Here is a 115,343-nt window from a genome sequence, read left to right on the forward strand (position 1 = left end):
GCGTCCCGGTGGCGGTCACCGCCGTGACGTCCGCCGCCCGGGCGATTCCGAAGTCGATGACCTTGGGTCCCTCGGCGGTGAGGATGATGTTGGAGGGCTTCAGGTCACGGTGGATCACATCGGCGGCGTGGATGGACTGCAGGGCCTCGGCCACCCTGGCGACCAGCCCCAGCGCCGCGTCGGCCGACAGCGGCCCGCTCTCGGCGACCGCGTGCTGGAGGGACGGCCCGGGGACGTAGGCCGTGGCCAGCCAGGGCTCCTCGGCCCGCAGATCCGCGTCCACGACCGGCACGGTGTAGAGACCCTGGACCCGCCGGGCCGCGGCCACTTCCTGCTCGAAGCGCTTGCGGAACGACGCGTCACCCGCGTATTCGCGGTGGACGACCTTGACCGCCACCGCACTGCCGGCCGGCGTACGCGCCAGGTAGACGCGGCCCATCCCCCCGGCCCCCAGCACCGCCTCCAGCCGGTACGGACCGGCCGTGGCGGGATCGGCGGCCCCCAGGGGGCGGTGTGGGGGCGGAGTCGTCGGCCACCCAGGTTGCTGTCCCGCCCCAACGGGTGGAACCGCCAATCGGCCATGGTCATGGTCCGGTCGGGACATGCTCCCCGTCACCCCGTCTCTCGCCGTTCGAGCGAGCGACAGCGTAAACGAACCCACCACCCCGTAACAGCTCTCCCCTCACAGGAAGACGCGACACGAGGACGGTGGGCCATGCCATACGAAGACCGGTGGGCCGTTCGCCGTGGCGTCGGGCCCACCGGTCTCGCAGGGCGGACAGGGTGGTGGCTCCTGCCCGCTTCACTTCACCGGCGGCTCAGCTACCGGACTGGCCGCCACCGCTGTGGTGGCCGCCCTTCTGACCGGCTTCCGCGGCACGCTGCGGGTCGTTCGCGAAGTTGCCACCGCTCTCGTGGCCACCCCGCTGACCGGCCTCGGAGGCGCGCTCCCGGTCGTTCGCGAAGTTGCCACCGCTGTGGTGGCCGCCCTTCTGACCGGCTTCCGCAGCACGCTGCGGGTCGTTCGCGAAGTTGCCACCGCTCTCGTGACCGCCCCGCTGACCGGCCTCCGAAGCCCGCTGCGGGTCGTTGGCGAAGTTACCGGGGTTGTCAGCCATGACTGGTTCCTCCTTATTCGCGGAGTTTCCATCTTTCTGGGGCGGCGGGTACCCGAGACGCGGACGCTAAACAGGGTGCTTTCGCAGCGGTCGCATCGGACGCCCCATCAGGATTGGCGGCCCGCGAGCGGGTACTCAGGACGCCGGAAAACGTCGGCACAGGGAGGGACCACGCCCGTGTACGAGAAGAACGTCTTCGTGATCGGCCTGGACGAGGCCAATGTGCCCATCCTGGAAAGCGGGCCCCGTGCCGGCCGGATCCGGTTCCACCAGCTGCTCGCGGTCGAGGATCTGCAGAGCGGCGAGGTGTCCGTGGCGGACCTGATCGCGAAGGCGGAAGGTGTTCTGGATGCCTTTGAGGGCAGCATCGACGCGATCGTCGGCTACTGGGACTTCCCGGTGAGCACACTCGTGCCGATTCTCAGCGAGCGCTACGGCACGCGCAGCACCAGCCTGGAGTCGGTGGTCAAGTGCGAGCACAAGTACTGGAGCCGACTGGAGCAGCGGAAGGTGATCGAGGAGCATCCGCGGTTCGGCCGGGTGGATCTGGAGGCGCGGGACCCGCGGCCGCCGGAGGGCGTCCGCTTCCCGATGTGGCTCAAGCCGGCCCTCGCGTACTCCTCGGAACTGGCCTTCTCGGTCAAGGACGAGGAGGAGTTCCGTACCGCGGTGAGCCGGATCCGTGCGGGCATCGGCCGCGTCGGCAAGCCCTTCGACGCCATCCTCGAACGGCTTGAGCTCCCGCCGGAGATGGAGGGTGTCGGCGGTCAGGTGTGCCTCGCGGAGGAGGCACTGAGCGGGGTGCAGGTCGCCGTGGAAGGGTATGTCCACCAGGGCGAGGTCACCGTCTACGGGGTGCTGGACTCCATCGACTACCCCGACAGCTCGTCCTTTCTGCGCCACCAGTACCCCTCCGCGCTGCCCGAGCCCGTGATCCGGCGGCTGCATGACGTCTCGCGGCGGGTGATGCGGCAGATCGGCACGGACGGGGCGACGTTCAGCATCGAGTACTTCTACGACGCCGCCACGGACGAGATCAACCTCCTGGAGATCAACCCCCGGCACTCCCAGTCGCACGCCGAACTCTTCGCCTATGTCGACGGGGTGCCCAACCACCACTGCATGCTCAGCCTCGCCCTCGGCGAGGATCCCGCCCTGCCGTACCGCGAGGGCCCCTACGCGATGGCCGCCAAGTGGTACTACCGGTGGTTCGCCGACGGTGTGGTCCATGACGCCCCCGTCGACGAGGAGATCGAGCGCATCGAGCGCGAGATCCCGGGCGTACGGATCGATGTGGTGCCCGAGGAGGGACAGCGGCTGTCCCAGATGGAGCAGCAGGACAGCTACAGCTTCGAACTCGCGCACATCTTCACCGGCGGGGACAGCGAGGAGGATCTGCGCGAGAAGTACGACCGCTGTGTCGCCGCCCTGAACCTCCTCTTCGACGCCGGCGCCCCGGGCGCCCGGCGGGAGCGGCGGGAGCGGCAGCCGGAGCCGGAGCCGGAGCAGGAGATACAGGGGCAGCACCGCTGAGCCCGACACCGCCACCAGGGAAGGAGCAAGTCGGCCTATGCGCCTCGTGAGCAATCTGCCGTGCGCCACTAAGGAAGAGGAACACATCACCATCCCCATGTCCGACGGCGTTCGCCTGTCGGCGCGCGTCTGGCGTCCCACCTCCTCGGACGAGGAGCCGGTGCCCGCGGTGCTGGAGTACATCCCCTACCGCAAACGGGATCTGACCTCCGTGCGCGACTCCGTCCACCACCCCTACATCGCCGGTCACGGCTACGCCTGTGTCCGCGTCGACCTGCGGGGCACCGGGGAGTCGGAGGGGGTGCTGACGGACGAATACCTGGGGCAGGAGCAGACGGACGCCGAGGAGATCCTGGCGTGGCTGGCCGAGCAGCCCTGGTGCGACGGCGCCACCGGCATGATGGGCATCTCCTGGGGCGCCTTCGCCGCCCTTCAGGTGGCCGCCCGGCGGCCACCGAGCCTGCGTGCCATCGTCATCTCCTCCTTCACCGACGACCGGTACGCCGATGACATGCACTACATGGGCGGTGCGCTGCTGTCCGACAACCTCGCCGAGGCGGGCACCATGTTCGCCTACGCCACCTGCCCGCCGGACCCGGCGGTGGTCGGCGAGCGCTGGCGCGGGATGTGGCACGAGCGGCTGGAGAACGCCCGCCCCTGGGTGGTGGAGTGGCTGCGCCACCAGCGCCGCGACGACTACTGGCGGCATGCCTCGGTGTGCGAGGACTACCAGGCCGTGCGGTGCCCCGTGCTGGCCTCCAGCGGCTGGGCGGACGGCTACTCCAACGCCGTGACCCGGCTGCTCGGCAATCTGGACGTACCGCGCAAGGGCCTGATCGGGCCGTGGTCACACAAGTACCCGCACCTGGGCGAGCCGGGCCCGGCCATCGGCTACCTCCAGGAGGTGGTGCGGTGGTGGGACCACTGGCTGAAGGGCGTGGACAACGGCGTCATGGACGGGCCCAGGCTGTGGACGTGGATGCAGGACAGCGTGCCACCGTCCACCGCCTACGAGGAGCGCCCCGGCCGCTGGATCGCCGAGCCCCGGTGGCCCTCCCCCAACGTCGAGCCGGTGGTGCACCCGCTCGCCGGATATCGCATCGCCGACCCCGGTGACACACTTCCCGGCCAGGAGGCGCGGGGCGAGCCGCTGACCGTCCAATCGCCCCTGTCCGTGGGCCAGTTCGCGGGCAAGTGGGCCTCGTACAACGCGCCTCCGGACCTGCCGTACGACCAGCGGGAGGAGGACGGCGGTTCGCTGGTGTTCCAGACCGATCCGCTCACCGAGCGGGTGGAGATCCTCGGCTCACCCTCCGTCGAGCTGGAGCTGTCGGCCAGTGAACCGGTCGCCATGGTCGCCGCCCGGCTCTCCGATGTGGCTCCGGACGGCCGCGCCACCCGGATCACCTACGGTCTGCTCAACATCGCCCACCGCGAGACCATCGGCGACCCCGAGCCCCTGGAACCCGGCCGGCGCTACCGCGCCCGGGTGCGGCTCAACGGAGTGGCCCAGGCGTTCCCGCCCGGTCACCGCATCCGGTTGTCGCTGTCCACGTCGTACTGGCCACTCGCCTGGCCCCCGCCCCGGCCGGCGCTGCTGACCGTGTACGAGGCCGACAGCGCCCTCACGCTGCCACTGCGCCGGGCCTCCGCGGGCGAGGACCGGCCCCAGCGCCCGTTCGGGGAGCCCGAGGGCACGCCACCCGCCGCCACCACCCGGATCACACCCCACGAGGAGCGCTGGGACGTCAAACGCGATCTGGTCGGCTACCGGTCCGAGCTGGAGATCGTCAAGGACGCGGGCACCCTGCGCTTCGACGACATCGGGCTGGACGTCGGCCGCCGGGCGTACGAGCGCTATACGGCGGTCGCGGACGACTTCAGCTCGGTCGGTGGCGAGTCGACCTGGACCATGCGCTTCCACCGCGACGACTGGGACGTGCGGGTGGTGACGAGCACGGTGCTGCGCTCCAGTGAAACGGAGTTCTTCGTGGACGCCACGCTGGACGGCTACGAGGGCGACCGGCGGGTCTTCTCACGCACCTGGAACGAGACGCTGCCCCGGGACGGCCTGTGACTCTTCCCGGACATCGCACGCGCACGTCACGCTCTGCCGGGGGTACTCGCCGCTGATGGTGTTCAAGACGCCTCCAGGTGTGTACGCCCCGCAGGACGACACATGGCTGTTGTCCGAGGCCCTGCTCCGGGAGGCCATCACGGCGGAGACGGCGGTGCTGGACGTGGGGACCGGCAGCGGGGCCCTGGCCCTCGCCGCGGCCGGACGCGGCGCGGCCCAGGTGACCGCGGTCGATGTCTCACCGCTCGCCGTGGGCGCCACATGGCTGCGCGCCCGCCTCAAAGGGCTGCCGGTGCGTGTCCTCCAGGGCGATCTGCTGACACCGGTCGCCGACCGCGGATTCGATCTCATCGTGGCCAATCCGCCGTATGTGCCGGTGGCGGGGCGGCGGATCCGCCGGGGCCGTGGCGTGGCCTGGCGGGCCGGTGCCGACGGGCGGGCGGTGGTCGACCGGATCTGCCGCGACGCGCCGCCCCTGCTGCGCCCCGGTGGTGTGCTGCTCCTGGTGCACTCGGGGCTGTGCGGCCCGGATCGTACGGTGGAGTGGCTGGCGGGGGCGGGGCTGCGGGCGGCCGTGACCGACCGCCGCACGATCCCCTTCGGGCCGGTGCTGCGCGAGCAGGCCCCCTGGCTGGAGGCCCATGGGCTGATCGCCCCGGGCGAGACGAAGGAAGAGCTGGTGGTGATCCGTGCCGAACGACAATTGTGATCACGCGGTGAGCGTGCGGATGGGCACCGATGGCCCGATGCTGATCGAGGGACCGGTCGAGGTCACCCTGCCCGATGGCGGCGTGGCGCGCTCCGACCGCTTCACGGCGGCCGTGTGCCTGTGCGGCCGCAGCGCGCGCTACCCGTGGTGCGACACCAGCCACCGCCGCAGACCGCCGAGGTCACGGCGCGGAGCGGGCTCGGAGCGGTAGCGCCGGAGCCAGTGGCCCCGGAGCGGACCCGGAGCGGGCTCGGAGCGGACCCGGAGCGGGCTCAGAGCGCGTTCGGAAGTGCGCAACGCGGCCGGATCCCCGGACAGCGCGCGATCATCCGACGTCTGGAATATGTCAGGGTGGGGCACTCATCACGGATGCGCTGTGGAGTGCTCGACATCGGATCCCGTACCGCCCATCTCAAGATCGCCGACCTTTTCCCGGGTCGACCCCCGGAGCCGGTGGTCTCGTGGAAGCAGCCGGTCCGCCTGGCCGACGCGACCGATCGCCAGGGGGTGATCCCCCGCGAGGCGATCCGGTCCCTGGTCGGCGCCGTCACCGCGAGTGCCGCGGCCGCGTCCGCCCACCACGTCGACCGCCTGATCCCCTTCGCCACCTCGGCGGTTCGGGACGCGACCAACCGGGACGCGGTACTCGACGAGATCGAGGCCGCCACCGGCATCCGCGTGGGCTTCATGAGCGGCGTGGAGGAGGCACGGCTGACGTTCAGGGCGGCGCGCGGCTGGCTCGGCTGGTCGGCGGGGCGGATACTGCTCCTCGACATCGGCGGCGGCTCCTTGGAGATCGCCAGCGGAAGCGGCACGGACCCCGCTCTCGCCATCTCCCTGCCGCTGGGAGCCGACCGGCTCACCCGCCACCATCTGCCCGATGCCACGCCGGTGAAGAAGCGGGACGTCAAGGCGTTGCGCCGGCACGTACGCGCCACCCTCGACCAGGGCACAGCCGAACTGCGCGCACAGCCCGCGCCCCTCTCCTGCGTCGCCACGTCCAGGACATTCGCCCAGCTGGCCCGCCTCGCCGGAACCCGGCAGCCCGGCAACGGTCTGCCCGCGGTCCACAGTCTCAGCCGTAAGGAGCTGGCGCCCTGGGTGTCACGGCTCGCGGTCAGAACGGACCGGCAGCGAGCGAAGCTGCGCGGAATATCCGCCTCCAGGGCGCATCAATGCCTGGCCGGTGCCATCGTCGCGGAGGCCGCCATGGAAGTCATGGCGGTGAAACGACTCACCATCTGCCCATGGGCCTTGCGCGAGGGCGTTCTGCTCGACCATCTCTCCCGCCTCGAGGGCGAACATTCGGAGTTCATGACCGCGCCTTTCATGACCGCCCCGCGCGCGATCCGCGCGCTCCCCCAGGAGGCGCAACCCGGCCGAAGGTGACGATTCTGCTGTCGATGAGCCCGATGCCATGGGGCAGCCCGCCACGGCGCGCGGCTGATATCGCCGGTAGACTCGTCAATACGGCGAAGTTGGGCATCCCGGACACAGCGCGCAATGTGGCGTCGGACCTCTACGAGCTGCTGGAGGGTGACAAGTGATCAGCCACCATGCCTATGCCGTCGAGCCGTGGTGTCTCCGCGAGACCGAGCTCAACCTGGACGTACTCGCCCAGAGCGAATCCGTCTTCTCAGTGTCCAACGGGCATGTCGGCTGGCGCGGCAACCTCGACGAGGGCGAGCCGCACGCCCTGCCCGGCAGCTATCTCAACGGTGTGCACGAGCAGCATCCGCTGCCGTACGCGGAGGGCGGCTACGGATTTCCCGAGTCCGGCCAGACGGTCATCAACGTGACCAACGGCAAGCTCATCCGGCTGCTGGTCGACGACGAACCGTTCGACCTGCGCTACGGGCGGTTGCGCTCCCATGAGCGGGTGCTCGATCTGCGTACCGGACTGCTCCACCGCGTCTGCGAGTGGACCTCGCCGGTCGGCAAGACGGTGCGGGTGCGCTCCACCAGGATGGTCTCCTTCAGCCAGCGCGCCATCGCCGCGGTCGCCTACGAAGTGGAGCCGCTGGACGACCGGACGAACGTGGTCGTGCAGTCGGAACTCGTCGCCAATGAGCAACTGCCCACGCTCAGCGGCGATCCCCGGGTCGGCGCCGCCCTGGAGTCATGCCTGCTGCCCGAGGAGAACTTCGCGCTCGACCTGCGGCTGCGCCTGGTGCACCGTACGGCGGCGAGCGGGCAGCGGGTCGCGGCCGCCGCCGACCATGTGGTGCGGGGCCCCGGATCCACCCGTACCTCCGGCGAGAGCACGGATGACGTGGGCCGCGTGACCGTCACCGCCGTGCTCGACCCCGGTGAGCGGCTGTGCGTCGAGAAGTTCGTGGCGTACGGCTGGTCCGGATTCCGCTCGCTGCCGGCCGTCCGGGACCAGGTCGAGGCCGCGCTCAGCGGTGCGCGCAACACCGGCTGGCAGGGCCTGGTCGATCAGCAGCGCGAGTTCCTCGACGGCTTCTGGCACCACTCCGACATCGAGGTGGACGGTGACGCGGAGATCCAGCAGGCCGTGCGCTTCGCCCTCTTCCACGTCATGCAAGCGGGCACCCGGGCCGAACAGCGGGCGATCCCGGCCAAGGGCCTGACCGGCTCCGGGTACGACGGACACGCCTTCTGGGACACCGAGGCGTTCGTGCTGCCACTGCTCACCTACGCCTCGCCGAACTGCGTCGCCGAGGCCCTGCACTGGCGGCAGAACACCCTGCCCGCGGCGCGGGAGCGCGCCCGGCAGCTCGGACTGCGGGGTGCGGCCTTCCCATGGCGCACGATCGACGGCGCGGAGTGCTCCGGGTACTGGCCGGCCGGAACCGCGGCCTTCCACATCAACGCGGATATCGCGGCGGCCGTCGTGCGCTACGTCCGGGCCTCCGGCGACACGGACTTCGAGCGCCGGACCGGGGTGGAACTGCTGGTGGAGACGGCCCGGCTGTGGCGCTCCCTCGGTCATCACGACTCCGGGGGCCGCTTCCACATCGACGGCGTCACCGGCCCCGACGAGTACAGCGCGCTCGCGAACGACAACGCGTACACCAACCTCATGGCCCGGGCGAACCTGCGGGCCGCGGCGGATGTGGCCGAGCGCCACGCGGCGGAGGCCGCGGCGCTCGGTGTCGACGAGGCGGAGACCGCCGCATGGCGCGATGCCGCCAGGGCGATGTCCGTGCCGTACGTCGCCGCGCTGGGCCTCCATGAGCAGTCGGCGGGCTACACCGGGCTCGACGTATGGGACTTCAAGGACACACCACGCGAGCGCTATCCGCTGATGCTGCACTTCCCGTATTTCGATCTGTACCGGAAGCAGGTGGTCAAACAGGCGGACCTGGTGCTGGCGATGTTCCTGTGCGGCGATGCCTTCGAACCCGACCAGAAAGCGCGGAACTTCGCCTACTACGAGCCGCTGACCGTCCGGGACTCCTCGCTGTCGGCCTGTGTGCAGTGTGTGATGGCCGCCGAAGTGGGCCATCTGCGCCTGGCCTACGACTACTTGGGCGAGGCCGCGCTGATGGACCTGGCGGACCTGGAGAAGAACACCCGCGACGGCCTGCACATCGCCTCCCTGGCGGGCACCTGGATCGGACTGGTCGCCGGTTTCGGCGGCCTGCGCGACTACGGGGACGTCCTGTACTTCGCGCCCCGGCTCCCCGAGAGCCTCCACCGGCTGGCCTTCTCACTGCGGGTCCGGCAGAGCTGTCTGCGGGTCGACATCACGGGCTCGCGGGTCACCTACGCGCTGCGGCATGGCGACCCCGTCCGGATCAGCCACGGCGGCGAGGTCATCACCCTCTCCGAGGACGCCCCGCAGACCCGCCCCCTCGGCCCGCCCACCGCCCTTCCCGAGCCCGCCCAGCCACCGGGCCGACGGCCCGAACCACGCCACTGACGCCCGCCGGTCTCACCCCGCGACGGGATGGCCGGCCCCTGGCCGTGGTCAGCTCCGGCACCGCGGCACCGGAGCTGGACGAGAAGCAGTACGGCGCCCTGGGCCATCGGGAGCGGCAGCCGCGTCCGTGCGGCTATCCGTGGTCCAGTGACGCCCAGAAGCGGGTGAGAACCTCGGCGCCACGGCGCGGGTCATGCGTCATCCACCAGTGGCCCAGCCCGTCGAGGACCTCCACCCGGGCACCGGCCCGGCGCGCGCCGCGGCGTCGCTGCTCGGCGGTCCCGACCACGTGGTCCTCGGTGGCGAGCAACACGAGCCCCGGCCGCCGGGCCGCGTTCTCCAGGTCCCGGCCGAGTTCGGTCATCACCGGTCGCGTGGCGGAGGTGTAGAGCGCGATCACGGCCCGGCCCATCGCCTCGTTCTGGCCCTCGGCGACCCGCTCGGCCACCGCCTCGCCCATCCCCCGCTCGACGAGCGTCGCGATCCGCCGCTCGAGGGGCGCGCCGAAGCGTTCGGCCACATCGGCCTCTCCGACGCCCGGTGTCTGCCATCGCTGGGCGAGCTCATGCCAGACGTAGTCGGGATCGTAGACCCCGATCGTGTCGCTGACCCAGCTGCGTACGAGGTCCGGGCGGCTCATGACCGCGTTGAGGACGTGTCCGCCGCCCCAGTCGTGGCCCACCAGGTCGACGGGCTCGGCGAAGCGTGTCAGCTCGCCGATCAGCCAGTCGCGATACTCCTGGACGGTCGCCCCGAACCCGGGCGGCAGCGGCGCGCCGAACCCGGGCGGGGACAGCCGGATCAGACCGGCCGGAGCCGCACCGGCGGCCTCCAGCTCGGCGATCAGGAGATCCCAGACGGCCGCCGTCTCGGGATTTCCGTGCACGAAGACCGCGGGCATCAGGCCACTCCCCCCTGGATCGGAACGGTGGGTTGCAGGACCGATTCCACCAGCGCCTCCGCGCGGAGATGGGCCACCGCCCGATAGTCGGGGTCGCGGGCCATGTCGGCGAACGCCTGGCGGCTGGGGTAGCGCACCAGGAGCACCGCGTCCCATGCCTGCCCGTCTTCGGCGACCAGGGCACGACCGCCGTTTCCCAGGTACTCCACGTGCAGTCCGTACCGCCCGTGGATCTCCGGGCCCAGCGCCTCCATATAGCGCTGGTAACTCTCGCGGCCACCGTCCGGACGGAACCGCAGCAGATTCAGCATCACCACGGGGCCGCCGGGGTCCTCGGCCAGCAGCGTGTCGAGGGCCCGCTCATCCATGTCGATCATCAAAGCCTCCTTCGGATGAAGAGGAGCGTATAAACTTGTTGGTCGACACGCAAGTTAGTTACGAACCACAAGGGGAACGGCCCTGCCCAGGGCAGCGACCCGAAGACGCAGCAGTCACAGGATCACTCGGGCAAGTGCTAAACGGCCGCCACGTCGGACCGCAGGAACTGCGTGTGCACGTCCCCTACGGTGGGGTTCATGACGCCTCTTCACATTCGTGACCATGGAGGCAGTGGCCCGCCGCTGGTGTTGCTGCACGGAGCGGGGAGGTCGCTCGCCGACTGGGACGCCTCGGCTTCCGCGCTCACCGTCGGGCATCGCGTCCTCGCTCTCGACCTCCCCGGGCACGGCCGTTCTCCCGATATCTCCCCCTGGACCTTCCCGGCGGTGGTGCGGCACCTCGCGGACACGCTGGACGCGTATGGGATGCCGGAGGCCGTAGTGGTGGGCCATTCCCTCGGCGGGCTGGTCGCGGTCGAGTACACGCGGGCGCACGCGGGCCGTGTCCGCGGAGCCGTGAACCTGGACGGCTTCTGGTGGGGGCGGCCGGGTCAATTCGCCGGTGCGGAGCGGGTCGGAGAGGTGCTGCGGTCGTCGGCCGGTGCCATCGCGCCACCGGAGTACATCGAGGAGCAGGTCGCCCACGCCGCGCGGTACGGGATCCCCTCCGAGCGCGCGGAGGCGGCCGCCCGCGCTGCCGTACGCCCGTTGCCCGACGGCAGGTGGCAGACACTGCCGAGGCGCAAGGCAGCTCTGGAGATATACGGCGAACTCGACAGGCTGGGTGCGCTCGGTGTCACCGCCTGGCTGGACGGGGTGGACTGTCCGCTGCTGCTGGTACAGGCCGGCCGGCCACAGCCGCCGACGCCCGCGATGGAGTGGTTCGACGACTTCCTCGCCCGGTTCGCCCGAGGGCTCTCCGCGGAGCTGGACGGGCTCTCCCGCATCCGGCCGTCGATCACGGTCACCGGGATCGACGCCACCCACGCGATGGTCCTGGAAGCTCCGGAAGCGGTGGCAACACTCATCGCCGGATTCGTCCGAGAACTGCCCGGCTGACGAAGACGCCGGCGGTCCGCACCGGCCGGCCGCTGGACCGAGCGCTGACCGCATCGGGGTCGGCCACCGGATCCCGATGGCCGACCCCGATGCGGCGGGCGCCGCGACGGTGGGGCTGCTGGGTTACACCAACCCGCTCCCGACGCGGCTGGACCGTGTGCCGACCACGATGGCTTCGACGATCAGCTGGAGCTCCCTCGGAAACCGGACGGCAGTGAGGCGGCCGGAGAGGTCGTACTCCTGGCGGCCGGTGTGCCGCCGAGGGCGGTCAGGGTGGCGTTGTACGCGGCCTTCTTGTTGCCGCTGCCGTCGAAGAGCAGTGGCTTGTCCCCGGCGCGCCAGGAGTCGGTGTCGCGGATGCCCCATACGGTGATGCCGGTGCAGCGCGGGACGTTCATGCAGGCCTTGACCGTGTTGGCGTACGCGGTGGTGGGCGCCTGGGCGATGTCGAGCTCGGTGATCTGCACGTCCACGCCGAGTGCGGCGAAGCTGGACAGGGTGGTCTGGAAGGAGGCCGGCGGGCCGCCGGTGCCGAAGTGGGCCTGGAAACCGACGCAGTCGATGGGGACACCGCGCGACTTGAAGTCACGGACCATGCGGTAGACGCCCTGGGTCTTGGCGTCGGTCCAGTTCTCGATGTTGTAGTCGTTGTAGCAGAGCTTGGCCGCGGGGTCGGCCGAGCGTGCGGTGCGGAAGGCCTGCTCGATGAAGCCGTCGCCCAGCAGGTTCTGGAAGACCGAGGGGCGGTGCTGGCCGCTGCCGCCGTCGGCGAACGCCTCGTTGACCACGTCCCAGGCGTAGACCTTGCCCTTGTAGTGGGCCATCTGTGTGGTGATGTGATTGGCCATCACACTGCGCAGAGTGTTCGCGTCGCCGATGGAGCTGACCCAGCCGGGCAGCTGGGAGTGCCAGACGAGGGTGTGGCCCCGTAAGCGCTGCCCGCGCGAGAGGGCACGGTTGGCGATCTGGTCGGCGGGGCCGAAGTTGAACGAGCCGCGGGACCGCTCGGTGGTGTCCCACTTCATCTCGTTCTCGGGTGTGACCATGTTGAACTCGCGGTCCAGGATGGTCGAGTACGTCGAGTCGCCGAGCCTGCCCCCGGCCACGGCGGTCCCGAAGTACCGCCCGGACTGGGCCGCCTGTGCGCCCAGGGTGGAAGCCTGGGCGGATGCGGATGCGGACGCGGACGCGGCGGTGGGTGCGGCGGTGGCGGTCCCGGCCACCGCCATGACGCCCGCAGCGGCGATGAACCCTAACGCCGAGGCGCGGCGCCGGCCGCGTCGGTCGTGTCGGTCGTGTCGGTCGCGATCGTTCATCTCTCTCCTCACATGGGTGGGGGCACCTTGGGAGCGCTCCCAGAATCGGGCGTACGAGTGCGTTCGCGTCCGGGTACGGACAGTGGCCCGGAGAGAACCGGTCAGGGGGTGGTGAGTTCGAAGCGGGTGACGTTGACCGAGCCTCCGAGTGCTTGGGTGGCGTGGTTGAAGATGGCATACCGGTAGCCCATGAAGAACCGCCAGTCGTTGCCCATGGTGAACGGGGGCCCGAGGCGGGTGAAGTTGGTGCCGTCGGTGCTGTAGGAGAAGGTGCCCGGCCGTCCCGCGCCGGGACGGATGTCGGCGGTGGCGCGCAGCCAGATGCGGCCGCCCTGGACAGCGGCGCTCGCGAGCTCCGTTCCGGTTCCGGTGGTGTTCCAGTTGCCGTCCATGGTCAGCCCGCTCACCATCGTCACCCGGGTCGCACCGCCGTCCCGTTTCACACCGATCCACGCGGACGAGTCGCGCAACAGCGCCAGTCCGGCCCGGTCGCCGTCCCGCATCGCGGAGTGGTCGAGCTGGATGGTGGCGGTGGAGGTGGGCCCCTGGATCCGGTGGGTGAGGGTGTTGCGGGCCCAGTACAGGTCGTTCGTGACCGTCGCGGTTCGCAAGGTCAGGCCGTTGTTCACCGACCACTTGGTGTTGTCCGGGTTGTGGTTCCACTCCCACGTCGGCTTCAGGGACGTACCGTCGAAGGTGTCGACACCGGTCAGCGGGGCGGCCTGGCGGGGCGGGGCCCCGACGGCGGCCGGACTGGGATACGAGGCACCCCAGGCACCGTTGACCAGCTGCACCACGGGCCAGCCGTCGGAGGTCCAGGTGACCGGGGCCAGTACGGGGATCCGGCCGCCGGGGTAGGCGTCCACGAAGGCCATGTAGTACCAGGCGCCGTTCTGGGTCTGCACGAGCCCGCCCTGGTGTGGCACCCCGCCGCCGGAGACCGGCCCGCCCAGGTTGAGCAGAACCTGCCGCATGGTGTACGGGCCGAAGGGGCCGCTGGTGGACTTCAGGATGTACTGGCCGTTGGCGGGGCGGGTGAGGAAGATGTAGTAGTTGCCGTTGATCTTGTAGAAACGGGAGCCCTCCAGGGTCCCGACGCTCGACGGCGTGGTGAACACCTGCTGTGCACGGACCTGGGTACGGCCGTCGGCGGAGAGCTGGGCCACGCTGATGGTGGTGTTCCCGTACGACACGTACATGGTGTCATCGCTGTCGATGAGCAAACCCGCGTCGTAATAAGCGTTGTTGATCGTGGTGAGCCTGGTCCAGGGCCCTTCGACGGACGGGGCGGTGTAGATGTACGACCGGGAGAATTCGATGCAGCCGAGCCAGTAGAACGTCCGGTTGCTCGGGCGGTAGGCCAGCGACGACGCCCAGACGCCCTTGACGTAGGCGCGGGAACCGCTCAGGTCGTACTTGGAGCCGAAGTCCAGCACCGGCACCGAGTGGCCGGCGAACTCCCAGTTCACCAGGTCATACGAACGGAGGATGGGCGCCCCCGGCGAGTAGTGCATCGTGGAGGCCGAGTAGTAGTAGGCGTCACCGACGCGGATGATGTCGATGTCCGCGAAATCCTGCCAGATCACCGGATTCGTGAACTGGGCGGCAGCGGCCGTGGGCGTGACCGCGGCGGAGTCGCGCGGCAAGGCTGCGGCGCGGGCCGCGGCGGAGATGGGCAGGGCTCCTGCCGCCAGCCCCGTGGCCGTTGCCAGTGCCTTGCGGCGACTGTGCTCATGATGGAGCCAGGACATGGAGGGTCGCTCTCTCTCGTGGTGGTCGGGGCGGCGGACCGCACATCGGGCGCGGGCAGCCCTTCGGCGAGAAACAGAACACCTGGGGAGCGGTGGCCCACCGGGTGCGGATGCATGAGGAAACTCCCTGAGTCGGCTGGGGCACAGTTACCGCGACGCCACCGGTGTCCTTGGACCGCGGCACGATGACGCATAAACACATCGCCGGGTACGGCTTTCAGCGGTGGTCTGTGGGGCCGACACAAACCTGTCCGTCCGACGACTATTCGATATACCGAACGCCAATCGGAGGCTCGGACAAGCATGGATGATAGACGGGCGACGAGAGACGTCAACACCTCCGGCGCCAACGAGCCCCACGAATACCGGCGAAGACCGTACGAGGACCGGGGGAAGCCGGAGCGGCGCCTGCTCTCGGCACGTGTGGACGGCGGCTGGTTCCTCGCCTGTCGTTCAGCCGCTGGTGCCGCGGTGCGGGCCGGTGCTTTCGCGGACGATGAGAGTGGGCTCGTCGCAGGGGTCGGGAGCGGGCGCCGCGGGATCGAGCAACCGGTGCAACAGCCCGAAGCAGGTGCGGCCGAGCCCCTCGAAGTCGAGGCGGACCGTGGTCAGCGCGGGGGCGAGGAAGGCCGCGACGGGTACGTCGTCGAAACCGGCCACGCTCAGGTCGCCGGGGATGCGCCGTCCGGCTTCGCGGGCTGCTCGCATCACCCCTGCGGCCACGTCGTCGTTGCCGCACAGCACGGCGGTCACCGACGGAGTCGCGACCAGCTCCCGCGCGGCGAGGTAGCCGGAGCGCGGCGTCCAGCCTCCCTCCACCACGGGTGGCTCCGGGGCGCCGGCCGCACGCAGCGCGTCCAGCCAGCCCAGGGTGCGCTGGGCCACCTGAGCGGTGGAGGACGGCAGCGACAGGTAGTGCACGGTGCGGTGACCCAGGCCCAGCAGATGGCGGGTGGCGCGGTTGGCGGCGATCCGGTCGTCCAGCCATGCCTGTGACCGGGTGGAGACCGGCTCGCTGCCGGAGGGGCACTCGATGGCGGCCACCACCGGTGTGTCCGCGGGCAGCAGCCGCAGGGCGCGCACTCCGGGTGCGTCGAAAGCGATGACCACGACGGGTTCGCCCGGCCGTGCCAGGCGGGTGCGCAACTCGTTCCCGTCCGGAACGGCGTGGCGGTCCAGCACGCTCACGGCGACGGTGAAGGAGGCGGTTCGAGCGGCTTCTTCGATGCCGCGCAGTGTCGAGGCGGCCCCGTACAGGCTGGTGTCGCCGGTGAGGATGGTCAGCGAACGGGCGGCCTTGCCCGCGAGTTCGCGGGCCGCGCGGTTGGGCCGGAAGCCGAGCGAGCCGATGGCGTCCTCGACTCGGTGACGGGTGGCATCGGCCACGGAGGCACGCCCATTGATCACACGGGAGACCGTCTGGTACGAGACACCCGCTACCCGTGCGACGTCGCGGATGGTCACGGTGGGGGCGCCCGCGCTGTCAGGAGTGGTGTGCGTCAGCCCGTGTGTGGACCCCGCGGAGCGCATGTGACCGGTCACTCACCTGTTCCTGGAAGCATGGACGGCGATCACCTCGCGTGGGCGCAGGGCCTCTGACCGGGCACAACCGGCCCGGAGAAATCGGCGCTGCGATGGCTCTTGACACTTCGGATTCCGTCACCACAATCATGCGGTGGTGTGACCGTTCACACAAGGGCCAGGCGGCGCAGAACACGAAGTCCTGAGGCGCCTGGGGTCGCCGCACCCCGACGCCCGCTGTTGGACGGTTCCACGGTCGCCAGGGCCAGCGCCGTGAACACCATCGTGATCAGCGGGTTCCGGGGCAGCGGCTGCTCAGCCCCGGAGCCGAGTGCCAGACCGCGTCGGAACGCGCCGCCCTCCGGCGTCCTTGCGCAACGTCCGCCTGACAGACGCGTGTTCTTCCTGGAGCAGGAGGCTCCATGCCCACCACGCCTGCCACCGCGCGCTCGCGAACTCTCGTGTGGCTCGCGGTCGCTGTCGTGGCCTCTCTCACCGCGGCGACCGGTCCGGCGGCGACGCCGGCTTCGGCCGCCACGAGCGGCAGCACCCTTGTCGTCGACACCGCCGCGTCTCAACCAGCTCCGGCAACCCCCGCCCGGAACCGAGCACCGCCCGAACGGCTCACCCGTCCCGGTTGGCGACGCGCTGATCGTCACCCAGCTCCGCCGGAATCCTCAACGACGGCCGGGTCCGCACCTACCGGCGGATCCGCGGGGGCGCCCCACGCCGCTCCTCGGTGCCGGCATCTCCTCGTGGAACGCCGGCTGGACGCGGTCGTTCCGCACCGCGGCGAAGGCGTCGGGGCCGGCCGGGGCGGGAAGCAAGCCGTACCGGTCAGCCGGCGGTGCCGGGTGTGGGCGGGGGGAACGGGTCCGGGCCCGTCGCGTCGTCCGGCGGTGGAATGTGATGAACGTTCAGGGTCAGGGCCACCATGGAGTAGTAGCCGATGAGGGCGGTCAGTTCGACGACCCCCGTCACCCCCAAGGCGCCGAGCGCGTCCTGGTAGACGGTCTCGGGGACGTCGTGGTCGCGTAGCAGCGCCCGGGTGTAGGCATACACCGCGCGGTCGGTGGGGTCGTCGCACTTCGGGGTCCCGCCGAGGCGGATCGCCTCAGCGGCCTCCGGCGGCACGCCGGCCTCGGCGGCGTGGGTTTCGTGCAGCATCCACTCCAGGCGGCTTTCCCAGTGGCGTGCGGTGACGAGGATCGCCAGTTCGCTGGCTCGTGGTGTGAGCGAGGTGCCGTAGCGGAGCAGTGCGCCCAGGTGCTGCCAGCGCTGTGCCAGCTCCGGGTTGTGGATCGCCGCGCGGATGGGCCCCTGCACCTTGCCGCGGGGGCCTCGGGTCATCTCCTCGAAGACCGCACGCTGGTCGGCGTCGAGGTCCTTCCCCGAGGGCAGCGGGATGCGTGGCGGCGGCCAGTCGTCCCCGCTCATACGACTCCCTCCGAGCGGAGTCCCTCGACGGTCTCCTCGTCCATGCCCAGGCCGCGCAGGATCTCGTCGGTGTGCTGTCCCAGCAGCGGTGGCGCCTGGTCGAAGTCGAGCGGGGCGTTGGTGAAACGCATGGGGCTGGCCACCAGCTTGACGCTACCCGACAGGGGGTGCGGAACCTCGACAACCATGCGGCGGTGGCGGACCTGTTCGTCCTCCAGGACCTCTTCGACCGTGTTGACCGTCCCGCAGGGGACCCCGGCCTCGTCCAGGCGGTCCATCCAGTGGCGACGGGTGTGACCGGACAGCGCCTCGGTGATGAGCGGGCGCAGTTGTGCGAGGTTGCGGACCCGGGCGCGGTTGGTGGCGAAGCGCTCGTCGGCGGCAGTGCCGTCCAGGCCGAGTGCTTCGCAGAACCGCACGAACTGGCTGTCGTTGCCGACCGCGACGGCCAGTTGGCCGTCCTTGCAGGCGTACACGTCCTGCGGCTGGATGTTGGGGTGCGAGTTGCCCGTCCGGGACGGAACCCGGCCCGTCGTCAGGTGGTTCATGGCCTGGTTGGCCAGCGTCGCCACCTGGACGTCCAGCATGGCGATGTCGATGTGCTCCCCGGTGCCGGTGACCGCGCGGTGGGCGAGTGCCGCGAGGACGGCGACGGTGGCGTAGGCGCCGGTGGTCAGGTCGACGATCGGCACGCCAACCTTCTGAGGTCCGCCTCCGGGCCGGTCGTCCCGTTCACCGGTGACACTCATCAGCCCGCCCATGGCCTGGATGGCGAAGTCGTAGGCCGGCTGGGCCCGGCGCGGTCCGGTCTGGCCGAAGCCGGTGATGGAGCAGTAAATGAGCCCCGGGTTGACCTGGGACAGATCCTCGTAGCCCAGTCCGTAACGGCGCAGGGCGCCGTACTTGAAGTTCTCCAGGAGGATGTCGGCCTCGGCCGCCAGGGCGCGAATGATCTCCTGGCCCCGCGGGCTGGAGATGTCGACGGTCAGGGACCGCTTGGCCCGGTTGGCGCCGAGGTAGTACGCCGACTCCTCGGTGGGATCGCCCTCGGTGTCACTCAGGAAGGGCGGGCCCCAGGAACGGGTGTCGTCGCCGGTGCCGGGGCGTTCGATCTTGATGACGTCGGCACCCATGTCGGCGAGGAGCTGGCCCGCCCACGGACCGGCCAGTACCCGGCTCAGATCCAGGACGCGTACATGCGACAGCGGTCCGGAGCGGCGGTGAGTGGGTTTTGCTGGTGATGACATATGACCTCGGCTGACGACAGTCGACATGCAAAGCAACGCTGCCTTGCATCCAGAAACTGTATCCAGTTAACTACATCAAATCCGCACAGCCAATGCCTCACGGAGGTCGGCATGAAGCTCTACTGGTCCCCGCGGTCGCCGTTCGTCCGCAAGGTCATGGTGTTCGCGCACGAGGTGGACGTGGTCGACCGGCTGGAGCTGGTGCGTACTCCGGTCGCGCTGACCAGCCCCAATCTGGAGCACATCAGGGCGCGCAATCCCCTCGGCCGTATCCCGACCCTGGAGACCGACGAAGGCTTGCTGCTTCCCGAGTCGGTGCTGATCTGCGAGTACCTCGACTCGCTGCACGACGGGGAGCCCCTGTTCCCCCGGACCGCCGAACGCCGCTGGCCCGCTCTGCGCCGGCACGCCCTGGGCAGCGGACTGACCGAAGTGCTCATCCTCTGGCGCAACGAACGCGCGCGGGAGGAACAGCGGCGCCTGGCCGCGATGCTCGACGCGTGCCGGACGAAGACCCTCGCGACGCTCGACGTCCTGGACCGGGAGGCGCGCGAGCTGGAGCGCACGCCCTTCGACATCGGCCATGTCGCGGTGGGCTGCGCCCTGGGATACCTGGACTACCGCTTCACCGACCTGGACTGGCGCGAAGGACGCCCGGAGCTGATGCGCTGGTTCGAAACCTTCCGCGCCCGGCCGTCGGCCCGGGCCACCGAACCTTACGACGACTGAGAGAGGCCCGAGGTCAGCCGGCGGATTCCAGGACGAACCGCAGGGACTCGCGGATCATCTTCGGGTCGTGCGCGCCGGCGACCGAGGCGATCACGGTCAGCGCGGTACGTGCCAGGTGCTCGGCGACCAGACGCGAGGTGCGCCGCCCGTCGCCCGACTGCGCCGCCTCGAAGATCTCGTCGTGACCGGTGCGGCCCATGGTGATCAGCGCCAGCCGGTAGCTGGGGGCGTTGTGGTAGAGCCGCAGGTAGCGCACCGAGTGGTCCCACATGGACTCCACGTGGGAGCGCAGCCGGTCCTCGGTGTGGGAGAACAGCAGGAAGTGGAACGTGCGGTGGGCCGCGATCGCCTGCTCCTCGTCGCCGCGCTCCGCCGCCTCGTTCATGGTCGTCATCGCCTCACCCAGCTCGGCCAGTTCCTCCTTGCCCAGCTGGGGCACCGACAGCAGGACGGCGAGGGGTTCGCTGGCCAGCCGCATGGCGTAGAGAGTCTCCAGGTCCGGGATGGACAGCGGGGAGACCTGGATCCGGCGGTTGAAGTCGAGCTGGACCAGCCCCTCGGTCTGCAGACGCCGCAGCGCCTCGCGAAGGGGGGTGCGGCTGACCTTGAGATCCGCGGCGAGCTGTACCTGGGAGACCCAGGTACCGGGCTTCAGCCTGCCCTGGAGGATCGCGTCACGGACGTGCTCGTAGGCGAGAGCCATGACGTCGCCGGCCGGGTCGCGTGGCGTGTCGTCGGGGGTGGACGCTGCGATGTTGGACACAACGGAAAGTCTATCGACTTGGCCACTGCGTGTCACCAAACCATTCTGTGAGGCATCCTGGATACAGTTTGCTTGGTTTGAGGCGTCCCTCTGTGTAAGGTCAGGCGCCATGACTTCCTCTTCCACCGAACACGGTGTCCGATTGGAGACGCACGGACCGATCGCCGAGGTGGTGCTCGACCGTCCCCCGGTCAACGCGGTCACCGTGGAGATGTACGAGCGCCTCGTCACCGTCTTCCGGGAACTGTCGTCCCGCACCGACGTACACGCCGTCCTGCTCCGGTCCGACGTCCGGATGTTCAGTGCGGGAGCCGACATCAAGCAGCCCGTGGAGGCGGTGAGCCCGTCCGAGGGCGCGGCCGAGCGACGCCAGCGCATGGCACGGACCGCCTACGAGGCCATCCTCGACTGCTCCCTGCCGACCATCGCGGTGGTCAACGGCGCCGCCCTTGGCGCCGGCGCGGTCCTCGCCGCGTGTTGCGACATCCGCTACGCCGCACAGGATGCCCGGATCGGCCTCCCGGAGATCACCGCGGGCCGCTGCGGCGGCGGCAGCCACCTGATGCGGCTGCTGCCCCAGGGCCAGGTGCGGCTGATGTACTTCACCGGCGAGCCCATCGACGCCGTGGAGGCCCACCGGACCGGTCTCGTCCAGCGCGTGGCCGGCACCGAGGAAATCCTCGCCGAGGCCAGGGAACTGGCCGGCCGCATCGCCGCGAAGAGCCCGCTGGGTCTGCGTCTGGCGAAGCGGGCCCTGGACGAGGCCGAAGTACTGCCCGTCAAGCCGGGTTACGCGGCGGAGCAGGTCTACACCCTGCGCCTGGGCGCCCACCCGGACGCCGCCGAGGCGGCCCGGGCCGTCCTGGAGAAGCGCGCACCGGTCTGGTCCTGGCCCGAGGTGGCCGAGAGCTGAGCCGCACCACCGAACGAGAGAGCCGCGGTTTTTCATGACTGACTTCCTCATCCGAGACCTGGACGTCGGGACCCCCGGCGGTCCGATGCCGACCCTCATCACCGCCCCGGCCACCGGGGGCCCGCACCCGGCCGTCGTCGTCTACATGGACGCGCTCGGCGTGCGGGACGCGCTGCGCGACATCTGCCGCGACATCGCCGCGCACGGTTACACCGCCGTCCTGCCCGACACCTACCACCGCATGGGCACCGGCCTGAACTGGACCACCGAGCAGTTGCTCCACGACCCCGAGGCCAAGGCGCTCATCCAGCGGACCACCCGGTCCCTGCCGGACGCCGACGTCGTCGAGGACACCGCCGCCCTCGTGCGTGCCCTGGCGGACGAACCGCTGGTCGCCGGGGGCGCCATGGCCTGCGTCGGCTTCTGCATGGGAGGGCGGCATGTGCTGCGGCTCATGGCCGCGCAGCCGGAGACCTTCGCCGCGGGCGCTGCGTTCCACCCCTCCGGGCTGCGCACGGACGACACCGACGACCCCGACGCGCCCTATCGGGACGCCGGCCGCATCACCGGCGCGGTCTACGTGGGTCTCGGAGACGCCGACCACCTCTCACCGCTGCCCGCGATGCGGCCCCTGCGCGAGGCTCTTCGTGCGGGTGAGGCGCGGGCCGTCGTCGACGTCCACGCCGACGCCGAGCACGGATACATGTTCCCGGGTCCGCGCTACAGCGAGCGTGGCGCGCGCCGCTCCTGGGACGAGACGTACACGCTGTTCGACGAGGTCTTCGGCCCCCGCGCGGGGACGGCGCGGTGAACACCCTGACGGTCGAGGAACACCCCGACCGGACGGTGGTGACGCTGAACCGGCCGGACGCCCGCAACGCGGTGAACGCGGCGATGATCTCCGAACTGCACGCTGTCTGCGAGGAGTTGGAGCGCACGCCGAAGCTTCTGCTGCTGACCGGCGCGGGCGGTGTCTTCGCCGCCGGCGCGGACATCGGCGAGCTGGCGGCTCGGGGCCGTGACGAAGCCCTCCACGGCATCAACAGCCGCCTCTTCGACAGGATCGCCCGTCTCCCGCTGCCCACCGTCGCGGCCGTGGACGGGTACGCCCTGGGCGGTGGCGCCGAGCTGGCCTTCGCCTGCGACCTCCGGCTGGCCTCGGACACCGCCGTCTTCGGCAACCCGGAACCGGGGCTGGGCATCATCGCCGCCGCCGGGGCGTGCTGGCGCCTGGCCGACCTCGTCGGCACCTCGGTCGCGAAGCAAGTCCTTCTCGGCGGGCTCACGTTGGACGCCGTACGGGCCCATGGCCTGGGGCTGGTCGCGGACGTGGTACCACCGGCCGAACTGCTGGACCGCGCGCACACCCTGCTGGACCGGATGGCCCGGTCCGCCCCCACGGCACTGCGACTGACCAAGATCGTCGTCGACTCCCCGGGCGGCCACCCGCACATCGACGACCTGGCCCAGGCCGTGCTGTTCGAGACACCCGAGAAACGGACACGGATGGACCGTTTCCTGACCGGAGGGAGAAACCCGTGACCCCGGCGATCGCACACGTCGGCGTGGTGGGCGGCGGGCGCATGGGCGGCGGAATCGCGCAGGTCTTCGCCACGCTGGGGGCCCGGGTGGTCGTCGTCGAGGGCTCGGCGTCCTCCGCCGACGCCGCCCGTACCCGTATCGGCGACAGCCTGCGCCGGGCCGCCGACCGGGGCAGACTGTCCGCCGATCCGGCCCACGTGCTGGACCGCGTCGAATTCGTCAGTGAGATCGGCGCCCTGCCCTCCGCGGCGGAACTGGTAGTCGAGGCCGTGCCGGAGGTGCCCGCTCTCAAGGCCGATGTGCTCGCCGCCGTGGAGGCCCGGGTCTCCCCCGGGACCGTCCTGGCCACCAACACCAGTTCCCTGCCGGTCGGTGAACTGTCGGCCGCGCTCCGGCGCCCCGAGCGGTTTCTGGGCATGCACTTCTTCAACCCCGTGCCCGGCTCGAAACTGGTCGAGGTCGTCACCACACCCGCCACAGCGGAGCCGGTGGTCGGCCAGGTGCTCGCCTGGGTGCGCGCCTTGGGCAAGACGGACGTCGTCGTACGGGACTCTCCCGGATTCGCGACCAGCAGGCTGGGCGTCCTGCTCGGGCTGGAGGCGATCAGGATGCTCCAGGAGGGGGTCTCCGACGCCGCCGCGATCGACACGGCCATGGAACTGGGCTATGGCCACCCGATGGGCCCGCTGCGCTCCACGGACCTCGTCGGCCTCGACGTCCGGCTGGCGATCGCCGAGCATCTCCACCGGACACTGGGCGAACGTTTCGAACCGCCGCGCCTGCTGCGCGAGAAGGTCGCCGCCGGCGAGCTGGGCCGCAAGAGCGGTCGGGGCTTCCACACCTGGACCTGACCCTCGGCCGGCCCGGCCCGCACCGCACACCCCAGTGACGACCGCGCCCCGAAGGGCGCGGGAAGGAGTCCTGTCCATGTCCGACGTCTATCTCGTGGACGCCGTCCGCACGCCCTTCGCCAAGTTCGGGGGTGCCCTCAGCGGTGTCCGCCCCGACGACCTCGCCGCCCACGTCCTGCGGTCCCTGATCGACCGCAGCCCGGATCTTGATCCGGCCCGGGTGGACGACGTGTTCTTCGGCAATGCCAACGGCGCCGGAGAGGAGAACCGGGACGTGGCCAGGATGGCCGTTCTGCTGGCCGGACTTCCGGTCACGGTGCCCGGTGTCACCGTTAACCGGTTGTGTGCCTCGGGGCTGGAGGCGGTCGTCCAGGCCGCGCGTGCCATCCGCTGCGGCGAGGCTTCCATCGCCGTGGCCGGCGGGGTGGAGTCCATGAGCCGCGCCCCCTGGGTGATGCCCAAGCCCGAGCGGGCCTTCCCCGCGGGCCACACGGAGCTGTACTCGACCACTCTGGGCTGGCGCATGGTCAATCCGCGCATGCCCGCACAGTGGAGCGTCCCCCTCGGCGAGGGCGCCGAACTGATCGCCGACCGGTACGGCATATCCCGCGAACAGCAGGACCTCTTCGCGCTGGCCAGCCACGACAAGGCCGCCCGTGCTTGGCGGGAGGGGCACTACGAGCGCGAAGTCGTGCCCATTCCCGGAGTGGCCCTGCCCCGCGACGAGAGCATCCGCGACGGCGGAACCCCGGAGTCGCTGGGGCGGCTGAAGCCCTCGTTCCGCCCGGTCGGCACCGGCACGGTCACCGCCGCCAACGCCTCACCGCTGAGCGACGGCGCCGCGGCTCTGCTGCTGTGTGACGAAGAGGGGCTGAAGGCGGTTGGCCGGGAGCCGCTGGCCCGTATCGGCGCGAGCGCGGTCACCGGGATCGAACCGCAGTACTTCGGTCTCGGCCCGGTCGAGGCGGCCCGCACCGCACTCGGACGGGCCGGGCGTGGCTTCGCCGACCTGACCGCCCTCGAACTCAACGAGGCGTTCGCGGCCCAGGCCCTCGGCTGCCTCGACGAATGGCCCGACCTGGACCCCGCGGTGCTCAACCCCCGCGGCGGCGCCATCGCGCTGGGCCATCCTCTCGGCGCCTCCGGAGCGCGTCTGGCGGGAGCCGTCGCCCACCAACTCGCGGCAGCGGGCTCGGGCACCGGACTGGCCGCCCTGTGCATCGGGGTCGGCCAAGGGCTCGCGCTGGTTCTCGAGCGCTGAGCAGCCGCGAGGCACGACCGCGCGACGCGTCCGCGGGGGTCACGCGGACACGGGCGGCGTGTCCCGGCCCGCGGTGTCGAGCAGCCGGCGCCCGGCCGTCGCGCCGCCCCGCCGGTGCGGATGGTGAAGTCCACGGCCCCGGCCGCCCGGGAGGACCGATCCAGGTCCTGCGGGAACGGGCGGGACCGGCAGCTGACCGTGGAGGCGGTGCAGGCGGCGGTCGTCAGGCAGCGACGGCAGGCCGCTCGCCGCCCGGTGGCTGTTGAGCGCCTCGCCGCACGACGCGCCCACCGTGCCGGTCGTCCCGCTCTCACAGCACCGTGCGGCCGGTCTCCTTCCGCAGGGACGGCCGCCGCGGCGGCGGAGGCAGGTGCGGCCGGGGCGGCCGCCGGGACGGAACGCGTCCGGCGCCGACGGCGGCTTCCCCCGAACATCCCTGCGCGCGCTGTCGGGGCGTGCGGCGCCAGGGGCACGCCGACGCCCTCCACCAGCGCCGCGAACTCCTCATCCGGCGGAGCGCACACCCGCACCGCGCACCGAGTTCCCGCAGTCGCGCTGCGAGCGCGGCCACCGGTTCGTCGTTCCCGCGGCCCGGCGCGACGCGGGTCCGCCGCGTACGACATGTCACGCGGTGCGGCCTCCGGTCGCCCGGGACGCTGCCGTGTCCCGCACCCTGGCCTCCAGTGCGCGGACGACGTGGAGGTCGTGGCGTACCCCGCTGAAATCCGAGAGCTGGACCAGTCCGGTCGGGCTGGTGACGTTGACCTCGGTCAGCCGACCGCCGATCACGTCGATCCCCACCAGCCACAGACCGTCCGCGCGCAGCCGCGGCCCGATCCGCTCGATGACGCGCAGGTCGGCCGGGTCCAGCGCACAGGCCAGGACGTCTGCGCCGACTCCGATGTTGGCCCGGAAGTCGCCGGGCGCGGGACGTCGCAGGATCGCGCCCAGCGGTTCGCCGTCCAGGAGCAGGATACGTTTGTCCCCCTGCGACACCTCGGGCAGGAACGCCTGCGCCATCACCTGCCGTTCTCCGCGATGGGTCGCCTGCTCGACGAGAGCGGGGGCGTTGCGGTCGCCGGGCATCAGGGCCACCACGCCGCGTCCTCCGTGCCCGAAGAGCGGTTTGAGGACCGCTCCGCGCTGCGCCACGGCGAAGTCCAGCAGTTGCTCCCGATCGGCGGTGACGAGCGTGGGCGGCATGCAGGCGGGGAAGTGGCAGGCGTAGAGCTTCTCGTTGGCCTCGCGCAGGCCACGCGGGTCGTTGAGCACGAGCGTGTCGCCGCGCAGCCGCTCCAGCAGAAGCGTGGCGGCGAGGTAGGCGGAGTCGAAGGGCGGATCGGACCGTACAAGGACCGCGTCGACGGTGTGCAGGTCGAGGACGGCGACGGGACCGGGCTCCGGCGCCGGGGTGAACCGCACCGGCCGTCCCGTGGCACGCAGCCGGCCGTCGACCAGGGAGAGGGCACCGGGCCGACAGTGCCACACCTCGTGCCCGCGGGAAGCGGCGGCGCGCATCAGGGCGAGCGAGGTGTCCCGGTCCTCCCGCAGGCCGGTGACCCGGCCCATGACGACGACGATGACCATCGCGCCCTCCTCCTGTCCTCGTCCGGTCCTGGCCCGCATTCGTGCGTCGGCGTGGTCAGCAGCGGGAGTCCGCGGGGAACCGCGCGCCGGAAAGGAATCTCAGCAACTGCCGGTTGAAGTCCGACGGGCGCTCCCACTGCGGGGCGTGCCCAGCCTCGGAAAACGTCAGCAGGGAAACATTCGGCAGGTGCGCGGCCACCGTCCTGCCCAGCGGCGGCGGCATGTACAGGTCCGCGTCGCCCACCGTCATCAAGGTACGCGTGCTGATGGTCGCCAGCAGCTTCCAGGTCATGGTGTGGATCAGCCGCGGCCTCGGGTTGGCGGGGCCGGGCCGGGAGAGTTCGGTTGTCCTCTCCCAGGCGTGGACGCCCTCCGGGGCGACGGCACGGTAAGGGGCGCCGAGTTCCCGGAACGAGTGGGGAAGATCCTCGAACTCCGGCGGGCGGATACGTGCCAGAGCCTCCTCGTAATCGGCTTCTTGGATGCCCAGCTGGCTGTTGACCAGGACGAGGGAGCGCAGCTTCGAGGGGTGGCTGACGGCGAAGTCGACAGCCAGGAAGCCGCCGAGGGCCGCACCGACAAGATGGAAGGCGGGCACGTTCAGGTGCTCGGTCAGGGCGAGCAGGTCGTGGACGGCCGGAGGATCGTCCGCGGTCGCCGCCGATGACCGGTAGTGGCCGCGCCGCGAGTAGGAGATCACCCGGTACCCGGCCCGGGCCAGGACGGGCTGCTGGTAAGGCCAGGCCAGCGCACTTCCGGTGCCGGCGTGGGCGAGGACAACGGCAGGCTCTTCGCCTCCGGTGTCCCAGTAGTAGAGCTGTCCGCCGACCACGTCGACGTGTCCCTCGGTGACCGGGAGCTGCTCGGGAACGGGCCGGTGGACCAGCGGGTCGTGTCGCCCGGGGTGTTCGGCGGCGGACGCCGGGACGGGGATCATGGCGGATGCCGCGACGGCGGTCGCCAGGATCCCGCCCTTGAGGGCGGTCCGCCTGTGAGGGTGGGGCCCGGTCTGCTGTGCGCTCATGGTGTCGTCTCCACGCCGTCGGGGATCGAGGTGTTCATCTGCGGCTCCGCAGGACTTCGCGGGTCATGGGGGCGCGGCGGCCGGGGAAGCGTTTCAGGCGGTGTGGAGGCCGTCGACGTCGCTCTTGTAGGTTTCGCGGACGGTCAGGGTGACCAGCACCGAGGTCAGACAGGCGCCGGCGGTCGCGACGGCGACCCAGATCCACCCGCCGTCGGCCGCCACGACCAGGGCCGAGGCGATGGTCGGCGCGAAGCCGGTGAGTACCTGGCCGAGCTGGGAGGAGAGTGCGACTCCGGTGTAGCGCACGGAGGCGTCGAACATTTCCGAGTACAAGGCCGGCGCGACACCGTTGGCCAGCGAGTATCCGACGGCGACCAGCAGGAAGTGGCCGACGAAGATCAGGGGCAGGTTCTCCATGCCGATGGCCCAGAAGAGCAGGAAGGCCGAGGCGGCGCAGATGAGGCCGCCGGCCATGAAGATGGGCTTGCGCCCCACTCGGTCGGCGGCCAGGGCGGCGAGCGGCTGGACGGCGACCGCCGCGCCGGTGGACACGAGCTTCACCGTGAGCATGGTGGTGGCGGAGATGTCCGTCGTGGAGGTGGCGTAGGCCAGCGCGTACACCCCGCCGATGGTGGCGATGACGCTGTAGAGCGAGCAGCCGACGACCCGCGCCACGCTCAGCCCGTGCTTGGTCATCAAGGTGACCACCGGCGGTTTCTCATGGGCCTTGGCGTCCTTGAGCCTCTCAAAACCGGGAGGCTCGGGCAGCTTGGCCCGGACCACGAGGCCGATGCCGACGAGCACCACGCTCAACAGGAAGGGAACACGCCAGCCCCAGGCCATGAACTGGTCCTCCGGCAGTGACGAGAACCCGATGAAGACCACGGAGGCGATGGTCGATCCGGCCAGTGCTCCGCTCGGTGTCCAGCTGGCCACCAGCGCGCGTCGATGCTGGGGAGCGTGTTCCACGCTGAGCGCGATGGCACCGCCCCATTCGCCCGCGGCGGAGGCGCCCTGGATCAGGCGCAGCACCACCAGCAGGATCGGGGCGGCGATGCCGACCGCCCCGTACGTCGGCAGACAGCCGATCAGAAAGGTGGAGATGCCCATGAGCAGAAGGGTCAACACCAGCATCTTCTTGCGGCTGAGGCGGTCCCCGAAGTGGCCGAAGACCACCGCGCCCAATGGACGGACCACGTACCCGGCACCGAAGGTGGCCATCGCGGCCAGGGTGCCGACGGCGGGATCGACGTTCGGGAAGAACAGCTTGTCCAGCACGAGCGCGGAAGCGGCGCCGTAGATGAAGAAGTCGTAGTACTCGACGGCGCTCCCGAGAAAACCGGCCAGCGCGGCCCGCTTCGGTGTCTTCCCGGTAACAGCCTCGGAGTCGGGTTTGACGGTCACTGGCATGGCCGGGCTCCTTCAAGACAATGCTGCCGCGTCCCGGTGCCGGTGTTCGTCGGGCGAGGGGAGGGCGCGCTGGGATGTACGGGGCCGGGCATGGTGGCGGCTCCCGCCCGGCAGGTGTGGACACTACATACAGGGATCGAGCTTCATCAATAGTTCTGTCCACAGAAATTCCCCATGCCATAACGCTGACGGCACCCCCCGTGCGACGCGGCAGACCCACGGAGGGATATTTGCGGCTACCCAATGCCCGAATTACTATTAATAGTCCGACTTTTCTGCCCCGATGGGAGGGACCTCGTTGAGCAATCACCCTCCCCAGGTGAGCCAGCAGCTCCCTATTGTGTATCCAGTAATGCCACTACCGGAGGGTGTCGCCGACCCCGCGGCACGAGCGAGTCTCCCTACGAACTCGCCCGCAAGCACGTGAGGGAAGACCCGACACCCATCGCCGTGATCCGCACCGGGGCCCCCGCCGAACTCACCCATCTCGTCGACCGGCTTGGGCGACGGCCGGGTGGCCCGGACCTTCGGTCACCCGCCCGCAGACCCGCTCGCGGCTGCAGACCTGATGGCCATCACCGTGGCCATCCTCGACGACCCGTCCGGACACCACACCCTCGCGCGCCTCCTGTCCGCCCTGCCCTCGACCAGCACCGCCCACATCCGCCTGCGTCATCACGCCCAGCACTGCTCACCCGCCATGACCGCGGTGATCCGCAGCAGTGTCCGCTTCCCCCGCAAGGCCGCCGGCCGGCCCGCCCGCTTCCCACAGCCGCCACCCACCGCGGCCGACTCGACCCTGGCACCATCTCCACGCCCCTGCCCGAACACTGGGCCGTTCCACTCGACGAACTCGACGCCCCGCAGCGGCAACTGCGCAGGGACGTGGCCATCACCCTCGTCCAGATGGCCACCGGCCGCTCCCGCCGCTCTGCGGCCCTCTACCTCGGGATCCCTCTCGGCTCGCTGCACTCCGCCACCATCAGCATCCGCACCTGGCGGAAAGAACCGGGCAACGATACGGCGTACCGGAGAGCTCTCCACCGCGTCGCCGAGATCGCCATCGCACAAGGCCAGGCCGAGAGGGGCGGTGCCGGAGGCGAGTGACAGCACCGTTTGACGTTGGTCCCGCGGAGAGCCTTGGTCTTGAGCTGTGTCTCGGGGGTGAGGCCGATTTTCCGGCACGCTCGGCGCCTCAGACCCGTCCAATGACACTCGCGCAGCGATGTCTCAGTGGAAGGCGGGAAGGAGTGCCTGCCCGATATTGCCCGCGAGTCGTACGACAGCGTCGAGATCCGGTTCGGCGTCGTTGTCCACGACGATGTGCCGGGCCCCGGACCAGGCGCAGTCCTGGGTCCCGAGCCGTTGCCAGAATGCGGGCCAGTCGGCCAGCTTGGCCCGGTCTCGTGGCAGACCTCGTTGCGTCAGTCGCGTACGAACGGTCTCCGCGGAGGCCCGCACCTCGACCACGACGACAGGTGTTCCCGCGGGCCAGGAGGCCCGGTCGGCGGAGACAGCCAAGAAGTCGGGGTTGCCGAGGTACGCCGCGAAAGGCGCGTCCAGGACGATGGGCAGGCCCAGCCGCAGGTTGTCGGCCGCTGTGGCGAACAGCGCCTTGTACTCGGCCGGCATCAGGCGTTCGGTGTAGGTCGGGTCGTCTTCGCGGCCTCCGGCCCGCCGGCCGACCAGTTCGAGTGCGGCGTCCACGAGGTCGCCGGCCAGGGAGTCCTTGTCGAGGTAGACGGCGCGGAGCCGGCGTGCGAGCTCGCGGGCGACATGAGACTTTCCCGAGCCCGCGGGACCGATCGCGACGAATACCGGTGGTGTCCCGGACGTGGGGGCCAGCGGGTCAGGCGCGGGCATCGGCCACCGCCTCGAGGAATGTCCGGGCCGCCGCACGGACCGGGTGCTGCTCTGTGCTTTCTCGCTGCGCCGCCTTGGTGATGAAGCTTCCGACGCCGACCGCCGCGACTCCGGCATCGAACCACTCGTCCACGTTGTCCGGGGAGACGCCTCCGGCCGGGACCAGGGGGATGTGGCCGAGTGGTTCGAGTACTGCACGGGCGTAGTCGCGGTTGAGGACCGAGGAGGGGAACAGCTTGACGAGATCGGCCCCTGCCGTGGCCGCCTGGACGATCTCCGTGGGTGTTGCGGCTCCGCAGATGCTGACGGCCTGGTACCGGCCGGCGGTCTCCAGCATGCCGGAATCGACCTGGGGGCTGACCAGGAAGCGCGCTCCGGCCTGGATGCTGGCGTACGCGGATGTCGCGTCGAGTACGCTGCCGGCGCCGATCTCGGTCTCGGGGTACTCCGCGCTCAGCCGGCGAATCACGTCCAGGGCACCCGGCGTGGTGAGCGTCACCTCGACCGCTCGTATCCCTCCAGCGATGGCCTCGCAGGCCACTTCGTACGACGCCTCGGCGGTGGGCAGGCGCACGATCAGCACCGTCCCGGAGTCGCAGATGGCATTCAGCGTGCGCAGCTTGCGCATCGAGTCACCTCATGAAAATCCGTTGTCGGGGGGTGTTGACAGAGCTTAGGACCCTCTGTTTCGGTAATGCAACCGATCTCAGCAATCGATTGCAGCGGCCGACCTCAGAGGGGACAATCGGCAGAAGTTGCTCCATACCGAAAGTGAGGAGGCGCGTCGTGAGACGTCCGCGAACGGCAGTTCTAGGCGCCCGCCACTGGCACGTCCCCCTGTATGTCAGCGCCTGGGCGGACACTCACGATGTCGTGCTGGTCCAGGACGTGGAGCCCGACGGGGTCACGGACATCGCCCGACGCCTCGAGGCGCCCGTCTGCGGGGAAATCGGGGAGGCTCTGGACGCCGGACCGTTGGACCTGGCCTACGTCTTCGGGCCGCACGACCGCATGGTGGACACCTGCCTGGCCCTGGTCGAGCGCGGCATCCCCTACGTGGTCGAGAAGCCGGGCGGCACGGGGCCCGAGGACGTGGAGCGGATCCGGGATGCGGCCGCCTCGGCAGGGGTGGCGGCGACCGTCCCCTTCGTCCAGCGCGGCGGCCCCGTGGATCACGCACTGTCCCTGGCCGGCGCGCCGACGTACCAACGGGCGAGCTTCGTAGCCGGCCCGCCGGAGCGCTATCACGCGGCAGGCTGCTCGTGGATGCTCGAGCCCGCGCGCTCCGGCGGGGGGTGCCTGGTGAACCTCGCGCCGCACTTCATCGACCTCTTCCTGCAGCGGAGCCGGGCCCGGCGCGTGGAGCTTGTGGCCGCCAACCTTTCCGCGAGCCTGCACGGCGAGGACGTTGAGGATCACGTCACGCTGGTGCTCGCGGGCGACGACGGCAGCGAGGCCATCATCGAGGTCGGCTATGCCTTCCCGTCGAGTCCCGCCAAGCGGTACTGCTCCTACACCAGCGCGGGCGAGGGGGGATACGTCGACGTGGGTACCTCCGGCGACGTCTCCTTCACGCGTGCGGACGGTGTCACCGAGTCGAGCACCATCGACGTGGACAGCGACCCGCGATACGACGTGTTCGTCCGACAGGTGGCTGACACCTGGGCGGACGGCTTCGCCGGGCTGCCTACCCTGGCCGACCTTGCCGACACAATGAGGCTCGTCTGGGCCGCGTACAAGCGGTCTCCCATTGCGTCTGTGGAGGTCAGCCATGGCTGAGGTGAGCATCGACGACGTCGCCGCCCGAGCGGGCGTGCATCGTTCCACGGTTTCCCGCGCCTTCTCCCGGCCGGAAGCCGTGAATGCCGCGACCCGGCAACATGTCCTGGAGGTGGCGAAGAGTCTCGGTTACCGGGTGAACCCGCTGGCGCAAGCTCTGCGCCGCCGTGCGAGCAAGCTTGTTCCGCTGATCGTCCCGGACATCACCAACCCCTTCTACGGTGAGCTGGCGAGGACCATGGCGGCTGCGGCGGCCGACCGGGGTTATCAGTTGGTGTTGTGCGTGACCGGCGGCGAGGTGGCCCAGACCAACGCGTATCTGACCTCCCTGCAAGAGATGTACGCGCCCTTCGGGATCGTCGCGCCGTCGACCACTGTGGACCTCGACGAGCTGCAGAACGTCGCGCTCGGCAGCAAGGTCGTTGTGGTCGACCGTGTCGAACAGGCGCAGGTGCCGACCGTGACGGTGGACAGCGCCGAGGGCATCGCGCTCGCCGTGGACCATCTGCGCGGCCTGGGGCACCGGCGCATCGCCTATGTGTCCGGCATCTCCGGGGCGTACACGTCCAGGGACCGCCTGGCCGCCTACGAGGGGCTGGCCGTGGAGCTGGACATGCCGACGGTGGTCCTGGACGGAGGCACCGGGCCCGACGTGGGTGAGCGGGCCGCCCAGCGTCTGGTGGACATGACACGTGAAGAGCGCCCGACAGCAATCATCGCGGCCAATGACATGGTCGCCTTCGCCCTCATCTCCGCTCTTGGTGTGCGCGGTGTGTCCGTCCCGGACGAGGTGTCGGTGATGGGCTTCGACGGCCTGGAGTTCGGCGCCCGGTTCAACCCACGGCTGACCACCGTCCGCCAGCCCATCGCCGACATGGGAGTGATCGCCATCGACCTCGCCGAGAAACTCCTCAAGGACGGGGAGACGAGCCATGTCGTTCTGGCCCCGGACCTGCTGATCCGTGAGTCGACCGCGGAGGTGCCCCGATGAGCCTGCCCGCAGGGTTCCAACACGTCGACCATGTCGCCTTCACAGTGCCCGACCTCGGCGAAGCGGTCACCTTCTTCACGGACGCCTTCGGAGCCGAGGAGCTCTACCGCTCGACGCGGGGGCCCGACGCCGACTTCATGCCCGCGCATTTCGAGGTCCCGGCCGATGCCCACCTGGAACTCGCCATGCTGCGCATGCCGCCAAACCTCAACGTGGAGCTGTTCCAGTGGTGGAGCACGGACCAGCGCCGCGACTACCCGCGCCACTGCGATGCCGGCGGCCACCACCTGTGCTTCACCGTGGCGGACGTCGACACCGCCGTCGAGCATCTCCGCTCGCACGGCGCCCGTTTGCTGGGCGGAACCAAGGAGGTCGGCCCGGACAGCCCGCGCGTCGCGGGCAACCGGTGGACCTACCTCCGGGCGCCCTGGGGCCTGTTGATCGAACTGGTCGACCGCTCCCGCGTCCACAACCCGCCACCGCTGATCGGGCCTGCCGACTGGACTGCCCCCTCTCGAACCGAAAAGGACCTGTAGTGCGGATCATTGGCCACACCCTCGGCACACCGGAACAGACCCTCCCCGAGGCGCTGGAACTCTTCGCCTCCGCCGGTCTGGACGGAGCGGAGGTCATCTACCAGAACGGCTACCGCAGCGGACTGCCGATCGGGGACGATGCCGCCGCTGCCGAGGCGGCTCGCGTAGCGGACGATCTCGGCGTAGCGGTGGTGGGGCTCGCTCCGTACACCACGGGGCTCAACCACGAGGACCCGGCGCAGCGTCGTGCCGCGCTCGATGAACTGCGGTCGGCCATCGACTGCGCCCATCGCGTGGGCGCCACCCGGATCCGCGTGTACGCGGGGTCCTGGGGGGCGGATCGAACCGATCACGCCGGACACTGGGAGCGCCTGCGATCGGGGCTTTCGGAGCTGGCGCCGCTGGCCGCCGACGCCGGAGTGCTCCTGTGCGTGGAGAACCACTTCGGAACCATGACGCAGTCGGCGAAGGAGACCGCCCGGCTGATACGCGAGGTGGACTCGCCTGCCGTCCGAGTGCTCTACGACCAGGCGAACCTCACCTTCACCCACGACGAGGCATGGCCGGAAGCACTGCGGGAGCAGGGCGACCTGATCGGGCACGTCCACGTGAAGGACCTCGTCTTCACCGATCCGAACGCACCCTTCGTCGCTTCTGAGACGGCCCGGGTGAAGGCGGACGAGCGGGCGGTGCGCTCCCGTGTCGTCGGCGAGGGCATAGTGCCCTGGGCGGACATCCTGCAGGCGGTCGAGCAGCACGGATACGACGATGTCCTCAGCCTCGAATACGAGTACCGGTGGCACCCGCAGGACCTCCCGTCCCCGGCGGAGGGCTTCACCCGGTCCGCCCGCGCACTGCGCTCACTCCTCGAAGAGGCCGCCGGACTCTCACCCGTGGAGGTATCCCGATGAGCCGGCCTCCGCTGCGTGTCGGAGTGGTCGGCGCCGGGAACATCGCGCATATCGCGCAGCTGCCCACCCTGGCAGCACGGGAAGACGTCATCCTCGATGTCCTGGTGTCCCGGCGCGAGGACCCCTCGGAACTGGTCCGCCGCTGGGGGTTCTCCACGGCGGTCCCGACCGTGGGGCAGGCACTCGAACGTGATCTGGACGCCCTGTTCGTGTTGACCCCGAGGTCGGAGCATGTCGCCGGCGTGAGCAGCGCGCTGGAGGCGGATGTGGATGTCTTCTGCGAAAAGCCCCTCGCGACCGCGACCAGTGACGCGGAGCGGCTCGCCGACCTCGCCGACGCGCGTGACCGCGTGCTGATGGTCGGCTTCAATCGCAGGTTCGCGCCGACCTACGTCGCCGCTCGTGACCAGTTCGGGGACGCCGGTGCCGCCTTCTGCGTCGCGCAGAAGAACCGCCGCGGCAGCGAGTACCGCGCGACCTTCGAGAACGCCATCCACATGGTGGATCTGCTGCGCTGGTTCTGCCCGGGCGAACCGGTCGACGTCTCCGCCCACGCCGCCGGTGACGACCCCTGGCAGGAGGACGGCGTCTCCGCCCTGGTCCGGTTCGCCGGCGGCGGCACCGGTGTCCTGACGGCGGCACGGACCGCTGGTTCGTGGGCAGAAAAACTGGATGCCTACGGCGCCGAGCGCTCGGCCGAGGTGGTGGCTCCGGACACGGTGACCCTCACCCGGGACGGTGCGAGCACGGTGCGCTCGATGAGCCCCGAGGCATTCGGCTGGGCCACGGCGACGAACACCTTCGGGTTCGCCGCCGCCGTTCACCACTTCCTCGACCGCGTACGAGACCGTGGAGCGCCGCTGACGTCAGGGCGGGAAGCCGCCCGCACACAGGCGCTCCTCGACGACATCCTGCAGACCGCCGGTCTGCCCGTGAAGGAGCAGGAGGGCCGCACCTGGTCCAGCCACGCGACGCGCTGACCCTCCGCGAGCCTCGAACGGCCCCTCATGGAGCTCGCGCCGGCGCCGTCCCCTCTCGAAGAAGGCTTCCGGAACCGCCGACGTCGTCGACCGTCACAACCCGGTCCGCGGTGCCCTGACCCGCCGACTGTTCGCACAAATCCCATCCCTCACCGCACTGAGGAGCGCTCAATGGCGAACGCACCAAGAATAGCCTCACCGAAATCCCCCTCCGCAACGGCCAAACCGGCCATCCCACCCCGCGGAAGGCGGCTGAACATCCTGGCCGGTACTGTCGGCCACTTCATCGAGTGGTACGACTGGTACATCTACGGCCTTCTGGCCGCCGTCTTCTCCAGCCAGATCTTTCCCGGAAACAGCCCGGCGATGTCGCTGATCGGCGCCCTGCTGACCTACGCGGTCGGGTTCGTGGTGCGGCCGCTGAGCGGCATCATCATCTCCCCCCTGGCCGACCGCTACGGCCGCCGCGTCGTCCTGGCCACCACCATCGGCGGCATGGCCGCGGGCAGCCTGATCCTCGCGCTCACCCCGCCGTTCTCCGCCATCGGATACGCGGCACCGCTGCTGTTCCTGCTCGCCCGCGTACTGCAGGGCATCTCGGCCGGCAGCGAGATGCAGAGCGCCATCGCCTACATGGTGGAGAACGGCTCGACCGACCGGCGCGGCCTGTTCGGCTCGTTGTCGAATGTGGCCAGCGGCCTGGCGACGCTGGCCGCCACCGGCATGGGGGCGATCGTCACCTCGACCCTGAACACCCATGACCTGGAGACGTGGGGCTGGCGCATCCCGTTCGCCATCGGCGGCCTCCTCGGCATCGTCGGTCTGCTGCTGCGCTCGCGCGCCGACGAATCCCCGGAGTTCGAGGCCGCCGCCGAAGAGGCCGCCGCCGGCCGGCAACCCGAGAACCTGCGGCTGCGGGAACTGCTGCGCAGGCACCCCAAGGCACTGCTGCAGACCGCGGCTCTGTCCGCCCCGGCTGTCGCCTACTACACGTGGGCCACCTTCCTGCCCACCTACGCGCACCTGACCACTGGCCGTGACCTGGACTCCGCCTTGGCCGGCAACACCATCGGACTGGGCCTGCTGGTGATCATCGTGCCACTGTGCGGCCTCCTGTCCGACCGCATCGGCCGGCGCAAGCCCTTCCCCATCATCGGGGCCATCGGCATGGTGGTGCTCTTCTATCCGCTGCTGCTCTTGCTGCAGCAACCCGGATTCGGCGTCTACGTGACGGTGACCGTCTCCGGCTGGGTGGTCCTGGCCATCTGGCAAGGGGTGTACCCGACCATCCAGGCCGAACTGTTCCCCGCCGCCGTTCGCGTATCCGGCATCGGTGTCGCCCACCAGATCGTCATCGCAGCCCTCGGCGGAACGGCCCCACTCATCGCCAGCGCATTCATCGAGGCAGGCCACCCCATGGGCGTAGCGGTATACATGACCGCCATCGTGCTGCTCTGCCTCATCGTCTATCTGACCCTGCCGGAAACGGGCCGCTCAGCCGCGTACACCACCACACCACCCGCTGCGGAATCCGACACAGAGCACAGCCCCGCATCCACAAAGTCCATGAAAGCCACGGAGGACACTCCATGACCGCCCCGTCCCAGATCGCCCTTGTCACCGGGTCCAGCGGAGGCATCGGAGCCGCCACTGCTGAACGGCTGCACGCAGCGGGCACGGTGGTCATCGGCTGCGACCGCACAGCACCGGACAGCCGCCCGAAATGGCTCGCGGATTTCCGTGAGCTGGACGTCACCGACGAGCAAGCGGTGCACGACACCGTGACCGCGATCAAAGCGGAGTTCGGGACAATCGACGTCCTTGTCCACGCCGCCGGCATTCTCGGCAACGAACCGCACCTGCTCACCACCCCGAGCTCCGAGTTCGCCCGGGTGATGGCGATCAACGCCACGGGTGCCTTCTCCGTACTGCGCGAAGTCGGCCTCGTTATGCAAGCCCAACGCTCCGGCTCCATCGTCGCGGTGGCCTCCGTCGCCGCGAAGGAGGCCCGTCGCGCGTACGTGCCCTACAACGCCAGCAAAGCGGCCGTGCTGAACATCTGCTGGTCACTCGCCCTGGAACTCGGCCCGGACAACGTGTCGGTCAACGCCGTGTGCCCCGGACCGGTCAACACCGCCATGTGGGACCAACTGGCCACCCGCGCCGGCGGCAGCGACCCCGACGGAGACCAGCGCGCCCGCCAAGCCCGGGCCGCTCAGATCCCCATGGGCCGATTCGCCGAGCCTGAGGAAGTAGCGGCGACCATCGCCTTCCTCACCGACCCGGCCAACCGCTACCTGACCGGCCTGAGCCTGGATGTCGCCGGCGGCGCCCGGCTCGGAATGGGCAGCTGACGGAGCGACTCCACCCCCAGGGAACAGGTGGCAAGGGCCGGCTTCTTGTGGGCCCAGCCGTCCGCGCTGTGCCCGGCTGGCTCCCACTCATCCTCGGGCACCAGCTCCAGCCGGGTGAGCATCTCCAGCTCCTACAAGGAGTGCAGGTAGATCGCGATGGTGGTCACCGACCGGTACCAGTTCAGCGGGTCACCGAACCCCGCTGATACTGCTCGCGCCACAGCAGCTGAAATCGGAGCCACCCCACACCGCTCCTGCGTCCTCAGTACACAGCCAGCCCACATAAGGCCCCTGGCTCCGACCGCCCAAAACTGAGCACTGTCGTTGGCGAACCGTGCCAGATGGCGCGCTCAGTCACAGTGGCTTGCGAGTGAGCAGGCCCGTGGCCGACCGTCAGTGCGCGACGACCGGGATCTCGACCTGCTGCGCTGTCTCACCGGAGGAGTCGGCCCTGCCTGGCGCTGGCGACGACGGTGTTCAGCAGCGCGGTGCCGATGGAGCCGCCGACCTGCTGCGAGACGTTGACCATCACGGAGGCGACACCCGCGCACGCGTCTACGGACGATCACCGATGCAACGGTGTACGGCACGCGTGCGAGCTGGCGGCTGCACATGACCATGGACTACGCCCGCGAAGGCGACACGTGGTCCGTGATCCGCTGAGCCGCCATGACCTGGTGAGTCATGCCTTCGCCGGAAACCGGAGGTACCAGGCCCTTGGTTCACCGGTCCGGCGACCCGCTCGCCGTCCTGCCGAGTGTGTCGAGTCGGTGGCTCTCCCGGAACTCGTGGCGCAGCCGGGTGAGTTCCTCACGATAGCGGTGTACGTTCCGGACCTTGATCTGCTCGTAGCCCCGGACCATGTCGGGGAGGGAGGCGATTTTGGCGGCGGACGCCAGGGTGAGGGGGCTGAGCCGGGGCAGCAGTTCCTCGACCTCTCGCCGGTACTGCACGATGAGTTCGCGCTCCATACGGCGTACCGGGTGATAGCCGAAGACGTCCAACCGAGAGCTGCGGAGGCGCCGCGCGGCGTACAGCAGGCGGAACATCGGACGGGCCTTCGCGCCGAACGAGATCTTTCGCTTGAGCCCCATCGCGCGCAGCAACGGCGGGTGCAGTTTGACCTGATACGACGCGTCGGTGCCGAACTCGTGCCGGACGGAGGCGTCGAAAGTCTCGTCGAGGATGAGCCGGGCGACCTCGTACTCGTCCTTGTAGGCCATCAGCTTGTACAGGTAGGTCGCCACCGCCTCGGCCAGTTCGGTGGACCCCGGGACGGTGGCCTCTTCAGCGGTGCGCACCTTCTCCACGAAGGTGACGTACTCCCGCGCGTACGCCAGGTCCTGGTAGGCGACGAGTTCAGCGGTGCGACGCGCGACGAGTTCGGAGAGCCGTGAGCTGTCCGTCGCCCGCACCACGGACACCAGGCGTGCCACCTCACCGGAGGGAGTCGGTATGACGGCGGGCGGTGCGTCGTCCTGCGCGAGAACGGCCTGGAGGGTGTCTGGGTCTGCCACGGCCTGGCGTCCCCGGCGGAAGGCCTGGATGTTGGTGGCCGCCGCGGCGCCGTTGAGCGTGATGGCGTGCTCAAGTGCCTCCGCGGTGACGGGGAGCCGGCCGAGCTGGAACGCCGCGCCGACCAGGATCATGTTGGCGTACTGCTCGCTTCCGAAGAGCTCCTGGGCCAGGCGGTCGGCGTCGAGGGACACGGTGCGGGCCACCGTGCGGTCGACGGCGCTGCGGATGGCGCTCTGCTCGGCGAAGCGGATCGAGGTGTCGACGACCATGTGCCCGGTGGGGACCTGAGCGGTCGACAGCACGGCCACCGTCTTGTCGGCGGATGCCGCCTTGAGGTTGACCGGGTCGGTCCCGACGAGCGTGTCGCAGATCAGGTACAGGTCGCAGGAGCCGGCGCGGAGCTTGGAAGAGGCTTCTGACCGCGTGGCGGTGAACTTGAGGTCGGACACCACGGCGCCGCCCTTCTGGGCCAGGCCGGTCTGGTCGAGGCTGCGGACCGTGTGGCCGTCGAGGAACGCGGCGGTGGCGATGATCTGCGCGACGGTGACCACCCCGGTCCCGCCGATCCCGGTGACGCGCATCGTGAAGTCGTCGGGGTCGACCTGCACGGCGGCCTCGGGGATCGCGCCCGGCTCCAGGTCCGCGAAAGCCTTCCGCTCGGCCTTGACCGCGCCCGGCGTCACCGTCACGAACGAGGGGCAGTCCCCCGCGAGACATGAGTAGTCGAGGTTGCACGACGACTGGTGGATGCGGGTCTTGCGGCCGAACTCGGTCTCGACCGGGTGCACGGACATGCAGTTGGACTTCTCACCGCAGTCACCGCAGCCTTCACAGACGCGCTCGTTGATCACGACCCGCGTGGACGGTGTCGGGACGAGGCCGCGCTTGCGCTTGCGGCGCTTCTCGGCGGCGCACTCCTGGTCGTGCACGAGCACCGTCACGCCGGGCACCTTCGCGAGTTCCCGCTGAAGGGCGACGATGTCACCTCGTTCGTGGACCGCCACTCCCGCGGGCAGGCGTCGCCGCGGCACGCGATCCTCGTCCTCGGTCGTGATGACCACCTTGGACACGCCCTCGGCGAGCAGCAGCCGCGCCACCTGGTCCAGGGCCAGGGCTCCGGCCGGATCCTGCCCACCGGTCATCGCGACGGTGGAGTTGTAGAGCAGCTTGTAGGTGATGTTCTCCCCGGAGGCGACCGCGGCCCGGATCGCGAGGCTCCCGGAGTGGGTGAACGTGCCGTCACCGAGGTTCTGGATGAAGTGGTCCTCGGCCAGGAAGGGCGCCATGCCCAGCCACTGCGCCCCCTCACCGCCCATCTGGGTCAGGCCTGTGACGTCACCGGCCTGCTTCTCGTCCATGATCAGCACCATGCCGTGGCAGCCGATACCCGCGCCGACGAGCGTGTCCTCGGGAACCTTGGTGGAAGCGTTGTGCGGGCAGCCGGAACAGAAGTACGGCGTCCGGGTGAGAAGGGGCAGTGCGGTCCGGTTGGTGACCGGCCGGTGCCTCCAGGCCCGCGCCGACTCGATCCCGTGCACCTCGCCCAGCCGTCGGCCGAGGGCGCCGGCGACCTGATCGGTGTCGAGCTCCCCTACCGGGCTGACCAGCTCCCGCCCGTCGGGGTCCGTCTTGCCGATCACGAGCGGTGCCCGCGGGACGCCGTACAGGATCTCCTTGATCGCGTTCTCCAGGAAGGGGCGTTTCTCCTCTACGACGATCACCTCGTCGAGTCCCTCGCTGAACTCTTTGATCATCTGGGGGTCGATCGGCCAGATCATGCCGATCTTCAGCAGGCGGATGCCGTATCGGGTCAGTGCGGCGTCGTCGAGCCCCAGTGCGTCCAGCGCCTCACGGACGTCGAGGTACGTCTTGCCGGCGGCCACGATGCCGATACGGTCCCCGGACGACCGGGCGACGACACGGTCGAGCCGGTTGAGCCGGGCGTACTCGAACGCCCTCGGCAGGCGCTCGGAGAACATGCTCCGCTCCAGCCGGAGCAGGTTCCCGCCGACCAACTTGGCGTCGGGGTGAAACGTGCTCTCGGGCAGGTCCCCGTACCTGGGCAGGACGCGCTCGGGGTGGACGGTCGCCGTGCACGAGCCGTCAGCCACCGCGGTCACGATCTTCAGTCCCGACCACAGGCCGGTGAAACGGGACAGATACGGCGCGTGGAGGCCGAAGTCCAGCACCTCCTGGGCGTCTGCGGGGTACAGGGTCGGGATCGAGAGGTCGGCCAGGGCCAGCTCGGAGGAGCAGGCCAGCGACGAGGACTTGCCCGCGGGGTCGTCACCGACGATCGCCACGGCGCCGCCGCGGGGATCGGTGCCGATCAGGTTGGCATGGCGGATCGCGTCGGAGGCGCGGTCGAGGCCGGGTGACTTGCCGTACCAATAGCCGGTCACCCCGTCGTGCGTCAACGTGCCGACATGCGAGGCCAGTTGCGAGCCCATCACCGACGTGGCGGCGAGTTCCTCGTTGACGCCGGGCCGGTGCACCACGGTGAACTCGTCCAGCATCTTCTTGCGCCGGGCCAGTTCGAGGTCGAATCCGGCCAGCGGCGAGCCCTCGTATCCCGAGATGAACGACGCGGTGGACCGGCCGTCGCGTCGATCGAGCCTCGCACGGTCACGGACCGTCCGAACCAGTGCCTGGATGCCCGAGAGGTAGATGGCTCCTTCGTCGAGCCGGTACCGGTCGTCCAAGGAGACGTTCATGTGCTCACCTTCGAAGCTGGGGGCGGGGTCATTCGGGGGTGTGCCGGGTGCTGGTGCGCCGCACGAGTTCCTCGACGTCGGCACTGGAGCGGATGGCGTCGACGAGAGCGTCCTCCGCGGCCTGAGCGGTGACGCAGGCATCGGCGACGGCCGGCAGGTGCTCGAACGGCACCACGCAGACTCCGTCGGCGTCCGCGACGATGTAGTCGCCCGGCCGGACGGACACACCGGCCACGCTCACCACGTCGTTGATCGCCACGGTGTCCACGCGGTGGCGGGCCGCCCGTGGGGACCGGTTCGCGCTCCAGACCGGCAGACCGGTGCCGACGATCGTCGCGGTGTCGCGCACGGCTCCGTCGACGAGGCAGCCGGCCAGACCGGCCTTCAGCGCCCATTCCGCCGAAAGCCCGCCCAGCAGTGCCCAGTCACGGTTGCCGCCGCAGTCGACGACCGCCACATCCCCGGGACGGGCCACTCCGTAGAGGTCACGGTCGCCGACGACCAGCCGGCTCCTGGCGGACCGGACGACCGCGGGATCGGCGTTCGCCCGGACGTACCGCAGGGTGACGGCGGGACCGCAGACCCGCATGTCCGGCGCCAGGGGCGCCAACGCGTCGGTGGTCAGCACAGCCCCGACGCCGAGCTCGTCGAGGGCGTCGGCCACGGCCGAGGCCAGGTCCGGGAGGGCCAGGAGCTTCGCGGCTTCGGCGGTGTCGTGTCGCGGTACGTCCACCGTCCTGATCCGGTCGTCGGGCACTCGCCCGGTCAGTCTGCGGCGAACGATGTCTGGAACGGCGGTCATGTCACGGCCTCCGGTCCGCGGGCCTTCGGCAGCGAAGGGCGGCGGCGAGCTTCGTACGCGGAGATGTCGTCGCTGTGCCGCAGCGTCAGCTCGATCTCGTCGACGCCGTTCATGACACGCCATCGGAAGTCGTCCGGGTACTCGAACGCGAATCGGTGGTCGTTGACGGAGACGATCCGGCCTTCGAGGTCGACGGTCAGGGGGACCTGCGGCTCGGCCTCGACCTGCTCCCACAGCGCTTCGATCGCGGGCTCGGGCAGGGTGGCCGCCACCAGCCCGTTGTTGGCGGCGTTGCCGCGGAAGATGTCGCCGAAGCGCGGGGACAGGATGACGTGGAAGCCGTAGTCGACCAGGGCCCATACGGCCCACTCACGGGATGAGCCGGTCCCGAAGTCCGGACCGGTGACGAGGATCGAGGCGCCCTCGTAGTCGGGCCTGTTGAGCACGAAGTCCGGCTCCTTGCGCCACTCGCCCATGAGGGCCGCGGCGTGCCCGGTCCTCGTCAGGCTGCCGCCGAGCGCGAGTTGCGCGGGGTAGATCTGGTCGGTGTCGACGTTGGACCTGCGAAGAGGCACAGCCGTGCCGACATGGGTGCGCAGCGGCTTCACCTGCGGTTCTCCAGATCGTTCGGTTCGGCGAGGCGGCCCAGTACGGCGCTGGCCGCCGCCACGGAGGGCGAGACGACATGCGTGCGCACACCTGGCCCCTGACGCCCTTCGAAATTGCGGTTGTTCGTCGATGCCGTGCGTTGCCCGGCGGCGAGGCGTTCGCCGTTGACGGACACGCACATCGAGCAGCCCGGACTGCGCAGCTGGACGCCCGCCGCCTCGAACGTGCGGTCGAGTCCCTCCTCGACGGCCTGGCGACGCACTCCCTCCGAGCCGGGTACCAGATAGACCGACACGTCCGGAGCGACCCGCCGGCCCTTCCAGACCTCGGCGACCTTCCTGAGGTCCTCGATGCGGCCGTTGGTGCACGACCCGATGAACACCGCGTCGATCGGCACCCTCTTCATCGGCGTCCCGGGCGTCAGGTCCATGTAGGCGACCGCCCGCTCCGCGGCGAGCCGCTCGACCGGATCGGCGAACTCCGACGGCGAGGGAACGACCTCGGCCAACCCCACGGTCTGGGACGGGTTCGTGCCCCAGGTCACGTGCGGCGAGAGCGTGGAGGCATCGAGACGGACCTCCTTGTCGAAGACCGCGTCCTCGTCGCTGACGAACGTCTTCCAGTACTCCACCTCATCGTCGAAGGCCGCCCCCTGGGGAACGTGCGGCCGACCGCGGAGGTACTCGAAGGTCACGTCGTCCGCTGTCACGAGCCCGGCCCGTGCGCCGGCCTCGATGCTCATGTTGCACAAGGTCATCCGGGCCTCCATGGACATCGACCGGATGGCCTGTCCCTGGTACTCGATGACGTGCCCCTGGCCTCCGGCTGTGCCGGTCCGGCGGATCATGGCCAGTACGAGGTCCTTCGCGCTCACACCGGGCGGCAGCACACCGTCGACGGTGACCCGCATGTTCTTCATCCGCCGCATCGGCAGGGTCTGTGTCGCCAGTACGTGCTCCACCTGACTCGTCCCGATTCCAAAGGCCAGCGCGCCCATGGCCCCGTGCGTCGTGGTGTGCGAGTCGCAGCAGACAATCGTCGTCCCCGGCTGGGAAAGTCCCAGCTCCGGTCCGATCACATGCGCGATGCCCCGGGATTCGTGACCGAGGCTGAACAACTCGATGCCGAAGTCATGGCAGTTACGTCGCATATGGGTCAGGTACCTCTCGGCGACACCGCCGGAGATGTCCGCGCCGCCGACCGTGGGTGTGACGTGGTCTTCGGTTCCGAGGGTGAGTTCAGGTCGGCGGACCCTACGGTTCTGCTCTCGCAGACCGGCGAACGCCTGTGGCGTGTTGGCCTCGTGCAGGAGGTGGAGATCGATGTAGACGAGATCCTGTCCGTCATCGTTCGACCGGACGATGTGCGTGTTCCAGATCTTGTCGGCCGCCGTTTGGGCCATCTGCCGTCAGTCCTTTCATGTGAGCCCGGATACCACAGCCGCTGAGCCGGGATGCCACAGCCGCGTCAGGACCGGTCGGGAGCCACATCGATTCCGGCGCGGGCCACCTCGGCCGCGGGCCGCGGTACGGAATCGGCCGACGTCCCCTCTCCGCTCCCCGTCACGTCCTCCAAGCTCAGGCCGTTCGTTCGCGGACCCAGAATCGCCAGATCGAGGCACGTGATCGTGATGATCGCGGCGGCCGCCGCGAAGACCTCGACAGGTCCGAAGCGGTCAAGGATGGCCAGCGCACCGAACGGAAGCAGTCCCGCCGTGAGCCGCGAGAACGAGTACGCCACCCCGCCGGCGGTGCTGCGCACCTGCGTGGGGAACAGTTCGGCCTGGTAGACGTGCCATGCGCTCGAGACGACGCTGTTGCAGATGGTGATCGTCACACCGGCGATGACGATGACCGCGCTGTTGGTCGAGCTGCCGAAGACGATGCCGGCCACACCGATGAGCGAAAGCCCGCCGATCACCAGGAACTTTCTTTCCACGCGCTCGACCAACGGCACCGCGAGCAGGGCACCGACCGGTGCGCCGATGAACGACAGCGCCGTGAAGAGCAGCGAGTCCGGGATGTCGTATCCCTTGCTCACCAGGATCAGGGTCGCCAGCGACGCGAAGCCGTACTGGCCCACGGTCTGGGTGATCTGGAAGATCCACATCATCACGGTGCGCCTCACGTAGGGCGGGCGGAACATCGCGCTGAACGGGATCTTCTTCACCGGCCGATAGACGACGCCCTGGACTTCGGGCAACTTGCGGCCGGTCTGCGACTCCACCGTCCGCTCCACCTCGGCGATGATCGCCTCCGCTTCCTGTGGACGGTTGCGCTCGGCGAGCCACCGGGGGGACTCGGGGAGGTTGCGGCGCAGCCAGAACACCAGCAGTCCTCCCATGCCACCGCCGACCAGCATCCAGCGCCAGCCGTCCATCAGGAAATGGACCTTGACGATGAGCATGCCGCCGAAGCCCGCGACGACCGGTGCGGCGAGGAAGCCGATCGCGTAGGCGACCGCGATCAGGCGACCGCGGGCCTTTCCCGGCAGGAACTCGCTCAGGTACGTATCGAGGAGGATGAGCTCCGCGGCGAGGAACACGCCGGAGACGACACGCAGAGCTACGAGCACCTCGATGTTGACCGCGAAGGCCGAGGCGAGCGCGAGCAGCGAATACGCGGCGAGGTTGTAGGTGAACATCTGCCGCCGCCCGAAGCGGTCGCTGGCCATCCCGAGGAAGATCGCGCCGAAGACCATCCCGAAGAACGGCGCCCCCACGAGCAGGGGCTTGGTGTACGAGGTCAGGTGCCACGGCTCCTCCAGCACACTGCCGAGGACACCGCTCATGTAGATCTCGTAGGAATCGAAGAAGGCCGCGAGGCCCACCAGCAGAACGAGCTTCCAGTGCCATCGGGACACCGGGAGGCGATCGAGCCTCGCGGCGATCTGGAGCGGCCCGGAACGAGACAGGTCGGGTGTCGGATTTGTCATCGTGCGGCGTCCCTTCCGCAGAGTGATGCACCTGACTCGCCTGCTGCGGAGTAGCTGGGTACACGACCACTGCTTCTCACTCGAAAGGCCAGCTGAAGAGCCTGATATATCTGAGGTACTCTATGGATGTTCGCCGAGTATGCTGGTGGGCTGAATCGCTGTCAAGAACGTGGTACTTTTCAGCTCGGCAGGATTTGTCGGCTCGTCGGGCGAGAGGCGAGGCACACACCAGTGAGCAGCAGAGACAAAGGATCTTCGATGGGCGCGGCGCGCGACATGCGCCTGTCGCTGACCGAGCGTACGCATGCCCTCCTCAAGGAGGACATCCTCAAGGCCCGCCGACGTCCGGAGAGTCTGCTCATCGAGCAGGAGCTCGCCGAGGAGTACGGGGTCTCCAAGACGCCCATCCGGGAGGCACTGCGGCTTCTCGCCCACGAGGGCTGGGTCATGGTCCTGCCCCGCAAGGGCTACCTGGTGCGCTCTCTTCGGTTCGAGGACGTGCGTGAGGTCTTCGCCCTGCGCCAGATGATCGAGCCGACGCTGGTGGTCGAGGCCGCCAAGCGCAGCACTCCCGAGCAACTCGACGCCCTGGAACGCCACATCGACGACCAAGAGGCGGCGACCGACACGGAGGCCGCTCTGAACGCGGCAACAGCCTTCCACGTCGACATCGCCACACTCTCCGGAAACCGGCGCGCCGAACGCATGATGGTCAACCTGGGCGACGAGGTCCGCCGAATGCACTACCTCGTGCCCAGCCTCCGCAACAGGCTCACGGAGGAAGCCGAGATCAAGGACCACCGGGACCTTGTGGCAGCCATGAGACGCCTCGACATCGAGCAGGCCTACGAGATCATGGACCGGCACTCCCAGGAATCACTGCGGCAGAAACTCCAAGGTCTGACCACCATCTGATCGACCTGTGGATGTCTGCATCATCCCCATCACTGCCCGGTGCCGGAAACCGTGCGGGCCGTCAGGAGTGGCGCCCGCCTCGGCAAGCCGCAGAGGGCGCGGCCCTTCGCCGCAGGCACGCCGTCCACCGCCGGCGCGCCCGCGTCCGCCGCGCGGCACGTGGTGCGCCCCCGTCACGGGTACGCGTTCAAGGGCCTGCTGGTCCACGGCGCCTGCGGACGCCGCATGCAGGGCAACTGGGCTCACGACCAGGCGTACTACCGGCGCCGGTTCCCGCGCGAGTACGCCGTGGCCGACAAGGTCGACCACCCCCTCAACGCCTACCTGCGCGAGACCGACCTGTGCGATCCCCTGGATGCCTGGCTCTCGCAGGCGTTCACTCCGGCGCGCATCGAGCACTCGCTCACCGCGCTGGAGCAGGCCCAGCCGACCACGGACGCCGAGACCGAGCCCCTGCGGCGCGCTCTGGCCGAGTGCGACCGCAAGCTCGCCCGGCATCGCGCCCTCCTCGAAGCCGGAGCCGACCCCGCGCTCGTGGCCACATGGAGCCGGGAGGTCCAAGCCGAGCGGGCCGCGAGCGCCGCCAAACTGGCGCAGGCCGAGAACCGGCGGGGAACTCACCGGCGGATGAGCCGCGAGGAGATCCGCGGCCTGGTCGACGCTCTCGGCGGGCTGCTGTCCGTGCTGCACCAGGCTGAACCCGCTGACAAGGCCGAGGTCTACCGGCAGCTCGGGCTGCGGCTGACGTATGACCATGAAACGCAAACGGTGCTGGCCGAAACCCGGCCAGCACCGACTATGTGCGTAGTGAACGTGTCCGAGGGGGGACTTGAACCCCCACGCCCGATAAAGGGCACTAGCACCTCAAGCTAGCGCGTCTGCCATTCCGCCACCCGGACCAGGTGTGCTCCGCGGCTCGGCCGCGGCGACATGGACCACGATACCAAGGTTTCGGAGTGCGTTTCACCTGCGTATGCCCGGCGCCCGCCCCCGCGCCGACCTGGTGGGACGCGGGGGTGGGCACGGAGGGTGGTCAGTGCGGCATCAGGTGGTAGTCGGGGAAGTTGCCGGGGAGGCGCTCGTTGGCCGGGCCCTCGGTGACGGCGCGGACCAGGAGGTCGCCGCCGACGAAGGCGCCGCGCCAGGAGGCGCCGAAGCCGCCGAAGAGCTCGTCGCGGTCGCCGCGGGAGCGGGGCTTGCCGTGGCCGGTCTTGAAGGCGCGGATCTGGGGGGCCAGGCGGTCGTAGGTGTCGGGGTCGTCGCAGGAGAGGGTGGCGACGAGGGCGCCGTTGCTGGCGTTCATGGCGGCGAGCAGTTCGGCCTCGGTGTCGACCAGGACGAGGGTGTCGACCGGGCCGAAGGGCTCGGCGTGGTGGAGCGGGGAGGTCGAGGGCGGATTGAGGAGGGTGACGGGGGCCGCGTAGGCGGAGAGGTCCTGGCCGGGGAGGAAGTGGCCGTCGGCCAGGTCGCCGCGGTGGAGGGGGACGGCGCCGCGGTCGATGGCCTCGGACACCTGGTCGGCGAGCTCCTTGGCCTTGGCCGCGTTGATCAGGGGGCCGAAGTCCAGGTCGGGGAGGTGGCCGGCGGGGCCCTCCACGGCCAGGGGGTGGCCCACGCGGATGGAGCGCGCCGCCGGGAGGTAGACGGAGAGGAAGGCGTCGAAGGACGAGCGCTGGACGACGAAGCGCGGATAGGCGGTGCAGCGCTGCTTGCCGTAGTCGAAGGTCTTGCGGATCAGCGGGGCGAGGGTGTCCCAGTCGGTGAAGTTCCAGATGCCCCAGGCGTTGAGTCCTTCCTGCTCCAGGATGTGGCGCTTGCCGAGGTCGGCGACGGCGGTGGCCACCCGGGCGCCGGTGTCGCGGCCGCCGACGAAGGAGACGCAGCCGATCTCGGGCGAGCGGACCAGGGCCTCGGAGAGCTCACCGCCACTGCCGCTGAGGAGGGTGACCGGGATGCCCTCGCGGGCGGCGAGCGCGCAGGCGAGGGTGAGGCAGGCCAGCCCGCCGTCGGTGGGCGTCTTGGCGATGACGGCGTTGCCGGCCAGCGCCTGGACGAGCATGGCGTGGGCGAGGACGCTCATCGGGTAGTTCCAGCTGGCGATGTTGGAGACCGGGCCGGGCAGCGGGGTGCGGCCCTCGGCCATGCGGTCGATCTCGCCGACGTACCAGCGGACGCCGTCGATGGCCCGGTCCACATCGGCCTGGGCCAGCCGCCAGGGCTTGCCGATCTCCCAGACCAGCAGCAGGGCGAGCAGCTCGCGGTGTTCGCAGAGCGCGTCGAGGGTGGCGGACACCCGCGCCCGGCGCTCCGGGAGGGCGATGTGACGCCAGCCGCGGTGCTGGTCCAGGGAGGCGCGTACGGCCTGGTGGGCGGTGGTGGCGTCCAGCCGTGGCGGGCCCGCGATCGGGGTGCCGTCCACGGGGGTGGTGGCGGGGAGGGCCCGGCCGTCGCGGTGCCAGGTGCCGTCCCAGAGGTTGAGGACTCGGTCGTCCTGGAACGCCTCGGGGGCGACGGCCAGGCAGCGCTGCCAGGCGTCGCCCCAGGCGGTTCCGGGCTTGAGGGTGAGGGTGGGTGCCATCGGTGATCTCCGCTCTCGTTGCACAGGCGGGGCGGGATGTGGCGGGCCGTACGGCGGGGCTCCCCGTACGGCATGGGTATGGCATGGGTGTGCGTACGGCATGGGTGTGGCTACGGGGAGGAAGGTAGTGGCACGGAGCGTGACCGTGACCCGGTCGCGGACCCGGTATGGCTCACATCACGCGAGGTTGCCGGGTGTTTCGGCCAGAAGGGCCAATACCAGTCCGGCGGTCTCGGTGGGGGTCGCTCCCACCCTCACGCCCGCCGCCTCCAGCGCCGCCTTCTTGGCCGCCGCGGTGCCCGAGGAGCCGGAGACGATGGCGCCCGCGTGGCCCATCGTCCTGCCCTCGGGGGCGGTGAAGCCCGCGATGTAACCGACGACCGGTTTGGTGACACGGTCGGCGATGTACCGCGCGGCCCGCTCCTCCGCGTCGCCGCCGATCTCTCCGATCATCACGATCAGGTCGGTCTCGGGGTCGGCCTCGAAGGCGGCCAGGGCGTCGATGTGAGTGGTGCCGATGACCGGGTCGCCGCCGATTCCCACGCAGGTGGAGAAGCCGATGTCCCGCAGCTCGTACATGAGTTGATAGGTGAGGGTGCCGGACTTGGACACCAGCCCGATCCGGCCCGGCTTGGTGATGTCGGCGGGGATGATCCCGGCGTTGGACTGGCCCGGGGAGATCAGCCCGGGGCAGTTCGGGCCGATGACCCGGGTGGCGCGGGCCCGGGCGTACGCCTGGAAGGCGACCGCGTCATGGACCGGGATGCCCTCGGTGATGACGACGGCGAGCGGGATCCGGGCGTCGGCGGCCTCGGTGACGGCGGCCTCGGCGTGGGGCGGCGGGACGAAGAGGACGCTCACGTCGGCGCCGGTGGTGTCCATGGCTTCGCGCACGGAGCCGAAGACGGGGACCGTACGGCCGTCGATGTCGACCCGGGTCCCGGCCTTGCGCGGATTGACACCGCCGACCACATCGGTGCCCGCGGCGAGCATCCGCCGAGTGTGTTTCATGCCTTCCGCGCCGGTCATGCCCTGGACGATGACCTTGCTGTCCTTGGTGAGGAAGATGGCCATGCGAGGAGCCCCCTTATGCGGCTGAGGTGTCGGACGCGCCGGACGCGCCGGACTCGGCGGTCGCGGCAGACGCGGCAGACGCGGCGAGTTCGGCGGCGCGCGCGGCGGCGCCGTCCATGGTGTCGGCCTGGTGGACGAGTGGATGAGCCAATTGGCCAAGGATGGCCCGGCCACGTGCGGCGTTGTTGCCGTCGAGCCGGACCACCAGCGGTTTGGTGAGGGTCACGGTGTCCAGGGCGCGCACGATGCCGTCGGCCACCGCGTCACAGGCGGTGATGCCACCGAAGACATTGACCAGGACGGAGCGCACCTCCGGGTCGTCGAGGACGAGGGAGAGACCGTCGGCCATCACCTGGGCGGAGGCGCCGCCGCCGATGTCGAGGAAGTCGGCGGGGCGCGCGCCACAGCCCGCGACGACGTCCAGGGTGGACATCACCAGCCCCGCGCCGTTGCCGATCACGCCCACCTGGCCGTCGAGTTTGACGTAGCCGAGCCCGGCGGCCGCGGCCCGGGCCTCCAGCGGGTCCCGGGCGCGGTCGTCGGCGGCGTCCCATGACGGCTGCCGGAAGCGGGCGTTGTCGTCCAGGGTGACCTTTCCGTCCAGGGCCACGATGGCGCCGTCGCGGGTCACCACCAGCGGGTTGACCTCCACAAGGAGGGCGTCGTGCGCGGTCAGGACGGTCCACAGCCGGCGGATGGTCTCGGTCGTCTCGCGCGGCAGTCCCCCGGCGACGGCGATCTCGGCGGCCTTGGCCTCGGTCACCCCCTCGGCCGGGTCGACGGCGATCCGGGCCACCGCCTCGGGGCGGCGCGCCGCGACCTCCTCGATCTCCATACCGCCCTCGGCGGAGGCGATGGCCAGGAAGCGGCCCGCGGTCCGGTCCAGGGTGAAGCCGAGGTACAGCTCCCGCGCCACCTCGACGGGTTCGGCCACCATCACCCGGTGGACGGTGTGGCCCTTGATGTCCATGCCGAGGATCCGGCGTGCGGTCAGCTCAGCCGCGGCCGGGTCGTCGGCGAGCTTCACCCCGCCCGCCTTGCCCCGGCCCCCGGTCTTCACCTGGGCCTTGATGACGACGCGTCCGCCGAGCCGTTCGGCGGCCGCGCGGGCGGCTTCGGCCGTGGCCACGACCTCCGCCCCCGGCACCAAGACACCGTTGTCATGAAGGAGTTCCCGTGCCTGATGTTCGTACAGGTCCATTGCCAGCTCCCGGTGCTCCCTGATGGGCCGTCAACAGCGCTTGATCCAGCGCTGTATGGAACGAGTGGCGTACGCCCCCTGGACATCGCTCGGCCGATGGTGGGATAACAAAGTTCATACAGGATAACGTCGACTGTATGCAATCCAGCTAATTCACCTGCGAGGCAGCACCGAACCCCTACGAAGGGACGCGATTCGCCATGCCCGACGACAGTCAGGACCTCATCTCCGGCGGGCACTTGGTCGCCAAAGCACTCAAGGCAGAAGGCGTCGAGGTCATCTACACCCTCTGCGGCGGCCACATCATCGACATCTACGACGGCTGCGTCGACGAGGGCATCGATGTCATCGACGTACGCCATGAACAGGTCGCCGCCCACGCCGCCGACGGCTACGCCCGGATCACCGGCAAGCCCGGCTGTGCCGTCGTCACCGCAGGACCCGGCACCACCGACGCGGTCACCGGCGTCGCCAACGCCTTCCGCGCCGAGTCACCCATGCTGCTCATCGGCGGCCAGGGCGCCCACAACCAGCACAAGATGGGCTCCCTCCAAGACCTTCCGCACGTGGACATGATGGCGCCGATCACCAAGTTCGCCGCGACCGTCCCGGACACCGCCCGCGCCGCCGACATGGTTTCCATGGCCTTCCGCGAGTGCTTCCACGGCGCCCCCGGCCCCTCCTTCCTGGAGATCCCGCGCGATGTGCTGGACGCCAAGGTGCCGGTGGACAAGGCGCGCGTCCCGCAGGCCGGGCACTACCGCGCCTCCACCCGCAGCGCCGGCGACCCCGAGTCCGTCCAGAAGCTGGCCGATCTGCTGGTCCAGGCCGAGAAGCCGGCGATCCTGCTGGGCAGTCAGGTGTGGACCACCCGCGCCACCGGTGCGGCCACCGAGCTGGTGCGCACCCTGAACGTGCCCGCGTACATGAACGGCGCGGGGCGCGGCACCCTGCCGCCCGGCGATCCGCACCACTTCCAGCTCTCCCGCCGCTACGCGTTCTCCAATGCCGACCTCATCGTCATCGTCGGCACGCCCTTCGACTTCAGGATGGGCTACGGCAAGCGGCTCTCCCCCGACGCCACCGTGGTCCAGATCGACCTCGACTACCGCACGGTCGGCAAGAACCGGGACATCGACCTCGGCATCGTCGGCGACGCGGGACTGATCCTCTCCGCCGTCACCCAGGCCGCCTCGGGCCGCATCAATGGCGGCGCGGGCAAGCGCAAGGAGTGGCTGGACGAGCTGCGCGCGGCCGAGCAGGCGGCGATCGAGAAGCGGCTGCCCAACCTCCGGTCGGACGCCTCCCCCATCCACCCCTACCGCCTGGTCAGCGAGATCAACGACTTCCTCACCGAGGACTCGATCTACATCGGCGACGGCGGCGACATCGTCACCTTCTCCGGACAGGTGATCCAGCCCAAGTCGCCCGGCCACTGGATGGACCCGGGCCCGCTGGGGACGCTCGGCGTCGGGGTGCCGTTCGTGATGGCCGCCAAACAGGCCCGCCCCGACAAGGAGGTGGTGGCGCTCTTCGGCGACGGCGCGTTCTCCCTGACCGGCTGGGACTTCGAGACGCTGGTCCGTTTCGAGCTGCCGTTCGTCGGCATCGTCGGCAACAACTCCTCGATGAACCAGATCCGTTACGGCCAGAAGGCCAAGTACGGCGAGGAGCGGGAGCGGGTCGGCAACACCCTCGGCGATGTGCCCTACGACCAGTTCGCGCGGATGCTCGGCGGCCACGGCGAGGAGGTCCGCGACCCGGCGGACATCGGCCCGGCGCTGCGCCGCGCCCGGGAGTCCGGCAAGCCGTCGCTGATCAACGTCTGGGTGGACCCGGACGCCTACGCCCCCGGAACCATGAACCAGACCATGTACAAGTAGGGAGGTGCCACCATGTCCCAGGCACTCGAGGCCAATCAGGCTCTGTCGGGCATCCGCGTCCTCGACATGACGCATGTGCAGTCCGGTCCCTCCGCCACTCAGCTGCTCGCCTGGCTCGGCGCGGATGTGATCAAGCTGGAGAACGTCACCGGCGACATCACCCGCAAGCAGCTGCGCGACCTCCCGGACGTGGACTCGCTCTACTTCACGATGCTCAACTGCAACAAGCGGAGCATCACCCTGAACACCAAGAGCGAGCGCGGCAAGGAGCTCCTGACCGAGCTGATCCGCCGCAGCGACGTCCTGGTGGAGAACTTCGGTCCGGGCGCGGTGGACCGCATGGGGTTCTCCTGGGAGCGCATCCAGGAGATCAACCCCCGGCTGGTCTACGCCTCGATCAAGGGGTTCGGCGACGGCCCGTACACCAAGTTCAAGGCGTACGAGGTGGTCGCGCAGGCCATGGGCGGGTCGATGTCCACGACCGGCTTCGAGGACGGCCCGCCGCTGGCCACCGGCGCCCAGATCGGCGACTCCGGCACCGGGGTGCACTGTGTGGCGGGCATCCTCGCCGCGCTCTACCAGCGCACCCAGACCGGACGCGGCCAGCGGGTCAACGTGGCGATGCAGCACGCGGTGCTCAACCTGTGCCGGGTGAAGCTGCGCGACCAGCAGCGGCTGACCCACGGCCCGCTCGCCGAGTACCCGAACGAGGACTTCGGCGACGAGGTGCCGCGCAGCGGCAACGCCAGCGGCGGCGGCCAGCCCGGATGGGCGGTCAAGTGCGCGCCCGGCGGGCCCAACGACTACGTCTACGTCATCGTGCAGCCGGTCGGCTGGGAGCCGATCACCCGGCTGATCGGCCGCCCCGAGCTGGCCGATGACCCGGAGTGGGCCTCGCCCGAGGCGCGGCTGCCGAAGCTGGCCAAGATGTTCCAGCTGATCGAGGAGTGGTCCAGCACGCTGCCGAAGTGGGAGGTGCTGGAGCAGCTCACGGCGCACAACATCCCGTGCGGGCCGATCCTGTCCACCAAGGAGATCGTCGAGGACGCGTCGCTCGCGGCCAACGAGATGATCGTCGAGGTCGACCACCCCGAGCGCGGCTCCTTCACCACGGTCGGCTCCCCGCTGAAGCTCTCCGACTCCCCGGTCCGGGTCGAGCGCTCCCCGCTGCTGGGTGAGCACAACGAAGAGGTGTACGTCGGGGAGCTGGGGCTCGGCGACGAGGAAGTGCGACTGCTCAAGACGAACGGAGTGATCTGACGGTGACGTATGACAACGATGCCGTGCGCGCGGTGCTGGACGCCGCCCGCGCCGAGGGGCGCACGGCGCTGACCGCCCCCGAGGGGAAACGGATCACCGACGCGTACTCCATCCCGACCCCGGCCGAGGGACTGGCGGAGACCGCCGACGAGGCGGTGGCGCTCGCCGACCGGATCGGCTTCCCCGTCGTCCTCAAGATCGTGTCCCCGGACATCCTGCACAAGACCGACGCGGGCGGGGTCCGGGTGGGGCTGACGTCCTGCGCCGAGGTGCGGAGCGCGTTCACCACGATCGTCGACAACGCCCGTGGCTACGACGCGAAGGCCCGGATCCAGGGCGTCCAGGTGCAGCAGATGATCCCGGACGGCGGGCAGGAGGTCATCGTCGGCGCCGTCACCGACCCCACCTTCGGGAAGGTGGTGGCGTTCGGGCTCGGCGGGGTGCTGGTGGAGGTGCTGAAGGACATCACCTTCCGGCTGGCCCCGGCGACCGAGGACGAGGCGCTGTCGATGCTGGACGGGATCCGCGCCGCCGAGGTGCTGCGCGGGGTGCGCGGCGGCGAGGCGGTGGACCGCGCGGCGCTCGCCGATCTGATCGTGCGGGTCTCCCGGCTGGTGGCGGACTTCCCCGAGATCACCGAGGTGGACCTCAACCCGGTGTTCGCGACCGCGAGCGGGGTGCTCGCCGCCGATGTGCGGCTGCTGATCGGGGATCCGGCCCCGCACACGCGCCGCCGCTACTCGCGCGAGGAGATCCTGGGCTCGATGCGCCGGCTGATGCAGCCGCGCTCGGTGGCGGTGGTGGGCGCCTCCAACGAGCAGGGGAAGATCGGCAATTCGGTGATGCGCAACCTCATCGACGGCGGCTTCCCCGGCGAGATCCACCCGGTGAACCCCAAGGCCGACGACATCCTGGGCCGCAAGGCCTACAAGACCGTCACGGACGTCCCCGGCGAGGTGGATGTGGCGGTCTTCGCGATCCCCGCGAAGTTCGTGCCCGCCGCGCTGGAGGAGGTCGGCCGCAAGGGCATCCCGAACGCGGTGCTGATCCCGTCCGGCTTCGCCGAGACCGGTGAACACGAGCTCCAGGACCGGATCGTGGCCATCGCCGAGGAACACGGGGTGCGCCTGCTGGGGCCCAACATCTACGGCTACTACTCCACCTGGCAGGATCTGTGCGCCACGTTCTGCACCCCGTACGACGTCAAGGGGCCGGTGGCGCTCACCTCGCAGTCCGGTGGCATCGGGATGGCCATCCTCGGCTTCGCCCGGACGACGAAGACCGGTGTCTCGGCCATCGTCGGCCTCGGCAACAAGTCGGACCTGGACGAGGACGACCTGCTGACCTGGTTCGGTGAGGACGACCGCACCCAGTGCATCGCGATGCACCTGGAAGACCTCAAGGACGGCCGGGCCTTCGTGGAGGCGGCACGGGCCACGGTGCCCCGGAAGCCGGTGGTGGTCCTCAAGGCGGGCCGTACGGCGGCGGGTGCCAAGGCCGCCGGGTCCCACACCGGCGCGCTGGCCGGGGACGACGCGGTCTACGACGACATCCTGCGGCAGGCCGGGGTGATCCGGGCGCCGGGCCTCAATGAGATGCTGGAGTACGCGCGGGCGCTGCCCGTGCTGCCCGCACCCCAGGGTGACAACGTCGTCATCATCACCGGCGCCGGGGGCTCGGGGGTGCTGCTGTCGGACGCGATCGTCGACAACGGGCTGTCCCTGATGGAGATCCCCGAGGATCTGGACGCCGCCTTCCGCCGCTTCATCCCGCCGTTCGGCGCGGCCGGGAACCCGGTGGACATCACCGGCGGCGAACCGCCGTCCACCTACGAGGCGACCATCCGGCTGGGCCTGGAGGATCCGCGGATCCACGCCCTGGTCCTGGGCTACTGGCACACCATCGTCACCCCGCCGATGGTGTTCGCCGAGCTGACCGCGCGGGTCGTCGAGGAGTTCCGCGCCCGGGGCATCGCCAAACCGGTGGTGGCCTCGCTCGCGGGCGACACCGAGGTCGAGGAGGCGTGCGCGTACCTCTTCGAGCGCGGGGTCGTGGCCTATCCGTACACCACCGAGAAGCCGGTGGCCGTCCTGGGCGCCAAGTACCGCTGGGCCAGGTCGGCGGGGTTGCTCACCTAAGCGCTCGGCTGGAAGTGCCCCGACCTGCCGTCGATCGTCTGCGGCGGCACCGTCGTGGCCGGCCGCGCCCGCGTGGCGGAGCCGCACATCGACACGGCCCCGCGCCCCAATCGGGGCGCCACCGAACTGCAGCCGACTTCCACCGATCCGCTTAAGCAACCCGCGTTTCCCGGAGCACGAAGAGTTTGGACAGGGGGCGCTGGCCGGGTTCCTTCGAAGCCAAGGGGACGACATGAGCACAGCAGAACAGCCGGAAGGGGTCCTCCCCTTCCGTGAGGTGCGGGACAGCAAGGGACGTACGTATCGCATCGGCGAGACCGACCGCGACATCCTGGGCCACAGCCGGAAGCTGATGGTCTATCTGCCGTGGATCGCGATGATGGCCATCAGCGTGTCCGAGTACGCGTACGGCTCGGCGGAGGACACGCTCTCGGAGGCACACGGCTGGACCCAGAGCAACACCTTCTGGATCCTCAGCGTCTGGGTGTTCTTCCAGGCGGGCATCGCCTTCCCGGCCGGATGGCTGCGGGAGAAGGGGATCCTGACCGCCCGCAGGGCGATGTTCCTGGGTGCGGGGCTGTGTCTGATCGGCTTCCTGGCCCTCTCCCATCTCGACAACGTCTTCGCGGCGATCGTCGGCTTCGGTGTCATCGGCGGGCTCGGCTCCGGGTTCGTCTACGCCACCTGCATCAATATGGTGGGCAAGTGGTTCCCGGAGCGGCGCGGTGCGAAGACGGGGTTCGTCAACGGAGGGTTCGCCTACGGGGCGCTGCCGTTCATCTTCATCTTCAACTACTGGTTCGACACCGGGAACTTCGACGAGGTCCTGGACCTCATCGGGGTCTATGTGCTGATCATCGTGGCGATCTGCGCCTGGTTCTTCAAGGACCCGCCGAAGAACTGGTGGCCCGCCGACATCGACCCGCTGAGCTACGCCGGCAACGCCAAGAGCGCGGCGAGCCTGGCGAAGAACCCGCCGGCGGTGCGGCAGTACACGCCCAAGGAGGCGATCAGGACTGGGATGCTGCCGCTGATGTGGGTGTCCCTGGTGCTCACCGCGGGAGTGTCCATATTCGGCATCTCCTTCCAGGTCGACTACGCCAAGGAGGTGGGCTTCGGCCCGCTGGTGGCGGCCTCGTCCATGGGCATCATGTCCGTCGTCAACGGTGTCGGACGCGGGGTGGTCGGCTGGCTGTCGGACCTGTGGGGGCGGAAGACGACGCTGATCTTCGTCATCGTGGTGCTGGGCCTCGCCCAGTTCGGGGTGATCTGGGCCGGCAACATCCACAACGAGGTGCTGTTCCTCTTCTTCGCCTTCCTCTCCGGATTCGGCGGCGGCGCCTTCTACCCGATGTTCGCGGCGCTGACCCCGGACTACTTCGGGGAGAACTACAACGCCACCAACTACGGCCTGGTGTACAGCGGAAAGCTGATCAGCGGGCTGTTCGGCGGCGGCCTCGGCTCGATGGTGGTCGACTCCTGGGGCTACGACGGCGCGTACGCGCTCGCCGGAGGCATCTCCATGGTGGCGGCCGCGGTGGCCCTGCTGCTGCGGCAGCCCGGCCGGCCGCGGATCCGGGGCATCGCCCCGAACCCGCAGCCGATCAGCCGCGAGGCCGTCTAGCGCCGCGAGGCCGTCTGGCCCGGCCGCGGAAGACCCTCGCTCAGCCCCGTCCGCCGCAGCGCAACGACCGCAGATAGCGGGCGGAGCGGCGGGCGGTGGTGAGCGAATCGGCGGGCTGGTCGTGCTCCACCATCCAGTGGTGGTCACGCCGCCCGCCATGGGTCTTGCCCACCGCGCTCAGGAAGCGGCGGTAGTCGATGTCACCGTCCCCGACGTCCACCATCCGGTAGCCGTCGGGGACGGTTTCGTCGTGCTCCCCGTCCTTCACGTGGAAGAGCGGATAGCGGTGCGGGGCCCGCAGGACGTAGGTCAGCGGCTCGAAGGGCGCCGGGGAGCCGTCGGCCTTCCTTCCGAAGCGGTACTGGGCCACATACGCCCAGTAGATGTCCATCTCCAGATGGACCAGCTCGGGGTCGGTCTCGGCGAGCAGCACGTCGTAGAGGCGGACGTCCGGCCGGTCGGTGGCGAAGGAGAACTCCTCGGCGTGATTGTGCTGGTAGAACTTCATCCCGCGCGCCTTGGCCGCCGCGCCGTAGGTGTTGAACTCCTCAGCGCAGCGCTTCCAGCCGTCGACCGTGGAGCCGTAGCGCCAGGGCCCGGAGGCGGTGCCCACATGCGGGAGGCCGAGCGCCTCGGCGTCGTCGAGCACCTGGGTGAGGTTGGTGGCGAAGGTGTACGCCTTCGGGTCGTCGGAGTAGTAGCCGACGTGGCTGCCGATACCGCGCAGCCCGTTGTCCCGCATCAGCCGCCGCAGCTGCTTGAGGGTGATGTCGCCGGTGCCCTGGGTGTATCCGGCGAACTCCACCTGGTCGTAGCCGTACCGGGCCAGTTCCGCGAAGACACCGGCGAAGCCGATGGACTGCACCTGGTCGCGGAGGGTGTAGAGCTGGATGCCGAGGTGGCCGCGGGGCACCAGCGGGCCGCCCAGGCCGTTCTGGGCCGACGCGGCGGCGGTGGTGCCCGTCTGGGCGGCCGCGGCGGTGCCGGTGCCGAGCAGACCGGCGGCCGTGGCGCCCGCGGCGACGCCGAGGAATCTGCGGCGGCGGAGGGTCTCGGCGAGTTCGGGGTTGTCCTGGGCCCTCTTCACGGGGTGTCTCCTTCGGTTGCGTTCGTCAGGCCGGCGAGGCTGAGGAGCAGGTTCTTGACGTCGGTGGCGGCCACTTGGCCGCTCACCGCGCCGGGCTGGGAGCAGAGGAGGACGGGGCCGTCCTCCTCGCGGTCCGGGAGGCGGCCGTGGCTGCCGCGCACCGGGGACGGATCGAGCGGGACGACGGCCATGCGGTAGCGCATCCCCGTCTTCTTGCGGGCCAGCGCGGTGGCGGCCCGCACCCGCACATAGGGGTCCTTGGGGTCCATGAACAGCTCGGCCGGGTCGTAGCCGGGCTTGCGGTGGATCTCCACCAGCTGGGCGAAGTCGGGGGCGCGGGCGTCGTCGAGCCAGTAGTAGTACGTGAACCACGCGTCCGGCGCGGCCACCGCGACCAGCTCCCCGGAGCGGGGGTGGTCCAGGCCGTGGGCCTTCTTGCCCTCGTCGTCGAGGAGTTCGGCGATGCCGGGCAGCCCGGCCAGGGCGGCGCGGGTGGCGTCCAGGTCCTCCGCGCGGCGCACATACACATGGGCGAGCTGGTGGTCGGCGACCGCGAAGGCCCGGGAGGCGCCGGGGTCCAGGTACTCCATGCCGTCCTGGGTGTGCACCTCCAGCAGCCCGGCGCGGCGCAGCGCCCGGTTGATGTCCACCGGCCGGGAGACCCGGGTGATGCCGTACTCGGACAGCGCCACGACGGTACGGCCACGGGCGGTGGCGTCGTCGAGCAGCGGGCCGAGGGCGGAGTCGAGCTCGGCGGCGGCGGAGTGGGCGCGGGGGTCGTCCGGGCCGTACCGCTGGAGGTCGTAGTCCAGGTGCGGAAGGTAGGTCAATACCAGATCGGTGGGGCTGGTGCGCAGGATGTGGCGGGTGGCGTCGATGATCCACTGCGAGGAGACCAGATCGGCGCCCGGCCCCCAGAAGTGGAAGAGGGGGAAGGTGCCGAGCTTCGCGGTGAGTTCGTCGTGCAGGGCGGGGGGCCGGGTGTAGCAGTCCGGCTCCTTGCGGCCGTCGGCGTAGTAGACGGGGCGCGGGGTGACGGTGATGTCGGTGTCCGAGCCCATCGCGTACCACCAGCAGACGTTGGCCACGGTGTAGCCCGGGTGGGCGCGGCGGGCGGCGTCCCACAGCCTGTCGCCGCCGACCAGCCCGTTGTGCTGCCGCCACAGCAGCACCTCGCCCATCTCGCGGAAGTACCAGCCGTTGCCGACGATGCCGTGCTCGGCGGGGGTGGTGCCGGTGAGGAACGTCGACTGGGCGGCGCAGGTGACGGCGGGCAGCACGGTGCCCAGCGCGGCGCGGGAGCCGGAGCGGGCGAGGGCCTGGAGGCGGGGCATGTGGTCCAGCAGCCGGGGGGTGAGCCCGACCACGTCGAGGACGAGGAGGGGAGTGGGGCCGGTCCCGTCGCTCCGGTGGCTCGGGTCGCTCATGGCAGCTCCTTGAGGCCGAGGTCGGTCAGCAGGTCGCGGGCGAGGGCGAGTTCGGCGGCGATGCCGTCGGCGAGCCGGTCGCGGGTGCGCGGGCGCAGCTCGGGCGGGAGCGCCTGCCAGGTGTAGGTCTCCACTTCGAGGTGGCGGGTCAGCGGGGCGGGCCCGCCGACGAGACGGGCCAGGGCGTCGGCGAGCACCGGGAGGGTGGAGGTGAGCGGGGGCTCGGGCGGGGCGTGCAGCGGGACGTGGAAGTGGGATCGCCAGGGCGCGGTGTCCGCCAGCCCGCCGCCGAGCGCCTGGTCGAGGTCGTCGGTGCCGGTGACGCCGCCCTCGGGGGCCCGGGTGCGGGTCTGGTGGAGGAAGCGGGGCTCGGCGAAGGCCGCGAGGGCCTTCCGTACGGCGGGCCGCCCCGGGTCCTCGGCGTGCAGCGCGGCGGACAGCTGCGCCTTGACGACCGGGACCCCGGCGGCGGTGAGCGCGTCTGTGGCCGTGTCCGGATCCTCGAACTGCGTCGCCAGATGGCAGGTGTCCAGGCAGATCCCGATGCGGTCCAGGGGCGGGCCGCCGGGCGCGGTCAGCGCCTCGATGGCCTGCTCGGTGGTCTCCACGGTGCAGCCGGGCTCGGGCTCCAGGCCGATGCGGACGGACCGGCCGGTGAGCTCCTGGATGGCGTCGAGCCGCTGGGCGAGGGTGGTGAGGTGGCGGCGGGCGGTGCGGGCGGCGTCGGCGTCGAAGGGGGCGCGCCAGGCGAGCGGCAGGGTGGAGACGGAGCCGTCGGTGATGTCGTCCGGGAGCAGCGCGGCCAGCAGCCGGGCCAGGTGGGTGGTGTGCTCCAGCCGCTCCGGGTCGGTCCAGTCGGGCTTGTAGACGCGGTACTTGACCTCCTGGGCGCCGAACCCCTCGTATGGGAAGCCGTTGAGGGTGACCACCTCCAGGCCGCGGTTGTCCAGCGCGGTGCGCAGCCTGCGCAGTTCGGCGGGGTCGGCGCTCAGGGTGCGGGCGGCGTCGCGGGCCAGCCACAGGCCGATGCCGAGCCGGTCGCGGCCGAGGCGGCGGCGTACCGGTTCGCAGTGCAGCCGGAGCTGCTCCACGACGCCGTCGAGGTCTTCCGCGGGGTGGACGTTGGTGCAGTAGGCGAGGTGGACGGTGGAGCCGTCGGGGTGGCGGAAGCGCATGGGGTCCTCCTCACCGTTCCGTCGGCGCGGCGGCAGGGGCGCCGCCGCGCAGGATGGAGTTGCCCTCGTGGGTGGCGGTGGCCGTGGTGTCGTCGGCGTCGAGGTCCAGGTCCAGGCGGCCGCTGAGCCCGTAGAACGCGACCGGGTTGCGCCACAGCACGAGGTCGACGTCGTCCTCGGTGAAGCCCTCGGCGCGCATCAGGTCGCCGACCTTCCGGGTCTTGAGCGGGTCGCTCCTCCCCCAGTCGGCGGCGGAGTTGACCAGGACCTTCTCGGGCCCGTACGCGCGCAGGATCGCGACCATCCGCTCCTCGTCCATCTTGGTGTCGGGGTAGACCGAGAAGCCGAGCCAGCAGCCGCTGTCCTTGGCCTCCTTGACGGTGGTCTCGTTGAGGTGGTCCACCAGGACGCGGTCCGGGGGCAGCGCGGACTCCCCGACGACATCGAGGGTGCGGCGCAGCCCGGCCAGCTTGTCGCGGTGCGGGGTGTGGACGAGGGCGGGCAGCCCGTGGTCGGCGGCGAGCTGGAGCTGGGCGGCGAGGGCGGTGTCCTCCGCCGGGGTCATCGAGTCGTAGCCGATCTCGCCCACGGCCACGACGCCGTCCTTGACGAGATAGCGCGGCAGCCCGTCCAGGACGGGGGTGCAGCGCGGGTCGTTGGCCTCCTTGGGGTTCAGCGCGAGGGTGCAGTGGTGGGCGATCCCGTGCTGGGCTGCCCGGAAGGGCTCCCAGCCGAGGAGGGAGTCGAAGTAGTCGTAGAAGCTGGCGGGCGAGGTGCGGGGCTGCCCGAGCCAGAAGGACGGCTCGACGAGGGCGCGCACCCCCGCGGCGTACATGGCCTCGTAGTCGTCGGTGGTGCGGGAGGTCATATGGATGTGGGGATCGAAGATGCGCATCAGGACTCCTCGCGGGTCAGGGCGCGGGGCGCGCCGGGCAGGGCGCGGGTCATGGCCAGTACGCGGTCGAGATCGCCGGGCACGGGACGCCCGGCGGCGGTGCGCTCATGGGCGTAGTCGCCGAGCATGCGGCCCAGCTCGCCGTCCCCGCGCGCCCGCCGCTCCCAGTCGGCCACGGCGGTGAGGGGCACGCCCGTGAACAGGCACTTGAGCACGGCCTGCCGCCAGCTGTGCGGCGGGAGGTGCCGGGCGGCGTACGGCCCGACGGCGGCGGCCACGAGCCGGGTGTCGTTGGTCCGCAGGGCGTCCTCGACGAGCGGCACGGCGTCGGGCCCGGCGAAGAGCCCGAGACGCGGAAGCGCCCGCAGAACGGCCCGGCGCTCGGCGCCCGTGCCGTGCGCGTACAGCCTCGCGACGGTGGGCGCGTCCGCGCGCGCGGCGTGGAGGATGAGGACGCGGGCGGCGTCGGGGAGGTCGTGGGGGGCGAGCTCGTCGGCGCCGATCGTCTCGGTCGGGGCGGTCTGTTCGCCCGGGTGGCCCCGGCCGGAAGGGCCGCCGCGGCCACGGGGAGCGGTCCCGCTGGGCCCGTCGGCGGGGGCGGGCCCAGCGGTCTGGTCCGCAGGACCGGTCATGCCCCCGGGACCGGCCGAAGGCGGACGCTCGCCCACGCCGGGCCGCCCGGCGGGAGCGGGCCGCGCGGCGGAGGCCGGGTCCTGGCGGGCAGGCCGGTCGGCGGCGACGGGCTCGCCGGCGCCGGCAGGTCGACCAGTGGCGGGGGGCGTGGAGCGGACGTGGCGGCCCGCGGAGGCGAAGGCCAGCTCCCAGCGGGCGGGGCCGGGGGCGTCCGGGCGCGGCCCGGATTCCGCCGCGTCCGTCAGCGCTTGATTCAGCCAGGCGCGGCCCGCCTCGTCCAGGCGCCGCTCCACGGCGGCGCGGAGTTCGGTCACGGTCAGCATCGGACGCCTCCCTCGCTCGCGGCCCGTTCGGCGTCCTTGAGGAACCGCAGGGAGGCGCGGGCCAGTTCGGGACCGGCGTGGGAGTGGCGGGGCAGCTCGACACCGACGAGTCCCCGGTACCCCGCCGCGCGCAGCGCCGCCAGGACCGGCGGGAAGTCGATCTCCCCCTCGCCGAACGGCAGATGCTCGTGCACCCCGCGCCGCATGTCCTCGATCTGCGCATGCCGCACCCAGGGCGCCGCCGCGCGGACGCACTCGGCGGGCGGGTCGGGTTCCAGGCACTGGCAGTGGCCGATGTCGAGGGTGAGGCCGAGGGCGGCCGGATCGCCGAGCGCCGTGCGCAGCCGGTGGAAACCGGCCAGGTCGGCGAGGAGATGCCCCGGTTCCGGCTCGATCGCGAGGGAGACGCCCACCGCCCCGGCGGCCACGACCACCGGCCCGAGGGCGTCCGCCAGCCGCCGCCACGCCGTCTCCCCGGACTCGCCGGGCGGCAGCACCCCGCTGAAGCAGTGCACGGCCGGGGCCCCGAGGTCCCCGGCCACCCGCACGGCCCGCAGCAGCAGATCGACCCGGGCGCCACGGGCCTCGGGGTCCGGATCGAGCAGGGTGGGGTGGTGCTTGCGCCGGGCGTCGAGCACATACCGGGCACCGGTCTCGATCGCGACACCGAGGCCGAGCCGCTCGAGCTCGCGGGCCACGCGGCGGGTACGGGCGGCGAGGTCCGGGGCGAGCGGGTCGAGGTGCATATGGTCGAGGGTCAGCGAGACGCCGTCGTAGCCGAGGTCGGCGAGGAGTGCGAGGGCGTCGCTCAGGCGCAGGTCGGTCAGACCGTTGGTGCCGTAGGCGAAGCGGAGCGGTTCCGGGGTGGGGTGGCCGGGGTCGCCGGTGCGGCTCATGTCGCGCTGACCTTTCTCGACAGCCGTCGGGCGACGGGCATCAGCGCGAGCAGCCCCGCCGCCGTACGGTGCGCCCCGGCGCGGGAGGCGAGTACGGCCTGAAGCGGGATCATCGCGCGGATGCCACTGCCGACGGCACGCTGGAGGAGGTACGGGGACGGGTTGAGCGCGGCATGCGCCAACGGCCGGGCGACCGTCGCCACATACCCGCCCGCGAGGGCGGCCCCCGCGACGGCCGCGAGGCGGCTGACCGCCGCGCCGGACGAGGCGATGGTCCCGATGTTCGGGGGCACCGCGGCCCCGGCACGTGTGACGCCCGGCGGGGCGGCGTGTCCGGTGGCGCCTGTAACCGCCGCGACGAGTCGCGCTGCCGGACCGCCGCGCCGTGCGGCCACGCCCTTGCCCCGCGCATGGGCAAGCCCCTGGGGCACGGCGGCCGCGGCGGCCTGGACGACGGCCGGGGCGGATGCGGCGGCCTTGGGCGACGCGGCCGCCCGGACGGTGGCGGCCATGTGCCGTGCCGCCATGCTCCGGCTCCGCATGCCGGTGAGCGCCCGGCCAACGGCCACACCCACAGCCGCGACCGGCGCACCGTGGCCCGCCTCGGGACCGCGCCCGGGGGCGGGGGCCGGGCCTCTGGTCGCGGACCAGGCGATCACCGCCCCCGTCGCGAGGGCGCCGAGGGGGGCCGCCGGGGAGCCGCCGGTCGCCTCCCGCCCGGAGACCGTGGTCACCGCGAGGGTGTGCGCGCCCAGGAGAGCGGCCGGGCGCAGGGCGGAGCGGACGGAGCGCGACGCGGCGGGGGCGGAGCGGGCGGAGGCCGTGGCGCCGAGGAGGAGGTCAAGCGCGCGGGCGGCGGCCATGGCGGGCGGGCCCGCGGGCGTGTTCTTCAGCCCCAGGTCGTACGCCCACACCATGCCCGCCAGGGCCGTCGCCGTGGCGAGGGCCGGGGGGCCCGCGGCGGCGGCGCAGAGGAGCCCGGCGGCGGTCAGCCCGGTCGCGGCGGTCAGCGCCGCGGCCGGGGCGATACGGCCCGACGGCAGCGGGCGGCCGGGGCGCTCCACGGCGTCGATGTCCCGGTCGGCCCAGTCGTTGAGCGCCATGCCCGCCTCGTACAGGCACAGCGAGGCGCAGACGGCGAGCGCCGTGCCCCGGTTGGGGCCGCGCCGGGCGGCGGCCGCGCCCGCCAGGGCGTCACCTGGCACGGTGAACAGGGCCGACACCCTGAGGAGTTCGGCCCAGTCGCCCCACTTCCCGAAGGGCCCCCGTTCCGCCGCCGCGCCCGTCACGACCGGCCCCGCAGCCGCCCGGCGAAGCCGATGAGCGCCGCGTACTGGTCGGCGAGGGCGGCCGGGCCGCCGTCCGGGTCCTTGAAGTAGAAGCCGAGTTCGGGCAGCGGCCCGGTGAGGCCGGCCTCATGGGCGCGGGCGGTCAGCCGGGCCAGATCGAGGACGAGCGGTGCGGCGAGGGCCGAGTCACAGCCCTGCCAGATGGTCTGGAGGACCATCCGCGAGCCGAGGAAGCCCTCGAAGGAGACGTGGTCCCAGGCGGTCTTCCAGTCGCCGAGCGCGGGCACGTTGTCGATGTGCAGCTCGCCGTCGGGGAGTTCACCGAGGGTGTCGGAGAGGACCCGCGCCTTCCCCGCGTTCTTGGCCGCCGCGGCGCCCGGGTCGGCGAGGGCGGCGCCGTCGCCGCCGCCGAGGAGGTTCGTACCGGACCAGCTCCGTACGGCCAGCGCCCGCTGGGCGAACATCGGCGCGAGGACGGACCGCAGCAGCGTCTGCCCGGTCTTGCCGTCGCGCCCCGCGTACGGCAGCCCGGAGCGCTCGGCCCGCTCGCGCACGCGGGGGTGGTGGAGCCCGGTGGAGGGCGTGAAGTTGACGTACGGGCATCCGGCGCGCAGCGCGGCGGCGGCGTAGAGGGAGCTGGGCGGCAGCGTCCCGGCCTCCTCCGGGGCCGCCTCGGTGGAGGCGACGTTGACGACGACGGCGCGGGCCAGCTCGTGCGTACGGAGGAACTCGGTGAGGTCGGCCGCGAAGGCCGCGATCAGCTCCTCCTCGCCGCGGCCGTCGCCGGGCTGTGGCCCGCCCGGACGGACGGCCGCGTCGGCGGCGGCGAGCTCGCCGCGCACGGCGGCGGGCAGCCCATGCGGCAGCACCCCGTCGGCGGCCAGCGCCTCGGCCCGCTTGGGCAGCGGGGTGGCGGCGGTGTCATGCCCGCCGAAGACGAGGTCGGCGAGCGCGGGCAGGCCGCTGTCCGCGAACGCCGGGGTCTCGGTGACCATTCCGGTCGCCGGCTGCAGCCCCCCGGCGACGGCGGCACAGCCCGCCACGGCGGTGGTGGCGACGGAACCGCGGGCGCCGATGAGCCAGACCCCCGTACGGGGTGCGTCGCGGAGTGGAGTGATGTCGTCGGGACGGGTGGTCACTGGCTGCCTCCCGGGGGCTGGACGTGGGTTGCGCAGATGGTTCGGGGCTCCGCGGATCCGCGTGGGCGGCGCCGGTCCGGTCGTGGCGTAGGGGTGTGTGGTCGGGCGGGCGCGGCCGAGGCCGCCCCGCGCCCGGGAGTCGGGGCCGGGGCGGGGCGGCCGGAGCCGCCGGGTGGGTGACCCGGGGCCGTCAGGGTGGCGGCGCCGGACAGGTGGTGGGGGTGGCGGCGGGAGGAGGCGGCGTACTCCTGCCCGCCGCCACGCCGTCCCCACGGCTCCCCTCGGGCCGTCGGGACGGCGGACCGGGGGCGCCTAGCCGTCGTCGTGTTGCTGGTGGTGGCCGCCGCCCTTCGCCGGCAGGTCCTTGACGCGGATGTCGCGGAAGGAGACCTCGTCCCCCTCCCCGTGGTTCTGGATGCCGACGTAGCCCTGGAGCAGGCTGCGCGCCGGGTCCTGGTTGGTGAAGTCGTTGATCTTCACGCCGTTGAGCCAGATCCGCAGCCGCTCGCCCTGCACCCGGATCTCGTACGTGTTCCACTCGCCCGGCGGGTTCAGCGCCGCGTCCCGCTTGGCGAGGTCCGCGGACTGGAAGCCGTAGACCGAGCCGGTGGTGTGATCGGGGGTGTCCGTGGCGTCGATCTGCACCTCGTAGCCGTTGTTGACCGCCGACCAGGGGTCGTCGGAGGCCGGGAAGCCGACGAAGACGCCGGAATTGTCGTCGCCCGCCATCTTCCAGTCCAGCTTGAGCGAGTACGAGCGCAGCTCGCGCGCCTCGTACCAGAGCATCCCCATGCCGCCCGTCGAGGTGAGGGTCCCGGACTCGGTGTCGAGGGTGAAGCTCCCGGGGCCCGCCTGCTTCCAGCCGTCCGTCGAGGTGCCGTCGAAGAGCGGGCGGTAGCCCTGCTCGGGGCGGCAGTCGGCGTGGGCGGCGCCGGTGGCGTAGCGGATGCCGCCGAGGAGGTGCCGGCGGAAGGCGGGGTCGGCGTAGGACTCCTCGGTGTGGCCGAAGCCGGTGTAGAAGGCGCGGCCGCCCCCGTACTCCTGGCACCACGAGATGGGGTGGTCCTCGCCCATCGCGCCGCCCTGGTACGAGGATTCGTCGAGCGTGGCGAGGACCCGCACCCGCTCCCTCGGGTTGGTGCGGTAGTTGTACCACTCATCAGTCCGCTCCCACGTCGGCGCCAGATGCGCGGTCGCGGGGTTGGCCCGGTCCTCGACGTCCACGGTGGCCTGCTGGATCGCGGGGTGGGACTGGAAGTACGCCCCGGCCAGGCCCTCGTAGAAGGGCCAGTCGTATTCGGTGTCGGCGGCCGCGTGGACGCCGACGTAGCCGCCGCCCGCCCGCACATAGCCCTCGAACGCGGACTGCTGGGCCGTGTCGAGGACGTCGCCGGTCGTGGAGAGGAAGACGACGGCGTCGTAGCGGGCGAGGTTGCCGGGGGTGAAGGCGGCGCCGTCCTCGGTGGCGTCGACGGCGAAGCCGCTCTGCGCGCCGAGTTCCTTGATGGCGGCGATGCCGTCGGGGATCGAGTCATGGCGGAAGCCGGCCGTCTTGGAGAAGACCAGGACCCGGTCGTCGGCGGCGCCGGATGTGGCGGCCCCGGACGCGGCGGCGGGCAGGGCCGTCAGGGCGAGCAGCAGCGTGGCCCCGGCGGCGGCGAGCCGCGCCCCACGCCGGGATCCGGAGTCGGGTCTGGAGTGCGGAGAGGTGTGCGGGTGCATATCCGTCGTGCTCCTTCCTCCCGGGCCGGGGGTGGCGGCCGCGTACGGCCGCCACCCCGGGCTCCGGGCGTCAACTCGTCAGCCGGTGCCGATCGTGAAGTCGTCCACGTCGAAGAGCGCTCCCGCACCGCCCTTGAAGACGAGGGACAGCGTGGTGCTGCCGCCCGGGGGGTTCTTCAGCGTCGTCTTGACGTCCTGGAAGGTCTCCCAGTCGCCGGTCACCGGCACGGTGACGGTGCCGAGCAGCCGTCCGGTCGGGGAGCCGCTGTGGATCTCCAGCGTGCCGCCGGCGCCCGCCGAGGAGACCCGTGCGGTGAAGTCCTTGGCGTTGCCCAGCACATACGGGGTGAAGGAGATCCAGTCGCCGTTCTCGATGTCGCCGACCGTCTTGCCGCCGTTGGCCGGGGTGTGGGAGATCACCGAGACGCCCTGGCCGTCGTCGTAGTGCTCGGCCTGCCGGTGCTTGGGCTGGACGATGGACTGGTCGTGGGTGGTCAGCGGCGGCTGGCCGCCCCCGCCGCCGTCGGTGTACTCGGCGTCGAAGACCCCGAAGATGTTGGCGTTGGGGTCGTGCTCCCCGTCCGCGTTGGTCTTGATGGTGCCGGAGCAGCCGTTCGCCTCGGTGACGGGGTGGCCGTGGCTGTCATGGCCGAGGATGTAGGTGACCTTGACCTTGGCGCAGTCGACGGTGCCGTCCTCCGGGTCGGTCACCTTGACCTTGAACGGGACCTCGTCGCCGAAGGTGAACAGCTGGCCGTCGGCGGGCAGTTGCAGCGTCACCTCGGGCGCGGTGTTGCCCACCGTGAGGTGCACATTGGCGCTGGCGGTGCGGCCGGTGGAGTCCTTGACGGTGAGGGTCGCGGTGAAGGTGCCGTTCTTCTTGTACGTGTGGGTGGGGTTGGTGGCGGCGGAGGTCGTGCCGTCGCCGAAGTCCCAGCTGTAGGCGAGGGTGTCGCCGTCGGCGTCCGAGGTGCCCGCCGAGGAGAAGGCGACCTTCATGGGCGCCTTGCCGGAGGTGCGGTCGGCGCTCGCCTCGGCGATGGGCGAGTGGCCGTCGGTGGCGTTCTCGATCCGGTAGAGCGCGGAGTGCTCGTCGCCGTTGAAGTAGCCGAGGCCGTAGTCGAGCACGTACAGCGCGCCGTCCGGGCCGAAGGCCGAGTCCATGACCTGGGTGCCGGACCACGGGAAGTCGTTGATCTTCTGCACGGCCCCGTCGGCGCCCTGCTCGATCCGCTTGATCCACTGGCGGCCGAACTCCCCCGCGAAGAAGTTCCCGTTGTACGACTCGGGGAACTTCACCGGGGAGTCGAGCGAGGCGTCATAGCGGTAGACCGGCCCGGCCATCGGGGACTCGGAGCCGGAGCCGAACTCGGGCACGGAGTCGTTGTCGTACGGGATCCAGGCGGGCTGGGCGGCCGGCAGATCGGTGAGCCCGGTGTTGTACCGCGAGGTGTTCTCGGGCGCGGCGCAGTCGAAGGCCGGGCCGGAGGTGCCGGTGGCGAAGTCGTAGTCCCGGTACGGCTTGTTGTCGGCGATGCAGTACGGCCAGCCGTAGTTGCCGGGCTTGGTCACCCGGGCGAACTCGACCGCGCCACCCGGTCCGCGCTCGGGGTTGGCGGCGCCGGCGTCCGGTCCGTAGTCACCGACGTAGACCGTGCCGGTCGGCTTGTCGACACTGATCCGGAACGGGTTGCGGAAGCCCATCGCGTAGATCTCGGGCCGGGTCTTCTCGGTGCCGGGCGCGAAGAGGTTGCCGTCCGGGACGGTGTACGAGCCGTCGTCCGCCACCTTGATCCGGAGGACCTTGCCGCGCAGGTCGTTGGAGTTGCCCGCGGAGCGCCGGGCGTCGAAGGCCGGATTGCGGTTGTCCCGCTCGTCGATGGGGGTGAAGCCGTCGGACTCGAACGGGTTGCTGTCGTCGCCGGTGGACAGGTACAGGTTGCCGTCGGCGTCGAAGTCGATGTCCCCGCCGACGTGGCAGCAGATGCCGCGGGACGCGGGGACGTCCAGCACCTTCTTCTCACTGCCGGTGTTCAGGGTGCCGTCGGCGTTGAGGGTGAACCGGGAGAGGCGGTTGACGCCGTCGAACTTCGCGAAGTCGGCGGCCGTGCCCTGAGTGGGGGCGTCACCGGCAGGGGTGTCGAGCGGGGGCGCGTAGTAGAGGTAGATGGCGCGGTTGTCGGCGAAGCCGGGGTCGATGCCGACGCCCTGGAGCCCTTCTTCGTCGTGCGAGTAGACGGGCAGCTTGCCGGACACTTTGGTCTCGCCCGTGGCGTCGGTCAGCCACAGGGTGCCGTCGCGCGAGGTGTGCAGCACGGAGCGGTCGGGGAGCACGGCGAGCGTCATGGGCTCGCCGGTCTCCTCAACGCCCTTGGCGAGGGTGACCTGCTGGAACTGCTCGGCTGCCGGGGCGGGTTGGTCCGCTTGATCCGCGCCCGCCTGGGGAGCGGTGAACGCGAGCCCCGCGCCGACGAGCAGTGCGCTCGTGACGAGCGCGAGGGGCCCGCGCAGTCGAAGCCTTTTCCTGTGCACGCTGATCCTCCGTGGAAAGAGGGGGGTACGGGCGGGCCGTCAGGCCGCCGTGACTGGCACAGGCGCGCGCCGTCGCGCCGGGATGACCGGTCCGGGGCGAGGGGCCCCTATGTGTCCGGTACATCTCAAGGACCGTAGCGGGGTTTGTCCGGCCCGGAAACCCCTTTGACATAAAACAGGTGCTGCTTCATCCACGGGCAGGACAAAGCTGGGTGGGGGCGCGGTGTGCGGTCCCCCACCCAGGGGCCCTTCGGGCGGGTCCTCGATGCCCGGACGGGCCGGGCTGGAGCTTGGCCGAACTCCGGCCGGAGCCGGGTTACTTGTCCCCGCCGCCGAAGGCCGCGTCGAACGACGCCGTCGGTGGGTCGAAGTCGAAGTGCTTCAGCCGGGCCAGCGCCTCCGGGGCGCCGGTGAGCCGGTCCATCCCGGCGTCCTCCCACTCGACCGACACCGGTCCGTCGTATCCGATCGAGCGCAGCATCCGGAACACGTCCTCCCACGGCACATCGCCATGGCCCGCGGAGACGAAGTCCCAGCCGCGGCGGGGATCGCCCCAGGGCAGATGAGAGCCGAGGCGGCCGTTGCGGCCGTCCAGCCGCTTCCGGGCCTCCTTGCAGTCCACGTGGTAGATCCGGTCCCGGAAGTCCCACAGGAAGCCGACCGGGTCCAGGTCCTGCCAGACGAAATGGCTGGGGTCGAAGTTGAGCCCGAACGCGGGGCGGTGGCCGACGGCCTCCAGGGCCTGGTGGGTGGTCCAGTAGTCGTAGGCGATCTCGCTGGGGTGCACCTCGTGGGCGAAGCGCACACCCTCGGCGTCGAAGACGTCGAGGACCGGGTTCCAGCGCTCGGCGAAGTCCTCGTAGCCCCGCTCGATCATCCCCGGCACCACCGGCGGGAACATCGCCACCAGATGCCAGATGGAGGAGCCGGTGAAGCCGATGACGGTGCGCACCCCGAAGGCGGCCGCGGCGCGTGCGGTGTCGGCCATCTCGGCGGCGGCCCGCCGCCGGACGCCCTCCGCGTCGCCGTCGCCCCAGATCCGGGCGGGCACGATGGCCTTGTGGCGCTCGTCGATGGGCGAATCGCACACGGCCTGGCCGACCAGGTGGTTGGAGATGGCCCAGCAGTTAAGGCCGTACTTCTCCAGCAGCTCGCGCCGCCCGTCCAGATAGCCGGACTCGCCGAGTGCCCGGTCCACCTCGAAGTGGTCGCCCCAGCAGGCGAGTTCCAGTCCGTCGTAGCCGAAGTCACGGGCCAGCCGGCAGACCTCCTCCAGGGGAAGGTCCGCCCACTGGCCGGTGAAGAGCGTGAAGGGTCTGGGCATTCCGGCCTCCTCCTCAGACGGGTACGGGGGTGTAGACGCAGTTCTTCTCCGCGCTCTCCTCCACGGCGGCCAGCACCCGCTGCACCTGCAGCCCGTCCTCGAAGGACGGCTCGGGGCCGGTTCCGTCGGCGATCGCGAACACCATGTCCCGCGCCTGGTGGACGAAGGTGTGCTCATAGCCGAGGGCGTGGCCCGGCGGCCACCACCCGTCGAGGTAGGGGTGCTCGGGCTCGGTCACCAGGATCCGGCGGAAGCCGGAGTCGACCGCGGGCTCGGTGTGGTCGTGGAAGGACAGCTCATTGAGGCGTTCCAGATCGAAGGCGAGCGAACCGCGATCGCCGTTGAGCTCGATCCTGAGCGAGTTCTTACGGCCCGCGGCGAACCGGCTGGCCTCGAACGACGCCACCGCACCGGAGCCGAACCGCCCGGTGAACAGCGCCGCGTCATCGACCGTCACCGGTCCGCGCGCCGCGCCGCCCGCCCCGGCGCCGCCGAGCCCGGCCACCGCGCCGGCGGGCAGCGGCCGCTCCCGGATGAACGTCTCGGTGAGCGCCGAGACACCGATCAGCCGCTCCCCCGCCAGATGCTGCGCCAGGTCGACGATGTGCGAGCCCAGGTCGCCGAGGGCGCCGGAGCCCGCGTACTCCCGCCGCAGCCGCCACACCAGGGGGAACTCCGGGTCGACGATCCAGTCCTGGAGATAGGTGACCCGGACGTGCCGCAACACCCCGATCCGCCCGTCCGCCACCATCCGGCGGGCGTACGCGATGGCGGGCGCACGGCGGTAGTTGAAGCCCACCATCGCCACCTGACCGCGCTCCCGGGCCCGCCGGGCCGCCTCCACCATCGCCTCGGCCTCGGCCACGGAGTTGGCGAGCGGCTTCTCGCACAGCACGTGCTTGCCCGCCTCCAGGGCCGCGATGGCGATCTCGGCATGGCTGTCGCCGGGGGTGCAGACGTCGACCACCTGCACATCGTCCCGGGCGATCAGCGCCCGCCAGTCGGTTTCGGCGGCGGCCCAGCCGTGCCGGTCAGCGGCGGCCCGTACGGCGTCCGCGTCGCGCCCGCAGACCGCGGACATCGCGGGGCGGGCGGGGAGGTCGAAGACACGGCCGACGGTGCGCCAGCCCTGGGAGTGGGCGGCGCCCATGAAGGCGTAGCCGACCATGCCGACGCCGAGTGTCTTCGCTTCAGGATTTTCCATGGGACTCCTTCTGTCGATCGCAAACCGACGCGAGGTGGGGGGTCTGGCCCTCAATCGGGCTCAGCTGAATCCCGTGGGGAGGTACTCGTCCACGTTGTCCTTGGTGACGACGGCGGAGTAGAGGGTGAGAGAAGCCGGGATCTCCAGCTCCGCGAGACCGCCGACGCCCTTGCCCTGGCCCAGCGCGCGGGCGAGGTCGATGGCGGAGGCGGCCATGGTGGGCGGGTAGAGCACGGTGGCCTTCAGTACGCTGTTGTCGGCCTTGATGGCGTCCATGGCGTGCTTGGCGCCCGCGCCGCCGACCATGAGGAAGTCATCGCGCCCGGCCTGCTTGATGGCGCGCTCGGCGCCCACGCCCTGGTCGTCGTCGTGGTTCCACAGGGCATCGAAGTCGGAGTGGGCCTGGAGCAGCTGGGCCATCTTCGCCTGGCCCGACTCGACCGTGAACTCCGCGGCCTGGCGGCCGACCTTCTTGACGTTGGGGTAGTTCTTCAGGGCGTCGTTGAAGCCCTCGGTGCGCTGCCGGGTCAGCTCCAGGTTGTCGATCCCGGCCAGCTCGATGACCTTGGCGTTCTTCTTGCCCTTGAGCTGCTCGCCGATGTAGCGCCCGGCGTTGAGGCCCATGCCGTAGTTGTCGCCGCCGATCCAGCACCGGTACGCCTGCGGGGAGGCGAAGATCCGGTCGAGGTTGACCACCGGGATGCCCGCCCGCATGGCCTTGAGCCCGACCTGGGTGAGCGCCTTGCCGTCGGCGGGCAGGATGACCAGGACGTCGACCTTCTTGTTGATGAGGGTCTCGATCTGGCCGATCTGCTGGGCGGTGTCGTTGGAGCCCTCGGTGGCCTCAAGGGTGACGTCCTTGTACTCCTTGGCGCGCCGCTTGGCCTGTTCGTTGATGGCGTTGAGCCAGCCGTGGTCGGCCTGGGGCCCGGCGAAGCCGATGGTGACCGCCTTACCGGGCTTGTCATTGGCCGTGTTCGCGGCCTGCTTGGCGTTGTCGCCGTCGTCGTTGTTCTCGTTGCTGGTGCACCCGGCGGCGAACATCGCGCCCGCCGCGGCGGTGCCCAGGAGAAGGTTTCTGCGACTGGTGGTGGCGGAGGAGTTCTTGGCATACCTCATGGCGTCGAACGACCCTTCTGTACCAGGACGGCGGCGACGATGATCGCGCCCTTGGCGATCTGCTGGACATCGCTCTGAAGGTTGTTCAGGGCGAACAGATTGGTGATGGTGGTGAAGACGAGGACGCCGAGGACGGAGCCGGTGATGGTGCCGCGGCCGCCGCTGAGCAGCGTGCCGCCGATGATCGCGGCGGCGATGGCGTCGAGTTCGTAGAGGTTGCCGTTGGTGTTCTGGCCCGAGCCGGTGAGGACGACCAGCATGAAGGCGGCGACACCGCAGCACAGCCCGGAGAGCAGATACAGCAGCAGCCGCTGCCGCCGGACGTCGATGCCCGCGAGCCGGGCCGCCTCCGCGTTGCCGCCGATGGCGACCGTGCGCCGGCCGAAGGTGGTCCGGTTGAGCACCAGCCAGCCCACCACGGTCACGGCGGCGAAGATCATCACCAGCGGCGGTATGCCGAGGACGTAGGCGTCCGGGAGCCCGAGGTCCAGGACCTGGTTGACGGTGACGACCTGGGTCTTGCCGTCGCTGATATGCAGGGCCAGACCGCGGGCGGAGGCGAGCATCGCGAGCGTGGCGATGAACGGCACCATCCCGCCGTACGCGATGAGCACCCCGTTGACCAGTCCGCAGCCGACCCCCACCAGGACCGCGCACAGCAGGATGCCGCCGAGCCCGTAGTCCTGGGTGGCCACCGTGGTGGCCCACACCGAGGCCAGGGCGACGATCGCGCCGACCGACAGATCGATGCCGCCGCTGGTGATGACGAAGGTCACGCCGACGGTGACGACGCCGATGACGGACGCCTGGGTGAGCACGAGCTGGAGGTTGTCGGGCTTAAGGAACGCATCCGGCTTGGTGAAGCCGCCGACGGCGATCAGCACCGCCAGCACCCCGACGAGCGAGAGGTTGCGCAGGTCGGCCAGGCGCCGCAGCCTGCTCAGCGGATCGCTGTCGGTGCGGCCGGCCGGCGGTTTGCCGACCGGACCGGCCTTCAGTGTGGCGCCCGCGCCCGGTACCGGGGCGGGGTCGGCCGGAGGCGGGGACGCCGGCCTGCTCCCGGGTGAATTCACGACGGGCTCCCTTCCATGACGAGATCGAGGACGCGGTGCTCGTCCAGCTCCCGCGCGGGCGCCGTATGGACGACGCGGCCCTCGCGGAGCACCAGCACCCGGTCGGCGAGGCCCAGGACTTCGGGCAGTTCGCTGGAGACGAGGAGGACGGCCATGCCGTCGTCGGCGAGTCGGCGGATCACGGCGTACAGCTCGGCGCGGGCGCCGACGTCCACCCCGCGCGTCGGCTCGTCCAGCAGCAGCACCCGGCAGCCGCGCAGCAGCCAGCGGGCCAGTACGGCCTTCTGCTGATTGCCGCCGGACAGGGTGCGCACCGGCCGCTCCGGATCGTCGGGGTGCAGCGACAGATCGCGGACGCAGCGGCGGGCCGCCGCCCGCTCCGCGCCGCGGTCCACCCATCCGGCGCGGGAGAAGCGGGTCAGCGAGGAGACCGAGACATTGCGGGTGACGGACTCCAGCATCAGCAGCGCCTGCGCCTTGCGCTCCTCGGGGGCGAGACCGAGCCCGGCGCGCACGGCGGCGGTCACGCTGCCGGGGCGCAGCGGGCGGCCGTCCACCAGGACCCGGCCCGAGGTGGGGCGGCGGGCGCCGTAGACGGTCTCCAGGATCTCGGACCGGCCGGAGCCGACGAGCCCGGCGAGCCCGACGATCTCGCCGGGCGCCACCTCCAGGTCGATCGGCTCGAACTCCCCCGGCCGGCCCAGGTTCTCCAGCCGCAGCACGGGCGTCGCGGTGGCGACCGGAGGCGCCGTGGTGCGGCGCGGGAACGCGTACTCCACGTCCCGGCCCGTCATCAGCGCCACGACCTCGCGGGTCGGGGTGGTGCGCGCGGGCAGCCCGCGGGCCGCGGCGCGGCCGTCCTTGAGCACGGTGACGCGGTCGCCGATCCGGCGGATCTCCTCCAGCCGGTGCGAGATGTACACGACGGCGACCCCGGCGGCGGTGAGATCGCCGACGATGCGGAAGAGGTTGTCCACCTCGTCGGGGTCGAGGGCCGCGGACGGCTCGTCCATCACGATCAGCCGGACGTCGTGGGAGAGCGCGCGGGCCATGGAGACGATCTGCTGCCCGGCCGCGGAGAGGTCCCCCACCAGCCGCCCCGGGTCGATCTCGGGGTGCCCGAGCCGGGTGAGGAGGGCGGCGGTGGCGGTGCGGGCCGCGCGGGAGCGGACGAAACCGCCGGTGGCCATCTCATGGCCGAGGAAGACGTTCTCGGCCACGGACAGCCCCTCCACCAGGTCGAGTTCCTGGTAGATGGTGGCGATCCCGAGGCGCATGGCGGCGATGGGCGACTTGAGGGTGACGGGTTCGCCGCGCCAGATGATCTCGCCGCTGTCGGGCTGATGCGCCCCGGCGACCACCTTGATGAGGGTGGACTTGCCCGCGCCGTTCTGGCCGAGCAGACAGTGCACCTCGCCCGCTTCGACATCGAGGTCGACGCCGTCCAGGGCGCGTACGCCGGGGAAGGACTTGGTGATCGCGGACATGGTGAGGAGTGGGCGCGGGTCGGGTGGTGCCGGTGCCATGACGGGCCTCCTCGGCGGGGTCGCTCGATGCGGTGCGGTCGCTCGTATGCGGGTGCGGGTCGCTCGATGCGGTGCGGTCGCTGGGCGTGTGGGGCGCTTGGGCGTGCGGGACGCTGGGCGTGCGGGTGCGCGGCGGGGCGGTGATGTGGTGGTGCCGTGGTGGGGCGGCAGGGCGCGACGGGGTAGCGGCGCGGCCCCGGTGGGAGTGGGGTGCCGGGTGGTGCGGCTCGGTGGTGCCGGTAGTGCGGCTCGGTGGTGCGGCTCGTGCCTCGACGTGGCGTACGCCGAGGTGCGGTGCGGATGCGGTACTGCTGCTGCGCTGTGCCGAGGTACGGCCCGGCCGTGGCCGGGCGGGGTCATGCGGTCATGCGGTCATGCCGTCGTGGATCAGGCGGTCAGGCCGGTGAGAAGAGGTGGTCGCTGATCAGGCGGGCCGCGCCGGTGACCCCGGCGGCCGGGCCGAGTTCGCCCAGCACGATGGGGAGGTTGCCGGTGGCCAGGGGCAGGGACTGGCGGTAGACCTGGGTCCGTATGGCGGCGAGCAGCGTATGGCCGAGCCCGGTGACACCGCCGCCGATGACCACCAGACCGGGGTTGAAGAAGCTGACGAGCCCGGCGATGACCTGGCCCGTACGGGTGCCGCCGTCCCTGATGAGGTCGAGGGCGGTCGCGTCGCCCGCCGACGCCGCCGCGGCGACATCGGTGGCGGCGAGGCTGCCCACTTCCTCCAGCCGGGCGGCGAGTTCGGCGGACCGGCCGTCGCGGGCGGCCTCCTCGGCGTCGCGGGCCAGCGCCGCGCCGCCGAAGTAGGCCTCCAGACAGCCGTGGTTGCCGCAGGCGCAGGGGCGGCCGTCGGGTTCGGCCTGGATGTGGCCGATGTCGCCCGCGCTGCCCGTCGTGCCGCGGTAGACCTCACCGCCGACGACGATCCCGCAGCCGATACCGGTCCCGATCTTCACGCAGAGGAAGTCCTTGACGGAACGGGCGACTCCCGCGTGCTGCTCCCCCATCGCCATGAGGTTCACATCGTTGTCGACCATGACCGGGCAGCCGAGCTCCTGGCTGAGCGCCTCCCGTACGGGGAAGCCGTCCCACCCCGGCATGATCGGCGGCGCCACGGGCACGCCCTCGGGGAACCGCACCGGGCCCGGCACTCCGATGCCCGCCCCGTCGAACCCCTCCGCCACCCCGGACGCCCGGAGCTTCGCGGCCATGTCCAGCACCTGCTCGAAGACCGCGACGGGCCCCTCGCGCACATCCATGGGCTGGTTGAGGTGGCCGAGAATCTCCAGTTCGGCATTGGTCACGGCGACGTCCACGGAGGTGGCGCCGATGTCCACGCCGAGCAGCCGCAACCCGGGCGCGAGCCGGATGTTGTGCGAACGCCGACCGCCCCGCGAGGCCGCCAGCCCGTCCGCGGCCACCAGCCCGGTCTCCAGCAGCCGGTCGATCTCCACGGCCAGCTTCGAACGCGACAGGTCGATCTGATCGCCCAGCTGAGCACGGGAGTTGGGGCCGCCGTCGCGCAGCAGGCGAAGCAATCGCGCCTGATGCGCGTTCGCCGGTCGTGCCGTCATGCGCCTCACGCTGCCCCTCCCGCCGTCATCGGCATCCACGTGGCCGGGCTTTCACGGGGAACGTAGCAGCGGTTGTCGGGAGTGGGAAGAACTTGCGCCGCAATTGGCTCCGACTTTCTCCTGTCTCAGGACAAAGTGAGGCGCGCACGGGTGCGCCTCGAGTGCCCCACGGGTGCCCGGCGGCGCTTCAGCCCGGCTGCCTCAGATGGCGCATGAGCTGCTCGAACAGTGCCCAGCTTGAGGGTGAACTCCCGTCGCCGAGCGGGTAGTAGAAGCCCGGGCGGGCCGCGGGCCCCAGCGGCACGGGCCGGGCGGGCAGCGGTGTGCGCCGGGCGAAGGTGAGGCCGACGTCCTGTGCCTCGTCGGCTCCGAGCGCGAAGCCGACCGGGACGGCGGGCGGTTCGAGGCGGGCGGGCAGGCTCAGGTCGCGGCGGGCGGCCCGCAGCTGCACCAGCAGCGACTGGAGCCGGTGCTCGGTCACCAGCGTGGCCGCGAGGTCGGGCAGGGCGTCCAGCGGCGGCTTCTCGCCGGGGCCGTAGCCGAAGGCCAGCGTCACGTCCTGTTCGACGCCCCGGGCGGTCCGCTCCACGCGCAGCGTGGCGATCGCGGGCCGGTCGGCACGGCCCACCGCGACCACCCAGGTGCTCTCCGGGGCGCGGTCGCGGGCGAGGGCGGTCAGTGCCTCGCCCGACCAGGGCAGATTGACGGGCTCGGCGGTGCTCCAGCCCTCGGGTGGACCACCGGTGACGGCGGTCCATGCCGCCTCGAGGGGCCCGCCGAGGACGAGCCGCTCCTCGGCCGGCTGCACGGTGCGGAAGGACAGGGCGAGTTGGCGCTCCCCCGTGTCCCCGGCGCCCTCGAGGAAGGCCGGGGCCACCGGCGTGCGCTCCAGTTCCGCCTCGACCGGGGTGAACCCCCCGTCGTGCCAGCGCAGCACGGCGCCGGACAGCCCGTCGTAATAGCCGCCGCCCTCGTCGTCGCGCACCACCCAGCGGGACGGCAGCCCGGTGAGCGACAGGCGCGTGGGCAGGCTGAGCCGGGAGGTCGCGGGGGTCACGATCTGGACGGCGCGGTCGTCGGCGGCCGCGGCCCGTATCGCGTCCGAGAGCCAGGCAGTCATGGCGACCACGGGTCTGTCCTGGAGCACCACCGCCGTACGCTCGGTGAGCACGTCGACGGCGGGCTGGGCCGCGGCCGGGGCGGCGGCCGCGGCACCGGCGCCGGACCGTGCGGCCCCGGCGCCGGGCCGCGCGGCCTCGGCGTCCGCCGCCGCGTCCGACGGCCAGACCGAGCCGCCGCACAGCCGGGCGAGACGCCGCGCGAAGGACGCCGCCAGCAGCTCGGCGCGCTCCACTCCGGTGGCGGCCCTGGCCTCGGTCCACCACACGGGCACGCCGGTGCCCTGGGCCTCGGGGCCCAGCAGCCGCGCCGCCTCGCCCGCGACCCGCACCAGCAGCGGCGCCTCCACGGACACCAGCGGGCGGCCCGCCTCGTCGCACAGCTGGATCACCGCGCCCTCGCCGGCCGAGCGCACGTCGAGCTCGGGGCCCCCGGCGAACAGCCCGGCGACGAGGCTCCAGACGTCGGGCATCCGCTCGGTGAGCGCGATCACGTCCTTGGTCATCGGCCGTCCTCCTCCGGGTGCCGCTCCTGCTCCACCCATCCCGTCTGGACCAGGCGGTCGGGCTCACCGCGCCGGACCAGCAGCCCGCGCCCGGGCGGCTGCGCGGACGCGTACACGCCCGGGAACAGCTGGCCTTCCATCCGGTCGCCCGCCATCACCAGGGCCGATGTGCCGCTCTCCCGCAAGGTCATCAGGAACGGCTCGTACAGGGCCCGGGAGCTGCCCGCCACCCGCCGGGCGACCACGAAGTGCAGCCCGATGTCCGGCGCGTGCGGCACATACGGCAGGAAGGGCTGGAGCGGCTGCTGGCCCGCGGTGGTGAGGATGTCGTAGTCGTCGACGAGGATGACGATGCGGGGCCCGTCGTACGCCGGGCCCGCCGAGGGCGGCGGGGTCCCGGCGGTCTCGTCCGGCATGCGCTTGGCCAGCTCGCCCGCGATGCCCGCGGCGAGCCCCTCGCAGATCCGGGCGTTGTACGCGTAGCCGCCCTGGTACGCCTCGGGCACCACCTCGCGCAGCCCGCGCCGCGGATCCATGATCCCGAAGACCAGCTCCTCGTCGGAGTACCGCGCGGCCAGGCCCTCGGCGATCAGCCGCAGCAGATTGGTCTTGCCGCACTCGTTGTCCCCGAGGACCAGCAGGTGCTGGTCGCGGTCGAACAGGTCGAGCAGCACGGGTGCGAGCGCGGTCTGGTCGACCCCGATCGGCACCCGGCGCGGCTGGGACGTGGCCGACGGCAGCGACCGGGCGGGCAGCCGCGCGGGCAGCACCCGCACCCGCTGCGCCGTCTCCCCGGGCCAGGCCGCGCCGATGGACCGGGCCGCCTGCTCGACGGCCGCGCCCAGATCGGCGGTGGAGGCGTGGCCGTCCAGGCGCGGGAGGGCGGTCTGCGCGAACAGCTTGCGGTCGGTCAGGGCGCGCCCGGCGTCGTCGGGGGTGAGGGTTTCGGCGAGCCTGCGGTCGACGCTGCTGTCGCCCGGGTCGTTCAGCCGCAGCTCGATATGGGTGCCGAAGGTGGACTGGTGGCCGATGCGCACGTCGTTCCAGCGCAGCATCGCGGCCACGACGTGGATACCGTACCCGCCGCCGCGCTTGAGCAGGTCGCCCACGGCGTCGTCCAAGGCCTCGAAGTCGTCGCGGAGCGCCCCGAACCCGTCGATGAGCAGCACGATGTCGGTGGACGCCAACTCGGGCAGGGATCCGGCGGCGCGCAGGGCGCGCAGCCGCTCCATCGAGTCGATGCCGTGCTCGCGGAAAAGCTCCTCGCGGGCGTCCAGCATGCCGCGCACCTCCTCGACCGTGCGGGTGGCCCGCTCCCGGTCGGCCCGCCCGGCGACGCCGCCGACGTGCGGCAGCGCGGCGAGCGCCTGCAGACCGCCGCCGACCAGGTCGAGACCGTAGATCCCGACCTCGCGCGGGGTGTGGGTGAGGGCGAGGGAGAGCGCGAGGGCGCGCAGCAGCGTGGTCTTGCCGGACTGCGGGCCGCCGATCACGGCGGCGTGGCCGCCGGCGAGGGTGAGGTCGAGGACCCACTGCCCCTGCCACTGCCGCCCCGGGTCGTCCAGCAGCCCCAGCGGCACCCGCATCGTCCCCGGGCGCCGGACGAACTGCATGCCGCGGGCCGCGTCGACCTCCACCGGCCCCGCCGCGGCGTCCAGCGCGAGTGCGGCGGGCAGCGGCGGCAGCCAGATGCGGCGCACCGGGTCGGCGGCGCCCCTGATCCGGTCGACCATCACGGACATCACGGTCGGCCCGGGGTCCCGGGTGCGCTTGCCCGCGCCGGGCGCGTCGTCCTCGGCGGGTGCGGAATCCTCCGGCCCGGCGAGCGTGTTGTACGCGGGGTACGGGTGGATGGCGGGCCCGGTGTCCTCCACGGTGCGCGACGCAGGGCCCCGGTACGGGCCGGAGACGTACCCGGCCTTGAACCGCTCGTACGCCGTGGTGTCCACCTTGAGGTAGCCGAAGCCGGGCAGCGGCGGCAGGTGGAAGGCGTCGGTGGTGTCCAGGACGGTGCGGCTCTCGTCGGCGGAGAAGGTGCGCAGGCCCAGCCGGTAGGAGAGGTAGGTGTCCAGGCCCTTGAGCCTGCCGCCCTCGATGCGCTGGCTGGACAGCAGCAGATGGACGCCGATGCTGCGGCCGATGCGGCCGATGGACAGGAACAGGTCGATGAAGTCGGGCTTGGCGGTGATGAGTTCGCCGAACTCGTCGATGACCACGAAGAGATGCGGCAGCGGCTCCAGGTCGGGTCTCGTCGTCTCGCGCACCGCGGCGTAACTCGAGATGTCGGCGACGTCGCCCGCGTCCTTGAGCACCTGCTGACGGCGCTTGACCTCGCCCGCGAGGCTGGTGTGCACCCGCTCCACGAGCCCGGCCTGGTTCTCCAGGTTGGTGATGACGCCGGCCACGTGCGGCAGCCCGTCGAACGGGGCGAAGGTCGCGCCGCCCTTGTAGTCGACCAGCACCAGCGCCAGGTCCTGTGGCGGATGGCCGGCCACCAGGGCGAGGACGAGGGTGCGCAGCAGCTCGCTCTTGCCGGAGCCGGTGGCGCCGACGCACAGCCCGTGCGGGCCCATGCCCAGTTCGGCGGACTCCTTCAGGTCGAGCAGCACCGGTTCGTGGGCGTCGTTGACGCCGATGGGCACCCGCAGGAAGGAGCGCTCGCCGCGGGGTGCCCAGGCACGGGCCAGGTCCAGGGCGCCGGGGTCGTCGACGCCCAGCAGCCGAGGGAAGTCGACGGGTCCGGACAGCGGGGCGTCCACGAGGGATTCGGCCGACAGCCGCAGCGGGGCCAGCATCCGGACCAGCCCCTCGGCCCCGGCGGCGGTGACGTCGTCCACGGTGCCGTGGGCGCCCGTCGGCCGCGCGCCGCGCAGGTCCTCCACGACCACCTGGTCCTCGCCGACGGTGATGCGGATCGCCACCTCGCCCGGCTCCTGTACCCGCTCGGCGACCAGGTGGAGCACGGTGACGCCCATCTCGCGGTGGGCCACGGCCTCGTCGGGGCGCGGCAGCTCCCGTGCCTCCTCGCCGTGGTCATCGCTGATGACGAGCAGCCGGCCGGTGAGCCCGAGCGCGTCGGCCCCGGACAGCCCGCGCCGCACCTCGGCCGCGTAGGCGGCGCGCTGCCGGAGGTCGCGGCCGAGCAGCCGGGCGAGCTGGGGCAGGTCGGGGGCGATCCGGCGGGCGGCGACCGGCCCGTCGCGCTCTTCGGCGTCCAGCAGGTGCGGCAGCCACTTGAGCCAGGCCCAGTCCCGCTCGACCCGGTCGCCGGGGGCGGCGAGCGCCAGGGCCACGTCGTCGGGGGCGTGGGTGGCGGCGGTCTGGACGAGCAGCGCCCGCACCACCCGCAGCACCGCGTCCCGCTCCCCCACCACGCTGACGTTGCCCACGCGGTCCAGCGGCACGGTCAGCGGCAGATCGGTGACCAGTGCGTAGCGCCCGACCAGGGCGCCCGCCTCGTTGAGCATGAACGGGTCGGGCGGGGTGAGCACACTGCCCGACTGGCGGGCCACGGTCAGCGGCCGCAGCGGCATCTCGCCGGTGCCGATCCGCACCCGCAGGAAGTCCGGGTCGGTGCGGCGCCGCTCCCACAGCCGGGCCGGGTCGCGCACCACGTCGTACAGGGCCTGCGGCGGCGGGTCGAGCACCCGCGCGGTGGCGCGCCAGGCCCGCTCCTCGGCGCCGAGCTCCTCGCGCAGCTCCTCCAGATACTCCAGATACCGCTCGCGCTGCCGGCGGCGGGTGCGCTGCGCGCGGCCGCGCTGGGAGAACAGCAGCACCAGGGCGCCGACGACGGTGACCACGAGGACGAGGGCGCCGATGGCCGCGAACTGGCCGCTGCGCAACACGGTCATCATGACGACCGAACTCATCACCCCGGCGATCGGCAGCAGCGACATGGCGGCCCCCGCCGCCTTGCCCTCCGGCAGGTTGGGCGGGGCCTCGATGGTGCGCGGCTCGGGCTCGGGCAGCGGGCGGGTGGTGCGGGCGGGCCGGTGCACCAGGTGGGTTGTCATCGCCGTCCTCCCCTGTGTCCTCCCCCGTGTCCTCCTCTGTCGCGCACGGCGCGGTCCAGGAGTGCGGCGGCCAGGCGGCCCGCGGCCAGCCGGGTGCTGTGGGCGAGCAGCCCGGTGCGGATGGCGCCGCCCGCGGCCAGATGACGGTCGTACGGGATGGCCATCACCTCGACCCCGCTCTCGGCGAGGTGGGCGCGGGCCACGTCGAGGTCGAGCGCGGTGTCGGGCGAGGGCTCGGTGAGGGCGACCACCGTGCCGGGCAGCATGGGCCGCGGCACCGCCGCCATCCAGTCCAGGACGGTGCGGGTGCTGGCCACGCCCTCCAGGGTGGCGGGCGCCACCAGCACCCTGGCCTGCACGGTGTCCAGGGCCGTGCGCGCCAGCTCCCCCGGCAGCGTCTCGCAGTCGACGACGGTGACACCGAAGTAGCGGCGCAGCGCCATGGTCACGGTGCGGTAGGCCCGGATGTCCAGCGGAGTGCCGATGCGGCCCTGGCTGCCGGGCAGCAGCCAGCCGCCCTCGGGCAGCTGGACCAGGTAGCCGGTGACCTCCGCGAACTGCATCGAGGGGGATACGACATGGGCCACGTCCGCGCATGTCCAGCGGACCGACTCGGCGCCGAGCCGGATGGGCAGGCTGCCCAGTGCCGGGTCGGCCTCCACGGCGAGGACCGGGTCCTGGCGGTAGTGCGCGAAGGTGAGGTTGAGCAGCGCCGCGACGGTGGTCTTGCCCGCGCCGCCCCGGATGCTGCTCACCGCGATCTGCCGCCCGGTGGTGACCGGTTGCTGCAGCGCCCGGGCGACCTCGGTGGCCTCCTCCACCTCACGCGAGGCAGACGCGGCGGCCAGCCGCCGCAGGGTCCGCCCGGCGCGGCGGGTGACCGGGTCCCCGCTGCGCGGCCTCCCCTGGGCGAGGGCGAGCCGAGGGTCGACGGGGGGCACGGGTGTGGGGGCGGGCAGGTGTTGGGGGCGCGCCTGGGGACGCCGGTCGGGGGGCGGGGCGGGTGCGGCGGGCGGAGCGGGTGCGGGGTCATCTGGGCCCGCGGCCCCGTTCACCCGCCGTGGGGCGGGGGCGGGGCGGGCCTCGGCAGCTCCCGGAACGCCGGGAGCCTCCCCGGCCCCGGGAGCGCCCGAAGCCATCAGAGCGCCCAGAGCCTTGTGGCCTTCCGAGGCCTTGGAGTCAGAGGCGTCCAAGGCACCTTCCGAAACCTTGGGCGCGTGAGCCTTGGGCGCGCCGGCCTCCGGGGCCTCCTGGCCGCTCTCCCTGACGTCCGCGGCCCCGGCGGTCCTGGAGGGCCCGGGGCTCTTGGAGACAGGCGTGTTCCGCAACTGGCGGAGCACATCGCTCTGCCAATCCCCTGCGCCCATGACGCCTCCCCTCGGCTCGGATACGGACAACGGTCGACTACGGCTACGGCAACACCAACGGCTACGGCCGGGAACCGGCGCTAGAACGCGTCCAGCAAGCGCCCGTACACCCCGAACACCCCGACCACCAGCGGAAACAGCACGATGACGCCAACCGTCTCGACCAGGTCCACGATCCGCCGGAGCCGGACGCGGACATGCTCGGGCGGCCGTACGGTCAGCACGCCGAGCGGCAGCAGCGCGGCGACGGCGAGCGCGGCCAGCGGCCCGTACGGTCTGCCGTCGGTGGTGTCGAGCCAGAGCACCACCAGGCGTACCAGCAGCACCAGGGCCGCGGCGAGCAGCGCCACCACCTCGGCCGCCAGCGGGTACGCCCGCGACCGGGACAGCAGGACGACCGCGAGCACCGCGGTGAGCGGCACCGTCCACGCGGAGGCGTCGCCGACGGCGAGCAGCCCGGCGGCGGTGGCGGACACCGCGGTGACGAGCGTGGCGAACACCAGCCCCCGGTGGGTGGCGGCGAGCGCGGTCGCCGCCTCGTGCCGGCTGACCGACGCCCCGCCCGAGCGCCGGTCGTCCAGCCCGGTGAGCCCGGCGGCGGTCAGTGCCAGGCGCGGCAGAAGGCCGAGCGCCACCACGGACACCACGGCGAGCACCGCACCCGACCGGGCCTGCTGGGCGTCGGTGTGGGCGCCGTCCTGCAACGCGGCGACGACCTCCCACAGCCCGCCGGTGACGACGACGGCCCCGGCGCCGATGTACGCGCCCCGTCCGACCGTGGCCGAGGCCCCGAGCAGCAGCAGCGTCACCGCAACGGCACCCGCCACCCCGGCGAGGCGCGCCGCGCCGCCCCAGCCGTGGGCGTCCGCGGCCGTCCAGGCGGCGAGCACGCCGAGGGCGCCGCCGGTGAGCATGAGGGTGGCGCCGAGGTCCCGGTTGCGCAGCCGGGCGGCCGCGGCCCCGGTCAGCGCCGTGGCCGCGGCCGCCACGGCAAGGGCGGTGGCCACGCCGGAGTCGGGGAGGCCGCGCCGCGCCAGCAGCCCGACGGCCAGTGCCAGCGCGAGGGTGGCCGCGCTCGCGGTCCACTGCCGAGCCGCGGCCGACCAGCGCCATGCCCGGAGGTCCAGGTCCTCGGCCACCTCGTCGGTGACGTCGTGCACCACCGGCGCCGCGGGAACGTCCCGCTCCCGTACCAGCCGCAGCACCGCACCGTCCGGCACCGCCGCGGACGTGAGCGTGGCGTCCTGCGGCAGGACGACCCCCTCGGCGGTGACCAGATGCCGCAGCGTCGGCCGGTCCGCCACCTGGTCGTCGACCAGCCGCAGCACATCCGGCAGCAGCCGGCCGACCGGCTCGTCGGCGGGCAGCACGATGTCCACCCGCCGCCGCTCCCCGACCAGCGTGACCCGGCTCAACTCGGCGCGCCGCGCCCGCTTCGCCACCCCCACGATTCCCCCTCCCCCGATGGGCCCTACCGGGCCGTGTCCGTCGCGGCGGTGGACGAAGGCGTCAGCACGCCCGGCCCGGACCGGCCCTGCTTGCCGATGGTGTCGGAGATGAACGACCACCCCACGCACCCGGCACACAGCACCGCCGCGATCACGATGCCCGCGAACACCTTCCCCAGATTCTCATCCACCGACCGCCGCCCCCGCTGCGCGCCGAACAACAACGCGTCCCGGATCCGCCGCCGCCGAACCGCCACCGACTCCAGCAGCTGACTGTCGTAGTCCCGTGCCATCTGCCCGCCCCCTTCTTCCCTCAGCGTCCGGAGAGCGCCTGAAGGTCCTCAAGGCTCGGTGCCACGGCCTCGGACCCCGGAACCACGCGGCCCGAGGCGCTGTCCTCGGCGAGGGCCGAAAACCCCTGGAGGGCCTGCTCCGGGGACAGCCCCCGGCGCTTGGCCTCCCGAAGGCGCGTCAGCCAGACCGCGCCCGCGGCGAACGCCTTCTCCCCCAAAGCGTTGCGCGGTTCATAGCCCGCGGCGCCGTCGGCATCAGCAGCCCACAGATAGCCGAGAACGCTTTCACCTGAGGCCACCGCCACGTACCGCACGGGGGACTCCGTCAGCTCGTGGTACCCCTCCGGGCCCGGGGGAACGCGGGACCGGAGCTTCTTGGAGCGATAGGGGATCTCGAACATATGCCAGGAATCGAGGAGTTCCGGATCCTCGTCCGGCATGTCCTCGAACCCCGTCGGTGTCGGCGTCGCGTACCAGGTGGGGTTTCCGGGATCTGGTTCGCATTGGGTGAATTCCGACACCGCTCGCAGGGCGGCCCTCAGCCTCGGGGCGTTGGCCGCATGGACGTCGGGCTGGGGATGACCGAGGAGATCATGGGTCAACCAGGCGTCCGCGTAGGTGTGGACGGTCACCAGGTCGCTGGCCCGCGCCCACACGCTCACATCCACCGAGAAGACCCGCTCCGCGCTGTGCTCGGCCTCACCCTCGGTCCATCGGCCGGGAAAGGCCAGCAACGCCACGGCGACCCTGAGGCCGCCTCGAACCGCGTTTTCCGCTTCGTGAAGGGCCTGGACGAGTTCGGGAGCAAGTTCGGGCTTTTCGGTAAAGGCCCCGTCCACCGTCACCTCCCAGAGGAAGGCAGGTCCTCCGTCATCGTCGGCGCGGATCTCGAGGCGGGCCGTGGAGGGGCCGTCCACGAGGCCCTGGTCCGCCAGCAGGGAGCCCACGGCCAGGGCCACGCGCACCCCGCGCTCCAACGGCGGCCTTCCCTCGAAGAAACGCGGCCCGGATTCCCACGTCCAACTGCCGACAGGTACTGAAGTAATCACTGGACACTCCTGGGGAATACGTCGGCACCGGGCGGAATGATGAGGGTTCCGTCATCGAGACGGATGACGAACGCCAGTCCTTTACCCCTGTCGAGGGCGTACCGATGTGTTCCCTTGTAGACTTCCATGAGCTCTCGGGGAATCCCCTTCGCCTGCCATTCCGCCAGCGTACCCTGGCCGTCCACCAGCATGATTCGCCGATCGACGTCGGACCTTTGGAGCTGCCCGAGGTACTTCGGCCGCGTAATCTCGTTCAGCGGATCCTTCGGATTGTCAAGACGCTTCATCTGATAGCCGTACGTGTGGTCCGGATTGTCACTGACCCGTACGTCGATGTCGCAGCCATTCTCCTTGATCTCGAAGTCGATGTCCCGAAAGCCGTGGTCGTATAGGTCGTTGGCGAAACGAAGCTGATCGATGGACGGCTGCACCATGAGCACACGGCCGGAGCCGAGGGAGGACACGACCTGCCCGTAGTTCTCGCTGCCGGAGAACCGCCCGGAGGCGAGGATCTCCCCCACCTCGCTGCCGTGCGGGTGCTCCGCGAGGCGGGACAGGGCCTTCTCCAGCACCTGTGGCTTGGGGCGCTCCGGGCCAGGCACCTGCTTGAGCGCCTCCCGGATTCTCCGCTCGGTCTCGCCCCCGCGCTCGAGCGGCCGGGGCTCGTCGGCCGGGACCCCGTCGTCGCCCGGACCACCAGGGTCGTGGGGACCACCAGGACCACCCGGGTCGTGGGGACCACCCGGACCACCCGGGTCGTGGGGACCACCCGGACCACCCGGGTCGTGGGGGCCGCCAGGACCACCGCCGCCGCCGGGGCCGTCACCGCCACCGCCACCGCCCGGGGCGGCGGGGTCGTGGGTGGGGGTGCCGGTGTCGTGGGTGGTGGGGTGGGAGCCGCCGCTCGTGGTGGGGGTGTGCTTCTCGGGCGGGTCGTTCGGCGGGTCGTTCGGGCCGTCGTCGCTCGCGCGGGGGCCCAGGTCGTCGGGGGCGCGGCCCACCTCGTGGCCGGGGGCGCCCACATGGGCGAGCTCCCGCTGCCGGGGTCGCTGGGCCCCGTCCAGCGCCTGCCGGTCGGCGGCGGACAGCTCGTGCACCGGGTGGTGCACGGTGCCGTCGGGGAGTTCGAGGGCGCCGTTCTTGTGCAGGACGCTGCCGTCGGGCAGCTTGACCGAGCCGTCCGGGCGGAAGACCGTGTCGTCCGGAAGTTTGAGTGAGCCGTCCGGCAACTGCACACCGCTCCCGGCGCGCAGGTTCTTCAGATGGCTCACCAAGTCGCCGACCTTGAGCTTGGACAGCCCGATGCCCGCGCCCTTGACGACGTAGGTCATCGGGTCCACGACCTTGCCGACCTTCCCCGCCGCGCTGAGCGTCCGCGCGACGGCGCCCGACTTGGCGGCGGACCCCGCGCCGTCCGTGGCGATCGCCGTGAGCACGTTGAAGGTGACCCCGCCCGCCGCTCGGGCCGGGTTCTTGCCCCACTCGTCCCATGCCACCATCGCCTTACCGGCGTTGATCATGGTGTGTTTGGTGCTCTTGAGGAACCCCGGCAGCATGGAGTCAGGCGTCGCGAACCAGCCCGGCACCAGCGTGTTCAGCGACAGGCCCACGGCCAGCTTGCCGAGGTTCGCCCAGGAGTTCTTGAAGGCGTCCCAGCCGTCCACGCCGATCATGGTGCCCAGCCCCCGGATGGTGCCCCAGACGCCGTCGACGATGAAGCCGTCCCAGACGAAGCTCTTGATCCAGTGGTCGAACTCGTACCAGTGGTGTGTCTCCGACTCCTGGGTGCCCCAGGGCGTCTTTTCCGCGTGCTGGAAGACGTCCGCCGTGTAGCCGTACATCCCCGCCTTGTGGGAACCGTCGTCGACCACCCAGTGGGTGCCGCCGACCAGCGCACTGATCTTGTTGGCGCAGCTCCGCTCGGCGGCCTCGAACGCGGCCGTGGCCGCGCCCACGTCGGCGATCAGGTCATTGTTGTGCTGGACCTTGTCCCCGTCGTCCTTCCAGTCGTCGTCGCCCCCGTTCTCCCTGATGAACTCGGCGGCGTCCGCCCTGAGCCGCTTCAGCCGCTCGACGATGGGCCGCACCTCGGTGGCGTAGGCGCTCAGGGCGCTGCTGACGGCCTCCAGCTTGGTGGCGAACCCGTCGGCCGTCTCCTTGACCGGCCTGGTGGTCGCGAACAGCTGCTCGGCCTCGGGCGCCGTGTAGTACGCCGACAGGCCCTGGAACTGGTCGTGGACCCCCTGGCCGGTCTTGCGGATGTGTCCGGCGTCCGCCTTCAGCGCGGGCGCGTCCTTCTCCAGCTGCTCCAGTCTTCCCGTGAACTCGGGAATGCCATCCAGACTGATCATTTCGGACCGTTCCGATGGTGTTGACCCGGAGGGTTCAGATCGGGCGCCTTCAACGCCTCGCGCTGGGCGTGCGCCGCCATGGCGAGGTCGCCCCCGACGTACTCCTTCGTGGCGGTCGCCGCACCCTTGATCGACTTGCCGGAGCGCGCGGCGATGTACTTGATGTCGTTCTCTGTCTTCTGTTCGAACTCGACCAGGGCCGCCGCGACGGGCCCGCCCTCGGGCTTGGGCCCGCACCCCATGCTCAGCGTGCCCGCCGACTTCGCGGCGCTCAGCAGATGCTTGCCGTACGACTTCGCCTGGCCCTCGATGTCGTCGGCGACATGTCCGGTCTTGAGAAGGACACCGCGCACCCCGCTGATGTCGATGTCCCAGCCGTCGTCAGGCTTTCCCACCACGTCCCCCTTTCAGCCTCAACGGCGCGCGGTGTCACGCGAGTTCAGCCGATGGCGTCCACCGCCGCCTTGGCCCTGGACAGGGTCTGCTGGGCGGTCCCGTCGTTCTTCTCCAGAGTGGCCTTCACCAGGTGGATGATCTGCCGCACCTCGGCGGCGGCCTTGTTCCACCGCGCTTCCTTGCCGTGGTACTCGTCCGCCACGCCGTCGGCGGTGAAGTCCGCCATGGCCGCCTTCACCGCCCGGTCCCGGTCGGTGAGCACCCGCTCCAGCTGCCCGATCACCACGCCGAGGCTCCCCTGCACCTCACCCGACGCCCCCGTGTCGTAGCTGCGCCGATCCTGATTCCCCATTGCTCGTCACCCCCGCCGTGCTCACCGGCCGTTGAAACGGGCCGCGTCGAAATTGGCCGCGGCCATGGTCTGCCGCGCGTTGTCCGCCGACTCCACGTCACCGCTGCCGAATGCCTTGTCCATCCCGGACTGGCCGCCCAGGATGTCCCGCAGCGAGCCGTTGAGCGCCGCGGTGATCTCGTCCGCGTTCTGCTTGAACTGGTCGAACGCCGCCTTGCCCGCGCCGTTGAAACGGCCTTCCAGCGGCTGCGCCGCGGCGATCAGTTGGCGGATGAGCGCCCCCAGGTCATCACTCGATCCGGATGTCTGGGAGGTCAGCGTTGACAGCGTGGAACTGCCCATGTCGAACTTCACGAACCCCACCCCCGTTGGGTAGTCGCCATGGTTCCGTCGAGCGGGCCCCGCGTCGGAGGCCCGACCCATCTCAGTATGGCCCCGGGCACCGACAGTCCCGCCACCGCTCGGTAACAGTCGGTCGCCCAACTCGTAACAGGACCGACGGCGGCCCGACACTACGATCGCCGCTCATGGAGATAGTGGCGTACCTCGTGATCATGGTTCTCATCCTGCAGTTTCCGCTGCTGGAGTCGAGGATTCAGAAGATCCAGCGCAGGGCGGACCGCATCGAGCGCAAGCTGGATCTGATCCTCGGCCACCTGGACATCCAGGTGGCCGAGCCCGGTCTCGAGCGGGTGGCGGCCCTGGTGCGGGAGGGCAAGAAGATCGAGGCCATCAAGGTCTACCGGCAGCTCACCGACGCCGACTTGAAGGAGGCCAAGGACGCGGTCGAGCGCATGGACGTCGCTTAGGGCCTGCCTGGAGGTCGCGGCGCCGGGCGGACCGGCGGGCCGGCGGATCGGGTCAGGAGCGCTCGCGGTCGTGGTAGGTGCGGCGGGTGTGTTCGGTGTGGGCGCGCATGACGGCCGTGGCGCCGCGTTCGTCGCCCGCGGTGATGGCCGCGATCAGCTCGCGGTGCTCGATCCAGGACTGCTTGCCGCGCTGGCGGGCGACCGGGGTGTAGTACCAGCGGACCCTGCGGTCCACCTGGGCGGCCAGCTCGGACAGGACCGCGTTTCCGGCCAGTTCCATCACCTTGGCGTGGAATTCGGCGTTGGCCGCGACCGCGCCGTCCACATCGTCGTCCAGGACCGCGCGCTCGCCCTTCGCGCACAGGCCCTCGAGGGCGGCGACGCCGGCCTCGTCGGCCCCGGCGGCGGCCAGCCGGGCGGCCTCGGCCTCGAGGAGCGTGCGCACCGTAAGGAGCTGATCGGCCTCCTCCTCGGTGGGCTCGTGGACGAACGCGCCCTGGGCGGGCCGCAGATCGACCCAGCCCTCGGTGTTGAGCCGCTGGAGGGCCTCGCGCACCGGCTGGCGGGAGACCCCGAGCTGGCCCGCGAGTTCGCTCTCCACGAGGTGCTGGCCGGGGCGGAGGGCACGGGTGGTGATGAGTTCGAGCAGCGCCTCGTAGACGCGCTCGCGGAGTGGCCCGGGCCGCTCCAGCTTCGGCACCGCGCCGTGCGGCAGTCCCCTGGACAGCATCGCGCCCCCTCTGGCTCACTGTTCACCGAATGTCCGGATTCACGGGATGCGTGAATTGGTTATTGTCTACAGTTTACCCACCCTGTCCACGGCTCCGACACATCCCAGGTACCTTGACGTCTGGTCATTGACTCGTTGAATCCTTAAAGTCCGGGCACATGCTCACCAATGATCGTCTCGGCCCGCTGCATCGCTCACGCACCCTGGCCCCACCGGGCTGGAGCCGCTGGCTGGTGCCGCCCGCCGCCCTGGCCGTCCATCTCTCCATCGGCCAGGCCTACGCGTGGAGCGTGTTCAAGCCGCCCCTGGAGTCCTCGCTGGACCTCTCGGGCACGGCCAGCGCGCTCCCCTTCCAGCTGGGCATCGTGATGCTCGGCCTGTCCGCCGCCTTCGGCGGCACGCTCGTGGAGCGCAACGGCCCGCGCTGGGCGATGTTCGTCTCCCTCGTCTGCTTCTCCTCCGGCTTCCTCGTCGCCGCGCTCGGCGCCGCCACCAGCCAGTACTGGCTGGTGGTTCTCGGCTACGGCTTCATCGGCGGGATCGGGCTGGGCATCGGCTACATCTCCCCCGTCTCCACGCTGATGAAGTGGTTCCCCGACCGGCCCGGCATGGCCACCGGCATCGCCATCATGGGCTTCGGCGGCGGGGCGCTCATCGCCTCGCCGTGGTCCAGCAAGCTGCTGGAGCACTTCGGCACCGACAACGGCGGCATCGCCGCCACCTTCCTGGTCCACGGCGTGACCTACGCGGTGTTCATGACCCTCGGCGTCCTGCTGGTGCGCGTACCGCCCGAGGGCTGGCGGCCCGCCGGCTGGGAACCGCCGCAGGAGCAAGGGCACATGATCAGCACGGCCGACGTCTCCGCGCGCAACGCCATCCGCACCCCGCAGTTCTGGTTCCTGTGGGTGGTGCTGTGCATGAACGTGACGGCGGGCATCGGCATCCTGGAAAAGGCCGCGCCCATGATCGGCGACTATTTCAAGGACACCGACACCCCCGTGACCGCCACCGCGGCGGCCGGTTTCGTCGCCCTGCTGTCGGCGGCCAACATGGCCGGGCGGCTGCTGTGGTCGTCCACCTCCGACCTCATCGGACGCAAGAACATGTACCGGGTCTATCTGGGCGTGGGCGCGCTGATGTATCTGGCCATCTCACAGCTCGGGGACTCCTCGAAGCCCCTGTTCGTGGTGTGCGCCCTGGTGATCCTCTCCTTCTACGGCGGCGGCTTCTCGACCGTTCCGGCGTATCTGAAGGACCTGTTCGGCACCTATCAGGTGGGCGCGATCCACGGGCGGCTGCTCACCGCCTGGTCGGTGGCCGGGGTCCTCGGCCCGTACATCGTCAACAAGGTGGCCGACCACCAGGAGGAGGCGGGGAAGACCGGCCCCGGGCTGTACTCGCTCTCGCTCACCATCATGATCGCGCTGCTGATCGTCGGCTTCATCGCCAACGAGCTGATACGGCCGGTCCATCCGCGCTTCCACGAACCGGCCCCCGCGGCGGCCGAGTCCGAGGCGGCCCCCGCCGCGAAGGGAGGGGACCGATGACCGAGCCCACCAGGAACCGCACCGCGCTGACCGTGGCCGTCTGGGCCTGGGTGGTGCTGCCCTTCGGGTACGGGGTCTACGAACTCGTCCAGAAGGCCACCCAGCTCTTCACCGGCTGAGCTCGCCCCACCGTCCGAGGCCCCACCAACGGGAGACGGAAGGGGGTTGAGGTGTCGTCCGACTCCTTGACCCCCTTCTCGGGCATACTGTATTCAATATTCAGTCGACGATTCCCGGACGCTCGGTCCCTTCACGTCGCACCACGCGGCGTGACCGCCGTAAGGAGCCCGTCGTGGCCCGTAACCGCCAGCGCAACCGACAGCAGAAGCAGTACCCGCGGCTGACCCACCCCCTGGTGCGGGACTCAGTGAGCGGAGAGCTCCGCCGCGCCTCCTGGGACGAGGCGCTCAGCCGGGCCGCCGCCGGGTTCCGGGCCGTGACGGCGGCCCACGGGCCCGACGCGTTCGGCATGTTCTCCTGCGCCCGCGCCACCAACGAGATGAACTACGTGGCCCAGAAGTTCACCCGGGTGGTGATCGGCACCAACAACGTCGACTCCTGCAACCGCACCTGCCACGCGCCCAGCGTCGCGGGGCTGTCCGCCGTCTTCGGCTCCGGCGGCGGCACCTCGTCGTACGGGGAGGTCGAGGACACCGACCTCATCGTGATGTGGGGCTCCAACGCCCGCTTCGCGCACCCGATCTTCTTCCATCACGTCCTCAAGGGCATCCACAACGGCGCCCGGATGTACGCCGTCGACCCGCGCCGCACCTCGACCGCCGAATGGGCGGAGAGCTGGCTGGGGCTGAACGTCGGCACCGACATCCCGCTCGCCCACGCCGTGGGCCGCGAGATCATCCACGCGGGGCTCGCCAACCGGGCCTTCATCGAGCGCGCGACCACCGGCTTCGAGGAGTACGCGGCCCATGTGGAGCCCTGGACGCTGAGCGTCGCGGAGAAGGTCACCGGCGTCCCGGCGGACGCCATCCGCGATCTCGCGCACGCCTACGCCACCGCCGAGCGCGCCCAGCTGTGCTGGACGCTCGGCATCACCGAGCACCACAACGGCACCGACAACGTCCGGGCGCTGATCAATCTCTCCCTGCTGACCGGCCATGTCGGCCGGTACGGCAGCGGACTCCAGCCGCTGCGCGGCCAGAACAACGTGCAGGGCGGCGGCGACATGGGCGCCATCCCCAACCGGCTGCCCGGCTTCCAGGACATCCTGGACCCGCCCATCCGGTCCAAGTTCGAGCGCGCCTGGAACGTGGTCATCCAGCCGCGCTACGGGCTGAACCTCACCGAGATGTTCGAGGCCATGGAGGCGGGCGAACTGCGCGCCGTCTACTGCGTCGGCGAGAACCCGGCCCAGTCCGAGGCCGACACCGAGCAGGCCGTCCGGCGGCTGGAATCGCTGGAGCACCTGGTGGTGCAGGACATCTTCCTCACCCGGACCGCCGAACTGGCCGATGTGGTGCTCCCGGCGACCGCCGGCTGGTGCGAGACGGAGGGCACCACCACCAACAGCGAGCGGCGCGTCCAGCGGGTGCGCAAGGCCGTGGAGCCGCCGGGCGAGGCACGCGAGGACATCGACATCATCTGCGAGCTGGCGCGGCGGCTCGGCCACGACTGGAAGTTCGAGGGCGCGGAGGAGGTCTGGAACGAGCTGCGCGATGTCTCCCCGGACCACTTCGGCATGACCTACGAGCGGCTGGAGGAGCACCAGGGCATCCAGTGGCCCTGCCCCAGCACCGACCGTCTCGAGCCCACCTATCTGCACGGCCGGCTGTGGGAGAACGATCCGGCGCTGCGCGGCCCGCTCGCCCCCTTCGGACCGGTGAAGCACGATCCGCCGGTCGATCTGACCGATGACGCCTTCCCGATCCGGCTCACCACGGGACGGCGCCTGGACTCGTACAACACCGGGGTGCAGAGCGGGGGTTTCGCCTCTCCGCTGCGGCGCGGCGAGTACATCGAGCTGTGCCCGGAGGACGCGGCCCGCTACCGGGTGGAGGCCGAGGAGCGGGTGCGGATCTCCTCGCGGCGCGGTTCGGTGGTGGCGCCGGTGTGGATCGATCCCGGGCTCCGGCCCGGTCTCGCCTTCATGACCATGCACTTCCCCGACGAGGTGGACACCAACTCCCTGACGATCGAGGCGAACTGCCCCATCGCGGGGACGGCCGAGTTCAAGGCGTCGGCCATAAGGATCGAGAAGATTCCCGTGACCGCCGTAAGGAGCTGATCGTGGATCTGCGGTTCGGTGACAGCAAGCCCACGGACGAGGAGCGGGCCGCGGTCGACGCGCTGCTCGGCCCGCCCGAGTCCGCCTGGGAGGGCGCGGACGACCGTACGGACACGGATCTGCGCTGGGCGCGCGGCGGCCGCGAGGCACGGGAGCGGCGCGATCTGCTGTTGCCCGGGCTGCACGCCCTCAACGACCGGGTGGGCTGGATCAGCGAGGGCGGCCTGGACTATCTGTGCCGTCGGCTGACGGTCCCTCCGGCCGAGGGCTACGGGGTGGCGACCTTCTACGCGATGTTCGCGGTGAAACCCCGTCCGGCGACCGTCGTCCACGTCTGTACGGACCTGGCGTGCGCGGCCCGGGGCTCCGCCGAGCTGTGCGCGGAGCTCGAACGGGACGTGGGCCCGGCGGGCTCGGCGGGGTCCGGGGCCGTCTGGCAGCCCAGCCCGTGCCTGGGCCTGTGCGAGCGCGCCCCGGCGGCCCTGGCGATCCGCGCGGGCGAGGCCCCGCGGACCGCGGTCGTCGCCCCCGCCACCGCCGAGGCGGTCGCCGACGCGGCGTCGGCGCCGCACGAGGCGGCGGCCGAGCCGCCCGCGGTGGCCGCGGTCCCCCAGACCGGCGCCGACGGCCCCCACCCCCCGCCCGCCACGCGGGCGGGGACCGATGACGAGGCGGCCGCGGCCGACCCGGGCCCCGACGCCGGGCAGCGGCCGGAGAACTCCGTAGACACAGGGCCGCACGCCAACCCCGCCGCGCGGCCCTGGAGTTCCGCGCCGCAGGACACATCCGTGCCCCTGGCCGTAGGCAACGGCCTGGTGCTGCTGCGCCGGGTCGGGGTGGTGGACCCGGGGTCGCTGGACGACTACCGCGCCCACGGCGGATACGCCGCTCTGCGGCGCGCGTTCGCGCTCGGACCCGCCGGGGTGATCCGGGAGGTGACCGAGGCGGGTCTGGTCGGACGGGGCGGGGCCGCGTTCCCGACCGGGCGGAAGTGGTCGGCCACCGCCCAGCAGCCCGACCATCCGCACTATCTGGTCTGCAACGCCGACGAGAGCGAACCGGGCACCTTCAAGGACCGGGTCCTGATGGAGGGCGATCCCTACGCCCTCATCGAGGCCATGACCGTCGCGGGCTACGCCACCGGGGCCCACCGCGGCTATCTGTATCTGCGCGGCGAGTACCCCCGCGCGCTGCGCCGGCTGCGCACCGCCATCGACCGGGCCCGGGCCCGTGGCTTCCTCGGTAAGGACGTCATGGGGCAGGGGTTCGCGTTCGACATCGAGATCCGGCGCGGCGCGGGCGCGTACATCTGCGGCGAGGAGACCGCGATCTTCAACTCGATCGAGGGGCGGCGCGGTGAACCGCGCAGCAAACCGCCCTTCCCGGTCGAGAAGGGGCTGTTCGGCAAGCCGACCGCGGTCAACAACGTGGAGACCCTGGTCAACGTATTGCCGATTCTGATCGAGGGCGCGCAGGCGTACGCACGTACCGGCACCGGCACCTCGACCGGCACCAAGCTGTTCTGCGTCTCCGGCACGGTCGCCCGGCCCGGCGTCTACGAGCTGCCGTTCGGGGCGACGCTGCGGGAGCTGCTGGAGCTCGCGGGGCCGCCCGAGACCCTGCGCGCGGTGCTGCTCGGCGGCGCCGCGGGCGGTTTCGTACGCCCCGACGAGCTGGACGTCCCGCTCACCTTCGAGGGCACGCGCGCCGCGGGCACCACGCTCGGCTCGGGGGTCGTGCTGGTGCTGGACGAGGGCGTCGAGCTGCCCCGCGTCCTGCTGCGCATCGCGGAGTTCTTCCGCGACGAGTCCTGCGGCCAGTGCGTCCCCTGCCGGGTGGGAACCGTACGGCAGGAGGAGGCGCTGCACCGGCTCAGGGACCGTACGGGCGCCGCCGCGGCCGGGGACATCGCGCTGCTGCGCGAGGTCGGCCAGGCCATGCGGGACGCCTCGATCTGCGGTCTGGGCCAGACCGCCTGGAACGCCGTGGAGTCCGCCATCGACCGCCTGGGAGCCTTCAAGTGACCGCGATACCGCTGCGACCCCCACGCCGACTGGTGGACCTCACCCTGGACGGCGAGCCGGTCCGCGCCCCGGAGGGCAGCACCCTGCTGGACGCGTGCCGCGCCGCGGACAAGGACATCCCGACCCTGTGTCAGGGCGACACGCTCACTCCGAAGAACGCCTGCCGGGTGTGCGTGGTGGAGGTGGAGGGCGCCCGCACCCTCGCCCCCGCCTGCTCCCGCCGGGTGGAGCAGGGCATGGAGGTGCGCACGGACACCGAGCGGGCCCGGCACAGCCGTAAGGTCGTCCTGGAGCTGCTGGCCTCCTCCACCGATATGTCCACGACCCCGCGCGCCGCCGAGTGGATCGAGGAGTACGGGGCCGAGCCGGACCGCTTCGGCGCGGACGCGGCCCGGGTGGACGAGGAGCCGAAGGTCGACAACGACCTGTACGTCCGCGACTACGACAAATGCATCCTCTGCTACAAGTGCGTGGACGCCTGTGGTGAGCAGTGGCAGAACACCTTCGCGATCGCGGTCGCGGGCCGCGGCTTCGACGCCCGGATCTCCACCGAGCACGACGCGCCCCTCACCGACTCCGCGTGTGTCTACTGCGGCAACTGCATCGAGGTCTGCCCGACCGGCGCGCTGAGCTTCAAGACGGAGTTCGACATGCGGGAGGCCGGGACGTGGGACGAGGCGGCCCAGACGGAGACGACCACGGTGTGCGCCTACTGTGGTGTGGGCTGCAATCTCACCCTCCATGTGCAGGAGAATGAGATCGTGAAGGTCACTTCGCCGCACGACAATCCCGTCACGCACGGGAACCTGTGCATCAAGGGCCGTTTCGGGTACCAGCACGTACAGAACCACGCACAGAACCGGGACTGATCGACATGGGACGGGTCACCGAGCGACGCCGCGTCATCCGCATCCGGGACGGGGCGGTCAGCACCCGGCCGGACACCCTCGTGGCGGAGGAGCCGCTGGAGATCCGGCTGAACGGCAAACCACTGGCCATCACCATGCGCACTCCGGGCGACGACTTCGCCCTCGCCGCCGGATTCCTGGTGAGCGAGGGTGTCCTCGGGCGCGCGGACGAGCTGGCGAACATCGTCTACTGCGCGGGCGCCACTCCGGGGGCACCCCCAGCGGTAGCTGGGGGAGGGTCCAACACCTACAACGTGGTGGATGTGACGCTGGCCCCGGGCGTGCCGGTCCCGGACATCACGCTCGAACGCAATGTCTACACGACCTCGTCCTGCGGTCTGTGCGGCAAGGCCAGCCTGGACGCGGTCCGGACGACCGCGCGCTGGCCGCTGGCGGACGGCTTCGAGGACGCCGGGGGCTCCGCCGTCCGGATCGAGCCCGAGACGCTCTCCGCGCTCCCGGACCGGCTCCGCGCGGCGCAGCGCGTCTTCGACCGGACCGGTGGTCTGCACGCGGCGGCGCTGTTCAGCCCGGACGGAGAGCTGCTGGACCTGCGGGAGGACGTGGGGCGGCACAACGCGGTGGACAAGCTGGTGGGACGGGCACTCCAGCAGGGCCTGCTGCCACTGTCGGGGTCGGTGCTGATGGTCTCGGGCCGCGCCTCCTTCGAGCTGGCGCAGAAGGCCGTGATGGCGGGGATCCCGGTGCTGGCGGCGGTGTCGGCGCCCTCCTCGCTGGCGGTGGATCTGGCGGCGGAGACGGGGCTGACCCTGGTCGGCTTCCTCCGCGGCACCTCGATGAACGTGTACGCGGGCGAGCAGCGGCTCGCCCTGCGGACAGCAGTCGGCGGGGCCTGAGGAGCGGTCCGCCCGCTGCACGGGTTGGCGGGCCGGCCGACGGGGAGCGCCCCCTGCGTCGGCCGGCCCCTACCGGGCCCGGTGACTCCGTACCTACGTTCCACATCGGGACCTTCACTCGAAAGTGTTCTTGACCGCTCGTTCTGGTTAGGTGCTACGGTTGGGTCATGGCCAGAACGAAGGAATTCGATCCAGAGGCCGCCCTCCAGTCGGCTCTCGAGCTGTTCTGGCAGCGCGGCTATGAAGCGACCTCGATGGCGGACCTCGTCGACTATCTCGGCATCGGCCGCGCCAGTATCTACGCGACCTTCGGCAGCAAGCACGAGCTGTACCTGAAGGCCATGGACCGCTATGCGGAGACGCGCGACCCGTCCCTGCTGGCCGAGCTGTCCCAGCCCGGTCCGGCGCTGCCCGCGGTGCGGGCGGTGGTGCGCCGCTTCGCCGAGGAGGCCGCCTCCCCGGAGCTGCGGCTGGCGGGCTGCCTGGTGACCAACACGGCGGCCGAGCTGGCGCCGCACGACCCGGCGGCGGCCCGCCGGGTGGAGCTCAGCTGGGACCGCGTGGAGACCCCGCTGTACTCCGCGCTGATACGGGCCCAGGCCCAGGGAGAGCTCTCCGAGGACCGCGACCCCCGCGCGCTGGCACGGATGCTGTTCGTGCTGTTGCAGGGGTTGCGGGTGGTCGGCAAGGCGTCGGACGACCCGGCTCGGGTGCGGGACGCGGCGGAGCAGGCGCTGGCACTGCTGGACTGATCTCTCACGATCACGGGAGTCACACCGAGCCCATTCGCATGCCCTCATATTAAAACGATCGGTCAAATATTGGGGGAGAGATGACCGTCACCGACACCCCGTGCGACACCGATACCGACGCCAACACAGACACAGACACAGACACAGACCCCACCACCGTCACGACCCACCATCGCCGGGCCTTCGCGCTGCTCGGCTCCGTCCAGATCACGCTGATCTTCACGCTCGCGGCGATCGCCGTGCCGCTGCCCGAGATCGGCCGGGCCTTCGGCCTGGAGCGGGCCGATCTGATTCTGCTCAGCGCGGCCTATGGGCTGACCTTCGCCGGGCTGCTGCTCTTCGGCGGGCGCCTCTCCGACCGCTACGGCGGGCGGCGGGCCCTCACCGCCGGGATCGTCCTCTTCGCCGCCGCCTCGGCCGCCGCCCCGTTCGCCTCCGATATCGGGACCCTGCTCGCGGCCCGGTTCGCCCAGGGCGCGGGGGCGGCCCTGATAGCGCCCGCCGCCATGACCGTGCTGCGCGCCGTCTTCCCCACTCCCGCCGCCTACGGCAAGGCGATGGCGACCTGGGGCGGGCTCTCCGTGCTCGGCGCGACCGCGGGCAATCTGCTCTCCGGTGTCATAGCCGAGCTGCTGTCCTGGCGCTGGAGCTTCGCCGTACCGCCGGCGGTGGCCGTGGCCGCGCTCGTCCTCGCGCCCCGGCTGCTGCCGGACACCCCGCCGAGCCGGGGCCGGGCGCTCGATCTGCCGGGCGCGCTGCTGGCCACGGCCGGAATCACGCTCGCCAGTTACGGGCTCGTGGCCACCGACGCCCTGCCCTGGTCGTCGGCCGGAGTGCTGGTGCCCCTGCTCATCGGAGCCGCACTGCTCATCGCGTTCTGGTACGCGGAGCGCCGGGCGGGCGATCCGCTGCTGCCGCCCCGCTTCCTGCTGGACCGGCGGCGGGCGCTCGCCCTCGCGGCCATCGCGTTCAGCGCCTGCGCGACCGCGATGACCTTTGTGACCCTCTCGCTCCATCTCCAGCAGGACCGTGACTGGTCGCCGCTGCGGACCTCGGCCGCCTTTGTGCCGTTCGCCATCGCCCTGCTCACCTCGGGCCGGGCGGCCGGGCCGCTGATAGCCCGCTTCGGCCCCCGTGTCGTCACCGCCGCCGGACTGGCCACGGCCGGCGCCGGGCTGGTGCTGCTCGCCCTCACCGGCCTTGACCCGCACGCTCCTTACGCCTCCGCACTGCTGCCGGGGCTGGTGCTGCTGCCGGCCGGTGCCGCCGTCTCCTTCGCCGGGGCCGCCGTGCTCACCACCCACGGGGTGCCGCATGAGCGGACCGGGCTCGCGGGCGGGGTGCTGAACACCGCGATGGAGCTCGGCCCGACCGTGGTCTTCGCCATCGTGCTCACCTTCGGCAGCGATGCCGTCTCCCTCGCCGCGACGGGGGCCGCGCTCGCCCTCGTCGCCGCCCTGAACCTCCGCGTCCAGCGGAGCCGTCCGCCCCGTCCATCACGTCCCTCCTCTCTCACTCAAGGAGCCACGCAGTGAACCGCTTCACCGGAAAGACCGCCCTCGTCAGCGGAGCGGGCACCGGTCTCGGCCGTGCCATCGCGCTCGCCTTCGCCGCCGAAGGCGCCTCCGTGGTCGCCGCCGGCCGCACCGAATCCACCCTGGCCGAGACGGTCCGCCTCATCGAGGCCGCCGATGGCCGGGCCACCGCCGTGACCGCCGATGTGACCGACTCCGAGCAGCTTCGGGAGCTGGTGCACAGCGCCGTCGCCCGCTTCGGCGCACTGGACATCGCGGTCAACAACGCCGGGATACTGCGCGGCAAGGGGCCCGTCGGCGAGGTCAGCGAGGAGGACTGGGAGGCGGTGCTTCGCACCAATGTCACCGGTGTCTGGCTGGCCATGAAGCACCAGATCGCGCACATGAAGGAGCACGGCGGCGGGGCGATCGTCAATGTCTCCTCCAACCTCGGCACCCATCTGCGGGTATCGGGCCTCGGCGCCTACAGCACCTCCAAGGCGGCGGTCGCCACGCTGACCCGGATCGCCGCGCTCGACCACATCCATCAGGGCGTCCGGATCAACGCGGTCAGCCCCGGCGCCTCCGACGGCCCCATGTCGCTGCTGCCGGGTGAGACCGAGGCCGACCGCGCCGAGCGGGCGAAGAGCGATACTCCGCTGGGCCGGGTCGCGGAGGCGGACGAGATCGCGGCGGCCGTCCTCTACCTCGCCTCACCGGCGGCGGGCGCCGTGGTCGGCACGGATCTCGTGGTGGACAGCGGCTCGTCGGCCTGACCGCCCCCGAGCGCCCGGCCGGACCCCCGACCGAAGCCGGCCGGAGCCCGGCCATGGGGCTGTCCCCACCCGAACCCGGGGGCTGGCCGCATGGCCGGAGCACCGCCGTCCCCGGAAGCTGGTGAGACATGAACGCACCCACGAAGCGCCCTCGCTTACGCCTCGTTACGGCCGCCGCCGTCACCGCCGCCCTGCTCGGCGGTGCGGCCGCGGTCCCGGCCGCCGCCACAGCACCGAAGTCCCGCCCCGCCTCGTCCCCCGCCGACTCCGCCACCTCCGCCACCTCCGCTGGTCGCAGGCTCACCGAGGCCGAGTTGCGGCGCGCGGTGGCCCGGACACTGGAGGACGCCGGATTCATCGGCATCACCGTGGAGGTGCGCGACGGCCACCGACGGATCCACGCCCGCGCGGGCGAGGCGGAGCGCGACACCGGCCGTCCCATGCCGTACGGGGCGCACTACCGGGCCGCGAGCGTCACCAAGTCCTTCGTGGCCACCGTCGTCCTCCAACTCGTCGCCGAGGGGCGGCTCTCGCTGAGCGATCCGGTGGACAAGTGGCTGCCGGGCGTGGTGAGCGGCAATGGCAACGACGGCCGCCGGATCACCGTCAGGAATCTGCTCCAGCACACCAGCGGCATCCACAACTACGCCTACAGCGACGACACCGGCGACTCGGCGGCGGACTTCGAGCGGACCCGGTTCGACCATGTCTCCCCCGAGCGGGTGGTGGCCGGGGCGATGAAGCACCGGCCCGACTTCCCGCCCGCCCCGGCCGACGACCCCAAGCCCGAGTGGAACTACTCCAACCCCGGCTATGTCCTCGCCGGAATGATCGTCCAGAAGGTCACCGGGCGCGCATGGCCGGAGGAGGTCCGCGACCGCGTCATCCGCCCGCTGGGCCTGACCGGCACCTATGAGCCCGGGGACGATCCACGGATCAAGGGCCCGTACGCCCATACGTATCAGCGCTTCCCCGGCTCCGACGGCTGGACGGACACCACGCTGCGGAACGTCTCCTGGGGCGGTGCGGCCGGTTCCCTCATCAGCACCGACCGCGATCTGGACCGCTTCTACACCGCCCTGCTGAGCGGCCGTCTGCTGCCCCGGGCGCAGCTGGCCGAGATGCGCCGGACCGTCCCCGTCGGGCCGGACTTCGAGGTGGCCTTCCCGCACGCCCGGTACGGGCTCGGGATGATACGCCAGCCGCTCAGCTGCGGCGGCTACCGCTGGGGCCACGGCGGCGACCTCGAAGGGGCCACGGTGCGCACCGGCTTCACCGAGGGCGGGCGACGCTCGGTGACCATCAGCTCGAGTGGCAAGACCGCCGATGACGAGCAGCTGCTCCGGGCCGAGAGGGTCATGCAGGGCCTCATCGACCGCGTTCTGTGCGAGGGGATCGGAGGCCGTAAGCTTTGACATCCCTAGGTCTGACACCCATTGGAGGGTTCGGAGAGTCACCGCCGTGAGGAGGAGGCCCATGCGGATCGGCGAGCTGTCCCACCGCACCGGGGTGAGCGAACGGCTGCTGCGCTACTACGAACAGCAGGGGCTCCTCCGGCCCGAGCGGCTGCCCAGCGGCTATCGCGCCTACCGCGCGTCCGATGTGGCGGTGGTGCGGCGCATCCGCGCGCTGCTGGCGGCCGGGCTGTCGACGGCGACCATCTCCCAGGTTCTGCCCTGCCTCCGCGGCGACGGTGAGCACCTCGTGCCCACCTGCCCGAATCTGCTGGGCGAACTGCGGGCCGAGCGGGAGCGGATGACCTCGGCCATCGAGGAGCTCGAGCTGTCCCGGTCGCTGCTGGACCAGGTCATCACGGCGGGTCAGACGGCCATGCGCTGACCGAAGCGGGGCGCCATCCGGGGGGCGGGCGCCGTCCCCCTCGCGCCCCGCCCTCACCCCAACTGGCGCAGTGTCACGAGGATATGACGCACGGTTCTTGTCCCGGGCGACCGCAGGACGAGACACTTTCAGCCGCAGTCATGTGTGAGACATGGGATGTCTTGATGTCCTGACGGCATGATGCCTCATGGCGTGATGCCCGACGTCCTCGACGTCCAGATGCCGATGCCTCAATGAGGCAGTCTGAAGGGCAGGCAGTGACCATGGCGTCAGTTCTCCGCACACGTCCCCGCACCAGACCACCCCGCTCCCGTACCAGACCGTGGCGGCGCCGCGCCTCCATGCTCCTCACCGCCGCGGCGCTGGCCCTGATCCCGCTTCCGGTACGGGCCGCGGACACGGATTCCTCCGCGTCCGCGGCCCGCGCCGACTCCGGCTTCGAACAACAGGTCCTCTTCAAATCCGCCCAGGAACAGGGCTACGCCTGCTTCCGGATCCCGGCGGTCGTCAAGGCCAAGGACGGCACCCTGCTCGCCTTCGCCGAGGGCCGGGTCGACAACTGCGGCGACGCCGGGGACATCGATCTGGTCCTCAAGCGCTCCACCGACGGCGGCCGCACCTGGGGCCCGCTCCAGGTGGTCAATGACGGCGACGGTGACACCCACGGCAACCCCGCGCCCATCGTGGACCAGCGCACCGGCCGCATCGTGCTCGCCAGCACCTACAACACCGGCCGCGACGACTCCCAGAGCTGTGACATCCCCTGCGACCGTTCCCCGCACCTCCAGTACAGCGACGACAACGGCGCCACCTGGTCGGCCCCGCGCGATCTGAGCTCCTCGCTGATGCCGGCCCAGTGGAACTCCTGGTACGCCACCGGCCCCGTCCACGGCATCCAGCTCCAGCGCGGACACCACAAGGGCCGACTGGTCTTCACCCTCAACACCGAGAGCTTCAGCGGCGGCCGCATCACCGACAACCACGCCGCGCTCGCCTACAGCGACGACGGCGGCGACCGCTGGCGCATCGGCGCGGTGGACAGCTATCCGCTCGCCGAGGACGGCACCTTCCGCCAGAAGCCGTCCGAGATGACGCTGGTGGAGCGCGCCGACGGCTCGATCTACGTCAGCGGCCGGGAACAGGACGGCACCGATCTGGGCCACCGCGACTACGCCATCAGCCGGGACGGCGGCCAGAGCTTCACCGCGCCCTTCCGCGCCATCCCCGATCTGCCCACCCCCCAGGTGCAGGGCTCGATCCTGCGGCTGCGCGACCCGGCCCGCGACGGCTACGGCCGGCTGCTCTTCTCCGCCCCCGCCGACCCCGACCGCCGCCGCACCATGATGATCCGCTCCTCCTGGGACGAGGCCCGCACCTGGGACGGTGGGGACCGCGGCAAGGTCGTCACCACCGACTGGTCCGGCTACTCCGACATGGTCGCGATCTCCCGAGACACGGTGGGGCTGCTGTACGAGGGCGGTGCGGTGGACGCCCGCGACGAGATCCGCTTCGCCCGCTTCACGGAGGACTGGCTGGGCTCCCGGCAGCCGCCCTCCCCCACCACCGACGACCGCGCGCCCGGCGCCCGGTCCGCGACCGTACTCGGCGGCGCGGCGGGGCGCGACGACGGCCGCTTCGGCGACGCGCTGTCCTTCGACGGCACGGACGACGCCGTACGGGTGCCGTACCGGAACGCCCTGCCGCTGGGCACCCGCGACTTCACCGTAAGCCTGTGGTTCCGCTACTCGGCCGCCTCCGGGCAGCATCCGTTCCTGTGGATGGGCGGCATCGGCAACAAACAGCCGCAGGTCTGGCTGCGGGGTGAGCCCGGGAGCAACCGGATCCGGGCGCTGATGACCACGGTCAACGGTTTCGCGACCTTCACCAGCGCCTCGGTGTCCACCGACGCCGCGTACAACGACGGGCAGTGGCACCACCTCGCGCTGGTCCGCGGCGGCGGGCGGCTCTCCCTCACCGTGGACGGCGGCACCGCGGTCACCGCCCCCGACGCCCCGGGCACCGTGAGCCGCACCGCGCCCTTCGGCCTCCACCTCGGCCAGGCCGTGGACAGCCGCTCCCGGATGACGGGCGATCTCGATGAGTTCCGCCTGTACGCCCGTGCCCTGTCCGACACCGAACTGCGCCGTGTCCGCGAGTTCAACGCCCCGCTCGACGGCCCCCACTCCGGCGCCCTCGTCCACCTCCCCCTCGACCGCGTGCGGTCATCCCACGACTAGACGACACAGAACTCATTGCCCTCCGGGTCCTGGAGCACCACCGCGTAGTACTCCATCTCCGGCTCGTCCATGATCCGCAGGACCGTGGCTCCGGCCCCCTTCAGCCGGTCCACGGTCGCGGTGACACGCTCGGTGCGGACCGCGAGGGGCACATCCCGCCCACCGCCCACCTTCAGATCGAGATGCAGCCGGTTCTTGGTGACCTTGGACTCCGGAACCTGCTGGAACCACACCCGTGGCCCCTGCCCCTCCGGATCCACGATGGACTCCGGGATCTCCCCGGCCCCGGGGGGCAGTTCCTCCGCGGGCACCCCCATGTCCGCCCAGTACTCCCGCCAGGTGGCGTGGCCGCCCGGCGGGGGCTCGGGCACATAGCCCAGGGCCTCGGACCAGAAGGCCACCATCCGGCGTGGCTCGGCACAGTCGATGGTCAGCTGCAGCGTGAGCGTCGTCATGTCCGAAGCCTCCCAGAGGGGTCTGACAACGGTGCCCGGCGCAGGTGCGTCCCGCTTCAGGGATGTCCGGCGGTACGCGTACGCCGGCGGCGGGCTGCTCCCCTCCCCGCCCCTTCCCACAACTGGGGCTCCGCCCCTTAACCCCGGGGACCAGGGGCGGAGCCCTTGGTAGCGGGAAGGGGCGGGTTGGGGAAAAATCCGCGGTGCGTCCCGCTAGGGTGTTCGGCCGTGACCGAAGCCGACTTCCTCAACTCCACGCGGGCGTCCTACGACGCCATGGCCCTCGACTACGACGAGCGTTTCCGCGATGAACTGGCGGCCCAGACGCTGGAACGGGCGGTGTTCGCCGGGTTCGCCGAGCTGGTACGGAACGCCGGGGGCGGACCGGTGGCCGATGTGGGCTGCGGGCCGGGCCGGGTGACGGCGCATCTCCACGGTCTGGGGCTGTCCGTGTACGGGATCGACCTGTCGCCGCGAATGGTGGAGCTGGCCCGGCGGGAGCATCCCGGGCTGCGGTTCGAGGAGGGGTCGATGCTGGCCCTGGACATCCCGGACGGCACCCTCGCCGCCGTGGTGGCGTGGTACTCCACGATCCACATTCCGCAGGAGCGGCTGCCGGATGCGTTCGCCGAGTTCCACCGGGTGCTCGCGCCCGGTGGATACGCGCTGGTGGGCTTCCAGGTGGGCGATGAGCAACGGGTCTACACGGAGGCGTTCGGCCATGAGGTGTCGCTGACCTTCCGCCGCTGGCAGCCGGACCGGATCGCCGAGTTGCTGACCGAGGCCGGACTGCCCGTCCACGCCCGGACCTTCCGTGAACCGGAGCGCTGGGAACCCACCCCGCAGGCGTCCCTCATCGCCCGCAAGCCGCTGCCGCCTGCCGACGACCAGACCACCGACGACCAGCCCGCCGGAGACCCGGCCACCGACGACCCGCCCGCCGGAGACCCGGCCGCCGGAAACCCGGGCGCCACACGCTGACGTCAGACGCGGGTCAGCGCGGCGTCGTCCGCGCTGTCCGTATCGGCCCGGGCCACGGACCGGGTCTCGGCTCCCGCCACCGCCGCCTCCGGCGCCCGCGCCGCGAAGCGGCGGGCCAGCACCGCGCAGACCATCAGCTGCATCTGGTGGAAGAGCATCAGCGGCAGCACCGCCAGGCTCGCCTGGGCGCCGAAGAGCACACTCGCCATCGGCAGCCCGGCGGCCAGGCTCTTCTTCGACCCCGCGAACACGATCGTGATCCGGTCCTCGCGGACGAAGCCCAGCTTCCGCGAGCCGTACGAGGTGAGCGTGAGCATCACCGTGAGCAGGACCGCCTCGACACCGAGCAGGATCGCCAGCCGCGCCGGGGTCACCTGGTGCCAGATGCCCCGGACCATGCCCTCGCTGAACGCCGCGTAGACCACGAGCAGCACCGAGCCCCGGTCGACCAGCCGCAGCACCGCCCGGTGGCGCGAGATGAAGCCGCCGATCCAGCGGCGCAGCAGCTGCCCGGCGAGGAAGGGGGCCAGCAGCTGAAGCCCGATCTTGATCATCGAGTCGGCCGAGAAGCCGCCTCCGCTGCCCCCCAGCAACAGCGCGACCAGCACCGGGGTGACCACCACGCCGAGCAGGCTGGAGAAGGAGCCCGCACAGATCGCGGCGGCCACATTGCCCCGGGCGATCGAGGTGAAGGCGATGGAGGACTGGACCGTGGAGGGCACCAGGCACAGGAAGAGCAGTCCGGCGTAGAGGGGATGCGTCAGCACGTACGGCACGAGTCCGCGCGCGGCCAGGCCGAGGGCCGGGAAGATGACGAAGGTGCACACCAGCACGGTCAGATGGAGCCGCCAGTGGCGCACCCCGTCCAGCGCCTCACGGGTGGAGAGCCGGGCGCCGTAGAGGAAGAAGAGGAAGGCGACCGCGACCGTGGTGGCCCCGTCGGTGATGGTGGCGGCCCGGCCGCTGACCGGGAGCAGCACGGCGAGCGCCACGGTGCCGATGAGTCCGAGGATGAAACCGTCCAGGGGGAGCCAGGGGGGAAGGGCGGGAAATGCGATCTTGCGGACGTGCGGGCGGTGCGGCATTCGTTCTCTTTCTCGCTCTTGCTGGTCGGACTTCTCGCTCTTGCTGGTCGGACTCTCGCTTTGCCGGCCTGGCTTCTCGCTCGTTCCCGCCTCGCGTGGACACGGACGGGGCCCGCTCCATAGTGCTCCCGATCAAGGCCATCGGGAATCCCGTATACCGCTCTGACTGTCATCGCCTTCCGTGATGGCCCGGGCGTACAGTGGCCGCCATGTACGACCCCGCCCAGCTCCGGACGTTTCTCGCGGTGTCCCAGACCCTCAGCTTCACCCAGGCCGCCGACCGCCTCGGGGTGCGTCAGTCCACCGTGAGCCAGCAGGTCCGCAAGCTGGAGGCGGCCGTGGGGCGGCAGCTGTTCGCCCGCGACACCCACGGGGTGGAGCTGACCGAGGACGGCGAGGCCATGCTGGGGTTCGCCCGCTCCATCCTGGAGGCGAACGAGCGGGCGGAGAGCTGGTTCCGGGGCACCCGGCTGCGCGGCCGGCTGCGCTTCGGCGCCTCGGAGGACTTCGTGGTGACCCGGCTGCCGGAGATCCTGGAGGGGTTCCGCCGCGACCATCCCGAGGTGGATCTGGAGCTCAGCGTCGAGCTGTCGGGCACGCTGCACGAGCGGCTGGAGGCGGGCAAGCTGGATCTGGTGCTGGCCAAGCGGTCCGAGGACCGGCCGGGCGGGCAGCTGGTGTGGCGGGACCGGCTGGTGTGGATCGGCGCCGAGCGGCTGCGGCTGGATCCGGACCGTCCGCTCCCCCTGATCGTCTTCCCGCCGCCCGGGCTGACCCGGGCCCGCGCGCTGGATGTGCTGGAGCGACACGGCAGGTCATGGCGGATCGTGTGCACCAGTGGCAGTCTCAACGGTCTGGTCGCGGCGGCCCGCGCCGGGCTCGGGGTGATGGCCCATACCCATGGCCTGATTCCGCCAGGCCTGGCACCGGTCCCCGAACGGGCGGGGCTGCCGGAGCTCGGCCCGGTGGATTTCGTACTGTTGTACGGAAAGCGTCGGCAGGAGGGCGCCCCGCACGCCGCCGCGGAGCGACTCGCCGCCGCGATCCTGGCGGGGCCTGTGCCACGATCGGAGAGATTTCGTGCAGAAGACCGTTACATATAAGCCACACACGCGGCGCATAGGGCCAGACTCCACGCAATCCGCCCTCGTCGGTGTCTGATTGATACCCTTTCACCTCACTGTCCGCCCGGCATTCCGTACGTTCCGGGCACAAAACACCTCTCCCGCATCGGGGGCCGGATCGGGTACGGTCGCGGCGCTGTGCCCAGCGGCTTCAAGGAGCAGGTATTGCGCGAGTTCACCGTCCCCCCGTTGGCGACGCCGCCTCAGGCCGGAGGACTGGCGGACGCCGTCTTCGACCATGCGGACTCCGACCCCCTCCGGGTTGCACTGGCGCGCAAAACGGCGGACGGCGGCTGGCAGAACGTGACCGCGGGCCAGTTCCGGGACGAGGTGATGACTCTCGCCAAGGGCCTGCTGGCCCGTGGTGTCCGATTCGGCGATCGCGTCGCCATCATGTGCCCCACCCGCTATGAGTGGACGCTCTTCGACTTCGCCCTGTGGACCATCGGCGCCCAGAGCGTCCCGCTGTACCCCACCTCCTCCGCCGAGCAGGTCTGCTGGATGCTGCATGACGCGGGGGTCTCCGCCTGTGTCGTGGAGCATGAGGACCATGCGATGACGGTCGGCTCGGTGGTCGGCCGGCTGCCGCATCTGAGGCAGCTGTGGCAGCTGGACGCGGGGGCCCTGGAGGAGTTGCTGGCGGCCGGGGAGTCCGTCGAGGACGACATGGTGGAACGGCACCGGCTGGCCGTGACCCCCGAGCAGCCCGCGACCATCATCTACACCTCGGGCACCACCGGCCGCCCCAAGGGCTGTGTGATCACCCACGCCAATCTGATGGCGGAATGCGACAACATCGTCGAGCGGTACGAGGAGGCCTTCCACTCCAAGCGGGGCGACGAGGCCGCCACCCTGCTCTTCCTCCCGCTCGCCCATGTCTTCGGCCGGATGGTGGAGGTCGCCGCCATCCGCGGCAAGGTCAAGCTCGGTCACCAGCCCAGGCTCTCGGCCGCCGCGCTGCTGCCCGATCTGAAGACGTTCCGGCCGACCTTCATCCTCGCGGTGCCGTACATCTTCGAGAAGGTGTTCGCGGCGGCGCGCCGCAAGGCCGAGGCGGACGGCAAGCTGGGGGTGTTCGAGAAGGCCGTGGACGTGGCGGTGCGGTACGCGGAGGCACAGGAGGCCAAGGCGTTCGGCACCGGTCCGGGTCCGGGCGCCGCGCTGCGGGTGCAGCACCAGTTCTTCGAGAAGGCCGTCTACGGCAAGGTGCGCGCGGCGATGGGCGGCCGGGTGCGGCACGCGATGTCGGGCGGTTCGGGCATGGAGCGGCGACTCGGCCTGTTCTTCGCGGGCGCGGGCGTCATCATCTACGAGGGCTACGGCCTCACCGAGTCCACCGCCGCCGCCACCGCCAACCCTCCCGAGCAGACCCGCTTCGGCACGGTCGGCGTGCCGATCCCCGGCACCACGGTCCACCTCGCCGACGACGGCGAGGTGTGGGTGCGCGGCGGCCAGGTCTTCGAGGGCTACCTCGGCGATCCCAAGGCGACCGACGCTGTGCTGCGCGACGGCTGGCTCGCCACCGGCGACCTGGGCACGCTGGACGACGACGGCTATCTCACCATCACCGGGCGGAAGAAGGAGATCCTGGTGACCTCCAGCGGCAAGTCGGTCTCCCCGGCGGGCCTGGAGGAGCGGGTGCGGGCGCATCCGCTGGTGGCCCAGTGCATCGTGGTCGGCAATGACCGCCCGTATGTCGCGGCGCTGGTCACCCTCGACCCGGAGGCCGTGGCGCACTGGCTGACGATGCGCGGCAAACCGGAGCTGCCGCCGGGCGAGCTGGTCCGGGACCCGGATCTGGAGACCGAGATCCGGCGGGCGGTGGTCGCGGCGAACACCACCGTTTCCCAGGCGGAGTCGATTCGTACCTTCCGGATACTTGCCGCGCAGTTCTCCGAGGAGCATGGTCTGCTGACGCCGTCGCTGAAACTGAAGCGAAAGGCAATC

95 protein-coding genes, 1 tRNA gene and 1 pseudogene (2 of these 97 only partly in view) are annotated in these 115,343 nt (G+C 71.2%); 43 read left to right on the plus strand and 54 right to left on the minus strand.

Annotated features, from left to right (window positions below):
• Positions 1 to 604: the start of a protein kinase domain-containing protein gene (locus tag ACMTAK_RS12960; protein ID WP_413806365.1), read on the minus strand. 1,727 nt of this gene lie to the left of the window's left edge; the window shows 604 of its 2,331 coding nt (coding positions 1-604); its start codon is at positions 602 to 604; its stop codon lies beyond the left edge, outside the window.
• A gap of 214 nt (positions 605 to 818) precedes the next feature.
• On the minus strand, positions 819 to 1,118 hold the full coding sequence (locus ACMTAK_RS12965; protein ID WP_461773810.1) for a con-10 family general stress protein: 300 nt from the start codon (positions 1,116 to 1,118) through the stop codon (positions 819 to 821).
• A gap of 177 nt (positions 1,119 to 1,295) precedes the next feature.
• Here ACMTAK_RS12965 and ACMTAK_RS12975 point away from each other — a divergent pair, with 177 nt between their 5' ends.
• From ACMTAK_RS12975 to ACMTAK_RS13005, 7 genes are all read left to right on the plus strand, one after another.
• Positions 1,296 to 2,651, plus strand: a complete 1,356-nt coding sequence (locus ACMTAK_RS12975; protein ID WP_413806366.1) for an ATP-grasp domain-containing protein — start codon at positions 1,296 to 1,298, stop codon at positions 2,649 to 2,651.
• Between the two features lie 37 nt (positions 2,652 to 2,688).
• Positions 2,689 to 4,728 carry a CocE/NonD family hydrolase gene (locus ACMTAK_RS12980; protein ID WP_413806367.1) on the plus strand — a complete coding sequence of 680 codons (2,040 nt, stop codon included), beginning with the start codon at positions 2,689 to 2,691 and terminating at the stop codon, positions 4,726 to 4,728.
• Positions 4,729 to 4,783: 55 nt separating this feature from the next.
• On the plus strand, positions 4,784 to 5,437 hold the full coding sequence (locus tag ACMTAK_RS12985) for a HemK2/MTQ2 family protein methyltransferase (RefSeq protein ID WP_413806368.1): 654 nt from the start codon (positions 4,784 to 4,786) through the stop codon (positions 5,435 to 5,437).
• A gap of 19 nt (positions 5,438 to 5,456) precedes the next feature.
• Positions 5,457 to 5,648 (plus strand): CDGSH iron-sulfur domain-containing protein, encoded by a 192-nt coding sequence (locus tag ACMTAK_RS12990; protein ID WP_413812869.1) that lies wholly within the window; start codon positions 5,457 to 5,459, stop codon positions 5,646 to 5,648.
• Between the two features lie 158 nt (positions 5,649 to 5,806).
• Entirely contained in the window at positions 5,807 to 6,826 is a 1,020-nt protein-coding gene (locus ACMTAK_RS12995) for a Ppx/GppA family phosphatase (protein ID WP_461773839.1), read from the plus strand.
• Positions 6,827 to 6,840: 14 nt separating this feature from the next.
• Complete coding sequence (locus ACMTAK_RS13000) at positions 6,841 to 6,984, plus strand: hypothetical protein (RefSeq protein ID WP_413806370.1); 144 nt, start codon at positions 6,841 to 6,843, stop codon at positions 6,982 to 6,984.
• Positions 6,981 to 9,326, plus strand: a complete 2,346-nt coding sequence (locus ACMTAK_RS13005) for a glycoside hydrolase family 65 protein (RefSeq protein ID WP_413806371.1) — start codon at positions 6,981 to 6,983, stop codon at positions 9,324 to 9,326. The genes ACMTAK_RS13000 and ACMTAK_RS13005 overlap by 4 nt, the downstream gene beginning before the upstream one ends.
• A gap of 133 nt (positions 9,327 to 9,459) precedes the next feature.
• Here the strand turns inward: ACMTAK_RS13005 and ACMTAK_RS13010 are convergent, their stop codons facing one another.
• Together ACMTAK_RS13010 and ACMTAK_RS13015 are read right to left on the minus strand one after the other, a co-directional pair.
• Positions 9,460 to 10,227 (minus strand): alpha/beta fold hydrolase, encoded by a 768-nt coding sequence (locus tag ACMTAK_RS13010; protein ID WP_413806372.1) that lies wholly within the window; start codon positions 10,225 to 10,227, stop codon positions 9,460 to 9,462.
• Positions 10,227 to 10,604 carry a DUF1330 domain-containing protein gene (locus ACMTAK_RS13015; protein WP_413806373.1) on the minus strand — a complete coding sequence of 126 codons (378 nt, stop codon included), beginning with the start codon at positions 10,602 to 10,604 and terminating at the stop codon, positions 10,227 to 10,229. Before ACMTAK_RS13015 ends, ACMTAK_RS13010 begins: the two co-directional genes overlap by 1 nt.
• Before the next feature lie 198 nt (positions 10,605 to 10,802).
• Here ACMTAK_RS13015 and ACMTAK_RS13020 point away from each other — a divergent pair, with 198 nt between their 5' ends.
• Positions 10,803 to 11,663: an alpha/beta fold hydrolase gene (locus tag ACMTAK_RS13020; RefSeq protein ID WP_413806374.1), complete on the plus strand. Its 861-nt coding sequence runs from the start codon at positions 10,803 to 10,805 to the stop codon at positions 11,661 to 11,663.
• A gap of 185 nt (positions 11,664 to 11,848) precedes the next feature.
• Here the strand turns inward: ACMTAK_RS13020 and ACMTAK_RS13025 are convergent.
• From ACMTAK_RS13025 to ACMTAK_RS13045, 5 genes and pseudogenes are all read right to left on the minus strand, one after another.
• Positions 11,849 to 12,979, minus strand: a pseudogene (locus ACMTAK_RS13025) (endo-1,4-beta-xylanase); the annotation flags it as partial.
• A 101-nt stretch (positions 12,980 to 13,080) separates the two neighbouring features.
• Positions 13,081 to 14,730, minus strand: a complete 1,650-nt coding sequence (locus tag ACMTAK_RS13030; protein WP_413806375.1) for a glycoside hydrolase family 43 protein — start codon at positions 14,728 to 14,730, stop codon at positions 13,081 to 13,083.
• Between the two features lie 453 nt (positions 14,731 to 15,183).
• A complete protein-coding gene (locus tag ACMTAK_RS13035) occupies positions 15,184 to 16,272 on the minus strand; it encodes a LacI family DNA-binding transcriptional regulator (protein WP_413806376.1) in 1,089 nt (362 codons plus the stop codon).
• Positions 16,273 to 17,088: 816 nt separating this feature from the next.
• Entirely contained in the window at positions 17,089 to 17,688 is a 600-nt protein-coding gene (locus ACMTAK_RS13040) for a carboxymuconolactone decarboxylase family protein (RefSeq protein ID WP_413806377.1), read from the minus strand.
• Positions 17,685 to 18,935, minus strand: a complete 1,251-nt coding sequence (locus ACMTAK_RS13045) for a CaiB/BaiF CoA transferase family protein (protein WP_413806378.1) — start codon at positions 18,933 to 18,935, stop codon at positions 17,685 to 17,687. Before ACMTAK_RS13045 ends, ACMTAK_RS13040 begins: the two co-directional genes overlap by 4 nt.
• Before the next feature lie 111 nt (positions 18,936 to 19,046).
• On the opposite strand from ACMTAK_RS13045, the gene ACMTAK_RS13050 reads away from it, so the two are divergent.
• Entirely contained in the window at positions 19,047 to 19,664 is a 618-nt protein-coding gene (locus ACMTAK_RS13050) for a glutathione S-transferase family protein (protein ID WP_413806379.1), read from the plus strand.
• A gap of 13 nt (positions 19,665 to 19,677) precedes the next feature.
• Here ACMTAK_RS13050 and ACMTAK_RS13055 read toward each other — a convergent pair whose 3' ends face one another.
• Positions 19,678 to 20,427 (minus strand): GntR family transcriptional regulator, encoded by a 750-nt coding sequence (locus tag ACMTAK_RS13055; protein WP_413806380.1) that lies wholly within the window; start codon positions 20,425 to 20,427, stop codon positions 19,678 to 19,680.
• A 109-nt stretch (positions 20,428 to 20,536) separates the two neighbouring features.
• On the opposite strand from ACMTAK_RS13055, the gene ACMTAK_RS13060 reads away from it, so the two are divergent.
• The 5 genes from ACMTAK_RS13060 (at position 20,537) to ACMTAK_RS13080 (ending at position 24,994) form a co-directional block, all read left to right on the plus strand.
• On the plus strand, positions 20,537 to 21,340 hold the full coding sequence (locus tag ACMTAK_RS13060; protein ID WP_413806381.1) for an enoyl-CoA hydratase-related protein: 804 nt from the start codon (positions 20,537 to 20,539) through the stop codon (positions 21,338 to 21,340).
• Positions 21,341 to 21,374: 34 nt separating this feature from the next.
• Entirely contained in the window at positions 21,375 to 22,151 is a 777-nt protein-coding gene (locus ACMTAK_RS13065) for a dienelactone hydrolase family protein (protein ID WP_413806382.1), read from the plus strand.
• Entirely contained in the window at positions 22,148 to 22,882 is a 735-nt protein-coding gene (locus ACMTAK_RS13070) for an enoyl-CoA hydratase/isomerase family protein (protein WP_413806383.1), read from the plus strand. The genes ACMTAK_RS13065 and ACMTAK_RS13070 overlap by 4 nt, the downstream gene beginning before the upstream one ends.
• Complete coding sequence (locus ACMTAK_RS13075) at positions 22,879 to 23,733, plus strand: 3-hydroxyacyl-CoA dehydrogenase family protein (RefSeq protein ID WP_413806384.1); 855 nt, start codon at positions 22,879 to 22,881, stop codon at positions 23,731 to 23,733. Before ACMTAK_RS13070 ends, ACMTAK_RS13075 begins: the two co-directional genes overlap by 4 nt.
• A gap of 76 nt (positions 23,734 to 23,809) precedes the next feature.
• Positions 23,810 to 24,994, plus strand: a complete 1,185-nt coding sequence (locus ACMTAK_RS13080; RefSeq protein WP_413806385.1) for a thiolase family protein — start codon at positions 23,810 to 23,812, stop codon at positions 24,992 to 24,994.
• A gap of 624 nt (positions 24,995 to 25,618) precedes the next feature.
• On the opposite strand, the gene gshB is transcribed toward ACMTAK_RS13080, so the two are convergent.
• The 3 genes from gshB to ACMTAK_RS13095 form a co-directional block, all read right to left on the minus strand.
• Positions 25,619 to 26,581 carry a glutathione synthase gene (gene gshB / locus ACMTAK_RS13085; RefSeq protein WP_413806386.1) on the minus strand — a complete coding sequence of 321 codons (963 nt, stop codon included), beginning with the start codon at positions 26,579 to 26,581 and terminating at the stop codon, positions 25,619 to 25,621.
• Positions 26,582 to 26,636: 55 nt separating this feature from the next.
• On the minus strand, positions 26,637 to 27,605 hold the full coding sequence (locus ACMTAK_RS13090) for an alpha/beta fold hydrolase (RefSeq protein ID WP_413806387.1): 969 nt from the start codon (positions 27,603 to 27,605) through the stop codon (positions 26,637 to 26,639).
• 93 nt (positions 27,606 to 27,698) lie between these two features.
• The gene (locus tag ACMTAK_RS13095; RefSeq protein WP_413806388.1) at positions 27,699 to 29,015 is read right to left on the minus strand and encodes an MFS transporter; all 1,317 of its coding nucleotides are present in this window, start codon (positions 29,013 to 29,015) and stop codon (positions 27,699 to 27,701) included.
• A gap of 885 nt (positions 29,016 to 29,900) precedes the next feature.
• On the opposite strand from ACMTAK_RS13095, the gene ACMTAK_RS13100 reads away from it, so the two are divergent.
• Positions 29,901 to 30,122 (plus strand): hypothetical protein, encoded by a 222-nt coding sequence (locus tag ACMTAK_RS13100; protein WP_413806389.1) that lies wholly within the window; start codon positions 29,901 to 29,903, stop codon positions 30,120 to 30,122.
• Positions 30,123 to 30,245: 123 nt separating this feature from the next.
• Here the strand turns inward: ACMTAK_RS13100 and ACMTAK_RS13105 are convergent, their stop codons facing one another.
• Positions 30,246 to 30,878, minus strand: a complete 633-nt coding sequence (locus ACMTAK_RS13105) for a P-loop nucleotide/nucleoside kinase family protein (protein ID WP_413806390.1) — start codon at positions 30,876 to 30,878, stop codon at positions 30,246 to 30,248.
• Entirely contained in the window at positions 30,865 to 31,506 is a 642-nt protein-coding gene (locus tag ACMTAK_RS13110; protein WP_413806391.1) for a bifunctional 4-hydroxy-2-oxoglutarate aldolase/2-dehydro-3-deoxy-phosphogluconate aldolase, read from the minus strand. Before ACMTAK_RS13110 ends, ACMTAK_RS13105 begins: the two co-directional genes overlap by 14 nt.
• Positions 31,507 to 31,664: 158 nt before the next feature.
• Between ACMTAK_RS13110 and ACMTAK_RS13115 the strand changes: the two genes are divergently transcribed.
• From ACMTAK_RS13115 to ACMTAK_RS13145, 7 genes are all read left to right on the plus strand, one after another.
• On the plus strand, positions 31,665 to 32,657 hold the full coding sequence (locus tag ACMTAK_RS13115) for a Gfo/Idh/MocA family protein (protein ID WP_413806392.1): 993 nt from the start codon (positions 31,665 to 31,667) through the stop codon (positions 32,655 to 32,657).
• Positions 32,650 to 33,648: a LacI family DNA-binding transcriptional regulator gene (locus ACMTAK_RS13120; RefSeq protein ID WP_413806393.1), complete on the plus strand. Its 999-nt coding sequence runs from the start codon at positions 32,650 to 32,652 to the stop codon at positions 33,646 to 33,648. Before ACMTAK_RS13115 ends, ACMTAK_RS13120 begins: the two co-directional genes overlap by 8 nt.
• Positions 33,645 to 34,184, plus strand: coding sequence for a VOC family protein (locus ACMTAK_RS13125; RefSeq protein WP_413806394.1), 540 nt, complete (start codon positions 33,645 to 33,647; stop codon positions 34,182 to 34,184). The genes ACMTAK_RS13120 and ACMTAK_RS13125 overlap by 4 nt, the downstream gene beginning before the upstream one ends.
• On the plus strand, positions 34,184 to 35,095 hold the full coding sequence (locus ACMTAK_RS13130) for a sugar phosphate isomerase/epimerase family protein (RefSeq protein WP_413806395.1): 912 nt from the start codon (positions 34,184 to 34,186) through the stop codon (positions 35,093 to 35,095). The genes ACMTAK_RS13125 and ACMTAK_RS13130 overlap by 1 nt, the downstream gene beginning before the upstream one ends.
• Positions 35,092 to 36,075 carry a Gfo/Idh/MocA family protein gene (locus ACMTAK_RS13135; RefSeq protein ID WP_413806396.1) on the plus strand — a complete coding sequence of 328 codons (984 nt, stop codon included), beginning with the start codon at positions 35,092 to 35,094 and terminating at the stop codon, positions 36,073 to 36,075. Before ACMTAK_RS13130 ends, ACMTAK_RS13135 begins: the two co-directional genes overlap by 4 nt.
• A gap of 171 nt (positions 36,076 to 36,246) precedes the next feature.
• Positions 36,247 to 37,668 carry an MFS transporter gene (locus tag ACMTAK_RS13140; RefSeq protein ID WP_413806397.1) on the plus strand — a complete coding sequence of 474 codons (1,422 nt, stop codon included), beginning with the start codon at positions 36,247 to 36,249 and terminating at the stop codon, positions 37,666 to 37,668.
• Positions 37,665 to 38,429 carry an SDR family NAD(P)-dependent oxidoreductase gene (locus ACMTAK_RS13145; RefSeq protein WP_413806398.1) on the plus strand — a complete coding sequence of 255 codons (765 nt, stop codon included), beginning with the start codon at positions 37,665 to 37,667 and terminating at the stop codon, positions 38,427 to 38,429. Before ACMTAK_RS13140 ends, ACMTAK_RS13145 begins: the two co-directional genes overlap by 4 nt.
• 722 nt (positions 38,430 to 39,151) lie before the next feature.
• On the opposite strand, the gene ACMTAK_RS13150 is transcribed toward ACMTAK_RS13145, so the two are convergent.
• The 5 genes from ACMTAK_RS13150 to ACMTAK_RS13170 all read right to left on the minus strand — a co-directional run bounded on the left by ACMTAK_RS13150 (position 39,152) and on the right by ACMTAK_RS13170 (position 47,006).
• Positions 39,152 to 42,661 (minus strand): indolepyruvate ferredoxin oxidoreductase family protein, encoded by a 3,510-nt coding sequence (locus ACMTAK_RS13150; protein ID WP_413806399.1) that lies wholly within the window; start codon positions 42,659 to 42,661, stop codon positions 39,152 to 39,154.
• Between the two features lie 28 nt (positions 42,662 to 42,689).
• Positions 42,690 to 43,463: an RraA family protein gene (locus ACMTAK_RS13155; RefSeq protein WP_413806400.1), complete on the minus strand. Its 774-nt coding sequence runs from the start codon at positions 43,461 to 43,463 to the stop codon at positions 42,690 to 42,692.
• Positions 43,460 to 44,071 carry a 3-isopropylmalate dehydratase small subunit gene (gene leuD, locus ACMTAK_RS13160; RefSeq protein WP_413806401.1) on the minus strand — a complete coding sequence of 204 codons (612 nt, stop codon included), beginning with the start codon at positions 44,069 to 44,071 and terminating at the stop codon, positions 43,460 to 43,462. Before leuD ends, ACMTAK_RS13155 begins: the two co-directional genes overlap by 4 nt.
• A complete protein-coding gene (gene leuC / locus ACMTAK_RS13165) occupies positions 44,068 to 45,474 on the minus strand; it encodes a 3-isopropylmalate dehydratase large subunit (RefSeq protein ID WP_413806402.1) in 1,407 nt (468 codons plus the stop codon). The genes leuD and leuC overlap by 4 nt, the downstream gene beginning before the upstream one ends.
• Before the next feature lie 65 nt (positions 45,475 to 45,539).
• Complete coding sequence (locus ACMTAK_RS13170; RefSeq protein ID WP_413806403.1) at positions 45,540 to 47,006, minus strand: MFS transporter; 1,467 nt, start codon at positions 47,004 to 47,006, stop codon at positions 45,540 to 45,542.
• Between the two features lie 258 nt (positions 47,007 to 47,264).
• Between ACMTAK_RS13170 and ACMTAK_RS13175 the strand changes: the two genes are divergently transcribed.
• Positions 47,265 to 47,921, plus strand: a complete 657-nt coding sequence (locus ACMTAK_RS13175; protein ID WP_413806404.1) for a GntR family transcriptional regulator — start codon at positions 47,265 to 47,267, stop codon at positions 47,919 to 47,921.
• Here ACMTAK_RS13175 and ACMTAK_RS13180 read toward each other — a convergent pair.
• The 5 genes from ACMTAK_RS13180 to sucC form a co-directional block, all read right to left on the minus strand.
• On the minus strand, positions 47,883 to 48,677 hold the full coding sequence (locus tag ACMTAK_RS13180) for a hypothetical protein (RefSeq protein WP_413806405.1): 795 nt from the start codon (positions 48,675 to 48,677) through the stop codon (positions 47,883 to 47,885). The genes ACMTAK_RS13175 and ACMTAK_RS13180 overlap by 39 nt on opposite strands.
• Positions 48,678 to 48,735: 58 nt before the next feature.
• Positions 48,736 to 48,820 (minus strand) — tRNA-Leu (locus ACMTAK_RS13185).
• Between the two features lie 134 nt (positions 48,821 to 48,954).
• Entirely contained in the window at positions 48,955 to 50,499 is a 1,545-nt protein-coding gene (locus ACMTAK_RS13190) for an aldehyde dehydrogenase family protein (protein WP_413806406.1), read from the minus strand.
• A 177-nt stretch (positions 50,500 to 50,676) separates the two neighbouring features.
• Positions 50,677 to 51,573: a succinate--CoA ligase subunit alpha gene (gene sucD / locus ACMTAK_RS13195; protein ID WP_413806407.1), complete on the minus strand. Its 897-nt coding sequence runs from the start codon at positions 51,571 to 51,573 to the stop codon at positions 50,677 to 50,679.
• Positions 51,574 to 51,586: 13 nt separating this feature from the next.
• A complete protein-coding gene (sucC, locus tag ACMTAK_RS13200) occupies positions 51,587 to 52,774 on the minus strand; it encodes an ADP-forming succinate--CoA ligase subunit beta (protein ID WP_413806408.1) in 1,188 nt (395 codons plus the stop codon).
• Between the two features lie 200 nt (positions 52,775 to 52,974).
• On the opposite strand from sucC, the gene ACMTAK_RS13205 reads away from it, so the two are divergent.
• The 4 genes from ACMTAK_RS13205 to ACMTAK_RS13220 all read left to right on the plus strand — a co-directional run bounded on the left by ACMTAK_RS13205 (position 52,975) and on the right by ACMTAK_RS13220 (position 59,679).
• Complete coding sequence (locus tag ACMTAK_RS13205; protein WP_413806409.1) at positions 52,975 to 54,657, plus strand: thiamine pyrophosphate-binding protein; 1,683 nt, start codon at positions 52,975 to 52,977, stop codon at positions 54,655 to 54,657.
• 12 nt (positions 54,658 to 54,669) lie between these two features.
• Positions 54,670 to 55,917: a formyl-CoA transferase gene (frc, locus tag ACMTAK_RS13210; protein ID WP_413806410.1), complete on the plus strand. Its 1,248-nt coding sequence runs from the start codon at positions 54,670 to 54,672 to the stop codon at positions 55,915 to 55,917.
• 2 nt (positions 55,918 to 55,919) lie between these two features.
• Positions 55,920 to 58,055 (plus strand): acetate--CoA ligase family protein, encoded by a 2,136-nt coding sequence (locus ACMTAK_RS13215; RefSeq protein ID WP_413806411.1) that lies wholly within the window; start codon positions 55,920 to 55,922, stop codon positions 58,053 to 58,055.
• Positions 58,056 to 58,287: 232 nt separating this feature from the next.
• Positions 58,288 to 59,679: an OFA family MFS transporter gene (locus tag ACMTAK_RS13220; RefSeq protein WP_413806412.1), complete on the plus strand. Its 1,392-nt coding sequence runs from the start codon at positions 58,288 to 58,290 to the stop codon at positions 59,677 to 59,679.
• A 40-nt stretch (positions 59,680 to 59,719) separates the two neighbouring features.
• Here ACMTAK_RS13220 and ACMTAK_RS13225 read toward each other — a convergent pair whose 3' ends face one another.
• From ACMTAK_RS13225 to ACMTAK_RS13350, 26 genes are all read right to left on the minus strand, one after another.
• Entirely contained in the window at positions 59,720 to 60,766 is a 1,047-nt protein-coding gene (locus tag ACMTAK_RS13225) for a sugar phosphate isomerase/epimerase family protein (RefSeq protein WP_413806413.1), read from the minus strand.
• Positions 60,763 to 62,193 carry a nucleotide pyrophosphatase/phosphodiesterase family protein gene (locus ACMTAK_RS13230; RefSeq protein WP_413806414.1) on the minus strand — a complete coding sequence of 477 codons (1,431 nt, stop codon included), beginning with the start codon at positions 62,191 to 62,193 and terminating at the stop codon, positions 60,763 to 60,765. Before ACMTAK_RS13230 ends, ACMTAK_RS13225 begins: the two co-directional genes overlap by 4 nt.
• Complete coding sequence (eboE, locus tag ACMTAK_RS13235; RefSeq protein ID WP_413806415.1) at positions 62,190 to 63,368, minus strand: metabolite traffic protein EboE; 1,179 nt, start codon at positions 63,366 to 63,368, stop codon at positions 62,190 to 62,192. The genes ACMTAK_RS13230 and eboE overlap by 4 nt, the downstream gene beginning before the upstream one ends.
• A 10-nt stretch (positions 63,369 to 63,378) precedes the next feature.
• Entirely contained in the window at positions 63,379 to 64,263 is an 885-nt protein-coding gene (locus ACMTAK_RS13240) for a TatD family hydrolase (RefSeq protein WP_413806416.1), read from the minus strand.
• Positions 64,263 to 64,895, minus strand: a complete 633-nt coding sequence (locus ACMTAK_RS13245) for an EboA domain-containing protein (RefSeq protein WP_413812870.1) — start codon at positions 64,893 to 64,895, stop codon at positions 64,263 to 64,265. The genes ACMTAK_RS13240 and ACMTAK_RS13245 overlap by 1 nt, the downstream gene beginning before the upstream one ends.
• Before the next feature lie 317 nt (positions 64,896 to 65,212).
• Complete coding sequence (locus ACMTAK_RS13250) at positions 65,213 to 66,115, minus strand: sugar phosphate isomerase/epimerase family protein (RefSeq protein WP_413806417.1); 903 nt, start codon at positions 66,113 to 66,115, stop codon at positions 65,213 to 65,215.
• Positions 66,112 to 67,404 carry an SCO3242 family prenyltransferase gene (locus tag ACMTAK_RS13255; protein ID WP_413806418.1) on the minus strand — a complete coding sequence of 431 codons (1,293 nt, stop codon included), beginning with the start codon at positions 67,402 to 67,404 and terminating at the stop codon, positions 66,112 to 66,114. Before ACMTAK_RS13255 ends, ACMTAK_RS13250 begins: the two co-directional genes overlap by 4 nt.
• Positions 67,401 to 68,543, minus strand: coding sequence for an inositol-3-phosphate synthase (locus ACMTAK_RS13260; protein WP_413806419.1), 1,143 nt, complete (start codon positions 68,541 to 68,543; stop codon positions 67,401 to 67,403). Before ACMTAK_RS13260 ends, ACMTAK_RS13255 begins: the two co-directional genes overlap by 4 nt.
• A gap of 312 nt (positions 68,544 to 68,855) precedes the next feature.
• On the minus strand, positions 68,856 to 70,265 hold the full coding sequence (locus ACMTAK_RS13265; protein ID WP_413806420.1) for a ThuA domain-containing protein: 1,410 nt from the start codon (positions 70,263 to 70,265) through the stop codon (positions 68,856 to 68,858).
• A 78-nt stretch (positions 70,266 to 70,343) separates the two neighbouring features.
• Positions 70,344 to 72,797 carry a PQQ-dependent sugar dehydrogenase gene (locus tag ACMTAK_RS13270; RefSeq protein ID WP_413806421.1) on the minus strand — a complete coding sequence of 818 codons (2,454 nt, stop codon included), beginning with the start codon at positions 72,795 to 72,797 and terminating at the stop codon, positions 70,344 to 70,346.
• 316 nt (positions 72,798 to 73,113) lie between these two features.
• The gene (locus tag ACMTAK_RS13275) at positions 73,114 to 74,121 is read right to left on the minus strand and encodes a sugar phosphate isomerase/epimerase family protein (RefSeq protein ID WP_413806422.1); all 1,008 of its coding nucleotides are present in this window, start codon (positions 74,119 to 74,121) and stop codon (positions 73,114 to 73,116) included.
• A gap of 13 nt (positions 74,122 to 74,134) precedes the next feature.
• On the minus strand, positions 74,135 to 75,325 hold the full coding sequence (locus ACMTAK_RS13280) for a Gfo/Idh/MocA family protein (RefSeq protein ID WP_413806423.1): 1,191 nt from the start codon (positions 75,323 to 75,325) through the stop codon (positions 74,135 to 74,137).
• A 60-nt stretch (positions 75,326 to 75,385) separates the two neighbouring features.
• Entirely contained in the window at positions 75,386 to 76,444 is a 1,059-nt protein-coding gene (locus ACMTAK_RS13285) for a substrate-binding domain-containing protein (protein WP_413806424.1), read from the minus strand.
• Positions 76,441 to 77,442 carry an ABC transporter permease gene (locus ACMTAK_RS13290; RefSeq protein WP_413812871.1) on the minus strand — a complete coding sequence of 334 codons (1,002 nt, stop codon included), beginning with the start codon at positions 77,440 to 77,442 and terminating at the stop codon, positions 76,441 to 76,443. Before ACMTAK_RS13290 ends, ACMTAK_RS13285 begins: the two co-directional genes overlap by 4 nt.
• 71 nt (positions 77,443 to 77,513) lie before the next feature.
• Complete coding sequence (locus ACMTAK_RS13295) at positions 77,514 to 79,043, minus strand: sugar ABC transporter ATP-binding protein (RefSeq protein ID WP_413806425.1); 1,530 nt, start codon at positions 79,041 to 79,043, stop codon at positions 77,514 to 77,516.
• A 395-nt stretch (positions 79,044 to 79,438) separates the two neighbouring features.
• The gene (locus tag ACMTAK_RS13300; RefSeq protein ID WP_413806426.1) at positions 79,439 to 80,620 is read right to left on the minus strand and encodes an ROK family transcriptional regulator; all 1,182 of its coding nucleotides are present in this window, start codon (positions 80,618 to 80,620) and stop codon (positions 79,439 to 79,441) included.
• 187 nt (positions 80,621 to 80,807) lie between these two features.
• On the minus strand, positions 80,808 to 82,244 hold the full coding sequence (locus ACMTAK_RS13305) for a DUF6177 family protein (RefSeq protein WP_413806427.1): 1,437 nt from the start codon (positions 82,242 to 82,244) through the stop codon (positions 80,808 to 80,810).
• Positions 82,241 to 86,260, minus strand: a complete 4,020-nt coding sequence (eccCa, locus tag ACMTAK_RS13310) for a type VII secretion protein EccCa (protein ID WP_413806428.1) — start codon at positions 86,258 to 86,260, stop codon at positions 82,241 to 82,243. The genes ACMTAK_RS13305 and eccCa overlap by 4 nt, the downstream gene beginning before the upstream one ends.
• Entirely contained in the window at positions 86,257 to 87,201 is a 945-nt protein-coding gene (locus tag ACMTAK_RS13315) for a type VII secretion protein (protein WP_413806429.1), read from the minus strand. Before ACMTAK_RS13315 ends, eccCa begins: the two co-directional genes overlap by 4 nt.
• A 506-nt stretch (positions 87,202 to 87,707) precedes the next feature.
• On the minus strand, positions 87,708 to 89,075 hold the full coding sequence (gene eccD, locus ACMTAK_RS13320) for a type VII secretion integral membrane protein EccD (protein ID WP_413806430.1): 1,368 nt from the start codon (positions 89,073 to 89,075) through the stop codon (positions 87,708 to 87,710).
• A gap of 23 nt (positions 89,076 to 89,098) precedes the next feature.
• A complete protein-coding gene (locus ACMTAK_RS13325; RefSeq protein WP_413806431.1) occupies positions 89,099 to 89,368 on the minus strand; it encodes a hypothetical protein in 270 nt (89 codons plus the stop codon).
• A 20-nt stretch (positions 89,369 to 89,388) separates the two neighbouring features.
• A complete protein-coding gene (locus tag ACMTAK_RS13330) occupies positions 89,389 to 90,333 on the minus strand; it encodes a hypothetical protein (RefSeq protein ID WP_413806432.1) in 945 nt (314 codons plus the stop codon).
• A gap of 80 nt (positions 90,334 to 90,413) precedes the next feature.
• Positions 90,414 to 92,768: a hypothetical protein gene (locus ACMTAK_RS13335; protein WP_413806433.1), complete on the minus strand. Its 2,355-nt coding sequence runs from the start codon at positions 92,766 to 92,768 to the stop codon at positions 90,414 to 90,416.
• The gene (locus tag ACMTAK_RS13340; RefSeq protein ID WP_413806434.1) at positions 92,765 to 93,163 is read right to left on the minus strand and encodes a DUF6507 family protein; all 399 of its coding nucleotides are present in this window, start codon (positions 93,161 to 93,163) and stop codon (positions 92,765 to 92,767) included. The genes ACMTAK_RS13335 and ACMTAK_RS13340 overlap by 4 nt, the downstream gene beginning before the upstream one ends.
• A 44-nt stretch (positions 93,164 to 93,207) precedes the next feature.
• Entirely contained in the window at positions 93,208 to 93,516 is a 309-nt protein-coding gene (locus ACMTAK_RS13345) for a pore-forming ESAT-6 family protein (RefSeq protein WP_137980117.1), read from the minus strand.
• A 21-nt stretch (positions 93,517 to 93,537) separates the two neighbouring features.
• Positions 93,538 to 93,870, minus strand: a complete 333-nt coding sequence (locus tag ACMTAK_RS13350) for a hypothetical protein (protein WP_037957788.1) — start codon at positions 93,868 to 93,870, stop codon at positions 93,538 to 93,540.
• 173 nt (positions 93,871 to 94,043) lie between these two features.
• Here ACMTAK_RS13350 and ACMTAK_RS13355 point away from each other — a divergent pair, with 173 nt between their 5' ends.
• Positions 94,044 to 94,325 carry a ribosomal protein L7/L12 gene (locus tag ACMTAK_RS13355; RefSeq protein ID WP_413806435.1) on the plus strand — a complete coding sequence of 94 codons (282 nt, stop codon included), beginning with the start codon at positions 94,044 to 94,046 and terminating at the stop codon, positions 94,323 to 94,325.
• A gap of 52 nt (positions 94,326 to 94,377) precedes the next feature.
• Here the strand turns inward: ACMTAK_RS13355 and ACMTAK_RS13360 are convergent, their stop codons facing one another.
• The gene (locus ACMTAK_RS13360) at positions 94,378 to 95,055 is read right to left on the minus strand and encodes a GntR family transcriptional regulator (protein WP_413806436.1); all 678 of its coding nucleotides are present in this window, start codon (positions 95,053 to 95,055) and stop codon (positions 94,378 to 94,380) included.
• 158 nt (positions 95,056 to 95,213) lie between these two features.
• Between ACMTAK_RS13360 and ACMTAK_RS13365 the strand changes: the two genes are divergently transcribed.
• The 12 genes from ACMTAK_RS13365 to ACMTAK_RS13420 all read left to right on the plus strand — a co-directional run bounded on the left by ACMTAK_RS13365 (position 95,214) and on the right by ACMTAK_RS13420 (position 109,751).
• On the plus strand, positions 95,214 to 96,602 hold the full coding sequence (locus ACMTAK_RS13365) for an L-lactate MFS transporter (RefSeq protein ID WP_413806437.1): 1,389 nt from the start codon (positions 95,214 to 95,216) through the stop codon (positions 96,600 to 96,602).
• Positions 96,599 to 96,721 carry an MFS transporter small subunit gene (locus ACMTAK_RS13370; protein ID WP_268981280.1) on the plus strand — a complete coding sequence of 41 codons (123 nt, stop codon included), beginning with the start codon at positions 96,599 to 96,601 and terminating at the stop codon, positions 96,719 to 96,721. The genes ACMTAK_RS13365 and ACMTAK_RS13370 overlap by 4 nt, the downstream gene beginning before the upstream one ends.
• A gap of 173 nt (positions 96,722 to 96,894) precedes the next feature.
• Positions 96,895 to 98,844 carry a molybdopterin oxidoreductase family protein gene (locus ACMTAK_RS13375; RefSeq protein ID WP_413806438.1) on the plus strand — a complete coding sequence of 650 codons (1,950 nt, stop codon included), beginning with the start codon at positions 96,895 to 96,897 and terminating at the stop codon, positions 98,842 to 98,844.
• A 2-nt stretch (positions 98,845 to 98,846) separates the two neighbouring features.
• Complete coding sequence (locus tag ACMTAK_RS13380; RefSeq protein ID WP_413806439.1) at positions 98,847 to 100,868, plus strand: NADH-ubiquinone oxidoreductase-F iron-sulfur binding region domain-containing protein; 2,022 nt, start codon at positions 98,847 to 98,849, stop codon at positions 100,866 to 100,868.
• The gene (locus ACMTAK_RS13385) at positions 100,865 to 101,737 is read left to right on the plus strand and encodes a 2Fe-2S iron-sulfur cluster-binding protein (RefSeq protein ID WP_413806440.1); all 873 of its coding nucleotides are present in this window, start codon (positions 100,865 to 100,867) and stop codon (positions 101,735 to 101,737) included. Before ACMTAK_RS13380 ends, ACMTAK_RS13385 begins: the two co-directional genes overlap by 4 nt.
• Positions 101,738 to 101,742: 5 nt before the next feature.
• Positions 101,743 to 102,633 carry a formate dehydrogenase accessory sulfurtransferase FdhD gene (gene fdhD, locus ACMTAK_RS13390; protein WP_413806441.1) on the plus strand — a complete coding sequence of 297 codons (891 nt, stop codon included), beginning with the start codon at positions 101,743 to 101,745 and terminating at the stop codon, positions 102,631 to 102,633.
• A gap of 167 nt (positions 102,634 to 102,800) precedes the next feature.
• Positions 102,801 to 103,385 carry a TetR/AcrR family transcriptional regulator gene (locus ACMTAK_RS13395; RefSeq protein WP_413806442.1) on the plus strand — a complete coding sequence of 195 codons (585 nt, stop codon included), beginning with the start codon at positions 102,801 to 102,803 and terminating at the stop codon, positions 103,383 to 103,385.
• 80 nt (positions 103,386 to 103,465) lie between these two features.
• Positions 103,466 to 104,920 carry an MFS transporter gene (locus tag ACMTAK_RS13400; RefSeq protein WP_413806443.1) on the plus strand — a complete coding sequence of 485 codons (1,455 nt, stop codon included), beginning with the start codon at positions 103,466 to 103,468 and terminating at the stop codon, positions 104,918 to 104,920.
• Positions 104,917 to 105,675: an SDR family NAD(P)-dependent oxidoreductase gene (locus ACMTAK_RS13405; protein ID WP_413806444.1), complete on the plus strand. Its 759-nt coding sequence runs from the start codon at positions 104,917 to 104,919 to the stop codon at positions 105,673 to 105,675. The genes ACMTAK_RS13400 and ACMTAK_RS13405 overlap by 4 nt, the downstream gene beginning before the upstream one ends.
• Positions 105,676 to 105,803: 128 nt before the next feature.
• Positions 105,804 to 107,090 (plus strand): serine hydrolase domain-containing protein, encoded by a 1,287-nt coding sequence (locus ACMTAK_RS13410; RefSeq protein WP_413806445.1) that lies wholly within the window; start codon positions 105,804 to 105,806, stop codon positions 107,088 to 107,090.
• A 61-nt stretch (positions 107,091 to 107,151) separates the two neighbouring features.
• Positions 107,152 to 107,514 carry a MerR family transcriptional regulator gene (locus ACMTAK_RS13415; RefSeq protein ID WP_413806446.1) on the plus strand — a complete coding sequence of 121 codons (363 nt, stop codon included), beginning with the start codon at positions 107,152 to 107,154 and terminating at the stop codon, positions 107,512 to 107,514.
• 341 nt (positions 107,515 to 107,855) lie between these two features.
• Positions 107,856 to 109,751 carry an exo-alpha-sialidase gene (locus ACMTAK_RS13420; protein WP_413806447.1) on the plus strand — a complete coding sequence of 632 codons (1,896 nt, stop codon included), beginning with the start codon at positions 107,856 to 107,858 and terminating at the stop codon, positions 109,749 to 109,751.
• On the opposite strand, the gene ACMTAK_RS13425 is transcribed toward ACMTAK_RS13420, so the two are convergent.
• Complete coding sequence (locus ACMTAK_RS13425) at positions 109,748 to 110,206, minus strand: VOC family protein (RefSeq protein ID WP_413806448.1); 459 nt, start codon at positions 110,204 to 110,206, stop codon at positions 109,748 to 109,750. The two genes, ACMTAK_RS13420 and ACMTAK_RS13425, sit on opposite strands and share 4 nt — an antisense overlap.
• Before the next feature lie 228 nt (positions 110,207 to 110,434).
• Here ACMTAK_RS13425 and ACMTAK_RS13430 point away from each other — a divergent pair, with 228 nt between their 5' ends.
• Positions 110,435 to 111,187, plus strand: coding sequence for a class I SAM-dependent DNA methyltransferase (locus ACMTAK_RS13430; protein WP_413806449.1), 753 nt, complete (start codon positions 110,435 to 110,437; stop codon positions 111,185 to 111,187).
• 2 nt (positions 111,188 to 111,189) lie between these two features.
• Here ACMTAK_RS13430 and ACMTAK_RS13435 read toward each other — a convergent pair whose 3' ends face one another.
• On the minus strand, positions 111,190 to 112,272 hold the full coding sequence (locus ACMTAK_RS13435) for a bile acid:sodium symporter family protein (RefSeq protein WP_413806450.1): 1,083 nt from the start codon (positions 112,270 to 112,272) through the stop codon (positions 111,190 to 111,192).
• 209 nt (positions 112,273 to 112,481) lie between these two features.
• Here ACMTAK_RS13435 and ACMTAK_RS13440 point away from each other — a divergent pair, with 209 nt between their 5' ends.
• Both ACMTAK_RS13440 and ACMTAK_RS13445 read left to right on the plus strand, forming a co-directional pair.
• A complete protein-coding gene (locus tag ACMTAK_RS13440; protein WP_413806451.1) occupies positions 112,482 to 113,375 on the plus strand; it encodes a LysR substrate-binding domain-containing protein in 894 nt (297 codons plus the stop codon).
• 186 nt (positions 113,376 to 113,561) lie between these two features.
• On the plus strand, positions 113,562 to 115,343 hold the 5' portion of the coding sequence (locus tag ACMTAK_RS13445) for an AMP-dependent synthetase/ligase (RefSeq protein WP_413812872.1). It continues 45 nt past the right edge of the window; only the first 1,782 of its 1,827 coding nucleotides appear in the window; its start codon is at positions 113,562 to 113,564; its stop codon lies off the right edge, out of view.

Origin of the sequence: Streptomyces lacaronensis (assembly GCF_047337785.1) — a bacterium.
Lineage (GTDB): Bacteria > Actinomycetota > Actinomycetes > Streptomycetales > Streptomycetaceae > Streptomyces > Streptomyces lycopersici.

Coding starts and splice junctions, on each gene's coding strand:
- ACMTAK_RS13425 (WP_413806448.1), bottom strand. CDS start 110,206: ATGACGACGCTCACGCTGCAGCTGACCATCGACTGTGCCGAGCCACGC.
- ACMTAK_RS13110 (WP_413806391.1), bottom strand. CDS start 31,506: ATGCGCAAGCTGCGCACGCTGAATGCCATCTGCGACTCCGGGACGGTG.
- ACMTAK_RS13300 (WP_413806426.1), bottom strand. CDS start 80,620: ATGACGGCACGACCGGCGAACGCGCATCAGGCGCGATTGCTTCGCCTG.
- ACMTAK_RS13355 (WP_413806435.1), top strand. CDS start 94,044: ATGGAGATAGTGGCGTACCTCGTGATCATGGTTCTCATCCTGCAGTTT.
- ACMTAK_RS13440 (WP_413806451.1), top strand. CDS start 112,482: ATGTACGACCCCGCCCAGCTCCGGACGTTTCTCGCGGTGTCCCAGACC.
- sucC (WP_413806408.1), bottom strand. CDS start 52,774: ATGGACCTGTACGAACATCAGGCACGGGAACTCCTTCATGACAACGGT.
- ACMTAK_RS12965 (WP_461773810.1), bottom strand. CDS start 1,118: ATGGCTGACAACCCCGGTAACTTCGCCAACGACCCGCAGCGGGCTTCG.
- ACMTAK_RS13250 (WP_413806417.1), bottom strand. CDS start 66,115: ATGAGCCGCACCGGCGACCCCGGCCACCCCACCCCGGAACCGCTCCGC.
- gshB (WP_413806386.1), bottom strand. CDS start 26,581: ATGGTCATCGTCGTCGTCATGGGCCGGGTCACCGGCCTGCGGGAGGAC.
- ACMTAK_RS13145 (WP_413806398.1), top strand. CDS start 37,665: ATGACCGCCCCGTCCCAGATCGCCCTTGTCACCGGGTCCAGCGGAGGC.
- ACMTAK_RS13125 (WP_413806394.1), top strand. CDS start 33,645: ATGAGCCTGCCCGCAGGGTTCCAACACGTCGACCATGTCGCCTTCACA.
- ACMTAK_RS13060 (WP_413806381.1), top strand. CDS start 20,537: ATGACTTCCTCTTCCACCGAACACGGTGTCCGATTGGAGACGCACGGA.
- ACMTAK_RS13050 (WP_413806379.1), top strand. CDS start 19,047: ATGAAGCTCTACTGGTCCCCGCGGTCGCCGTTCGTCCGCAAGGTCATG.
- ACMTAK_RS13420 (WP_413806447.1), top strand. CDS start 107,856: ATGCTCCTCACCGCCGCGGCGCTGGCCCTGATCCCGCTTCCGGTACGG.
- sucD (WP_413806407.1), bottom strand. CDS start 51,573: ATGGCCATCTTCCTCACCAAGGACAGCAAGGTCATCGTCCAGGGCATG.
- leuC (WP_413806402.1), bottom strand. CDS start 45,474: ATGGCCCAAACGGCGGCCGACAAGATCTGGAACACGCACATCGTCCGG.
- ACMTAK_RS13335 (WP_413806433.1), bottom strand. CDS start 92,768: ATGATCAGTCTGGATGGCATTCCCGAGTTCACGGGAAGACTGGAGCAG.
- ACMTAK_RS13275 (WP_413806422.1), bottom strand. CDS start 74,121: ATGCCCAGACCCTTCACGCTCTTCACCGGCCAGTGGGCGGACCTTCCC.
- ACMTAK_RS13190 (WP_413806406.1), bottom strand. CDS start 50,499: ATGGCACCCACCCTCACCCTCAAGCCCGGAACCGCCTGGGGCGACGCC.
- ACMTAK_RS13105 (WP_413806390.1), bottom strand. CDS start 30,878: ATGCCCGCGCCTGACCCGCTGGCCCCCACGTCCGGGACACCACCGGTA.
- ACMTAK_RS13040 (WP_413806377.1), bottom strand. CDS start 17,688: ATGAGCGGGGACGACTGGCCGCCGCCACGCATCCCGCTGCCCTCGGGG.
- eboE (WP_413806415.1), bottom strand. CDS start 63,368: ATGCGCTTCCGCCACCCCGACGGCTCCACCGTCCACCTCGCCTACTGC.
- ACMTAK_RS13360 (WP_413806436.1), bottom strand. CDS start 95,055: ATGCTGTCCAGGGGACTGCCGCACGGCGCGGTGCCGAAGCTGGAGCGG.
- ACMTAK_RS13120 (WP_413806393.1), top strand. CDS start 32,650: ATGGCTGAGGTGAGCATCGACGACGTCGCCGCCCGAGCGGGCGTGCAT.
- ACMTAK_RS13230 (WP_413806414.1), bottom strand. CDS start 62,193: ATGAGCGACCCGAGCCACCGGAGCGACGGGACCGGCCCCACTCCCCTC.
- ACMTAK_RS13245 (WP_413812870.1), bottom strand. CDS start 64,895: ATGACCGGTCCTGCGGACCAGACCGCTGGGCCCGCCCCCGCCGACGGG.
- ACMTAK_RS13295 (WP_413806425.1), bottom strand. CDS start 79,043: ATGGCACCGGCACCACCCGACCCGCGCCCACTCCTCACCATGTCCGCG.
- ACMTAK_RS13090 (WP_413806387.1), bottom strand. CDS start 27,605: ATGAGCGCACAGCAGACCGGGCCCCACCCTCACAGGCGGACCGCCCTC.
- ACMTAK_RS13010 (WP_413806372.1), bottom strand. CDS start 10,227: ATGCCCGCGGTCTTCGTGCACGGAAATCCCGAGACGGCGGCCGTCTGG.
- ACMTAK_RS13080 (WP_413806385.1), top strand. CDS start 23,810: ATGTCCGACGTCTATCTCGTGGACGCCGTCCGCACGCCCTTCGCCAAG.
- ACMTAK_RS13370 (WP_268981280.1), top strand. CDS start 96,599: ATGACCGAGCCCACCAGGAACCGCACCGCGCTGACCGTGGCCGTCTGG.
- ACMTAK_RS13065 (WP_413806382.1), top strand. CDS start 21,375: ATGACTGACTTCCTCATCCGAGACCTGGACGTCGGGACCCCCGGCGGT.
- ACMTAK_RS13280 (WP_413806423.1), bottom strand. CDS start 75,325: ATGGAAAATCCTGAAGCGAAGACACTCGGCGTCGGCATGGTCGGCTAC.
- ACMTAK_RS13395 (WP_413806442.1), top strand. CDS start 102,801: ATGGCCAGAACGAAGGAATTCGATCCAGAGGCCGCCCTCCAGTCGGCT.
- ACMTAK_RS13265 (WP_413806420.1), bottom strand. CDS start 70,265: ATGCACCCGCACACCTCTCCGCACTCCAGACCCGACTCCGGATCCCGG.
- ACMTAK_RS13030 (WP_413806375.1), bottom strand. CDS start 14,730: ATGTCCTGGCTCCATCATGAGCACAGTCGCCGCAAGGCACTGGCAACG.
- ACMTAK_RS13150 (WP_413806399.1), bottom strand. CDS start 42,661: ATGAACGTCTCCTTGGACGACCGGTACCGGCTCGACGAAGGAGCCATC.
- ACMTAK_RS13170 (WP_413806403.1), bottom strand. CDS start 47,006: ATGACAAATCCGACACCCGACCTGTCTCGTTCCGGGCCGCTCCAGATC.
- ACMTAK_RS13020 (WP_413806374.1), top strand. CDS start 10,803: ATGACGCCTCTTCACATTCGTGACCATGGAGGCAGTGGCCCGCCGCTG.
- ACMTAK_RS13155 (WP_413806400.1), bottom strand. CDS start 43,463: ATGACCGCCGTTCCAGACATCGTTCGCCGCAGACTGACCGGGCGAGTG.
- ACMTAK_RS13400 (WP_413806443.1), top strand. CDS start 103,466: ATGACCGTCACCGACACCCCGTGCGACACCGATACCGACGCCAACACA.
- frc (WP_413806410.1), top strand. CDS start 54,670: ATGTCCCAGGCACTCGAGGCCAATCAGGCTCTGTCGGGCATCCGCGTC.
- ACMTAK_RS13135 (WP_413806396.1), top strand. CDS start 35,092: ATGAGCCGGCCTCCGCTGCGTGTCGGAGTGGTCGGCGCCGGGAACATC.
- ACMTAK_RS13365 (WP_413806437.1), top strand. CDS start 95,214: ATGCTCACCAATGATCGTCTCGGCCCGCTGCATCGCTCACGCACCCTG.
- ACMTAK_RS13240 (WP_413806416.1), bottom strand. CDS start 64,263: ATGCGCATCTTCGATCCCCACATCCATATGACCTCCCGCACCACCGAC.
- ACMTAK_RS13220 (WP_413806412.1), top strand. CDS start 58,288: ATGAGCACAGCAGAACAGCCGGAAGGGGTCCTCCCCTTCCGTGAGGTG.
- ACMTAK_RS13095 (WP_413806388.1), bottom strand. CDS start 29,015: ATGCCAGTGACCGTCAAACCCGACTCCGAGGCTGTTACCGGGAAGACA.
- ACMTAK_RS13435 (WP_413806450.1), bottom strand. CDS start 112,272: ATGCCGCACCGCCCGCACGTCCGCAAGATCGCATTTCCCGCCCTTCCC.
- ACMTAK_RS13305 (WP_413806427.1), bottom strand. CDS start 82,244: ATGACCAAGGACGTGATCGCGCTCACCGAGCGGATGCCCGACGTCTGG.
- ACMTAK_RS13205 (WP_413806409.1), top strand. CDS start 52,975: ATGCCCGACGACAGTCAGGACCTCATCTCCGGCGGGCACTTGGTCGCC.
- fdhD (WP_413806441.1), top strand. CDS start 101,743: ATGGGACGGGTCACCGAGCGACGCCGCGTCATCCGCATCCGGGACGGG.
- ACMTAK_RS13140 (WP_413806397.1), top strand. CDS start 36,247: ATGGCGAACGCACCAAGAATAGCCTCACCGAAATCCCCCTCCGCAACG.
- ACMTAK_RS13000 (WP_413806370.1), top strand. CDS start 6,841: ATGAGCCCGATGCCATGGGGCAGCCCGCCACGGCGCGCGGCTGATATC.
- ACMTAK_RS13045 (WP_413806378.1), bottom strand. CDS start 18,935: ATGTCATCACCAGCAAAACCCACTCACCGCCGCTCCGGACCGCTGTCG.
- eccCa (WP_413806428.1), bottom strand. CDS start 86,260: ATGACAACCCACCTGGTGCACCGGCCCGCCCGCACCACCCGCCCGCTG.
- ACMTAK_RS12990 (WP_413812869.1), top strand. CDS start 5,457: ATGGGCACCGATGGCCCGATGCTGATCGAGGGACCGGTCGAGGTCACC.
- ACMTAK_RS13345 (WP_137980117.1), bottom strand. CDS start 93,516: ATGGGGAATCAGGATCGGCGCAGCTACGACACGGGGGCGTCGGGTGAG.
- ACMTAK_RS13015 (WP_413806373.1), bottom strand. CDS start 10,604: ATGATCGACATGGATGAGCGGGCCCTCGACACGCTGCTGGCCGAGGAC.
- ACMTAK_RS12995 (WP_461773839.1), top strand. CDS start 5,807: ATGCGCTGTGGAGTGCTCGACATCGGATCCCGTACCGCCCATCTCAAG.
- ACMTAK_RS13415 (WP_413806446.1), top strand. CDS start 107,152: ATGCGGATCGGCGAGCTGTCCCACCGCACCGGGGTGAGCGAACGGCTG.
- ACMTAK_RS13180 (WP_413806405.1), bottom strand. CDS start 48,677: ATGGTCATACGTCAGCCGCAGCCCGAGCTGCCGGTAGACCTCGGCCTT.
- ACMTAK_RS12980 (WP_413806367.1), top strand. CDS start 2,689: ATGCGCCTCGTGAGCAATCTGCCGTGCGCCACTAAGGAAGAGGAACAC.
- ACMTAK_RS13325 (WP_413806431.1), bottom strand. CDS start 89,368: ATGGCACGGGACTACGACAGTCAGCTGCTGGAGTCGGTGGCGGTTCGG.
- ACMTAK_RS12985 (WP_413806368.1), top strand. CDS start 4,784: ATGGTGTTCAAGACGCCTCCAGGTGTGTACGCCCCGCAGGACGACACA.
- ACMTAK_RS13175 (WP_413806404.1), top strand. CDS start 47,265: ATGGGCGCGGCGCGCGACATGCGCCTGTCGCTGACCGAGCGTACGCAT.
- ACMTAK_RS13285 (WP_413806424.1), bottom strand. CDS start 76,444: ATGAGGTATGCCAAGAACTCCTCCGCCACCACCAGTCGCAGAAACCTT.
- ACMTAK_RS13410 (WP_413806445.1), top strand. CDS start 105,804: ATGAACGCACCCACGAAGCGCCCTCGCTTACGCCTCGTTACGGCCGCC.